The 115,343-nt window shown below is 65.7% G+C and carries 102 protein-coding genes and 1 tRNA gene (2 of these 103 running past the window's edge); 50 read left to right on the forward strand and 53 right to left on the reverse strand.

The window, feature by feature from the left end; genetic code table 11:
- A protein-coding gene (locus AB8841_RS24110) for a tripartite tricarboxylate transporter TctB family protein (RefSeq protein ID WP_370438294.1) crosses the window boundary here: on the forward strand, positions 1-110 show its end. 361 nt of this gene lie to the left of the window's left edge; the window shows 110 of its 471 coding nt (coding positions 362-471); its start codon lies off the left edge, out of view; the stop codon is at positions 108-110.
- A 10-nt stretch (positions 111-120) separates the two neighbouring features.
- Entirely contained in the window at positions 121-1,620 is a 1,500-nt protein-coding gene (locus tag AB8841_RS24115; protein WP_370438295.1) for a tripartite tricarboxylate transporter permease, read from the forward strand.
- A gap of 189 nt (positions 1,621-1,809) precedes the next feature.
- Here the strand turns inward: AB8841_RS24115 and AB8841_RS24120 are convergent, their stop codons facing one another.
- The 3 genes from AB8841_RS24120 to AB8841_RS24130 form a co-directional block, all read right to left on the reverse strand.
- A complete protein-coding gene (locus AB8841_RS24120) occupies positions 1,810-2,313 on the reverse strand; it encodes a DUF2059 domain-containing protein (protein ID WP_370438296.1) in 504 nt (167 codons plus the stop codon).
- 26 nt (positions 2,314-2,339) lie between these two features.
- Complete coding sequence (rpiA, locus tag AB8841_RS24125; protein WP_370438297.1) at positions 2,340-3,035, reverse strand: ribose-5-phosphate isomerase RpiA; 696 nt, start codon at positions 3,033-3,035, stop codon at positions 2,340-2,342.
- A gap of 125 nt (positions 3,036-3,160) precedes the next feature.
- Positions 3,161-3,616 (reverse strand): hypothetical protein, encoded by a 456-nt coding sequence (locus AB8841_RS24130; protein WP_370438298.1) that lies wholly within the window; start codon positions 3,614-3,616, stop codon positions 3,161-3,163.
- A gap of 92 nt (positions 3,617-3,708) precedes the next feature.
- Here AB8841_RS24130 and AB8841_RS24135 point away from each other — a divergent pair, with 92 nt between their 5' ends.
- Entirely contained in the window at positions 3,709-4,410 is a 702-nt protein-coding gene (locus AB8841_RS24135; protein WP_370438299.1) for an HAD family hydrolase, read from the forward strand.
- A gap of 260 nt (positions 4,411-4,670) precedes the next feature.
- On the opposite strand, the gene AB8841_RS24140 is transcribed toward AB8841_RS24135, so the two are convergent.
- Together AB8841_RS24140 and AB8841_RS24145 are read right to left on the reverse strand one after the other, a co-directional pair.
- Positions 4,671-4,745, reverse strand: a tRNA-Val gene (locus AB8841_RS24140).
- Between the two features lie 377 nt (positions 4,746-5,122).
- On the reverse strand, positions 5,123-5,491 hold the full coding sequence (locus AB8841_RS24145) for a gamma-butyrobetaine hydroxylase-like domain-containing protein (protein ID WP_370438300.1): 369 nt from the start codon (positions 5,489-5,491) through the stop codon (positions 5,123-5,125).
- 100 nt (positions 5,492-5,591) lie between these two features.
- On the opposite strand from AB8841_RS24145, the gene moaA reads away from it, so the two are divergent.
- From moaA to AB8841_RS24160, 3 genes are all read left to right on the forward strand, one after another.
- Entirely contained in the window at positions 5,592-6,629 is a 1,038-nt protein-coding gene (moaA, locus tag AB8841_RS24150; RefSeq protein ID WP_370438301.1) for a GTP 3',8-cyclase MoaA, read from the forward strand.
- A gap of 329 nt (positions 6,630-6,958) precedes the next feature.
- Positions 6,959-7,696: a transporter substrate-binding domain-containing protein gene (locus tag AB8841_RS24155; RefSeq protein ID WP_370438302.1), complete on the forward strand. Its 738-nt coding sequence runs from the start codon at positions 6,959-6,961 to the stop codon at positions 7,694-7,696.
- Positions 7,697-7,925: 229 nt separating this feature from the next.
- The gene (locus tag AB8841_RS24160; protein ID WP_370438303.1) at positions 7,926-8,795 is read left to right on the forward strand and encodes an NAD(P)-dependent oxidoreductase; all 870 of its coding nucleotides are present in this window, start codon (positions 7,926-7,928) and stop codon (positions 8,793-8,795) included.
- 175 nt (positions 8,796-8,970) lie between these two features.
- On the opposite strand, the gene AB8841_RS24165 is transcribed toward AB8841_RS24160, so the two are convergent.
- The 6 genes from AB8841_RS24165 to cobT all read right to left on the reverse strand — a co-directional run bounded on the left by AB8841_RS24165 (position 8,971) and on the right by cobT (position 14,682).
- The gene (locus AB8841_RS24165; RefSeq protein ID WP_370438304.1) at positions 8,971-11,340 is read right to left on the reverse strand and encodes a caspase family protein; all 2,370 of its coding nucleotides are present in this window, start codon (positions 11,338-11,340) and stop codon (positions 8,971-8,973) included.
- 101 nt (positions 11,341-11,441) lie between these two features.
- The gene (locus tag AB8841_RS24170; protein WP_370438305.1) at positions 11,442-11,648 is read right to left on the reverse strand and encodes a hypothetical protein; all 207 of its coding nucleotides are present in this window, start codon (positions 11,646-11,648) and stop codon (positions 11,442-11,444) included.
- 13 nt (positions 11,649-11,661) lie between these two features.
- Positions 11,662-12,453 carry an enoyl-CoA hydratase-related protein gene (locus AB8841_RS24175; RefSeq protein WP_370438306.1) on the reverse strand — a complete coding sequence of 264 codons (792 nt, stop codon included), beginning with the start codon at positions 12,451-12,453 and terminating at the stop codon, positions 11,662-11,664.
- Positions 12,454-12,459: 6 nt separating this feature from the next.
- Positions 12,460-13,104 (reverse strand): uracil-DNA glycosylase family protein, encoded by a 645-nt coding sequence (locus AB8841_RS24180; RefSeq protein WP_370438307.1) that lies wholly within the window; start codon positions 13,102-13,104, stop codon positions 12,460-12,462.
- A gap of 46 nt (positions 13,105-13,150) precedes the next feature.
- Positions 13,151-13,660, reverse strand: a complete 510-nt coding sequence (locus AB8841_RS24185) for a thermonuclease family protein (RefSeq protein WP_370438308.1) — start codon at positions 13,658-13,660, stop codon at positions 13,151-13,153.
- Positions 13,657-14,682, reverse strand: a complete 1,026-nt coding sequence (gene cobT, locus AB8841_RS24190; RefSeq protein ID WP_370438309.1) for a nicotinate-nucleotide--dimethylbenzimidazole phosphoribosyltransferase — start codon at positions 14,680-14,682, stop codon at positions 13,657-13,659. Before cobT ends, AB8841_RS24185 begins: the two co-directional genes overlap by 4 nt.
- Before the next feature lie 132 nt (positions 14,683-14,814).
- Here cobT and cobS point away from each other — a divergent pair, with 132 nt between their 5' ends.
- Genes cobS through AB8841_RS24205 form a run of 3 tightly spaced genes read left to right on the forward strand, consistent with a single transcriptional unit; the run spans position 14,815 to position 16,617 of the window.
- Positions 14,815-15,651, forward strand: coding sequence for an adenosylcobinamide-GDP ribazoletransferase (gene cobS, locus AB8841_RS24195; RefSeq protein WP_370438310.1), 837 nt, complete (start codon positions 14,815-14,817; stop codon positions 15,649-15,651).
- Between the two features lie 16 nt (positions 15,652-15,667).
- Positions 15,668-15,865, forward strand: coding sequence for a DUF1289 domain-containing protein (locus AB8841_RS24200; protein ID WP_370438311.1), 198 nt, complete (start codon positions 15,668-15,670; stop codon positions 15,863-15,865).
- A complete protein-coding gene (locus AB8841_RS24205) occupies positions 15,865-16,617 on the forward strand; it encodes a TIGR02281 family clan AA aspartic protease (protein ID WP_370438312.1) in 753 nt (250 codons plus the stop codon). Before AB8841_RS24200 ends, AB8841_RS24205 begins: the two co-directional genes overlap by 1 nt.
- Here AB8841_RS24205 and AB8841_RS24210 read toward each other — a convergent pair.
- From AB8841_RS24210 to AB8841_RS24255, 10 genes are all read right to left on the reverse strand, one after another.
- The gene (locus AB8841_RS24210; protein ID WP_370438313.1) at positions 16,584-17,381 is read right to left on the reverse strand and encodes an ADYC domain-containing protein; all 798 of its coding nucleotides are present in this window, start codon (positions 17,379-17,381) and stop codon (positions 16,584-16,586) included. The two genes, AB8841_RS24205 and AB8841_RS24210, sit on opposite strands and share 34 nt — an antisense overlap.
- A 48-nt stretch (positions 17,382-17,429) precedes the next feature.
- Complete coding sequence (locus tag AB8841_RS24215) at positions 17,430-17,660, reverse strand: hypothetical protein (protein ID WP_370438314.1); 231 nt, start codon at positions 17,658-17,660, stop codon at positions 17,430-17,432.
- Positions 17,661-17,800: 140 nt separating this feature from the next.
- Entirely contained in the window at positions 17,801-18,811 is a 1,011-nt protein-coding gene (gene dusA / locus AB8841_RS24220; RefSeq protein WP_370439356.1) for a tRNA dihydrouridine(20/20a) synthase DusA, read from the reverse strand.
- 94 nt (positions 18,812-18,905) lie between these two features.
- A complete protein-coding gene (ybaK, locus tag AB8841_RS24225; RefSeq protein ID WP_370438315.1) occupies positions 18,906-19,376 on the reverse strand; it encodes a Cys-tRNA(Pro) deacylase in 471 nt (156 codons plus the stop codon).
- A 56-nt stretch (positions 19,377-19,432) separates the two neighbouring features.
- On the reverse strand, positions 19,433-20,068 hold the full coding sequence (locus tag AB8841_RS24230; RefSeq protein ID WP_370438316.1) for an urease accessory protein UreE: 636 nt from the start codon (positions 20,066-20,068) through the stop codon (positions 19,433-19,435).
- A gap of 500 nt (positions 20,069-20,568) precedes the next feature.
- Positions 20,569-21,045 (reverse strand): nucleoside deaminase, encoded by a 477-nt coding sequence (locus AB8841_RS24235; protein WP_370438317.1) that lies wholly within the window; start codon positions 21,043-21,045, stop codon positions 20,569-20,571.
- A 14-nt stretch (positions 21,046-21,059) separates the two neighbouring features.
- Positions 21,060-22,025 (reverse strand): xanthine dehydrogenase accessory protein XdhC, encoded by a 966-nt coding sequence (xdhC, locus tag AB8841_RS24240; RefSeq protein ID WP_370438318.1) that lies wholly within the window; start codon positions 22,023-22,025, stop codon positions 21,060-21,062.
- Positions 22,022-24,349 (reverse strand): xanthine dehydrogenase molybdopterin binding subunit, encoded by a 2,328-nt coding sequence (gene xdhB / locus AB8841_RS24245; protein WP_370438319.1) that lies wholly within the window; start codon positions 24,347-24,349, stop codon positions 22,022-22,024. The genes xdhC and xdhB overlap by 4 nt, the downstream gene beginning before the upstream one ends.
- Before the next feature lie 4 nt (positions 24,350-24,353).
- The gene (xdhA, locus tag AB8841_RS24250; RefSeq protein WP_370438320.1) at positions 24,354-25,880 is read right to left on the reverse strand and encodes a xanthine dehydrogenase small subunit; all 1,527 of its coding nucleotides are present in this window, start codon (positions 25,878-25,880) and stop codon (positions 24,354-24,356) included.
- Between the two features lie 99 nt (positions 25,881-25,979).
- Complete coding sequence (locus AB8841_RS24255) at positions 25,980-26,420, reverse strand: VOC family protein (RefSeq protein WP_370438321.1); 441 nt, start codon at positions 26,418-26,420, stop codon at positions 25,980-25,982.
- A 199-nt stretch (positions 26,421-26,619) separates the two neighbouring features.
- On the opposite strand from AB8841_RS24255, the gene pepN reads away from it, so the two are divergent.
- Both pepN and AB8841_RS24265 read left to right on the forward strand, forming a co-directional pair.
- A complete protein-coding gene (gene pepN / locus AB8841_RS24260; RefSeq protein ID WP_370438322.1) occupies positions 26,620-29,271 on the forward strand; it encodes an aminopeptidase N in 2,652 nt (883 codons plus the stop codon).
- 198 nt (positions 29,272-29,469) lie between these two features.
- Entirely contained in the window at positions 29,470-31,797 is a 2,328-nt protein-coding gene (locus AB8841_RS24265) for a PAS domain-containing sensor histidine kinase (protein ID WP_370438323.1), read from the forward strand.
- Positions 31,798-32,127: 330 nt separating this feature from the next.
- On the opposite strand, the gene AB8841_RS24270 is transcribed toward AB8841_RS24265, so the two are convergent.
- The 11 genes from AB8841_RS24270 to AB8841_RS24320 form a co-directional block, all read right to left on the reverse strand.
- Positions 32,128-35,079 carry a bifunctional [glutamine synthetase] adenylyltransferase/[glutamine synthetase]-adenylyl-L-tyrosine phosphorylase gene (locus AB8841_RS24270; RefSeq protein ID WP_370438324.1) on the reverse strand — a complete coding sequence of 984 codons (2,952 nt, stop codon included), beginning with the start codon at positions 35,077-35,079 and terminating at the stop codon, positions 32,128-32,130.
- A 93-nt stretch (positions 35,080-35,172) separates the two neighbouring features.
- Positions 35,173-36,594 (reverse strand): ATP-binding protein, encoded by a 1,422-nt coding sequence (locus tag AB8841_RS24275; RefSeq protein WP_370438325.1) that lies wholly within the window; start codon positions 36,592-36,594, stop codon positions 35,173-35,175.
- 10 nt (positions 36,595-36,604) lie between these two features.
- The gene (locus AB8841_RS24280; RefSeq protein WP_370438326.1) at positions 36,605-37,303 is read right to left on the reverse strand and encodes a winged helix-turn-helix domain-containing protein; all 699 of its coding nucleotides are present in this window, start codon (positions 37,301-37,303) and stop codon (positions 36,605-36,607) included.
- 139 nt (positions 37,304-37,442) lie between these two features.
- Complete coding sequence (locus tag AB8841_RS24285; RefSeq protein WP_370438327.1) at positions 37,443-38,648, reverse strand: S1C family serine protease; 1,206 nt, start codon at positions 38,646-38,648, stop codon at positions 37,443-37,445.
- A 377-nt stretch (positions 38,649-39,025) separates the two neighbouring features.
- On the reverse strand, positions 39,026-39,490 hold the full coding sequence (locus tag AB8841_RS24290; protein ID WP_370438328.1) for a cytochrome c-type biogenesis protein CcmH: 465 nt from the start codon (positions 39,488-39,490) through the stop codon (positions 39,026-39,028).
- A 4-nt stretch (positions 39,491-39,494) separates the two neighbouring features.
- On the reverse strand, positions 39,495-41,477 hold the full coding sequence (locus tag AB8841_RS24295) for a heme lyase CcmF/NrfE family subunit (RefSeq protein ID WP_370438329.1): 1,983 nt from the start codon (positions 41,475-41,477) through the stop codon (positions 39,495-39,497).
- A 14-nt stretch (positions 41,478-41,491) separates the two neighbouring features.
- Positions 41,492-41,950 carry a cytochrome c maturation protein CcmE gene (ccmE, locus tag AB8841_RS24300; protein ID WP_370438330.1) on the reverse strand — a complete coding sequence of 153 codons (459 nt, stop codon included), beginning with the start codon at positions 41,948-41,950 and terminating at the stop codon, positions 41,492-41,494.
- Positions 41,947-43,065, reverse strand: coding sequence for a c-type cytochrome biogenesis protein CcmI (gene ccmI, locus AB8841_RS24305; RefSeq protein WP_370438331.1), 1,119 nt, complete (start codon positions 43,063-43,065; stop codon positions 41,947-41,949). The genes ccmE and ccmI overlap by 4 nt, the downstream gene beginning before the upstream one ends.
- A gap of 71 nt (positions 43,066-43,136) precedes the next feature.
- Positions 43,137-44,534, reverse strand: a complete 1,398-nt coding sequence (locus AB8841_RS24310) for a sensor histidine kinase (protein WP_370438332.1) — start codon at positions 44,532-44,534, stop codon at positions 43,137-43,139.
- A complete protein-coding gene (locus tag AB8841_RS24315) occupies positions 44,531-45,208 on the reverse strand; it encodes a response regulator transcription factor (RefSeq protein ID WP_370438333.1) in 678 nt (225 codons plus the stop codon). Before AB8841_RS24315 ends, AB8841_RS24310 begins: the two co-directional genes overlap by 4 nt.
- Before the next feature lie 16 nt (positions 45,209-45,224).
- Positions 45,225-45,539, reverse strand: a complete 315-nt coding sequence (locus AB8841_RS24320; protein WP_370438334.1) for a PepSY domain-containing protein — start codon at positions 45,537-45,539, stop codon at positions 45,225-45,227.
- 441 nt (positions 45,540-45,980) lie between these two features.
- Here AB8841_RS24320 and AB8841_RS24325 point away from each other — a divergent pair, with 441 nt between their 5' ends.
- The 4 genes from AB8841_RS24325 (at position 45,981) to AB8841_RS24340 (ending at position 48,487) form a co-directional block, all read left to right on the forward strand.
- On the forward strand, positions 45,981-46,226 hold the full coding sequence (locus tag AB8841_RS24325; protein WP_370438335.1) for a YdcH family protein: 246 nt from the start codon (positions 45,981-45,983) through the stop codon (positions 46,224-46,226).
- 350 nt (positions 46,227-46,576) lie between these two features.
- A complete protein-coding gene (locus tag AB8841_RS24330; RefSeq protein ID WP_370438336.1) occupies positions 46,577-47,320 on the forward strand; it encodes a trypsin-like serine protease in 744 nt (247 codons plus the stop codon).
- 250 nt (positions 47,321-47,570) lie between these two features.
- A complete protein-coding gene (locus tag AB8841_RS24335) occupies positions 47,571-48,368 on the forward strand; it encodes a trypsin-like serine protease (protein WP_370438337.1) in 798 nt (265 codons plus the stop codon).
- Positions 48,353-48,487, forward strand: coding sequence for a hypothetical protein (locus tag AB8841_RS24340; RefSeq protein WP_370439401.1), 135 nt, complete (start codon positions 48,353-48,355; stop codon positions 48,485-48,487). Before AB8841_RS24335 ends, AB8841_RS24340 begins: the two co-directional genes overlap by 16 nt.
- A gap of 257 nt (positions 48,488-48,744) precedes the next feature.
- Here the strand turns inward: AB8841_RS24340 and AB8841_RS24345 are convergent, their stop codons facing one another.
- From AB8841_RS24345 to AB8841_RS24355, 3 genes are all read right to left on the reverse strand, one after another.
- The gene (locus tag AB8841_RS24345; RefSeq protein ID WP_370438338.1) at positions 48,745-48,975 is read right to left on the reverse strand and encodes a hypothetical protein; all 231 of its coding nucleotides are present in this window, start codon (positions 48,973-48,975) and stop codon (positions 48,745-48,747) included.
- A 190-nt stretch (positions 48,976-49,165) separates the two neighbouring features.
- On the reverse strand, positions 49,166-49,366 hold the full coding sequence (locus tag AB8841_RS24350) for a hypothetical protein (protein ID WP_370438339.1): 201 nt from the start codon (positions 49,364-49,366) through the stop codon (positions 49,166-49,168).
- Between the two features lie 357 nt (positions 49,367-49,723).
- On the reverse strand, positions 49,724-50,035 hold the full coding sequence (locus AB8841_RS24355; RefSeq protein WP_370438340.1) for a hypothetical protein: 312 nt from the start codon (positions 50,033-50,035) through the stop codon (positions 49,724-49,726).
- Positions 50,036-50,618: 583 nt separating this feature from the next.
- On the opposite strand from AB8841_RS24355, the gene AB8841_RS24360 reads away from it, so the two are divergent.
- Positions 50,619-53,891: a hypothetical protein gene (locus AB8841_RS24360; protein ID WP_370438341.1), complete on the forward strand. Its 3,273-nt coding sequence runs from the start codon at positions 50,619-50,621 to the stop codon at positions 53,889-53,891.
- Positions 53,892-53,958: 67 nt separating this feature from the next.
- Here the strand turns inward: AB8841_RS24360 and AB8841_RS24365 are convergent, their stop codons facing one another.
- Positions 53,959-54,990 carry an endonuclease/exonuclease/phosphatase family protein gene (locus tag AB8841_RS24365; protein WP_370438342.1) on the reverse strand — a complete coding sequence of 344 codons (1,032 nt, stop codon included), beginning with the start codon at positions 54,988-54,990 and terminating at the stop codon, positions 53,959-53,961.
- 184 nt (positions 54,991-55,174) lie between these two features.
- Here AB8841_RS24365 and AB8841_RS24370 point away from each other — a divergent pair, with 184 nt between their 5' ends.
- The 5 genes from AB8841_RS24370 to AB8841_RS24390 all read left to right on the forward strand — a co-directional run bounded on the left by AB8841_RS24370 (position 55,175) and on the right by AB8841_RS24390 (position 60,933).
- Positions 55,175-55,330, forward strand: a complete 156-nt coding sequence (locus AB8841_RS24370; RefSeq protein ID WP_370438343.1) for a hypothetical protein — start codon at positions 55,175-55,177, stop codon at positions 55,328-55,330.
- 419 nt (positions 55,331-55,749) lie between these two features.
- On the forward strand, positions 55,750-57,252 hold the full coding sequence (locus tag AB8841_RS24375; protein WP_370438344.1) for a sensor histidine kinase: 1,503 nt from the start codon (positions 55,750-55,752) through the stop codon (positions 57,250-57,252).
- A 136-nt stretch (positions 57,253-57,388) separates the two neighbouring features.
- Positions 57,389-58,477 (forward strand): TRAP transporter substrate-binding protein, encoded by a 1,089-nt coding sequence (locus AB8841_RS24380; RefSeq protein ID WP_370438345.1) that lies wholly within the window; start codon positions 57,389-57,391, stop codon positions 58,475-58,477.
- 309 nt (positions 58,478-58,786) lie between these two features.
- A complete protein-coding gene (locus AB8841_RS24385) occupies positions 58,787-59,386 on the forward strand; it encodes a DUF2939 domain-containing protein (protein ID WP_370438346.1) in 600 nt (199 codons plus the stop codon).
- A gap of 467 nt (positions 59,387-59,853) precedes the next feature.
- Positions 59,854-60,933 carry an AI-2E family transporter gene (locus AB8841_RS24390; protein WP_370438347.1) on the forward strand — a complete coding sequence of 360 codons (1,080 nt, stop codon included), beginning with the start codon at positions 59,854-59,856 and terminating at the stop codon, positions 60,931-60,933.
- Here the strand turns inward: AB8841_RS24390 and AB8841_RS24395 are convergent.
- Positions 60,930-61,424: a YcgN family cysteine cluster protein gene (locus AB8841_RS24395; protein ID WP_370438348.1), complete on the reverse strand. Its 495-nt coding sequence runs from the start codon at positions 61,422-61,424 to the stop codon at positions 60,930-60,932. The two genes, AB8841_RS24390 and AB8841_RS24395, sit on opposite strands and share 4 nt — an antisense overlap.
- Positions 61,425-61,643: 219 nt before the next feature.
- On the opposite strand from AB8841_RS24395, the gene AB8841_RS24400 reads away from it, so the two are divergent.
- From AB8841_RS24400 to AB8841_RS24420, 5 genes are all read left to right on the forward strand, one after another.
- The gene (locus tag AB8841_RS24400; RefSeq protein WP_370438349.1) at positions 61,644-63,854 is read left to right on the forward strand and encodes a transglycosylase domain-containing protein; all 2,211 of its coding nucleotides are present in this window, start codon (positions 61,644-61,646) and stop codon (positions 63,852-63,854) included.
- Positions 63,855-63,874: 20 nt separating this feature from the next.
- Positions 63,875-64,525: a DUF1214 domain-containing protein gene (locus AB8841_RS24405; protein WP_370438350.1), complete on the forward strand. Its 651-nt coding sequence runs from the start codon at positions 63,875-63,877 to the stop codon at positions 64,523-64,525.
- Complete coding sequence (locus tag AB8841_RS24410; protein WP_370438351.1) at positions 64,522-65,085, forward strand: hypothetical protein; 564 nt, start codon at positions 64,522-64,524, stop codon at positions 65,083-65,085. The genes AB8841_RS24405 and AB8841_RS24410 overlap by 4 nt, the downstream gene beginning before the upstream one ends.
- Before the next feature lie 12 nt (positions 65,086-65,097).
- On the forward strand, positions 65,098-65,601 hold the full coding sequence (locus AB8841_RS24415) for a GNAT family N-acetyltransferase (protein ID WP_370438352.1): 504 nt from the start codon (positions 65,098-65,100) through the stop codon (positions 65,599-65,601).
- A gap of 546 nt (positions 65,602-66,147) precedes the next feature.
- On the forward strand, positions 66,148-67,155 hold the full coding sequence (locus AB8841_RS24420) for a hypothetical protein (protein WP_370438353.1): 1,008 nt from the start codon (positions 66,148-66,150) through the stop codon (positions 67,153-67,155).
- A gap of 221 nt (positions 67,156-67,376) precedes the next feature.
- On the opposite strand, the gene AB8841_RS24425 is transcribed toward AB8841_RS24420, so the two are convergent.
- Positions 67,377-67,718 (reverse strand): DUF1491 family protein, encoded by a 342-nt coding sequence (locus AB8841_RS24425; RefSeq protein ID WP_370438354.1) that lies wholly within the window; start codon positions 67,716-67,718, stop codon positions 67,377-67,379.
- A complete protein-coding gene (locus AB8841_RS24430; RefSeq protein ID WP_370438355.1) occupies positions 67,718-68,563 on the reverse strand; it encodes a peptidoglycan-binding protein in 846 nt (281 codons plus the stop codon). Before AB8841_RS24430 ends, AB8841_RS24425 begins: the two co-directional genes overlap by 1 nt.
- Positions 68,564-68,975: 412 nt before the next feature.
- On the opposite strand from AB8841_RS24430, the gene AB8841_RS24435 reads away from it, so the two are divergent.
- Entirely contained in the window at positions 68,976-69,302 is a 327-nt protein-coding gene (locus AB8841_RS24435; RefSeq protein WP_370438356.1) for a hypothetical protein, read from the forward strand.
- Positions 69,303-69,372: 70 nt separating this feature from the next.
- Positions 69,373-69,801, forward strand: a complete 429-nt coding sequence (locus AB8841_RS24440) for a SufE family protein (RefSeq protein WP_370438357.1) — start codon at positions 69,373-69,375, stop codon at positions 69,799-69,801.
- A gap of 161 nt (positions 69,802-69,962) precedes the next feature.
- Here the strand turns inward: AB8841_RS24440 and AB8841_RS24445 are convergent, their stop codons facing one another.
- Positions 69,963-70,724, reverse strand: a complete 762-nt coding sequence (locus tag AB8841_RS24445; protein WP_370438358.1) for a DUF6456 domain-containing protein — start codon at positions 70,722-70,724, stop codon at positions 69,963-69,965.
- A gap of 445 nt (positions 70,725-71,169) precedes the next feature.
- Positions 71,170-71,604 (reverse strand): MucR family transcriptional regulator, encoded by a 435-nt coding sequence (locus AB8841_RS24450; protein ID WP_370438359.1) that lies wholly within the window; start codon positions 71,602-71,604, stop codon positions 71,170-71,172.
- Between the two features lie 432 nt (positions 71,605-72,036).
- Between AB8841_RS24450 and AB8841_RS24455 the strand changes: the two genes are divergently transcribed.
- From AB8841_RS24455 to AB8841_RS24465, 3 genes are all read left to right on the forward strand, one after another.
- Positions 72,037-74,163, forward strand: coding sequence for a S9 family peptidase (locus tag AB8841_RS24455; protein ID WP_370438360.1), 2,127 nt, complete (start codon positions 72,037-72,039; stop codon positions 74,161-74,163).
- 61 nt (positions 74,164-74,224) lie between these two features.
- Positions 74,225-76,588, forward strand: coding sequence for a PAS domain-containing protein (locus AB8841_RS24460; protein ID WP_370438361.1), 2,364 nt, complete (start codon positions 74,225-74,227; stop codon positions 76,586-76,588).
- A 379-nt stretch (positions 76,589-76,967) separates the two neighbouring features.
- Positions 76,968-77,522, forward strand: coding sequence for a hydrolase (locus tag AB8841_RS24465; RefSeq protein ID WP_370438362.1), 555 nt, complete (start codon positions 76,968-76,970; stop codon positions 77,520-77,522).
- Here the strand turns inward: AB8841_RS24465 and AB8841_RS24470 are convergent.
- On the reverse strand, positions 77,515-78,510 hold the full coding sequence (locus tag AB8841_RS24470; protein WP_370438363.1) for a hypothetical protein: 996 nt from the start codon (positions 78,508-78,510) through the stop codon (positions 77,515-77,517). The genes AB8841_RS24465 and AB8841_RS24470 overlap by 8 nt on opposite strands.
- A 174-nt stretch (positions 78,511-78,684) precedes the next feature.
- On the opposite strand from AB8841_RS24470, the gene AB8841_RS24475 reads away from it, so the two are divergent.
- Positions 78,685-79,284 carry a superoxide dismutase gene (locus AB8841_RS24475; protein WP_370438364.1) on the forward strand — a complete coding sequence of 200 codons (600 nt, stop codon included), beginning with the start codon at positions 78,685-78,687 and terminating at the stop codon, positions 79,282-79,284.
- 158 nt (positions 79,285-79,442) lie between these two features.
- Here the strand turns inward: AB8841_RS24475 and AB8841_RS24480 are convergent, their stop codons facing one another.
- Complete coding sequence (locus AB8841_RS24480; RefSeq protein ID WP_370438365.1) at positions 79,443-80,285, reverse strand: ChbG/HpnK family deacetylase; 843 nt, start codon at positions 80,283-80,285, stop codon at positions 79,443-79,445.
- Positions 80,286-80,561: 276 nt separating this feature from the next.
- Between AB8841_RS24480 and AB8841_RS24485 the strand changes: the two genes are divergently transcribed.
- Positions 80,562-81,548 (forward strand): glycosyltransferase family 2 protein, encoded by a 987-nt coding sequence (locus AB8841_RS24485; RefSeq protein ID WP_370438366.1) that lies wholly within the window; start codon positions 80,562-80,564, stop codon positions 81,546-81,548.
- A gap of 3 nt (positions 81,549-81,551) precedes the next feature.
- A complete protein-coding gene (murJ, locus tag AB8841_RS24490; protein ID WP_370438367.1) occupies positions 81,552-83,078 on the forward strand; it encodes a murein biosynthesis integral membrane protein MurJ in 1,527 nt (508 codons plus the stop codon).
- On the opposite strand, the gene AB8841_RS24495 is transcribed toward murJ, so the two are convergent.
- Together AB8841_RS24495 and AB8841_RS24500 are read right to left on the reverse strand one after the other, a co-directional pair.
- Positions 83,044-83,853, reverse strand: a complete 810-nt coding sequence (locus tag AB8841_RS24495; RefSeq protein WP_370438368.1) for a DUF1194 domain-containing protein — start codon at positions 83,851-83,853, stop codon at positions 83,044-83,046. The two genes, murJ and AB8841_RS24495, sit on opposite strands and share 35 nt — an antisense overlap.
- Positions 83,854-84,012: 159 nt before the next feature.
- The gene (locus AB8841_RS24500) at positions 84,013-84,897 is read right to left on the reverse strand and encodes a branched-chain amino acid aminotransferase (RefSeq protein WP_370438369.1); all 885 of its coding nucleotides are present in this window, start codon (positions 84,895-84,897) and stop codon (positions 84,013-84,015) included.
- A gap of 168 nt (positions 84,898-85,065) precedes the next feature.
- Here AB8841_RS24500 and AB8841_RS24505 point away from each other — a divergent pair, with 168 nt between their 5' ends.
- The gene (locus AB8841_RS24505) at positions 85,066-85,740 is read left to right on the forward strand and encodes a haloacid dehalogenase type II (RefSeq protein ID WP_370438370.1); all 675 of its coding nucleotides are present in this window, start codon (positions 85,066-85,068) and stop codon (positions 85,738-85,740) included.
- Positions 85,741-85,933: 193 nt separating this feature from the next.
- Here AB8841_RS24505 and AB8841_RS24510 read toward each other — a convergent pair whose 3' ends face one another.
- Together AB8841_RS24510 and AB8841_RS24515 are read right to left on the reverse strand one after the other, a co-directional pair.
- Complete coding sequence (locus tag AB8841_RS24510; RefSeq protein WP_370438371.1) at positions 85,934-87,316, reverse strand: dipeptidase; 1,383 nt, start codon at positions 87,314-87,316, stop codon at positions 85,934-85,936.
- 213 nt (positions 87,317-87,529) lie between these two features.
- Entirely contained in the window at positions 87,530-89,068 is a 1,539-nt protein-coding gene (locus AB8841_RS24515) for a helicase HerA-like domain-containing protein (protein WP_370438372.1), read from the reverse strand.
- A gap of 135 nt (positions 89,069-89,203) precedes the next feature.
- Here AB8841_RS24515 and AB8841_RS24520 point away from each other — a divergent pair, with 135 nt between their 5' ends.
- The 6 genes from AB8841_RS24520 (at position 89,204) to AB8841_RS24545 (ending at position 96,877) form a co-directional block, all read left to right on the forward strand.
- Entirely contained in the window at positions 89,204-89,584 is a 381-nt protein-coding gene (locus AB8841_RS24520) for a DUF2267 domain-containing protein (RefSeq protein ID WP_370438373.1), read from the forward strand.
- A 379-nt stretch (positions 89,585-89,963) separates the two neighbouring features.
- Positions 89,964-91,823: a methylmalonyl-CoA mutase family protein gene (locus AB8841_RS24525; protein ID WP_370438374.1), complete on the forward strand. Its 1,860-nt coding sequence runs from the start codon at positions 89,964-89,966 to the stop codon at positions 91,821-91,823.
- 45 nt (positions 91,824-91,868) lie between these two features.
- Positions 91,869-92,255, forward strand: a complete 387-nt coding sequence (locus AB8841_RS24530; RefSeq protein ID WP_370438375.1) for a hypothetical protein — start codon at positions 91,869-91,871, stop codon at positions 92,253-92,255.
- 126 nt (positions 92,256-92,381) lie between these two features.
- Positions 92,382-92,750, forward strand: coding sequence for a hypothetical protein (locus tag AB8841_RS24535; RefSeq protein ID WP_370438376.1), 369 nt, complete (start codon positions 92,382-92,384; stop codon positions 92,748-92,750).
- A 348-nt stretch (positions 92,751-93,098) separates the two neighbouring features.
- Positions 93,099-95,273, forward strand: coding sequence for a methylmalonyl-CoA mutase (gene scpA / locus AB8841_RS24540; protein WP_370438377.1), 2,175 nt, complete (start codon positions 93,099-93,101; stop codon positions 95,271-95,273).
- 236 nt (positions 95,274-95,509) lie between these two features.
- Positions 95,510-96,877, forward strand: coding sequence for a M10 family metallopeptidase C-terminal domain-containing protein (locus AB8841_RS24545; RefSeq protein ID WP_370438378.1), 1,368 nt, complete (start codon positions 95,510-95,512; stop codon positions 96,875-96,877).
- Positions 96,878-96,906: 29 nt separating this feature from the next.
- Here the strand turns inward: AB8841_RS24545 and AB8841_RS24550 are convergent, their stop codons facing one another.
- Positions 96,907-98,496 carry an adenylate/guanylate cyclase domain-containing protein gene (locus AB8841_RS24550; RefSeq protein ID WP_370438379.1) on the reverse strand — a complete coding sequence of 530 codons (1,590 nt, stop codon included), beginning with the start codon at positions 98,494-98,496 and terminating at the stop codon, positions 96,907-96,909.
- 117 nt (positions 98,497-98,613) lie between these two features.
- A complete protein-coding gene (locus tag AB8841_RS24555; protein WP_370438380.1) occupies positions 98,614-99,579 on the reverse strand; it encodes an alpha/beta hydrolase in 966 nt (321 codons plus the stop codon).
- Between the two features lie 189 nt (positions 99,580-99,768).
- Here AB8841_RS24555 and AB8841_RS24560 point away from each other — a divergent pair, with 189 nt between their 5' ends.
- Positions 99,769-100,524, forward strand: a complete 756-nt coding sequence (locus tag AB8841_RS24560) for a DUF3750 domain-containing protein (RefSeq protein WP_370438381.1) — start codon at positions 99,769-99,771, stop codon at positions 100,522-100,524.
- 222 nt (positions 100,525-100,746) lie between these two features.
- Complete coding sequence (gene meaB, locus AB8841_RS24565) at positions 100,747-101,733, forward strand: methylmalonyl Co-A mutase-associated GTPase MeaB (protein ID WP_370438382.1); 987 nt, start codon at positions 100,747-100,749, stop codon at positions 101,731-101,733.
- Positions 101,734-101,800: 67 nt separating this feature from the next.
- Here meaB and AB8841_RS24570 read toward each other — a convergent pair whose 3' ends face one another.
- On the reverse strand, positions 101,801-102,808 hold the full coding sequence (locus AB8841_RS24570; RefSeq protein WP_370438383.1) for an asparaginase: 1,008 nt from the start codon (positions 102,806-102,808) through the stop codon (positions 101,801-101,803).
- A gap of 159 nt (positions 102,809-102,967) precedes the next feature.
- Between AB8841_RS24570 and AB8841_RS24575 the strand changes: the two genes are divergently transcribed.
- Together AB8841_RS24575 and AB8841_RS24580 are read left to right on the forward strand one after the other, a co-directional pair.
- The gene (locus tag AB8841_RS24575) at positions 102,968-104,272 is read left to right on the forward strand and encodes a UDP-glucose/GDP-mannose dehydrogenase family protein (RefSeq protein WP_370438384.1); all 1,305 of its coding nucleotides are present in this window, start codon (positions 102,968-102,970) and stop codon (positions 104,270-104,272) included.
- Between the two features lie 96 nt (positions 104,273-104,368).
- Positions 104,369-104,605 (forward strand): Lrp/AsnC ligand binding domain-containing protein, encoded by a 237-nt coding sequence (locus AB8841_RS24580; RefSeq protein ID WP_009494007.1) that lies wholly within the window; start codon positions 104,369-104,371, stop codon positions 104,603-104,605.
- Here the strand turns inward: AB8841_RS24580 and AB8841_RS24585 are convergent, their stop codons facing one another.
- The 3 genes from AB8841_RS24585 to AB8841_RS24595 all read right to left on the reverse strand — a co-directional run bounded on the left by AB8841_RS24585 (position 104,606) and on the right by AB8841_RS24595 (position 109,021).
- Positions 104,606-105,691, reverse strand: a complete 1,086-nt coding sequence (locus AB8841_RS24585; RefSeq protein WP_370438385.1) for a transglycosylase SLT domain-containing protein — start codon at positions 105,689-105,691, stop codon at positions 104,606-104,608. It lies immediately after the preceding gene.
- Between the two features lie 172 nt (positions 105,692-105,863).
- A complete protein-coding gene (locus AB8841_RS24590) occupies positions 105,864-106,310 on the reverse strand; it encodes a Crp/Fnr family transcriptional regulator (RefSeq protein ID WP_370438386.1) in 447 nt (148 codons plus the stop codon).
- Positions 106,307-109,021 (reverse strand): ABC transporter transmembrane domain-containing protein, encoded by a 2,715-nt coding sequence (locus AB8841_RS24595; protein ID WP_370438387.1) that lies wholly within the window; start codon positions 109,019-109,021, stop codon positions 106,307-106,309. Before AB8841_RS24595 ends, AB8841_RS24590 begins: the two co-directional genes overlap by 4 nt.
- A gap of 157 nt (positions 109,022-109,178) precedes the next feature.
- On the opposite strand from AB8841_RS24595, the gene AB8841_RS24600 reads away from it, so the two are divergent.
- The 5 genes in view from AB8841_RS24600 to AB8841_RS24620 are tightly spaced (at most 32 nt apart) and all read left to right on the forward strand, a layout consistent with a single transcriptional unit that may run on beyond the window.
- On the forward strand, positions 109,179-110,444 hold the full coding sequence (locus tag AB8841_RS24600; RefSeq protein WP_370438388.1) for a glycosyltransferase family protein: 1,266 nt from the start codon (positions 109,179-109,181) through the stop codon (positions 110,442-110,444).
- A gap of 9 nt (positions 110,445-110,453) precedes the next feature.
- Positions 110,454-111,725 carry a glycosyltransferase family 4 protein gene (locus AB8841_RS24605; protein ID WP_370438389.1) on the forward strand — a complete coding sequence of 424 codons (1,272 nt, stop codon included), beginning with the start codon at positions 110,454-110,456 and terminating at the stop codon, positions 111,723-111,725.
- Entirely contained in the window at positions 111,722-112,864 is a 1,143-nt protein-coding gene (locus tag AB8841_RS24610) for a glycosyltransferase family 4 protein (protein ID WP_370438390.1), read from the forward strand. Before AB8841_RS24605 ends, AB8841_RS24610 begins: the two co-directional genes overlap by 4 nt.
- The gene (locus AB8841_RS24615) at positions 112,852-114,777 is read left to right on the forward strand and encodes a glycosyltransferase (RefSeq protein ID WP_370438391.1); all 1,926 of its coding nucleotides are present in this window, start codon (positions 112,852-112,854) and stop codon (positions 114,775-114,777) included. The genes AB8841_RS24610 and AB8841_RS24615 overlap by 13 nt, the downstream gene beginning before the upstream one ends.
- Positions 114,778-114,809: 32 nt before the next feature.
- On the forward strand, positions 114,810-115,343 hold the beginning of the coding sequence (locus AB8841_RS24620; RefSeq protein ID WP_370438392.1) for a dipeptide ABC transporter ATP-binding protein. It continues 1,332 nt past the right edge of the window; only the first 534 of its 1,866 coding nucleotides appear in the window; the start codon lies at positions 114,810-114,812; the stop codon falls past the right edge of the window.

Here is a 115,343-nt window from a genome sequence, read left to right on the forward strand (position 1 = left end):
TCTTCGTGGACCTCCTGATCGGAGCCGTGATCGCGCTCGTCGTCTATCTGCTCTTCGCAAAGCTCCTGACCCTGTCCCTGCCGGCAGGGCCGCTCGAGCACCTTCTCTGAGGCACCCCCAATGGAAGCCTTCGTCTCTCTGGCCCACGGTCTGACCGTGGCGATCGAGCCGATGAACCTGCTTTTCGCACTCATCGGCGTTCTTCTCGGCACGGCCGTCGGCGTTCTGCCCGGCATCGGCCCGGCGCTCACCGTGGCGCTCCTGCTTCCGGTCACCTTCAGGCTCGACCCGGCAGGCTCCATCATCATGTTCGCGGGCATCTATTACGGCGGCATGTATGGCGGTTCGACCACCGCGATCCTCATCAACACCCCCGGCGAAAGCGCCTCGATGGCCACCGCCCTCGAAGGCAATCTGATGGCGAAGGCCGGACGCGGCGGACCCGCGCTGGCGACCTCGGCCATCGGCTCCTTCGTGGCCGGCACCTTCGCGACCCTGGGGCTCGCGCTGCTCGCGCCCTACCTCGTCGACATCGCCGTCCGCTTCGGCCCCGAAGACTACTTCGCCCTGATGTGCGTGGCCTTCGTGACCGTCTCGGCCACCTTCGGGGATTCCCCGGTCCGCGGCCTCACGAGCCTCTTCCTCGGCCTGGTCCTCGGCCTCGTAGGCATCGACATCCTATCCGGTCAGGCCCGCCTGAGCTTCGGCGTGCCGGAACTCTACGACAACATCGAAGTGACGACCCTCGCGGTCGGCCTCTTCGCGGTCGGCGAGGCCCTCTACGTCGCCTCGCGCCGCCACGTGCACGAGGAGAAGCTGGAAGCTGTGCGCGGCTCCCTCTGGATGACGAAGGAAGACTGGAAGCGCTCCTGGAAGCCCTGGCTGCGCGGAACGCTCTTCGGCTTCCCCATCGGTGCCCTGCCGGCGGGCGGCGCGGAGATCCCGACCTTCCTCTCCTATGCGACGGAAAAGAAGCTCACCAAGTATCCGGAGGATTTCGGCAAGGGCGCCATCGAGGGCGTGGCCGGTCCCGAGGCCGCCAACAACGCCTCGGCAGCCGGCACCCTGGTGCCGCTCCTGACCCTGGGCCTTCCGACCTCCGCTACGGCCGCCATGATGCTGGCGGGCTTCCAGCAATACGGCCTGAACCCCGGCCCGCTGCTCTTCGCCGAAAAGCCCGACCTCGTGTGGGGCCTGATCGCGAGCCTGTTCATCGCCAACGGCATGCTGCTGGTGCTGAACCTGCCGCTGGTCGGCGTGTGGGTGCGCCTGCTGGCGATTCCGCAGCCCTGGCTCTATGCCGGCATCCTGGTCTTCGCGACCATGGGCACGATCGCCGCCAACCCGTCGCCCGTGGAACTCATCATGCTGACCGTGTTCGGCGTGGTCGGCTTCCTGATGCGGCGCTTCGACTTCCCGATCGCGCCGGTCGTCGTGGGCCTCATCCTGGGCCCGGTGGCGGAAAGCCAGCTGCGGCGCGCCCTGTCGATCAGCCTCGGCGATCCGATGGTCCTGCTGCAGAGCCCGATCTCGGCCACGCTCCTGACCATCGCGCTGATCGCCTTGATCCTCCCCTTCGTGATGAAGGGCATGGGCCGCTTCAAGGCCGTCGAGGATTAAGAGCACTTCGTCGGCGAGGCGGCTCCGCTTCGCCGACGAAAAAACGGACCCGGTTTTCGCAAGAACGATGCGTTCTTTCCAGGAAGGGAGCATCGGCACTCACGACGAGGCAAGCAACGAAAAAGGCCCGGGAAACCGGGCCTTTTTCAGTTCTACAGGGTTTTGCGCGTCCGCCGGGCGGACCCGAGTTCAGTTCAGGCCGTGGCCGCGCTTGCCCATTTCCTCGCGAGCGCGGGTCATGATGTATTCCGCGGTCCGCTGCGACCACAGATCCATCTGGCGCACCACGTCGTCGAGAACGGCCGGCTGGAGCTGCACGTATTTCTGACCGACGGCCGACTTGTAGAAGGCCGCGACCTCCTTCAGCTCCGCCTCGGTCATGCGCGAGGCCAGGATGCGGGCGCTCGCATCGATCAGTTCCTGCTTCTTCTGCTCGACCTCAGGCCGCAGCCCGGCGACGACCGCGTCCAGATCCTTCTGGATGTCGGGGTTCGTGACGCTCATGCGCTGCAGGCGGGTGAGCAGCGGGCCCGTCAGCGCGTCGAAGGCGCCGGTGATGCCGGAGCTGACGGCGACCTCGCGCCCGGCCGCCAGATGGCTCGCGGGCAGATCGGCCTGCTGCGCGAAAACGGGGCTCGCCAGCAGGAACAACGCGACAGAGGTCGCAGCCAGTCGGGAAGCGGAACGGATCATAGAAGGGACTCCAATAAGGCTTAAGGTCAGAGCTGACCGAGTTCGACAAGCCCCTCCCCGGTCGCGAGGATCGCACCGGTGGCGAGACCGAGAAAGAGACCGTGCTCGACGACTCCGGGAATGTTGTTGAGCGTAGAGGCCAGGACATTGGGCTTGTCGATGCGGCCGAGATGGGCATCGAGAATGAAATGGCCCCCGTCGGTGACGTAAGGAGCCCCATCGGCGGCGCGCCGAAGGCGCAGCTCGCCCGTCATGTTGAGGCTTTCCAGCAATTTGCCGATCGCCCGCTCCGTGGCCGTGAGCCCGAAGGGAACGACCTCGATGGGCAGAGGAAACTTGCCGAGCTTGGCGACGCGCTTCGAGCCGTCCGCGATCACGATCATGCGGGCGCTCGCGGCGGCCACGATCTTCTCGCGCAGGAGCGCCCCGCCGCCGCCCTTGACGAGGCGCAGGTCGTCGTCGAGTTCGTCGGCTCCGTCGACCGTCAGGTCGAGGCCCGGCACCTCGTCGAGGGTCGCGAGCGGAATGCCCTCGCGCTGCGCCTGCTCGCGGGTCGCCTCGGAGGTCGGCACGCCGACGACTTTCAGGCCGCCACGGACGCGCTCGCCGATGGCCGCGACGAAATGCGCCGCCGTCGAACCGGTGCCGAGGCCCAGCCGCATGCCGTCGGTGACGAGCTGGGCTGCCTTTTCGGCTGCTGCACGCTTGAGATTGTCGCTCACTGAGAACCTCTAGATCTGTCGCCCCGCCCGAAAGGCGGACCGTGATCCGCCTCTACCACGCGAGGGTGTTGAAAAGAAAGATGGTTTCATATCCGCCCTCGGTCGAACGCCCTGGAGGACCAGGTTCAAGGACGCTGGGGCGAGGCTCCCGTACCCGAGCCGCCCGATGGTGTCGATGCGGAAGGTGCGATCGTCGATGCGGCGGAGGACGGCCGCGCCTGCGGCGTGCACACGACCCGCTCGTCGAAGACGTAGCAGATGCTCATGTCGCCCGTGCGGTAATTCACACGGAACACACCCCCTTCCCGCTCGTGGCGGGACGCGACCAGCCCGTATTCTCCAGGCTGCTGGGCTCCGGCGCCTTCGCCCGGGCTGAAGCAGAGCGTCACGCCGATCGTGCCCTCCTGCAATCCGTACTGGCACGAGCTGACCTCGCCGGTCACCCGGTCGATCCGGTAGATCCGGTTCAGGTCCGTCTGCGGCGCGGGCACGAAATCGTAGGACGCCGCCAGCGCCGAGCCCGGAAGGCCCGCCAGCGTCAGGGCCGTCGACAGAAACGCCGCACAACCAAAGAGCCGCATTCATCACTCCATCACGGTAAGAACGAATCAACCGGGGCACCATATCATTCCCGCCGATTGATTCCCCCGCTTTGAGCAGGTAACCGAGGCTGATGACCATTCATACCGCGCAAATCGCCCCGCCCATCGCCGTCTTCGACCTCGATGGAACCCTGGCCGACACGGCCGGCGATCTGGTGGGAACGCTCAACGTCATTCTCGAGCGTGAAGGCCTCGCCTCCCTGCCGGTCGAACAGGCGCGCGACATGATCGGCGCAGGCGCCCGAGCCCTGATCGAGCGCGGGTTCGAAGCTGCCGGAAAAGAGCTGGCGCCGGACTATCTCGACGAGCTCTACCGCCAGTTCATGGTGCATTACGGCGAGAATATCTGCGTCAGGACCGAGCTTTTTCCGGGGGTCGCGGCAGCTCTCGACCGGCTTGAGGCCGCCGGTTTCGTCCTTGCGGTCTGCACCAACAAGGTGGAGGAACACTCGGTCAAGCTCTTGCGCGAACTCGGGATCGGCCATCGCTTCGCGGCCAATTGCGGGCGCGACACCTTCAAGTATTTCAAGCCCGACCCGCGCCACCTGACCCTGACCATCGAACGGGCGGGCGGCGATCCGTCGCGGGCGATCATGGTGGGGGATTCGCGCACCGACATCGTCGCGGCGCGGAACGCCGGCATTCCGGTGGTGGCCGTTCCGTTCGGCTATACGGAAGTTCCGGTAAAGGATTTGAACCCCGACATCGTGATCGATCATTTCGACCAGCTCTTCGCCGCCGTGGAGACGCTGATGAAGCCGATGGCGGCCTAGCGCATCGTGCCGACCCGAAGGGCCGCGTCAGCGAAAAGCGGATCCGGTTTTTCGCTCAAACGATGCGCTCATCTAAGGAGGGAGCGGCACATCGAACATGATCCGGGGTGACGCTATCGGATCAGGTGAATGGTGGCCGTTGCGCCCGGTCCTGAAACGTCAGCGGCTCCCGCCCCTTGCCTGCGCGGGGGTGAAAGGGTGAGGACGGCGATGGCCCATAGGGCCCGCCTTCCGAGAAAGCTGAACTGTCAGGAAGGAAATGGTGGGCGCGACAGGGATTGAACCTGTGACCCTTCGCGTGTGAAGCGAATGCTCTCCCGCTGAGCTACGCGCCCTGACCAGCGCCTTCTACTGGCGTCGGAGGCCCCGCGTCAAGCCACTGAATGGAGGCCTGCGACAAGAATTTTCAGCTCCGGTCATGGGGCAGCGCCGATTTCAGCGGCCCGCTCACCCGCCGACCCCTCGCGGGCATGTCCTTCTCCCGTCATGGCCGCACTCGGTTCACGGCCATCCGCTTCTTCGCGGCCGTTGAGCCGTCAAGACGTGGATGCCCGGCACAAGCCGGGCATGACGACGAAGGAGATCGATGACGGCCGCTTGTCGTCATGGCCGTACCCGGACTTGATCCGGGGATCAGTCACGCCCGCCCACGTCTCGGGAAACACCTCGCCGCAAAGTCGGGCGCCACGGCGCGGGAACCGCTCCCGGGCCGTCAGCGCGCCTTCTCCCGCGAGAGGCCCTTGGCGGAAAGCTCGTCGAGATAGGCCTGCCATTTCTGCCCGTAACCGGCCCCGAGCTCATAGAGATAGCCCCAGCCGTAGATGCCGGTGTCGTGCAGGTCGTCGAAAACGAGCTTCACGGCATAGTTACCGACCGGCTCGACGCCGATGATCTCCACGTCCCTCTTGCCCGGAACAGTCTTGCGCTCGGAGGGAGAGTGGCCCTGCACCTCCGCCGACGGGCTCGTCACGCGAAGATACTCGGCAGGGAGGTCGAAGGCGGCGCCATCGTCGAAAGCGACGCGCAGGCTGCGCCTGTCCTTGGCGAGGCGAAGCTCCGTGGGCCAGCGCTCGGTTGTCATGGAGACGGTTCCCTTTTCGGCATTTTTCCTTTGACGAGAGCTGCTTGAATTCTACATTGAACGCAAGCCTTCGTGCGTCATCATCGAGGATAAGTCCCTGATGTGGGGATCAACAATCGAGCCTCCTGGCACCTCCTCCGCTCCTGCCCTGCTGGACCCGTTCGGGCGCGCCGTGACTTACCTGCGCGTTTCGGTGACGGACCGCTGTGATTTTCGCTGCGTCTATTGCATGTCCGAGGACATGTCCTTCCTGCCCAAGCGCGACCTCCTGAGCCTCGAGGAGCTCGACCGCATCTGCACGGCCTTCGTCGGACAGGGCGTCCGCAAGCTGCGCATCACCGGCGGCGAACCTCTGGTGCGGCGGGACATCATGACCCTGTTCCGCTCCCTCTCGCGCCATCTGGAATCCGGCGCCCTCGATGAACTGACCGTGACCACCAATGGCTCCCAGCTCGCGCGGTTTGCCCAGGAACTCGTCTCCTGCGGCGTCCGGCGCGTGAACGTCTCCATCGACACCCTCGACCCGGACAAGTTCCATCGCATCACCCGCTGGGGCAATCTCGCCAAGGTGCTGCAGGGGCTCGACGCGGCGCAGGCCGCCGGCCTCAAGGTGAAGATCAACGCGGTCGCTCTCAAGGGCGTCAATGAGGACGAGATCGAGAGCCTGATCGAGTGGACCCACGGGCGCGGCATGGATCTGACCCTCATCGAGGTCATGCCGCTCGGCGAAATCGACGGGCAGCGCATCGATCAGTACCTCCCTCTCTCGGAGATGAGGCAGCGCATCGAGGCGCGCTACACGCTGCAGGATCTCGCCGAGCGCACCGGGGGACCTGCCCGCTACGTGAAGGTGGCGGAGACGGGCGGCAAACTCGGTTTCATCACGCCGCTGACGCACAATTTCTGCGAGAGCTGCAACCGCGTTCGGCTGACCTGCACGGGCCAGCTCTTCATGTGCCTTGGCCAGGAAGACGCCGCCGATCTGCGCACGCCCGTCCGTGCTTCGGAGGACGATGGGCCGCTGAACCGGGCGATCCTCGACGCCATCGCTCGCAAGCCGAAGGGCCACGATTTCATCATCGACCGGAACCACGCCCGCCCGGCCGTGGGCCGCCATATGAGCATGACGGGCGGTTAGCGCATCGTGCGGACCCGGCAGGCCGCGCTCGTGCATCGTGCGCAAAAGCGGGCCTGGTTTTTCGCAAGAACGATGCGCCCTTTCCAAGACGGAAGCATCGGATTGGATCCCGAAAGTGGATGCCACTTTTCACACCCGGTGCTCTAGCCTCGCCCGACGGCGGAGACCGGGAAGATAAGGCTTTCTGTCAATTGACGGCTCGGCGCTTTTCCCATGACATCGGCGCTGAACAAACAGGCTGAGACATTGTGAACGCAGTCGAATTGGGTCGGAAAATTGCACTCTCCGCAGGACTTCTGGCAGCCTTTCTGGCAGGGCTCGTCGCGCCCATGGCGTCATCAGCCGAAGAGGCCGCGCCTGCGCGGGCGCCGGCCATCCGCATCGCGATCGAGGGCGCCTACCCGCCCTTCAACTTCATCGATCCTAACAGCAACGAGTTGCAGGGCTTCGAGGTCGATCTGCTGAAGAGCCTCTGCGAGGCGATGCACGCTCAATGCGACATCGTCCAGCACGAATGGGACGGCATCATCAAGGGCCTGCTCAACAAAGAATACGACGCGATCATGTCGTCGATGGAGATCACCGATCGGCGCCGGAAGCGGATTGCCTTCACCGACCCCTATTACCGCATCCCCGCCGTCTTCATTGGCTCCAAGGAGGTGGCGCCGGGAGAGGTCACGCCGCAGGCACTCGCAGGAAAACGGATCGGGACCATCGAGCGCAGCGATCACGAGGTGTATCTCAAGACCTACTACACGAAGTCCGAGATCGTCCTCTATGCCAAGGCGGAGGAAGCCAATCTCGACCTGCTCGTGGGGCGGATCGATGCGGTGTTTGCGGACGAGCTTCTCCTCTCGAAGTTTCTGCAGAGTCGGGAGGGCGAATGCTGCCACGTGCTGGGCGATGCTCCCGCCGACCCGACCTATCACCGGGAATCCTACGGGATCGGCCTGCGCAAGGAGGACGAGGACTTGCGCGCCCGGTTCAATCGCGCCATCGCGCAGGTCAAGGCGGACGGCACCTACGACCTGATCCGCTCCCGGTATTTTTCCTTCGACATCAAGTAGAGCTGGTTTTCGTCTGCGCGTTCGCGTCCCGCAGCATCGGATCCATCCGGCGCTCCACTTTCCGGAAGAGCACATCGTTGCAAGCCGACCCGAAGGGCCGCGCTCGTGAAAACCGGGTCCACTTTTCCGCACGATGCTCCCTTCCAGAACAGCGCATCGTTGCGAGCGGAAAACCGGGTCCACTTTTCCGCACGATGCGCTATGAACCAAAGAGACGAAACGGGAGCTGATGATGGCGAAGGTCGCATTTCTGGGTCTGGGCGTGATGGGCTATCCCATGGCGCGGCATCTCAAGAACAAGGGCCACGAGGTGACGGTCTACAACCGCACCGCCGCGAAGGCCGACAAATGGGTGTCGGAGAACGGCGGCCGCGCCGCCAGAACTCCGCGCGAGGCCGCAGACGGCCAGGAGGTCGTGTTCGCCTGCGTGGGCAACGACGACGATCTGCGCCAGGTCACCACGGGCGAGGACGGCGCCTTCCAGGGCATGGGCAAGGGGTCGGTCTTCGTCGACCACACGACCGCCTCGGCGGAAGTCGCGCGTGAGCTCTACGCCGCCGCGAAGGACAACGGCTTTGCCTTCATCGATGCGCCGGTGTCGGGCGGTCAGGCCGGCGCGGAGAACGGCGTCCTCACGGTCATGTGCGGCGGCGACGCCGACGTATATGCCAAAGTCGAGCCGGCGATCATGAGCTTCGCCCGCGCCTCGCGCCTGATGGGCCCCGCCGGCGCTGGCCAGCTCACCAAGATGATCAACCAGATCTGCATCGCGGGCCTGGTGCAGGGCCTCGCCGAGGGCATTCACTTCGGCCAGAAGGCCGGTCTCGACATCGAGGCGGTGCTGGACGTGATCTCCAAGGGCGCCGCCGGATCGTGGCAGATGGAGAACCGCGGCAAGACCATGAATCAGGGCAAGTTCGATTTCGGGTTCGCCGTGGATTGGATGCGCAAGGATCTGTCGATTGTGCTGAATGAAGCCCGCAGGAGCGGCGCGAGCCTGCCCGTCACCGCTCTCGTCGATCAATTCTATGCCGATGTGCAGAAGATGGGCGGCAACCGCTGGGATACGTCGAGCCTCATCGCCCGGCTCCAGAAGTAAGCCATCAGCCTTCGGCCCACACCATGAAAAAGCGCCGGGACCTCACAGTCCCGGCGCTTTTCGTTTGCGGACCAATAGCGTCGGACGTGAAATCGAACTCACGTCTGGCGCTGTCAGTCTATGGTCTTGAGCATCTTTTCACGCAAAACCGGTTCCCACTTTTGCGCTCGATGCTCTAATTGTTTTCCTGGCAGGGCCGCCCCGGCTTGCAGGCCTGCCGATTATTGGTCGGAGCGGCAGGTCTGCGCATCTCCTCGCGGGCGGACGGCGCCTGCGGCGGGGCCGATGGCCGGAAGGCGGGGGCCTGCGGCTGCGGCCGGGCGACAGGGGCCAGCCGGGGCTGAGGCCTCTCCTGGGGAATAAAGCGCGGCTGCTCCTGAGGAACGGGACGCGGCTGCACCATCGGCCGCGGCGCCTCCCTGCGAAACTCGGGCATCGGCTGGACGACAGGCCGGGACGGACGCAGGCGCTCCTCCTCCCGAACAGTCTCCCGAACAGTCTCCCGAACAGTCGGACGCCGGAGACGAGGATCGTCGCGACGGTCGTCGTCCATTCCGGGCCGTGGGAGGCGTTGCGCGGCGGGACGCTCCTGCTCGTCGCGCGGACGCGGCGCGCGCTGCGCGGAGGGACGCTCCCGCTCGAATTCCGGACGGAGCGGGCGGCCCGCGGAGGGCCGGTCCTGCTCGAAATCGAGCCGGCGCGCGCGCGGAGCGGTCTCGGGAAGGTCCCGGGCAGAAGGGGCCGCGGGCGGGCGGGCCGGGCGCGGGGCGGCCGGAAGCGGTGGTCTCGCCGCACGGTCCTGCCGGTCCTCCACAGAGGGGTCGGGCCGTCCGGGAATTCTCGGAACCGGAGCCACCGGGCGCGTAGCGCCGGGCGAGGGACGATCCGGCTCAGGCCGCAGGGCCGTGGGCACGGGAATGGGACGGCTCGGCAGGCGGCCTCGGGCCGAGCTCGGAAAGCCGGAGAGCTCCCGCGAGGTCCGCCCCTGCGGTGCGGTCGGGCGCACAGCGACCGGGATCGGCTGAGGCTGCGCCGTCAGGCCGGGCTGACGCGGCACGACTGGTTCCGGACGCAGGCCGCGAGGCGGGCGCGGCTCGCCGGGGCGGCCCATCCGAGGAGCCGCGATGGGAGGCGGCATTACCGGAATGGCGACGGGACCACGAGGGGTCACGGGCGCGATCGGCTGATAGAACGAGCGTGGCGGACGGGCATAGCGCGGCACCGGGATCGGCGCCGGGATCGGCAGCACGCCGACCAGAACCGGCGGCGGCGGCGGCTCGCGGATGATCGTGACGAAATCCGTATCCTCGTCATCGTAATAGGAGCGGAAATAGACCGGCGGAGGCGGCGGCGGCGGAGCCTCGCGGATGATCGTCACGACCTCCACGACCTCGACCCGCTCCACCACGGGAAGCGGCGGCGGCAGATCGTCGTAGACCACCTCGTCGAAGACCGGCGGCGGCGCGACCGGCGCGGACAGGCGGACGAGCCTGCGGCGGCAATCCGCGGCATGCGGGCCGTTCGGATAGCGGCGCAAATAGGTCCAATAGGCTTCGTTGGTGTTGCGGCTCACCGTGCGGCGCCAGACGACCGCTTCGCGGCGGGCCGCCAGCAGCGCCGAGACCCGGCGGGCGAGCGGATGATCGGGATAGCGGCGCAGGAACGCCTGGTAATCCTGGATCGTGTCGCGCTCGACGGCGATGTTGTAGGCCTCTTCGGCGGGCACCTCCTCGATCCGACGCACCTCGCGGACGGGAGGCGGCAACGAGGAGGATTCCCCAGGCTCGAAGAACACGAAGGACGTATCCCCCAGATTGGCCATGTGCCAGGGGGTCTGCAGGCCCTGCGTGGTCTCGTGGGTGCGCAGGCGGACGCGGTTGAACATCTCGTCCACGGGCACGCCGGGCTGGCGGATCGTTTCCGCGAGAGCCGTGGCGTAATGCCCGTAGGGCCCCGGCGCATCGCCGGTGGTGATGCCCGGAGCCGACGAGAAGGCGATCAGGAAGCCGGCGGGAGGCTCCATGAGGGCAAGACCGCGGGCCACCGGATCGCCGCCGGCCGGCAGCGAGAAATCGCGCGCCATGTCGGCGACGACGATGCGGGTACGGGCCGGAACGCGCTCCAGAGACCGGACCAGGTCCGACAGGCGGAAACCCTCGATCGGGATATCCGCGTCCCGCTGGATCCGGGCGTCCACCGGCAGGAGATAGTTCTCCCCTTCGAGCTGAAGTCCGTAGCCCGAGAGATAGACCATCACCGCATCGTCGGTCCCGAGCTCCTGGGCCTTGTCAAGGAAGTCGCGCACCACGCCGCGCAGGTCGTTGGCGTTCAGATCGCGGCCCTGGACCACCTCGAAACCGGCACTGGTGAGGGTCTGGGCAACGAGGCCCGCGTCGTTGGCGGCGGTGGCGAGCGAGCGGCCGTCATAGGCGCTCTGGCCGATGACAAGGGCAAGGCGCTGCTGCGCGGAAGCCGGGAGGACCGGTCCCGCAAAGGCCGCCAGAACGAAGACGGCAAAAACGATTGCACGTTTCAGGTGAGGCACGGCGCGCGAACCTTTCTCGCTCGAAGAAGCGGGTATTGCACGGCAAAGTTAGGAAGATCCGCTTGAACGCCTCGTGAACGAATCGAGGCGGACCCAAGTCTCTACCTTCGGGTGAAGGTGAGATAGACGATGAAGGCGCCGATCCCGAGGGCCAGCAGCGTGATCACGAGCTCCCGGGTCTCGCCCGTGAACGCCACGCCCCGGTACATATCGGACAGGCGCTGGGCATGCTCAGGGTCGCGGCCCATGAAGAGCCCGATCACGACCGCCAGGGTTGCGAGAATGAGGATCCAGGGCAGACGACGCATGATGGCTTCCTCCTCACCGGCCTTCGAAGCGGGGAGCGCGCTTCCCGCGGAAGGCGGCGACGCCCTCGGCGAAATCGTGGCTGAAGCCAGCCTCTCGCTGGAGCCTGGCCTCGAGATCGAGCTGAGCCTGGAGATCGTTGGAAAGGCTTTGCGCCACGGCCTGCTTGGTCAGGCGCTGCGCGAGGCCGGGACCTTCGGCGAGCCCGGCTGCGAACGCCGCCACGTCGACCGCGAAGGAGGCGTCGTCGAAGACCTTGAAGACGAGACCCATCGTGTGCGCCTCCTCGGCCGGAACCGGCTCGGCGGTGAGCATGAGAGCAAGCGCCCGCTTGGGACCGACGAGCCTCGGCAGGATCCAGGTGCCGCCCGCATCCGGCACGAGGGCGATCCTGGAGAAGGCCTCCTGAAGATAGGCGGAGCGCGCGGCCAGAACGATGTCGCAGGCGAGAGCGATGTTCGCGGACGCGCCGACCGCCGGGCCGTTGAGAGCCGCAATGGTGATCTTGGAATACTGCGCGAGCCTGAGGATCAGGGGATTGTAGTCGCGGGCGAGCGGCGGCCCGAGATCGATGCGGCCCTGCTCGTCCTTCGGCAGGGTCTCGGTCAAGTCCTGGCCCGAGGAGAACGCCCTGCCCTCGCCCGTGAGCACCACGATGCGCACGGCCTCGTCCTGCTCGCACCGGTCCAGCGTTTCCCGTAATTCGACATGCATGATGCCGTTCAGGGCATTCAGCTTGTCGGGCCGGGCCAGAGTGATGGTGGCGACAGGCCCTTCCACGGTGCAGCGCAGGGTCGTCAGGGTCATGTGCTCCTAAGCCTCCGAATGGTCGCGCTTGAACATAGAGCGGATTTCGGAGCGAAGAACAGGCAAAAGCTCCTCCTCGAACCAGGAATTGGTCTTAAGCCAGCCGTTGTTGCGCCAGGAGGGATGCGGAAGCGGCAGGATGCGCGGCTTCTGCGGACGTGCGAGAAGCGCCCGCCACCGCCGCACGGTCTGGGTCAGACCGTCCCGGAAATCGTCGCCCAGATGCCAGGCCTGGGCATATTGGCCGATGAGCAGGACGAGTTCGAGACGGGGCAGCGCCTGAAAGAGCGGCTGCCGCCAGGTTTCCGCGCATTCCCGCCGGGGGCTCAGGTCTCCCCCCTTGGCGTCCTGCCCCGGAAAGCAGGCCCCCATGGGCACGATGGCGACCTTGGTCTCGTCGTAGAACTCCGCCTTGTCGAGCCCCAGCCATTCCCGCAGTCTCGCACCCGAACGGTCGTCGAACGGGATGCCGCTGGCATGGGCCCGGGTGCCAGGGGCCTGGCTGGCGATGCAAAGACGGGCCGAGGCGCTGCCCTGAACGATCGGGTGCGGCTCGTGGGGCAAGGCCCGGCCGTAGCGCGGCGCGTTGCGGCAGATGCGGCAGGCCCGGAGCCGGCGCGCGAGTTCATCGAAATCGGGACAGGGATCCATCCGTTTGAGATGGGGATTGCGGCAGGCTTTCGCGAGCGGCGGCCCTTTATCGGCCCGCGTGGGAGCGCCGCCACTCCTGGGGCCGCTCGAATTCGCCCGCCCAGAGACCTGCGGAGCGGCTTCGCGCGCGCATCTCCTGCACGTCGTAGTCGCGCCCGTAGGAAACGGCCCAGCCCTCCTCCACCATGCGCGCGCCGATATCGCCGCCCTTCACGGTGCAGCGGGCGAGAACGCGCCGGTAGCGGTCGCGGCCGGACGAGCGGCATTGAACGTTCTCACCCGACACGATGTCGATGAGGGCCCGGCGGGCAGCATCGCCGCAGCGATAGGTGCGCCCGGAGCGCGAGCATGTCTGCGCCATCTCCGGCGCGTCGATGCCCTTCAGGCGGATTCTGTTCCCGCCGATGCGGATCGTGTCGCCGTCGGTGATGGAGGCGCGGCCCTCCAGGGCGCGGCCGCTCGGCTTGAGGGCGATCACCGACCCGGCGGCCAGCGCGAGGGCGATGACCAGGGATGGAAGGCCGCTCCCGCCGGACCGGCGGCGTCGCAGCCTCACGACAGGCGCTCGGAGACTCCCGCCTGGCCGAACGTCGCCATGTCGCGGTGGACGGCGGCTGCCGCCTTCACGATGCCCATCGCCAGCGCCGCCCCCGATCCCTCGCCGAGGCGCATGCCCAGCGCCAGGAGCGGGATCTTGCCGAGGCGCGCGAGCACGTCCTGGTGCGCGCCTTCCGCGCTCAGGTGACCGGCCACGCAATGGTCGATGGTCGAGGGATGGACAGCATGGAGAACGGCGGCTGCTGCGGTCGCCACGTAACCGTCGAGCACCACGGGAATGCGCTGGAGGCGCGCGGCCAGGATCGCGCCCGCGATGGCCGCGACCTCGCGGCCGCCGAGCCGGCGCAGCACCTCGAGCGGGTCCTTGAGATGCTCGCCGTGGAAGGCGATGGCGGCCTCCACGGCGGCGACCTTGCGTGCGAGGCCCTCGTCGTCGAGACCGGTGCCGCGCCCGACCCAATGCGCCGCGGGGCCCCCGAAGAGCGCCGTGTAGATGGCGGCCGCCACGGTGGTGTTGCCGATGCCCATCTCGCCGACGGCCAGAAGATCGGCTCCGCCCGCGATCGCCTCCATGCCGAACGCCATGGTGGCGACGCAGGCCTTCTCGTCCATGGCGTCCGCCTCGGTGATGTCGCCGGTGGGCATGTCGAGGGCGAGGTCGAACACCTTGAAGCCGAGGCCATAGGCCGCGCAGATCTGGTTGATGGCCGCGCCGCCCGCGGCGAAATTCTCCAGCATCTGCCGGTTCACCTCCGACGGATAGGCCGAGATGCCCTTGGCGGTCACGCCGTGGCTTCCGGCGAACACGCAGACCAGCGGACGGTCCACGGTCGGATTGGGCTTGCCCTGCCAGGCGGCGAGCCACTCGGCCAGCCATTCCAGACGCCCGAGGCTGCCGGCGGGCTTCGTCAGCTGCCGGTCCCGCAGCCGCACGGCCTCGATAGCCGCCTCGTCCGGACCGGGCATGGTCGTGATCAGGCGGCGGATATCGTCGAAGGGCGAGGATGCGGGATCGGTCATAGAGGGCTCCGGCCCGTCGGGGCATTGCGGAATCTGATGAGGCGTGACCTATAAGCATTTTCCGGCGACGTGGACACCGGTTCGCGGCAAGAAAATGCGGTCCGGAAACGGCGCGACCGCATGGGGTGAAGCATGTCAGAGCAAATCGAAGTGCCGCAGGATGCCTCGACCGGGTTCTGGCGGTCCGTCACCATCGATCTGGCCCATTGCCTGCGCTTCTATTCGCGCCTCCCGGTGCCGGCCCTTCCTTATGAGCGGAACGCCCATGCGCTGCCGGATTTCCCCCGCCTCGTCCGGGTCCTGCCCCTGGTGGGTCTCGTTCTCGGCATCCTGCCGGCGCTCGCCCTGGCCTGCGCCCATGTCCTCGCTCTCGGCCCCTGGCTCGCCGCGATCCTGGCGGTCGCGGCCGCGACCCTGACGACCGGGGCGTTCCATGAGGACGGCCTCGCCGACACCGCCGACAGCTTCGGCGGCTCGACCCGGGAGCGCCGGCTGGAGATCATGCGCGACAGCCGGATCGGCTCCTTCGGCGCCTCCGCCCTCTTCCTGACCCTCCTGCTGCGCATCGGGGCGCTGGCGCATGTGACGATGGCCGCCGGCCTGAGCGCCGGCGTCGTGGCCGTGCTGATCACGGCCGCCCTCTCGCGCGTGGCGGGCCTCATGCCCCTCGTCTTCCTCTCCCCGGCCCGCGTCGACGGCGCGGCCCATGCGGTGGGGCAGCCCTCGCGGGAAAGCTTCTGGCTCGCCGCCGGACTGGCAGGTCTGATCTCCATTGCGCTTGGCCTGATCGGCGCTCTGCCGCCACCCGGCATCGCCCTGATGATCGTGCTGTCCGGGCTGGTGGGCTGGGGGTTCATTCGGCTCGCGGACAGGCATCTGGGCGGTCAGACCGGCGACATCGCGGGCGCGACCCAGCAGATGGCGGAGATCGCCGCGCTGATCGGCCTCTTGACCGCGCTCCGGCCATAACGACATGTGAGAGATCATGGTTCGCGTCTCCAGCCCCTGCATCCGCGTCTGTACCCTCGACCCCGAAACGGGGCTCTGCGAGGGCTGTGGCCGCACGCGCGAGGAGATCACGCGCTGGTACCGACTGACGGAGGAGGAGCGCCAGCAGATCATGGCGCGGCTGCCGGAGCGCATGCGCGAGGCCTTCGCGCCCGAACGCGACAAGGCCGAGTGATGCCGGGCATCCGTGGCGCAGGCGGGTTGCTCCTGATCGCGGCGCTGCTGGTCGCGCTCTTCGCCGACAACAACATCGCCGACCTCACGCCCATCGAGGCCGCCGGCCTCATGGGCCTCGGCGGCATCAGCCTGATCCTTTCCGCCTCCATCATCGAAGGCTTCGGCGAGCACTGGACCTACGGGGTGCAGGCGAGCGCCGTGAGCGGCGGCGTGCTGATCGCGCTCCTTGTGATGTATGCCTCACGCAGCGAATTGCAGACCGTTCTCGACCGCGCCATCGGCGATATCTCGGTCGGGCGCACGGTGGTGACGCCGGACGGCGAGGTCGTCGCGGCGCGCAAGACCGACGGCAGCTTCCTGCTTCAGGGCAAGGTCAACGGCCACGACACGCGCTTCGTCTTCGACACCGGCGCGAGCACCGTGGTGCTGCGCGCCGAGAATGCGATCACCCTCGGGTTCAAGCCGGAACGGCTCGATTATTCCATTCCGGTCGCGACGGCGAATGGCGGGGCGCTTGCCGCTCCCGTCATCATCGACAGCCTGTCGGTCGGACCGATCACCGAGCGCAACGTGCGCGCGCTCATCGCCCGGGAAGGCGTGCTGCACGCCAATCTTCTCGGCATGTCGTTCCTGGAGCGCCTCGGCTCCTACGAAGTGCGCGGCAACCGGCTGATCCTGAGGGCGGAGAGCGATTCCGGCTCCGGGCGACCAGGCCGTCACCTGGGTGCGGGCTCCGTCGCCGCCGACTGATTGAAGATGAGGGCACGCGGATCCGCCCGCATGGCGTCCTCGCTGCACTGTTCCGGCCCCAGCCGCCTCCTGAGGCGCGGATAGCGCTCCGCGAGATCATCGAGCGTGATGTTGTCGGGAATGCGCGGATGGGCGACGCAGACGGCCCCGTCCGGCCCCCAGGCCGCCTCGAAGGCCATGCCGGGAGCGGTGCCGGGATGCTGGATCGCGAAGCGGTCGTAGACATTGATCGGCGTGCCGTTTCTCGTGCTCGGACGGTCGTCGCCCCCGTAATCGGCGCGCAACAGATGGATGCAGGCCCGGAGAAGGTCGGACATCGGCACACCCTCCCTCGTCTCCCACGGGCGATATCCGAACAGGACGCATTTGCCCTCGGCACCGCTGGTGCAGGTGAGATTGAAGCCACCCTTGCCGTCGGGGAATGCGAAGGCCGCGCGGCGCCCGCCCGGATCGGGATGGCAGAGATCCGCCGTGCTCCCATCGGCCTGCCGCACCGACATGCGATACAACGGCAAAGGCGCGCGAAGAATGGTCCTGTCCTCTTCGAAGCCGTCGACCCGGATCTCCACGGGCTGCCCGCCCTGGCCGAGAACGAGCGTCAGACCGACAAGACCGGCGCCGCGCAGGACCCGGCCGTCCTCCAGCCTCAGGACCAGCTCCGTGTCCTCGAGGCGGATCTTCCCTTCAAGAGCCTGCAGCGGTTGGCTCATTCCGCCGATGACGGAGAGGATCAGGCCGAGAAGAAGAGCAGCAGGTCCGCGCATTGCATCGCCGGCTCCCCGCGCACCGGGGAGCCGCTTATGGTTCGCCAACTACTTGAGAACGACCCGCGAGCCGTCCGCCAGGACGACAGCCTCGATCCTGTCGGAGGCAAGCCCCTGCGAGGTGAGCCCGTTGAGGGTGACGCCGTTTGCGCTCACCCCGTTCGCGCCGTTCGGCGGCGGCCTGTCATCCTCGATCCCGGCGAACCAGGCCTGAGCCTCTGCCGCGGCGAAGAGCCCGACCCCGAGGGCAAGGGCAGCGGATACGGAACGGATTTTCATGATGGTCTCCCCTGATGTGCGGGCGGCGGCCTTGAAGCTTGGCCGGGCCCGACACTCGCGAGGATAGACCGAATATTGTTTCAGTAAAGTCTTTTGATACGCTATTACATAATCAGATGTGCGAAGCCGCACCTGGACGTTCAGGCCGCATCCGCGGCTGCGCCTTCCTGACCTAAGCGCTCAAGGGCGCGCGAGACATGCGCCACCGCATCGCGCAGGGTCTGCAGATCGGCTCCGGGCTTCACCGCCTCGGTCGCCAGATGGCGGCGGTACGCCCTGGCTCCCGGGCGGCCCGTGAAGAGGCCGAGCATGTGCCGGGTGATGCTGCTCAGGCGCTCGCCCTTCTCCAGCTGCGCGGCAATGTAGGGCTCATAGGCCTCGACCGCCTCGAAGCCGTCTGCCACCGGCGGCTCCTCGCCATAGAGCTCCCGGTCCACACCGAGCAGGATCTCCGGCTCGTGATAGGCGACTCGGCCCAGCATGACCCCGTCGACATGCGCGAGATGCTCGTGGATATCAGCCCAGCTCTTGATGCCGCCGTTGATCGCGACCGGCAGATCCGGCCGCGCCGCTTTGAGGCGGTAGACTCGGCCGTAATCGAGGGGCGGAATGTCCCGGTTCTCCTTGGGCGACAGGCCCTTGAGCCAGGCCTTCCGGGCATGGACCGTCAGCTCGTCGCAGCCGGCCGCGACCACGCATTCGGTCAGGCGGTCGAGAGCCTCCTGGGTATCCTGATCGTCCACGCCGATGCGGCACTTCACCGTCACGGGCAGGGAGACGGCGGCCTTCATGGCCGCCACGCATTCGCCCACGAGCACCGGCTCCTGCATGAGGCATGCGCCGAAACGCCCATTCTGCACCCGGTCGGAGGGACAGCCCACGTTGAGGTTGATCTCGTCATAGCCGAAATCGGCGCAGATCGCCGCCGCCTGGGCGAGCTCCGCCGGATTCGACCCGCCGAGCTGCACCGCGACCGGATGCTCCGCTTGGCTGAAGCCGAGGAGCCGCTCCCGCGGCCCGAAGATGACCGCGCCCGTCGTGACCATCTCCGTATAGAGCCGCGCCCGGCGCGACATGACGCGGTGGAACGCGCGGCAATGCCGGTCGGTCCAGTCCATCATCGGGGCAACGGTGAAGAATTTCTGTGTCATCATTCCAGCGGGGTCGGGACGGGTCGAACGGCCTTTTCCGACATGGGGACGGCGATCACAAGGAAAATAAGCGATCGGCAATGTCGCGGAGCCTTCAGATCAGCTCCGCCACCTGGGCGCCCAGTGCAGAGACCGCATCCGCAGGCCTCAGCTTGACCTGAAGCCCGCGCTGACCGCCGTTCATGAAGACCTCCTCGTGCGCGAAGGCCGATTGCTCGACGAGGGTCGGAACGCGCTTCTTCTGGCCGAATGGGCTGATGCCGCCCACGTGATAGCCGGTGATCCGCTCCGCATCGGCGGGCTTCATCATCTGGGCCGTCTTGCCGCCGAGAGCCGCCGCGAGCTTCTTCAGGTTCACCTCCCTGTCCGAGGGGAGGACGACGCAGGCGGGCTTGCCATCCACCAGCACCATCAGGGTCTTGAGAACGCCGCCGGGATCCACCCCCATGGCCTCGGCCGCCTGCAAGCCGATGCGCTCCGCGTTCGGATCATACGCATAGGCATGGACCGTGAAGGGAACACCCGCCTGCTGAAGGGCCTGCGTGGCCCGGGTCGTCTTGGACATAGGGTGGCAACTCGGGACGACAACTTGGGACGGCTTCAGGACAGGACAGGACGGGATCAGTGATCGTGCTTGTGGCCGTGCCCATGGTGGCCGCCGCAGCCGCACCCGTGCCCATGCTCATGGTCGTGATGATGCTCATGGTCATGATGGCCATGCTCGTGACCGTGCGAGTGCCCGTGAGACTCGTGCGCATGGTCGTGATGATGGTGCTCATGAGCGTGATGGTGATGCCCATGGCCGTGATGGTGGTGATCGTGATCGCAGACATGGGTGCTGCGCTCCGGCCTGAACGGGCGCTCCACCGGAGTCACCGTGCAGCCCTGCCCCCGCGCCAGCTCCGCGAGGGCAGGATCGTTCTCGATATAGAGCGCGTCGTTCGACATTTCGGCGAGGCCGTGGTTCGAGCCCAGATGCCAGGCGAGGCGCATGAGGCGAAGCGGGTTCTCGGCCTTCACCTCCAGGAGCGCCTCGGGCTTGGCCTTCACCTGAACCAGGCGGCCGTCCTCCAGGCGCAGCGCGTCGCCGTCGTTGATGGTGGTCTCCATGTCGAGATCGAGCAGGATCTCGATCCCGCCCGCAGCCGTGAGCGTCGCCTGCCGGCGGTTCCTCGCCTCATGGTCGAGGGTCACGGTGTCGACGACACGGTCGGCCTTCACGGCAGGCTTGCGGACAATGGTGGTGACGCGGGGCATGACTTTGTCTCGGATAAGGTCTGGATGGGCGTTGGATCGATGATGGACGGCTTCTAGGGCATAGCTGAGGCCCGATGCTAGTCTTTGCAAGAGCACAGCCCTTGCGCCTCCGACATGGAAGACACGGACCATGTCAGATAAAGATCATTGAGCCACAGGCATACATGCTGTGTCTGATAGGAGGAGAATTTCAAGGGAAATGCAGTGTAGGGACGACCATTGAGCCGAATGGCGATCATCTGTGGTTTGCTGGTCGGCACATCTTTGATCAGAACAGCCTCCGCCGAGGAGGCCGCGACGGCGGGCTTGCCCCCGACCGAGACAGTAAACGCATAAGAAGCGTCCGGTCTTTGTCCCTCACTGGAAAGCGCCAGTGCCTTCTCGCTTACTCTCACGCGATTGACGCAGATTGTGCCTGCACTCGCCGCTGACGCTCCGCAACACACGGCAAGACCACCAATAAGGATTATGGAGGTTCTCATGCGGGTCGGCATCGAGCGCTAATACTCAATCTTGTCCGCCTTGTCCGCCCAGGTGTCGAAGACGGCCTTGGCCTCCAGGCTCGGCAGGTGGTCCATGGGGATGAGGCGCTCCGAGACCGGCTTGGGAATCTCGTCGTAGATCAGGCTGTCGTCGAAGCCGATCGCGGCGGCGTCCTCGCGGGTATTGGCGAAGACGATGCGCGAGACCCGCGCCCAATAGGCCGAAGCGAGGCACATGGGGCACGGCTCGCAGCTCGTATAGAGCGTCGCGCCCTCCAGGGAAAAATCGCCGATCTCCTGGCAGGCGCGGCGGATCGCCGTCACCTCGGCATGGGCCGTGGGATCCTTGGTGGAGGTCACCTGGTTCCAGCCCTCCGCCAGAACCTTCCCGTCGCGCACGATCAGGGCCCCGAAGGGGCCTCCGGCGCCCGCATCCATGTGCTGGCGTGACAGGTCGATGGCGCGCGCGAGATAGCGCTGGTCTTGCGTGTTCATGTCGCTCATGAAGCTTATGTATCGCCTGGAAGGGCGAGAGGCGAGCGATTTCGGTCAAGCTGACGGCGCTCCCGCTCCTGGAGCAGCTGGGCCGCCGTGGACGCGGCGATGACCGCCGGGTCCTTGTCGGCGATGCCGGGAATCCCGATGGGGCAGATCAGCGACGCGATTCTTTCCCGGGACAGCCCGATCTCCCGGAAGCGCTTCTCGAACCGGGCCCGTTTCGTGCTGCTGCCGATCAGGCCCACATAGGAAAATCCGCGCCGCAGGGCCGCGGCCGTGATCGCCAGGTCGAGCGGGTGATCGTGGGTCATCACGAGGATGAACGAATCCGGCCGCGCCTCGTCGATCTCGGCCTCGGGGCTGCGCATGCGCACGGCCGCCGCATTCGCCGGGACATGGGACGGAAAGGCGCCGTCCCGGTCGTCGAGCCAGCGCACGGCAAACGGGAGGGGAGCGAGCGCCAGCACGAGCGCGCGGCCCACATGCCCCGCGCCGAAGAGCAGGACGGGCGTGCGATCCTCGCCATGGGTCTCGCGCCATTGCGCCCCCGGGCCCGCATCCGCCTCCGAAGCCAGCTCGCGCCGGACGCGCCCGTCCTCCATCCGGCATTCCACGTCGAAGGAGGCTCCCTTGCCCTCCGCTTCGACGAGAGGCGCGATGTCGTCGAGGTCGCGTCCGTCGAAGGTCTCGATGAGGATCTTCACGCGCCCGCCGCAGCATTGGCCGAGATCGGGGCCGAGCGCCTGATCGACGATCCGCGCGGGCCCCCGCCCCCGACCGAGCATCTCGCGGGCCAGGTCGAGCATGAGGAACTCGAGCTGCCCGCCGCCGATGGTGCCGTGGAACGCGCCGTCGGGCCGCACGACCATGTGCGCCCCCACCTCGCGCGGCGCGGAGCCCTTCACCTCGTGCACGCCGATCAGCGCCGCGGCTCCATGCCGCGTGACGATCTCGGCGAGCTGGCGCCAGACCCTCACCCCATGGGCCTCCCCCGCAGAGCCTCGCAGGCGCGCAGGATCGCCTCCGGGGTCGCGGGCGCGTTCAGCGGCACGGGCTTCGAGGGATCGAGAGCATGGACCGCATCGGCGAGGGCGCAGAACACGCTGTTGGCGAGCATGATCGGCGGCTCGCCGACGGCCTTCGAGCGGTAGATCGTCTCCTCCCGGTTGGCATTGGGATAGAGCGCCACGCGGAAATCTTCGGGCACGTCGGAGGCCACCGGGATCTTGTAGGTGGAGGGAGCGTGCGTGAGCAGATGCCCTTCCTTGCTGAACACCAGTTCCTCCGTGGTGAGCCACCCCATTCCCTGCACGAATCCGCCCTCGATCTGGCCGATATCGATGGCCGGGTTGAGGGAGCGCCCGACATCGTGGAGGATGTCCGCGCGCAGAAGCCGGTTCTCGCCGGTCAGCGTGTCGACGACGACCTCCGAGCAGGCGGCCCCGTAGGCGAAATAGAAGAATGGCCGGCCGCGCCCCTTCTCGCGATCCCAGGTGATCTTCGGCGTCTTGTAATGCCCCGCTTCCGACATCGGCACGCGGGCGAGAATGCACTTCTTCGCCAACTCGTCGAAGGCGATGCTCTCGTTGCCGATGAACACGCGGTCGTCCCGGAACGCGATCTGATCCTCGGGCACGCCATAGGCTTCCGCCGCATGGGCGATCATGCGCGTCTTGATCGCGCCCGCCGCGACCTTCGCGGCCATGCCGTTGAGATCAGAGCCCGACGAGGCCGCCGTGGGCGAGGTGTTGGGCACCTTGGCGGTCGTCGTGGCGGTGATGCGCACACGCTCCATGGCGATGCCGAACTCCTCGGCCACCACCTGCGCCACCTTGATGTAGAGCCCCTGCCCCATCTCGGTGCCGCCGTGGTTCAGGTGCACGGAACCGTCCTGGTACACGTGCACCAGCGCGCCCGCCTGGTTCATGTGCGTGAGCGTGAAGCTGATGCCGAACTTCACCGGCGTCAGCGCGATTCCGCGCTTCATGATCGGCGAGGCCGCATTGAAGGCTGCGATCTCTTTGCGGCGCTCGCGGTATTCCGACGTCTCCTCGAGCATGCGCACGAGATTGCGGAGCGTGTCGGTTTCCTCCACCTCCATGCCGTAAGGCGTGAGGTTTTCGCCCGGCCGGTAGAAATTCGCGTAGCGGACATCGAGCGGATCGCGGCCCGTCGCCCAGGCGATCTGATCCATCACATGCTCGATGGCGAGCATGCCCTGCGGGCCGCCGAAGCCGCGAAAAGCGGTGTTCGAGACCGTGTTGGTCTTCAGCCGCCTCGAGGCGACGTGCACGGCGGGCATCCAATAGGCGTTGTCCGCGTGGAACATGGCGCGGTCCACCACGCCGGCGGAGAGATCCGCCGAATAGCCGCAGCGCGCGAGCAGATCGACGCCATAGCCCTGAATGCGTCCCTCGCCGTCGAAGCCGACGCGCCAGTCGCAGCGGAAATCGTGCCGCTTGCCCGTGAGAATGAAATCGTCGTCGCGGTCCAGGCGAAGCTTGCAGGGGCGGCCGGTGACGCGGGCGGCCAGTGCCGCCGTCACGGCCCATTGGGTCGCCTGGCTCTCCTTGCCGCCGAAGCCCCCGCCCATGCGGCGGGTCTCGCAGGTCACGTAAGAATCGGGGATATCGAGCACGCGGGCGACCACATGCTGCACCTCCGTCGGGTGCTGGGTCGAGGAATAGACATGGATGTCTCCGTCCTCGCCCGGGATCGCAAGCGCCACCTGCCCTTCAAGATAGAAGTGCTCCTGACCGCCCACCTGGAACTGGCCCGCGAGCCTGGAGGGCGCGGCCGTGATCGCCGCATCCGCATCGCCGCGGCCGAAGGCATAATCGGGCAGCACCGTCTCGCCGCGCTCGAGCGCATCTTCCACCGTGACGCTCGGCGCCTCGGACACGATCTCCATCACGGCCTTCTTCACCGCGCGCCGCGCGATGTCGCGGGCCGTCGCAACGACCGCGAACACCGCCTGTCCGAGGAAGCTGATCTCGCTGTCCACGAACAACGGATCGTCGCCGAAGGCAGGCGAGACGTCGTTCCTGCCGGGGATGTCGGCGATGGTGAGAACGGCCTTCACTCCCGGCATGGCGCGCACGGCGGACACATCGAGGGAGACGAGCCGTCCGCGCGCTTTCGGGGCCTGGCCGATGGCCACATGCAGCGTGCCCTCCGGCTCGCGGATGTCGTCGATATACTGCGCGACGCCCTGCACGTGCTTGGAGCCGGAATCGTGCGGCAGGGGCTGGCGGACGTGGCGGAGCGTTTCCTGATCGATCGGCTTGGTGGGTGCGTTCATGGCCTTACTCCGCCGCCTCCATCGCCTCGCGCCGGACGATGATCCGCGTCGCGCGCGTCTCGCCCGAGGCGGTCTCGCTCAGCGCCTTGAAGACGAGGTTGCGCGCCACCGTCATGCGGTAGGCCGCGGAAGCGCGATGATCGTCGAGAGGTTGATAGTCGCGCGCGACGGCGCCCATCGCCTCGCCCCATCCCGACGGATCGTCGAGGGACACGCCGGCGAGCGCGGCTTCCGTTTCCAGGGCGCGCTTGGGAATGCCCGCCATGCCGCCGAACGCAATGCGGGCCTGTGCGATCCTGCGTCCCTCGAGCGTGAACCTGAAGGCGCCCATGACGGCGGAGATATCCTCGTCGAAGCGCTTGGACACCTTGTAGGCCCGGAACACCTCGCCGTCCTTGAGTGTCGGAACCGTGATGCGGCGCACGAACTCGCCGGGAAGACGATCCTGCTTGCGATAGGCGATGAAGAAAGCGTCGAGGGGAAGAACGCGCGTGCTCTCGCCCCGGCGCAGCTCCAGCGTGGAGCCCAGCGCGATGAGCGCGGGGGCGAGATCGCCGATCGGCGAACCGTTGGCGATGTTGCCGCCCACGGTTCCCGAGGCGCGGACCTGGGCCGAGCCGAAGCGGCGCATGAGCTCGCCCAGATCGGGGTCGATCCGCGCCAGCGACGCGAAGGCCCGCGCGTGAGTGGCGCTCGCCCCGAGGCTCAGCGCATCGGCCGTCTCCTCGATGGAATCGAGGCCCGCCACGCGGCCGAGCCAGATGATCTTTTCAAGCTCCGCCATGCCTTTGGTGACCCAGAGGCCCACATCGGTGGAGCCTGCGACCAATGTGGCCTCCGGATGCCGTGCGTAGAGATCGGCGAGCGAGGCCTCGGTCGCCGGAGCGGCGAAGAACCCATTTCCGTGGGGAATGACGATGTCATCACCGTCCCGCATCGCCGCGAGGCCCTGCGCCGTCGCTTCGCGGGCTCGCGAGAAGGAATCGTTCGCAGGAGCGGCGCAGACCTGCAAGGCCGCGTCCACGATCGGCCGGTAGCCGGTGCAGCGGCAGAGGTTTCCGGCGAGCGCATCGTTGACCGCTTCGCGGGTCAGGGGCCTTTCGCCGTCATGATAAAGCGTGAATAGGCTCATCACGATGCCGGGCGTGCAGAAGCCGCATTGCGAGCCGTGGTGTTCCACCATGGCGGCCTGGACCGGATGGAGCCCCTCCTGTGACGCCAAGTCCCGCGGGGCCAAGTCCCGCGAGGCCGAGTCCCGTGACGCCAGGTCCTCGACCGTCACCACCTCGGCCCCGTCGACCTGTCCGAGCAGCAGGATGCAGGCATTGACCGGCTCGTAGGACACATGCCCGTCACGGACGCGGCCGAGCGCCACGGTGCAGGCTCCGCAATCGCCTTCGGCGCAGCCCTCCTTCGTTCCGACGCGGCGCTCCTGAAGCCTCAGGTAATCCAGAAGCGTGGTGCGCGGGTGAAAGCCGGAAACCTCGATGGGCTGTCCATTCCGCCAGAAGCGGATCGCGTCTCGTGCCAAGATTGTCCTCCGCCGGTTTCTTCCCGGCCTCTTATGGTGGGTCGGGAAGAATGGCGGAGCAAGGGCTTTTCGCCAAGGAGACTTTCTGGGGATGCCCGCTTACCAGGAGCCGGTATTCGGCATGGACGCCCAGGGCTCCTGCACCGGCTTGGGTTCGCCGCGCTGCAGCAACTCGATGGAGATGTTGTCGGGCGTCTTGACGAAGGCCATGTACCCGTCGCGGGGCGGGCGGTTGATGGTGACGCCCGCATCCATCAGCGTCCGGCAGGTCTCGTAGATGTCATCGACCCGATAGGCGAGATGGCCGAAATTCCGGCCTCCGGAATACTCGTTCTCGTCCCAGTTATAGGTCAGCTCCAGAAGCGGGGCCTTGGTGTCCTTGGCCTTCTCCACGTCCCCGGGGGCCGCCAGGAAGACGAGGGTGTAGCGCCCCTTCTCGTTCTCCGTCCGGCGAACCTCGACGAGACCGAACTTGTTGCAGAAAAAATCAAGAGACTGCTCCAGGTTGGAGACCCGGACCATTGTGTGGAGGTATTCCATGAATCATCTCTCCTATGAGGCTCGCTCAGGGTGATGGCGCTTTTGATGGAGAGATCAAGACCTATGCTTTTTACCCGCGGAAAAAGCCTTGGGATAGTCCAAGTGGACGTGACTTTTATCGCCTGTCGATTCAGACAATCGTCCCCCTGCCGTCGAACCGCCACGATTCAAGGTAATCCTATTTCACAGAGAGTTGCTGATGCGCACTGATGTCGCCCAGATCGTTCGCCTTGAGGATTACCGGCCCAGCGATTTCCTGATCGACCGGGTCGAGCTGGACGTCAGGCTTCATCCGACGGCGACGAAGGTTACCGCGACGCTGTCCATGCGGCCGAACCCGGCCGGGCGCTCGGATGTACCTCTCGTGCTCGACGGCGACGAGGTGAACCTGAAATCCGTCATCCTCGACGAACGGCCGCTGGAGGCCGGGGAGTTCGCGGCCCATCCCCAATCCCTCACGATTTCCCAGCCCCCGCAGCACCCCTTCCGGCTTACCATCGAGACCGAGATCGACCCGACGGCGAACACCAAGCTCATGGGCCTTTACCGCTCGGGGGGGAATTACTGCACGCAATGCGAGGCCGAGGGCTTCAGACGCATCACCTATTTTCTCGACCGGCCCGACGTGCTCGCTGTCTATACCACGCGCATCGAGGCGGATTTAGAGGAGGCTCCGGTTCTGCTCGGCAACGGCAATCCGGTCGAGAGCGGTCCCGTCGCGGGAACCAGCCGGCACTTTGCGGTGTGGCACGACCCCTTTCCTAAACCGTCCTATCTGTTCGCGCTCGTCGGCGGACGCCTCGGCCGCGTCGCGAAGTCCTTCTCGACGATGAGCGGGCGCGACGTGGAGATCGCGGTCTACGTGGAGCCCGGCAAGGAGAGCCGCGCCGGATACGCGCTTGACGCGCTCGAGCGCTCCATGATCTGGGACGAGAAGGTATTTGGGCGCGAATACGACCTCGACGTCTTCAACATCGTGGCCGTTTCGGACTTCAACATGGGCGCGATGGAGAACAAGGGCCTCAACATCTTCAACGACAAATACGTCCTGGCGAGCCCCGAGACCGCGACCGATACGGATTACGCGAATATCGAAGCGATCATCGCGCACGAGTACTTCCATAACTGGTCCGGGAACCGCGTGACCTGTCGCGACTGGTTCCAGCTGTGCCTGAAGGAAGGACTGACGGTCTTCCGGGATCAGGAGTTCTCATCCGACGAGCGCTCGCGGCCCGTGCACCGCATCGCAGAGGTGAAGGCCCTCAGGGCGCGGCAGTTCCTGGAGGATTCGAGCCCCCTCTCCCACCCCGTGCGGCCGAGCCAGTATCGTGAGATCAACAATTTCTACACCGCGACCGTGTACGAGAAGGGCGCCGAGATCGTCCGCATGCTCAAGACGCTCCTCGGCGGCGAGGATTTCCGCAGCGGGATGGATCTCTACTACGAACGCTGCGACGGCACCGCCGCCACGGTCGAGGATTTTCTGAAGGCCTTCGCCGATGTCACGGGGCGCGACCTCACCCATTTCGCCCGCTGGTATGCGCAATCGGGCACGCCGCGCGTGAACGTGCGCGGCCATTTCGACGAAGCGGCCGCGACCTACCGCCTCGACTTCGAGCAGCGCACGCCTCCTACGCCCGGCCAGCCCACGAAGGAGCCGATGGTGATCCCCGTATCGCTCGGCCTCGTGACCGAGGACGGGCAGCCGATGCAGGCTTCGTGCGAGCGCGTGAATTCGCGTGGCGTCTTCGTCCTGGACAAGGCCCGGGACAGCATCACCTTCACGGGCGTGCGCTCGCGTCCGGTCCCGTCGCTCTTCCGCGGCTTCTCGGCGCCGGTGAAGCTCTCCCTCGACCTCTCGAGCGATGATCTTCTCGTTCTGCTCCGGCACGATACGGATGCCTTCAACCGCTGGCAGGCGGCCCAGACGGTGGCAATGCGCATTCTCGTCGCCCTCTCGACGGGAGTGTCGGCCGGCGACGAGGACATGGATGCGCTCTCCTCGGCTTTCCGCTCCTTCACGGAGACGGGTGCTTTGAACGATCCGGCCTTCGCAGCGCTCGTCCTGACCCCGCCCAGCGAAGCCGACATCGCCCAGGAAATCGGAAACGACGTGAACCCCGACGCCGTCCACCGCGCTCGCAAGGCACTGCGCCGGCGGATCGGCCAGGGAAGCTTCGAACCTCTGGCGAGGCTGCATCGCGGCCTTGCGCAGACGGAACCCTACAGCCCCGATGCCGCGAGCGCCGGAAGACGCGCTTTGCGCAACGCCACACTCGACCTTCTAGCCTCGGCCGATCCCTCCCTGGGAGAGAAACTCGCGAGCGAACAATTCGAGACAGCGGGCAACATGACGGATCGGCTCGCATCCTTGAACGTCCTCATGACGATTCCCGGAATGGTGCGGGAGAACGCGATCAAGAGCTTCAAAGAGCGCTATCGCACCGAACCGCTCGTGATCGACAAATGGTTCATCCTGCAGGCCGTGATCCCGGAAGACACGACGCTCGATCGCGTCAAGCGCCTGATGGAACACCCGGCCTTCTCGTTCAACAATCCGAACCGCGTACGCTCCCTCGTCGGAAGCTTCGCGATGCTCAACCAGGTGCAGTTCAACCGGGAGGACGGCGCGGGCTACGCATTCCTTGCATCCATCGTGCTGCGGGTCGACGAGCTGAATCCCCAGCTCGCGTCGCGTCTGCTCACCGCGTTCAGCACGTGGAAGATGATGGAGCCCATCCGCCGCTCCCACGCGCGCCGGGCCCTTCAATCGATCGCGCAAAAGTCGAATCTTTCCCGCGATGTAGGGGATATCGTGAATCGATCGCTTGAAGAGGCTCAGGCTTCCTGACGAGGATTCGGCGCATCAAGAGCCCGGGCGACTTATCCCGAGCTTTCCCCAGGCATAAATGCGGATAAGAATTTTTTATTAACCAAACCGATCCTACAGCTGGACAAATCACCCGCCCGTGATTCTATTGTTGATGATTCGGAGAGATGCGGCACGTCCTCCGAGTGAGGACAGTTTCGGTTCCGAAGGGAGCATCGCATGGCGGGGGCGGTGACCGCATGCGTACCCGCACGCGCGGGTACGATTCTTGGGGTAGCGCGGTCGGACGCGAACCCCGCTTATCGGCGGCTCGAGCAATATGAATCCTTGCTCAGGCTCGCAGTTCCGGCAGTACTCATTCTCTTTCTCGTCACCCTGGCCGGTAGCGCGTGGATTCAGATCCGCGACGGCCGTCGTGACACCCTGCTCGATGCCATCCAGGACATCGACATCATCGCCTCGCTTTCTGCTGCGAAGCTCGCCAACCACCGTGCTCCGGCCGACCCCGCGCAGGCGGCAGCCGAGCTCGGCACGCTCGCCAAGGAGATGCCGGCAAGCGCGCTGAGCCAGAACCGGAGCCTTCTTCTCATCAACCACTCGGGCGCGGTCATCGCGACCTATCCGCAGATGGACGATGCCCCGCGGACGCTGGCCGAGATCCTCGGCGATGCGCAGCCGCTGGCGCTCTTCGCCGACCGTGCGGGCGTAATGACGATCAGGATGGCAGACGGCAAGGAAGGCATCGCGACAGTGCGCGCTCTTCCGGCCTCGTCGGGCCAGATCGCCCTGGTTCAGCCGCTGCCCCATGTTCTCGCCGGCTGGTGGGCGCGCACCATCGGGCATGTCTCCCTGCTCGGCGCGACCATCATGGTGCTTCTCGGCATCGGCGTCGCATACATGATGCAGGCTAACCGCGCCCGCGCCGCCGACGAAGTGTGCGAGAAGGTGCGCGACCGGATCGATTCCGCCCTCAACCGCGGACGCTGCGGCCTGTGGGACTGGGACATCGGGCGGGGCCGGATCTACTGGTCCGACTCCATGTACGAGCTGCTCGGCTACGAGCGGCAGGACGAGTTCCTCTCGTTCGGCGAAGTCAACGCCATGATCCATCCGGACGATCAGGATCTCTACACGCTCGCGGAGCAGCTCGCTTCCGCTACGACATCCCTGGTCGATTACGAATTCCGCATTCGCAGCCTCACGGGCGACTGGGTGTGGCTGCGCGCCCGCGCGGAGCTGATGAACGATCCCGACGACGCGGCGAGCCATCTCGTCGGCATCGCGGTCGATGTCACGGAGCAGCGCGGCCTCGAAGAGAAGACCGCCCGCGCGGATGCGCGCCTGCACGATGCCATCGAGGCCATTTCCGAGGCCTTCGTGCTGTGGGACGCCAACAACCATCTCGTGCTGTGCAATTCGAAGTTCCAGAAGCTCCACGAGCTTCCTGCGGACGCCAACCTGCAGGGCAAGTCCTATGCCGAAGTGATGGCGCTGGGCCGCCCGCCCGAAGTGCAGCATCAGTTCCTGCGCCGCGAGCAGCAGGATGTGGGCGCGCGCACGTTCGAGGCGCGCCTGCAGGACGGCCGCTGGCTCCAGATCAACGAGCGCCGCACGAAGGACGGCGGCTACGTGTCGGTCGGCACGGACATCACCGCGCTCAAGCGCCATGAGCATCGCCTCGTCGAATCCGAGAAGGAGCTCATCGCCACCGTTCTCGATCTCAAGCAGTCCCGCCAGAAGCTCGAAGCGCAGACGCAGCAGCTCGCGGATCTCGCCGAGCGTTACCTAGACCAGAAGGCGCAGGCCGAGAGCGCCAACCGTGCGAAGTCGGAATTCCTCGCCAATATGAGCCACGAGCTGCGCACGCCGCTCAACGCCATCATCGGTTTCGCGGAGGTCATGCAGAGCGGCATCTTCGGTTCGCTCGGGTCCGAGAAGTACGAGGAATACTGCTCCGATATCCGCTCGAGCGGCGAATATCTCCTGTCGGTCATCAACGACATTCTCGACATGTCGCGCATCGAGGCGGGCCGCACGACTCTCAAGAAGCAGCCTCTCGAGATTCACGCCTCGATTCAACGGGCGCTGAAACTCGTCAGCGAGCAGACCAAGGCCAAGAACCTCGTCGTCACGGTCGACGTGACGCCCGAGGATATCGTGGCTCCGGCGGACGAGCGCGCACTCCACCAGATCCTCGTGAATCTGCTTCAGAACGCGACCAAGTTCACCAGTGAAGGCGGCTGCATCACCGTGCGCACCCGCCTCGCCGGCGGCGCCGTCAACATCTATGTCGAGGACAACGGCATCGGCATTCCGGACCATGCCCTTCATAAGCTCGGCCAGCCCTTCGAGCAGGTCGAGACCGAGTTCTCGAAGAGCTACAAGGGTTCGGGCCTGGGACTTGCCATCGCCCGCTCGCTCGCGGAGCTTCATGGTGGCAGCCTGCGCATCAAGAGCCAGGAAGGAACCGGCACCATCGTGCTCGTCCACCTGCCTATGGCCGAGACCACGAACGCCGACATCGCCCTCGCGGACGCGGCTGCCTAGAGCATCGGACGCAAAGCGGGAACCGGTTTTGCGTGAAAAGATGCTCGAAACCTAGAGCATCGAGCGCAAAAGTGGGAACCGGTTTTGCGTGAAAAGATGCTCAAAAACAGAGGCTGACGGCATCGGACGTGAGTTCGATTTCACGTACGATGCTGGAGTGCAGCGGACGTGAAAAGTGGCCTCCACGCAGGGCCTCTGCTCCCGTCATGCCCGGCCATGACGGAAAGAGCTGAGAGACGCAGATGACGGTGACCAGTCCCCGGATCACGTCCGGCGACCGTCATGGCGCGAGAATGCCGAGGAGTTGCGGGCAGCCACCCTCAAAACCGGTCAGCTCAGAACGCGGTCGTAGATCTCCCGGACATGCGCGCGCATCGCATTCAGATGCGTCAGCAGGACCTTGGCGTCGGGCAGGCCCGCGATCGTCGCGAGGCGCTTGAAGATGGCAGGCGACACGCGGTCGGGAACGAAGGCTCCTTCGATCGCCAACCGCTGCCACTGGAAGATCGCGTTGAACTGCCGATGGGCCTCGACGAGGTCCTTCGCGTCCGCATCCGACAGCAGTCCCAGCCTGCAGGCCTCTTGGAAGGTCTCCTCGGACGGCAAGCCCCTCAACGCGGCGTGCCGGTTCGCATGCGCGAGAACGAGCGCCTGCGCGATGAAATCGAGATCGGTCAGGCCGCCCCTCGCGAGCTTGAGATCCCACGGGTCGTCGTCACCCTTTTCCTGCGCGATCAGGTCGCGCATCGCGCGCACCTCCGCCGTCACGTGGCGAGGGTCGCGCGCGGCGCCCACGATATCCTTGATGGACCGGGCGACGGGCGGCGCAAAATCGGCATCGGCGAACAGGATGCGGGCGCGCGTGAGAGCCATATGCTCCCACAGTTCGGCCTCGCTGTGCTGATAGGCGACAAAGCCCTTGTACTGCGCGGCGAGCGGCCCTTTGCCGCCCTGTGGCCTCAGGCGCAGGTCGACCTCGTAGAGAAGCCCGCGCCGGGTCGGCACGGTCAGCGCAGCGACAAGCCGCTGCGTGAGGCGCGTATGATACACGACAGCGTCGAGGGAACGGGGACCGGTGCTCTCGCGCCGCTCCTCGTCGAAATCGTAGACGACGACGAGGTCGAGATCGGAACCCGCCGTGAGCTCCTTGGTGCCCAGGCGACCGAGCCCGAGAATGGCGACCTTGGCGCCGGGAACCACGCCGTGCTCCGCTTCGAATTCCTGCCGGACGCGCGCGAAGGAGGCCCGGACGATTGCGGCCGCGATCGCCGCATAGGCTTCGCCCGCCTGCGCGGGAGAGATGATTCCGGAGAGAAGCCGCGCGCCCGTGATGAACCGCATCTGCCGCGCCGCATCGCGGGCGCGGTCGAGAAACTCCTCGTAATTGGCGGGACTTGCGATGATCTGGCGCACATGCTCCTCGATCGCCGCCTCGTCGACCCGCGGAATGCCGAAGGCGGGATCGATCAGGACATCGAGCACGTGCGGCGATTGCGCGACCGTGTTGGCGAGCCGCGGCGCGGTCCCGAGAAGGTCCGCGAAGCGCAGGCGCAGCTTGTCGTGGGATTGCAGGATCGTGAGGAGCTCGACGGCGGCCGGCATGCGGCCGAACGCGCTGTCGAGAGCAGCGAGCGCACCATCGGGATCGGCGGTGCCGCCGAGCGCCGAAAGCAGGGCCGGAGTGAGCTCGGTCAGCACCTCGCGGGCCCGCGCGCTGGTGATGGCGGACCGACGCCCGAAATGCCAGCCGCGCACGGTCTCGGCCGCTTTCTCCGGCTCGCGGAAACCCATGCGCTGAAGCGTGGCCAGAGTCTCCGGATCGTCGCTCGTGCCGGTGAAGACCAGGCTGCCCACATCGGATGCGAGTTCCGGTCCCTCCTCGAAGAGCAGCGCGTAATGGCCCTGCACGATCTTCGCCTGATCCGTCAGCGCTTTCGAGAACGCCTCGAGGCCGGGATAGCCGCAGAAATGCGCGAAGCGCTCGAGCTCTTCCTCGCCCGAGGGAAGACGCTGCGTCTGCTCGTCGGCGACCATCTGGAGCCGGTGTTCGATGGTCCTCAAGAAGCGGTAGGCGTGGGAGAGCTCATCGCGCGCCTGGGCCGTGATCCAGCCTTCGTTGTGCAGCTCGACCAGCATGTCGAGGGTGCGCCGCCCCCGGAGCGCCGGGCGCCTGCCGCCGAAGACGAGCTGCTGCGTCTGCACGAAGAACTCGATCTCGCGGATGCCCCCGCGTCCGAGCTTGATGTCGTGGCCCGCCACCGCGATCTCGTCATGCCCGCGCACCGCATGGATCTGCCGCTTCATGGCGTGCACGTCGGCGATGGAGGCGAAATCGAAATACTTGCGCCAGATGAAGGGCCGCAGCTCCTTGAGGAAGGTTTCGCCCAGCGTCAGATCGCCCGCGACGGGTCTCGCCTTGATGAAGGCGGCGCGCTCCCAGTTCTGCCCGAGGGTCTCGTAATAGACATAGGCCGAGGAGAGCGACATCGCCGTGGGCGTCGAGCCCGGGTCCGGCCGCAGGCGGTAATCGACGCGATGCACATAGCCGTCCGGCGTGCGCTCCTGCAGCAGCCGGGCCAACTGCTGCGCGATGCGGGTATAGATGGTCGTCGCCTCGGCCCCCTCTTTGATCGCCCGCGTTTCGGGATCGAAGAAGATCACGAGGTCGATGTCGCTCGAATAGTTGAGCTCCCCTGCCCCGTGCTTGCCGAGCGCGAGCACCGTGACGCCCGAACCCTCGCCCGGCATCTCCGGGTTCTGAAGCGTGATGCGGCCGAGATCCGCGGTGTCCGTCAGGATCAGGTTCAGGCCGCCCGAGACCGAGGCATCCGCGAAATCGGAAAGGGCCTGCGTCACAGCTTCCGTTCCCCAAAGGCCGCCGATATCGGCAAGGGCGACCAGGAGCGCATGGGCGTTGCGGTTGCGCCGGAAGGCCCTCGTTGCATCGTCGCGGGTGATCTCGCCCGCTCGCACACGGCGGAACAGGTTCGCCTGACCGGCCAGGATAGCGGCATGGACGGCTTCCGGCTCTCCGAGGGCAAGCTGCGCCGCGCGAACCGGATCGGCCAGAACGAGCTGCCAGAGGAAGGGCGAATAGTCGGCAAGGGCCATAAGGAGATCGCGGAGGAATCCCTTCTCGAGATGCTCCACAAGGGCTGCCGCCTCCGGTTCCCGGCGGGCCCGCTCCATGAACTCCGCGAGTTCAGCCTTGGCCTTCTTGCGGTCGGAAACGGGCGGGGCCTGCGTTAGGCGGCTGATGAGGGAGCAGTTCTGGTCCGGCACGGCCAATCCATTTATGTCTCGAGATGGCCTGAGTGTTCATGCCGACGGACAAGAGGCAACCGAAAAGTGAGTCGCATTCCTCCGCCGCGAGGCTCAGGCGGCGGACGGCAGGGCGGCCGGTGCGGCGGGTGCGTCCTTCAAGGGCAGGATCAGGACGACGCGCAGCCCGGGCGCGTTATCCTCCATGAGAAGGCGCCCCTCATGGAGCCGCGCCACGGCGGCGGCAAGGCTCAGGCCGAGACCGAAGCCCGGGCGCGACCGCGCGGATTCCAGCCGCACGAACCGCTCCAGGACGTGGCTGCGCTCCCCCTCCGGAATGCCGGGCCCGTGATCCGCCACGACGATCCTCACCTCCTGGCCGATGCGCTGAGCCGACACGGCGATGGTCTGTGCGCTGCCGTCGGGGGCTGCACCGTACTTGAGCGCATTGTCGAGGAGATTGGCCATCGCCTGGCCCAGCAGTTCACGGCTGCCATGGATCGGCAATCCGCTTTCGACGGAGACCTCGAGCGATACGCCGACCTCCTCCGCCACGGCCTCGTAAAGCTCGGCGACGTCCTGCACGGCTTCCGCCGCATCGAAATCGGCCAGAGCCTCGCGCGCATTGCCGGCCTCCAGCCGGGCGATCATGAGAAGCGCGTTGAAAATCCGGATCAGATTGTCGCTTTCCTCGATCGTGGCCTCCAGCGCGGCCTTGAGCTCGTCTGGAGTCTTGGCCGTGCGCAGCGCCTCGTCGGCCTTGTTGCGCAGCCTCGTCAGCGGCGTCTTCAGGTCGTGCGCGATGTTGTCGGACACTTCGCGCATGCCGCGCATCAGCTCGCCGATGCGGTCGAGCATGTCGTTGAGGTTCTCGGCCAGGCGGTCGAGTTCGTCGCCCGTACCGGCGATCTTCAATCGCCCGTCGAGATCGCCGGCCATGATGTCGCGCGTGATGTCGGTCATGTCGTCGACGCGCTTGAGCACCCGCCGCGCGATGAACCAGCTTCCCAGGCAGCCGAGGACGCCGATGAACAGCAGGGAATAGCCGATCGCCTTGTGGATGACGTCGCGCAGGCGGATGCGCTCCTCGATGTCGCGGCCGACCAGCAGGCGGAAACCGCCGGGCAGGAGATAGACGCGCACGAGGGCGAGGTTGGGCTTCGTGTCCGTCTCGTCCGTGCGGTTGTAGAGCGTCTCGAACTGCCCCACGCGGTCGATCACGCCGGGCGGCAGGGCCCCGACATTGCCGGCAACCCGTTCGCCGAGTTCGGTGGTCACGAGATAGAGCGAAGCGCCTGGCGTGCGGGAGCGCCGGTCGACCACGTTCACCAGGCGGCGCAAGCCTCCGATCCTGTATTGCTCGGCCAGCCCGTTGATCTCGTTCTCGATGGTCGAGACGAACTGATCGGTCAGCACCTTCTCGGCGCTCCAGGCGACATAGCCCAGCGTCACGAAGGCGAAAAGCGTGAAGACGACGAGATAGGCGAAGGACAGCTTGAACGCGGTGGTCCGGAAGAGTTTGCCGAGGCCGGTCATCGGGGCGCGCTCATTCCTCACCCTCCACCGAACCGACCCGGACCATGTAGCCCGCGCCGCGGATGGTATGGATGAGCGGCTTCTCGAAACCCTTGTCGATCTTGGACCGCAGCCGCGAGACGTGAACGTCGATCACGTTGGTCTGGGGATCGAAGTGGTAGTCCCACACATGCTCCAGCAGCATGGTGCGCGTGACGACCTGATTGGCGTTCTTCATCAGGTATTCGAGCAGCCTGAACTCGCGCGGCTGCAGCACGATCTCCTGGCCCGAACGCGTCACGCGATGCGAGAGGCGGTCGAGTTCGAGATCCGCGATGCGGTAGATCGTCGGCTCGGCGTTCGGCGCGGAGGCGCGGCGCCGCGCGAGAACCTCGACGCGCGCCAGAAGCTCGGAGAAGGCGTAAGGCTTCGGAAGATAGTCGTCGCCGCCGGCCCGCAGACCCTTCACCCGGTCGTCGACCTGCCCCAGGGCGGACAGGATGAGGACCGGCGTCTCGACCTTCTGCTCGCGCAGGGAGCGGATGAGGGAGAGGCCGTCGAGTTTCGGCAGCATGCGGTCGACCACGAGCACGTCGTAATCTCCGGCCTCGGCCATGGCGTATCCGTCGAGCCCGTCGGCAGCGTGGTCCGCCACGTGGCCCGTCTCCCGGAACGCCTTCGCAAGGTAGGAGGCTGCCTCTTTGTCGTCCTCGATGATGAGAATCCGCATCGCCTGTCTTCAACGCACGTTAAGCCCGCGGCGGCCGGCCCTGGAGGGGGGAGGAGGCCGGCCGCCGCGGGCAGAAGACACCAGGTGTCGGGGGCAATCAACATTTAAGATCCTGGTGCCCTGGTTCTGTGCCGAAGGATCAGGCTCCCTTCGGCTGACTGCCGACCTCGAGGGTCACGGTCCGCTCCTTGCCCTGGCGCCAGAGCGTCAGGGACAGGCTCTTGCCGGGCGCGACCTGGGCGACCTTGCGGGACAGGTCCTTGGCCTCGTTGATCGGCTGGCCGTCCACGGCGATGATGGTGTCGCCCGTCTGGACGCCCGCCTTCGCGGCGGGGCCGTCCTTGATCGCCTCGGCCACCAGCGCACCCTTGGCGTCCTTCAGGCCGATCGCCTCCGCGATCTCCTTCGTGACCGGCTGCATCTGCACGCCGATGAAGCCGCGGGTGACGGCGCCCTTGTCCTTGAGCGAGGCGACGACCTGCTCCACCGTGCTCGCCGGAATGGCGAAGGCGATGCCGACGCTGCCGCCCGAAGGCGAGTAGATCGCCGTGTTCACGCCCACGACCTCGCCCGAGAGGTTGAAGGTCGGGCCGCCGGAATTGCCCTTGTTCACAGGTGCGTCGATCTGGATGAAGTCGTCGTAGGGGCCTGCGCCGATGTCGCGGTGCTGGGCCGACACGATGCCGGCCGTCACCGTGCCGCCAAGTCCGAACGGATTGCCGACCGCGAGCACCCAATCGCCGATGCGGGCCTTCTGGTCGGCGAGGCGCACGTAAGGAAAGTCGCTGCCGCCGTCCACCTTCAGCAGGGCGAGGTCGGTCTTGGCATCGGTGCCGATCACCTTGGCCGGAAGCTCCTTGCCGTCATCCATGGTCACGGTCACGTCGGCGGCGTTCTCGACCACGTGGTTGTTGGTCACGACATAGCCGTCGGCCGAAATGAAGAAGCCGGAGCCGAGAGCCTGGCCGAACTGGCGCGGCTGCGGACGGCGCCCGCGCTGGCCATCGGGCAGCTGATCGCGGAACTGGCGGAAGAAGCGCTCCATGGGGCTGCCGGGCGGGAAATCGGGAAGCGCGAACTGCTCGCCGTCGCCGTCGTCCCGGGACGCCACGTTCTGCACCTTGACCTTCACGGCCACGACTGCGGGCTTCACCTTGTCGATCATATCCGCAAAGGACGGCAGGCCCTGCATCGGCTGCGACATGGAGCGCAGTTCGGCATGGGCCGGATTGGGAACGACGAGCCCGCCACCGACGGCGCCGCCCGCGATCAGGGCCGCAACGGCCGCCGCGCCGAGCCATTTGGCCGTCTTTTGACGGATGGGAGCAAGAACCTTGTCCGACATCTCTTCTCTCCTGAAAGAACCTTCTCGGTTCGTGTTGAGAAGAAGATGGGGGTTCGCGCCTTACGGTACTCTCACCTCAAGATGAATTGTTGGTAAGGTTTTTTGCTCTCCCATCCACGAACCGCGCTTTACGGGCGGTCATGGCGAGGAACCTCTTTACCTTACGTCTTTTGCGGTCGGAGTACCTCATAGCGACACTCCAAGGTAGGGGATCATGATTGGTTTCACCGAACTTGACAATATAACCTGCGGCCCGGTTGTTTCCATGCCGGCGCCAGTCAAGTCTCCGCGAATGATCACAAGGTTCCGTGACCCTTCTCGGAGGATCTGCGGCAAAGCCAGGTTATCCAGGTTCAGGCAAGGCTTATCCAGATTCGTCAGGACGCCGGCCGGTCGCGGCTGAGCAGCGCCTCCAGGGCCTTCCGCTCCTCTTCGTTCAGGGTCTGCGCGCCCTGCTGGCGCCGGCGGAGGGCGGCGACGGAGGCTCCCGCGGCCCCGAGGACCAGGACCAGCACCGGGGTCAGCCACAGAAGCATGTTGTGGGCGCTGAAGGTGGGTTTCAGCAGGACGAACTCGCCGTAGCGCTGCACCAGGAAGTCCTGAACCTGCCGGTCGTTGTCGCCGGCCACGAGCCGCTCGCGCACGAGAAGCCGCAGGTCGCGGGCGAGCTGCGCGTCGGAATCGTCGATGGACTGGTTCTGGCAGACGAGGCAGCGCAGGCCCGAGGAGATGTCCCGGGCGCGCTTTTCCAGAGCCGGATCCTTCAGCACCTCGTCGGGCTGCACGGCGAGGGTCGGCCCGACGGCGGTCAGGAGTGCGAGAAGGGCGAGAACGAACCGCATGGCTTTACTCCGCGGGAACGGGCGCGGCGGCGGAGGCCCTGGCCCGCACCGGAGCGCCGATCCGGAGCCGCCGGTCGGTCAGGGAGACGCCTCCCCCCAAGGCCATCACGAGCGCCCCGATCCAGATCAGCAGCACGAGCGGCTTGTAATAGAGCCGCACGCCCACCGAGCCGTCGGCCTGCATCTCGCCGAGGCTGACATAGACCTGGCCCAGGCCCACCGTCATGATGCCCGCCTCGGTGGTCGGCATGCCGCGGGTCACGTAGAGGCGCTTCATGCTCTCCAGCGGCCCCAGCTCTCGGCCCTGGCGAAGGATGGTGAAGACCGCCGCATCCTCCCGGTAATTGGCCTCGGTGCGGGGAACGATCCGCTCGAGGCGAGCCTCGTAGTCGCCTCCCCGGATGCTCTCGCCGACCTTGACCGAGGCCAGCGACTCCACGCCCCAGGCGGTGGCGGCGATGCCGATGACCGTGAGGCCGACGCCCGCGTGGGCCAGCACCGTGCCCCAGGCGGAGCGCGGCAGATTCGCGGCCTTGCGCCAGGCGACCGACAGGGGCGTGCCCCGGGACCACGCGCGCGTCACGATTTCGTTGAACGAGCCGAGCACCAGATAGACCCCGAGGCCGATCCCGAGCGGCGCGGCGACGGGCCCGCCATAGGTCAGGGCGAACAGGCCCATGGTGACGAGGAGCGCGAGGCCGAACACGGCATAGAGGCGCTGCGCGGTGCCGAGGAAGTTTCCGCGCTTCCAGGCGAGCGTCTGGCCGAGCGGCAGAAGCAGGAGCAGCGGAATGATAAGCGGCAGGAAGGTGAAGTTGAAGAACGGCGCGCCGACGGAAATCTTGTCCTCGGTCAGCACCTCCAGGGCGAGCGGATAGAGCGTGCCGATCAGAACCGTCGCGCAGGCCGTCGCCAGGAACAGGTTGTTCACCACGAGCGCGCCCTCGCGCGAGACGGGGGCGAACAGGCCGCCCTGCTTGAGCAGGGGCGCGCGCCAGGCGAAGAGCGCGAGCGAGCCGCCGATGAACAGGATGAGAATGCCGAGGATGAAGGTGCCGCGCTCCGGATCGACCGCGAAGGAATGCACCGAGGTCAGAACGCCCGAGCGTACCAGGAAGGTGCCGAGCAGGGAGAGCGAGAAGGTCAGGATGGCGAGAAGGATCGTCCAGACCTTCAGGGCGTCGCGCTTCTCCATGACGACCGTGGAATGCAGGAGAGCCGTGCCCGCGAGCCACGGCATGAGCGAGGCATTCTCCACCGGGTCCCAGAACCACCAGCCGCCCCAGCCGAGTTCGTAATAGGCCCAGTACGACCCCATGGCGATGCCGAGCGTCAGGAACGCCCAGGCGCCGAGGGTCCAGGGACGGACGATGCGCGCCCACACGGCGTCGATCCGCCCGTCGATCAGGGCCGCGATGGCGAAGGCGAAGGAGATCGAGAAGCCGACATAGCCGATATAGAGAAGCGGCGGATGGATAGCGAGGCCGGGATCCTGCAGCAGCGGATTGAGATCCTGTCCCTCCGCGGGAGCTGGAATGATCCGGGTGAACGGATTCGACGTGAGCAGGATGAAGAGCAGGAACGCGATGGTGATCGCGGCCTGAACCGCCAGCGTGTTGGCTTGGAGCCGCAGGGGAATGGTGTTCCGGGCGAGAGCCACGACGGACCCGAACAGCGCGAGGATCAGCACCCACAGGAGCATCGAGCCCTCGTGGTTCCCCCATACGCCGGAGATCTTGTAGATCAGCGGCTTGGCCGAATGCGAATTCTCGACCACGTTCACGACGGAGAAGTCGGAGGTGACATAGGCGAAGGTCAGCGCCAGGAACGAGAAGGCGATGCAGGCGAAGACGGCGAGACCCGTCACGGGCGCCACCGACATCAGCACGGGATCGTTGGCGCGCGCGCCCCAGAGCGGCACGACGAGCTGGATCACGGATAGCCCGAGCGCCAGCGCAAGCGCGAAATGTCCAGCCTCAACGAACACCAGGCTCTCCTTCTCTACTGCGTCTTCGGCGCGGCGTTGGCCTCACCCTGCCAATGCCCTTGCTTCTTGAGCGTATCCGCCACCTCGCGGGGCATATAGTTCTCGTCGTGCTTGGCGAGAACGGAATCGGCGCGGAACAGGGTGGCGCTCTCCAGAACGCCTTCGGCCACGATGCCCTGCCCTTCCCGGAACAGATCGGGCAGCAGCCCCTTGTAACGGACCTTGATCGCGCCCTGCGCATCCATCACCTCGAAGGTGATCTGCTGGTCGGACCCGCGCTGGACGGAGCCCTCCTTCACGAGCCCTCCCAGGCGCAGGCGCGTGCCGGGCTGAACGTTCTTGGCCTGGATGTCGGCCGGGGAGTTGAAGAACACGATCGTGTCGTTCATGGCGTAAAGCACAAGACCGAGAGCGATCGCGAGAACGCCTCCCGCGAGGCCGATCAGGGTCAGACGTCTTTGCTTTCTTGTCATGGTCCTGCGTCAGTCAGTTTCATTTCGCGCGCTGTCGCGTCGATGATCTTCAGCCCGGCCTCGTCCTGCGCCAGGGCCTGGCGGGCCCGCTCGGCGGCGGCCCGTGCCTTGTCGCGCTGCCCGAGAACCGCATAGGAGCGGACCAGGCGCGCCCATTCGTCGGCCGATCCACCCTGAGTTTCGAGACGCTCGGCGAGCCCCGTCACCATGCGGGCGATGTCCTCGGCGCCCATCCGGGGCTGATCTCCCGGCTGCTCCGCGGCGGGTTGCTCACCGCCGAGGCCGGCCAGGCGCTGCCGGACGACACCGACCCACGGCGCACCTTCCGGCGAGGAGGCGAGAATTTCGCCATAGGCTCGCTTGGCCTTCTCGACCTGCCCGTCCTGCTCGGCCGCGATGGCGAGATAGAAGCGCGCCTTCGGCGAGGTCTTATCCAGTGCCACCGCCTGCTCGAAAACCTTCTGGGCGTCGGCCGAGACGAGGCCGTCATTGGCGAGCACCATGGTCTCGCCGACATTGGACAGCCGCTCCGGGCTCGGGCCGAGATAACGCACCGCGGACTCGTAGGCCCGGACGGCCTCGTCGATGCGACCCATCCGGATATAGACCGGAGCCACCACTTCCCAGCCGCGTCCGTCCTCCGGGTTCTTGGCCAGATGGGCCTCGATCTGGGCGACGGCGCCCATGAGGTCGAGTCTTTCGCCCGTATCCTGAGCCTCGGCCTCATTCTGCTGCGGCGGGTGGGTCATGAGATGCGGCGACCCATAGGCCCCGTAAAGGACAAGCGCGATGATCGGGATCAAGGATAGGGCCAGCGTCGAGGCCGCCCTGCGCCGCCGAAGCGCCGGTTCGCCGAGAGCGGCGAAGGATTCCGGATCCGCCACGCCGGTCGCGCGCAGAAGCCGGCGACCGGCCTCGACCTTGGCCGCCTCGGCCTCGCTTGGAAGAAGCGCGCCGCGCTCACGGTCGCGGTCGATTTCGGCGATCTGTTCGCGGTAGAACTGGGTGTTCGGGTCAGCCTGTCGCGCGGCGAGCGCACGATGACGCGACAGCGGCCAGAGCACCGCCATCACGGCAGCCGCCGTCATCAGCAAGAGTATGATCCAGATCACCATGAATTCCCAAATACTCCGAGTCCTCGTCAAGCACGACGGTGGCACGGTGTCACGCGTAAAAGTACATAGGGCTAGCCTCTATCCCCCGGCAGCTCGAGCATGCTTCGAAGTCCACCGAGGGGAGCGGCATCGAGCTTGAGCGATCCGCGATAGAGAGCCGCGAGGTCGCTGACGATCGACAGCCCCAGACCGGATCCGGGTTTCGTTTCGTCGAGGCGGCGGCCGCGCTTGAGGACCTCGGCCCGCGCCGCTTCCGGAAGCCCCGGACCGTCGTCGTCGATCAAGAGGCGGAAGCGCGGACGGTCGTCATCCTCGCGGATGATCTCGATGGAGATCTCGACCTTCCGGGAGGCCCATTTGGCGGCATTGTCGATCAGGTTGCCGGCCATCTCCTCCAGATCCTGCTTCTCGCCCCTGAACCGCAGGTCGGGCGGGATCGCGAGTTCGAACGCCAGGTCCTTGTCGCGGTAGATCTTGGCGAAGGTCCGGGCGAGGCTTGCCATCACGGGCTCCACTTCCGTGAGCGTCCCGAGCGTTCCGGCCAGTGCCGCGGCGCGGGCGCGGTCGAGATAGTAATTGACCTGATCGCGCATCAGGGCGGCCTGCTCGCGCACGCGGGCTGCCACCTCGTCGGGAGCGTTCTCCGCCTCGTTCATGATGATGCTGAGCGGAGTCTTGAGGGCGTGGGCCAGATTGCCGACCTGGGTGCGGGCGCGCTCCAGGATCTCCCGGTTCGTATCCAGAAGAAGGTTCAGCTCGCTCGCGAGCGGCGCGATATCCCGAGGATACTCGCCGGCGATCCTCTCCGCCTCCCCGCGCCGGATGGCCCCCAAGGCGCTGCGGAGATTTGAGAGCGGACGCAGGCCGAAACGGATCTGCAGGAGCGTGGAGAAGCCGAGCGCCAGCCCGAGCAGCGCGAAGGTGACCGTGAGCGCGAACAGAAAATCGCGGACGCCGATGTCGATTTCATCCGCCGGACCCGCCACGCGAATGACGTAGCGGCCGTCCTCGCCCAGGTCGATGTCACGCTCGACGATGCGCAGATTGCGCTCATCCGGCGCCTTGCCGTAGCCGCGCCGGATCTGCCCGAAGCGGTCGTCGGGGCTGATGGTGAGGCTCGGGATCTGTCCGCCGAACAGGGATTTGGACGAGCGGATCTCGCCCGGCTTCGCGTTGGGCCGCGCCACCTGCCAGTACCAGCCGGACAGCGGCAGCTCGAAGCGCGGATCGCCGATCGGGCCGAGGTCCCGGTCGGGATCGCCCGGAGCCACGAGGTTGGACGCCAGGGTGTTGGCATAGACGAGAAGGCGCTGGTCGAAGGCCCGCTCCGTATTGTCGCGGTAGAGCGCCTGCAGGATGAGCCCGGCGATGAGGAGGATCGCGAAGCTCCAGAAGACGGAGGAGACCGCGAGCCGGACGGCGATGGGCCGGCTCGCGAAACGGCTCAGGATCGGGCGAAGACCGCTCACGGCTTCGGATGGGTCTGGCTCGCGTCGAGGAGATAGCCCAGGCCGCGGACGGTCTGGATGATATCGACGCCGAGCTTCTTGCGCAGGCGGCCGATGAAGACCTCGATGGTGTTCGAATCCCGGTCGAAGTCCTGATCGTAGAGGTGCTCCGTCAACTCGCCGCGCGAGACGATGCGCCCCGTATGGTGCATCAGGTAGGACAGGAGCCGGTATTCATGCGAGGTCAGCTTCACCGGATTGCCGTCGACAGCCACCCGGCCCGAGCGGGTGTCGAGCTTGACCGGGCCGCAGGCGATCTCGCTCGTTGCGTGGCCGGTGGCCCGGCGCAGCAGGGCGCGGACGCGCGCCAGGAGTTCCTCCATGTGGAACGGCTTGGTCACGTAGTCGTCGGCCCCGGCGTCGAAGCCCTGGACCTTGTCGCTCCAGCGGTCGCGGGCTGTCAGGATGATGACGGGGGTCTTGCGGCCCTCCCGGCGCCAGGCCGTGAGGACAGACACGCCGTCGACCTTGGGCAGGCCGAGATCGAGGATGATGGCGTCGTAGGGCTCGGTGTCCCCGAGGAACTGCCCTTCCTCGCCGTCGAAAGCCGTATCGACCGCGTAGCCCGCCTGTTCGAGGGCGGTCACAATCTGTTTATTGAGGATCTTGTCGTCCTCGACAACGAGAAGGCGCACGTTTCGAGCTTTCTTTTCACTGGACCGATTTGACTCGCCCGGACGAGCCGTCGATCGTCACTTGAACGATACGGCCGTCCTTTTGCAAGGCCATGATCACATAAACCAGGGCGTCACTGCTGCGGCAGAGGCTCGCCCGCACCACATCCGCGTTCGGAACCTGGCGGCGAGCCGTCATGACGGCTGAGGCGGGCGCGACGACGCCCTTGGAGGCCACGGCCTCCTGCATTTCCCGGGGCGGCAAGCAATTGTTGAGGGCCGAGGTCGCGCTTTGCGCGGACGCAGCCCCCACCATTCCCCACACCGCGATGACCAGCCAAACCAGACGCATGCCGCCTTGTGCCTTTGGAGCACTGAATGAATTCTGAATGCCAGGGCATCGGCCTCTGAAGCGAATCTGCGCTTTCGGGACCGACGCTCACGTCTCGGAAGAGCGCATCGGATCGCCGGGCGGGACCCCTGAGACCCCGCCCGGCGCGACAGTCTAGCTCGCAATCGTCCGTGTGGCCAGGATCCGGACAATCGCGGAGGCGACGAAGCCGCAAACCGGGTCCCCTCCCGCTCAACGGCAAGAGCCCGCCTGCGCCTCCGGCGCCCGAAGACGGGCCGGACGGGAGACGGGAGAGCAAGCCGCGCCACACGCTCTCGGATCGAGGGGGAAAGCGGGCCTCATGAACGTCGGACGCCATGATCATCCTCGTGACGATGAAACGAAAAAAGAGGGGGTGGCGTTGTCGTCCGACAGGACGATCAGACAAGGAGGCAGCAGGCGATGAGCAATGCTCCCAACGACCTCACCGAGGATTTCCCGGGCAGGGCCGACCGGATTCACCAGCTGAAGACGAGCAACAACCGCTTCTCGCGGCTTTATGACGAATATAACGACCTGAACCGCACCATCCACCGCATCGAGACCCGGGTGGAGCCACAATCGGAGGAGGCGGAGGAAGAGCTCAAGCGTCGCCGCCTGCAGATCAAGGACGAGATCATGGCGATGCTCGACAACGAGAACGCCTGAGAGCTGAGCCCTCTACATTCCGCGCTGTCTCCGGGCGACGGCCGGCAAGCGCACGAGATCGCGGCTCGACAGACGCCCCGTACCGAAGCGCCCGGCGAGGGTCGTGAGATCCCTCCACGCCGAAGGCATCCTCAAGTTCGGCCATCCATACCTTCACGAACCGCTGCACGACAAAGACGTGGATGCCCGGCCCAAGGCCGGGCATGACGATGGAGGCGATGATGGTCGATGACCATCAGGGGCGCGCCCGCTGCATCGAAGCGGAGATAGGCCTTCATGTCGGACAATGATATGGGCTCGACGGCGGGGCCTCCCACGAATACCGGGATCATCGCAACGGGAATCCTTCCATGATGAAACGTCTGATCACGCTCATTCTCGCCCTCCCGCTCGCGGCGACCGGGGCGAAGGCCATCGTCGGCGGCGCGGAGGACCAGGGTCCTCTCGCCAGCCGGAGCGTGATGGTGCTGAGTTCGAACGGGGGCGTCTGCAGCGCTGTCGTGGTGGCGCGCGACGTGGTGCTCACGGCCGCCCATTGCGTCACGGGCGCGGACGAGCACCGGGTTCATTTTCGCGACGACGCGGGCGAGCCGGTGCTGATCCCGCTCGCCGCCAGGGCCGTGCATCCGGGCTACAACGAGAAGGCCATCCAGACCCGCCAGCGGTCTATCGATCTGGCGCTCGTGCGCATTCCAGAGGCTCTCCCCGCGCGTTTTGAGCGGGCGACGCTCACGGCCGCCTCGCCCGCCAAGGACGCGACCATCGTGGTCGGCGGCTACGGCCTTGCCCGGGAGGGCGATGCGAAAACGACCGGAACCTTCCGCACGGCCTCCTTAAAGGTCACGGAGCCCTATGGCCCGAGCAGGATCCTGCTCTGGACGCAAGGCTCCGGCGCCATGGGGGCCTGTCAGGGCGATTCCGGCGGCCCCATGGCATCGGGGGCGCTGATCGCCGCCGTCACGTCCTGGTCGTCGCCCACCCGCGGCAAAAGCTGCGGCGGCATCACGCAAGGCATCCTTCTCGGCCCGCAGAAGGACTGGATCGACCGCACACTGAGAGCCTGGAACCGCGCGGCCTCCTGGTCGGGCGACTAGCGCATCGTGCGAAAAAGTGGGCCCGGTTTTTCGCCAGAACGATGCGCTCATCTAGGAGGGAGCATCGGACCCAAAAGTGGAATCCACTTTTCACGTCCGATGCTCCAGCGCAACGCGCGGCCCCGGAATGACGAAGTGCAAGGCCGTTTTTCACGTCCGGCGCTCACGGTGCTGGAAATTTCGGTCCCGATGGAACTATCCTCTCGCAACGGGCCTTCCCAACCATTGCGATTCCTTTTCCCATATTCAGATGCGCGCGCTTTCAATCCTCGTTTTCACGGCCTTGACATTCTTCACGAGCAACGCGCAGGCCGTCTTGCTGGGAGCGACATCGCGGGATCCGAACGGCCTGCGGCGCTCGGTCGTATCGATCGAGAATTCCTCGGGCGAGCTCTGCTCCGGCGCCCTCATCGGCCCGGGTCTCGTCCTCACGGCGGCCCATTGCGTGACCGACACCGCCACCTACCGGGTCGTCGGCGTGAACAAGGCCTTCAGGCCGCAGCGGGTCGGAGTCATTGCACTGGCCGTCCATCCGAGCTTCGTCACCGGCACGACCCCGCGGACGCAGCCTGGCGTCGATCTGGCGATCCTGCTCCTCGAACGTCCGCTCGGCGGTGATTTCCTGCCGCTCGACCCGAGCCTGTCCGGCAGGATCGATGTCGGCGACGATGTGACCATCGCGGGATTCGGCGTCTCGAACGAAAGCCTGAAGGGCACGGCGCGCGTTCTGCGTCAGGCCAATCTCGTCTCGCTCGGCCCCATCAAGGTCGCCAACCGCGTCCTGATCGTCGCCGACCGGGAGCGGCTGGCCGAGACGAGCGGCGCAGGAGCGTGCCGGGGCGATTCCGGCGGGCCGATCCTCGCCGCGACTCAGAACAGTTATCTGCTCTACGGCATCGTGAGCTGGTCGAGCGGCGCCTTGCGCAGCCGCGGCACCAGCGCCTGCGGAGGGCTGACCGCGGTCACGCCTCTCATCGAGCATCTCGGATGGATCCGGCAGGCGGTCGCCAGCCTCACGGCCCGCAACGGAGCATGGGCGAGGCACTGAGCCCGCTCACGCCCGCCGGGTCGCTGCCCCCGCACGTGTCGCGGCGTCTCGCGTCCGTGAACTTGCGGATGGCGCTCTGCGTCGTGCGGTTCATGACGAATGGCGCGTTCTGGCGGTAGCCTGCCGCCGATGCGGCGTCGCTAGCGCATCGTGCGAAAAAGTGGATCCGATTATTCGCGAGAACGATGCGGCATTTAAGGAGTGGAGCATCGGACGTGAAAAGTGCACCTACTTTTGGGTTCGATGCTCCAGACGACAATCTGGTTTCGACACCAGGTATCATGTCGATCCGAAAGGCTTGGAAAAGGATTGGGTTCAAACGAGAAAGGCCCGCCGATCGGCGAGCCCTCGGATTCCCGTGAACGGGAATGGGTGATCAGTGATGCCGGTAATGGCGATGACGGGTGGTGCGGCGGGTGCTGGCCTGCACCTGATGCGTCACCGACGGTCCGGCAGCGGCCCCGATAGCTCCGCCGACGAGCGCGCCGGGCGGACCGGCCACGGCCCCGACGCCTGCGCCGACCGCCGCGCCGCCGACACGCTCTTCCGTGGTGGTGCAGGCTGCGGCCGCGAGGCCGACGAGGACGACGAAAGCAAGCTTCTTCATGAAACAACTCCCGAGACAGCGGACGGCATCACGGGCAGCGCCCGCATCGTCCGCTTGCCTGCGGGCTTGCGTGTAACGCGCATCTCCTGCCAAGGTTCAGGAAAATAATCGAGCGACGGAGACTCGAATGGATAAGGGCCGGCCCGCGCGGCTGTCGTCCACTTCCGGACGAGTCGGGGCGAGGTTCGGATCATGGAGGATCTCCCTTGTGCCGGCGGTTGAACAGGGACAGCTCGCGCACGAACTCGTCGAAGCGACGGTTGGCCGCGAACAGATCGCGCAGAGTCATGGCGAGCAGCGTGGAGGCCCCGCTCGCCCAGACGAACAGGGCGAGATGGGCGAGATCGCCTCGGCTGATGATCGCCTCGGCGACTTGATCGATAATGTTCATTGTTTGTTCTCGCGCAATGGAGCCCCCGATCTCTGAGGCCGGCTGAAAATTGTGTGGTTTTTCCAAAGTATTGAGGCCGATAGCCGGTGAGCCGATTGAGACCGTCGCGACCTTATGGGCCGCGCAGTGCGCAGACCCGGACCCCTTATCGGAATGAAGACCGTCACGGGACGAAGCTCTGTCATCCCGCCTTCCTTCGTCCGTCCCTTTCTTGTCATCCCGGCGAAGGGTGGGATCCGTAACGACGGCGGTCCAGGACAGACCGCGGCGGCGGCTGCTGCACTCTCTTCATCACCGTCAGCGGATAGGGATCCCCACCTGCGCGGGAATGACGTCGAGGCGTGGCGATGTCCTGCTTTATGCAGCGACGACGCCGCGCATGGCGATGCCGTCGCCGCCCATGACCTGGACGAACCGGGCCGTCGGCTCGCCCTCGATCATGGAAGCGATCTCGCCCCAGAGAGTGCGGACATACGGCATGGAATCACGGGCGGCCTGCTCATCGTCGAAAAAAGCTACGACGGTGAACTCGCCGTGCTCGTCCATCAGCCCGACCCATTCGCGAAGGGCGGGTTGGCCGTAGATCCTGGTCTGGTTCTCTTCGCGCCACCGGCGCAGGTCGTCCAACTTGTCGGATTTCACACGGAACGTCGTCAGTCGTGCATACATGGCGGCCTCCTTCGGGAGGTGAGCTGGCGTCAGGCCAGCGCTGCACCGGATACGACCAGGAGAGTCTAGATCGTCCCCGGCTGCTTGGGAATCCAAAAGCACTGCGCGGACGCGGTCATCCATCTCGTCAGGCCGCGCGGCCCGAAGGTGTGGATGCCCGGCACAAGGCCGGGCATGACCGGGCGGCACGGATGACCGCGCCGCAATGGTCATAGAGGGGATGCCGGGTGGCGCGGCCATCCCAATAAAAAACCGCTCAAGCGGCGCTTGAGCGGTGAAGGTCTCGGGTCGCGTATGAAGCGGGGCGGGCTTCATCCGCACTTCGTCAGTGTTCATGTTTTGTACTCTTTCAGCGTTGCGCTGTCAAGCCCCAATGTCCGCCCGCGGCTCAGCGCGAACCGTTCGCTCACGGCCGGAAGGCGCCTCTGCAAGGTTTGGCCAATGGTCATCGCACCCTATCCCAAGTGCCCTGGGACCAGGCCGGGAAACAGCCGGACGTGAAGCCCTCGGCCCCGACGATCATGGCTTGCGCTAGGTCGTCAAATGATACATTACAACATTTATATAGCGAGAGGCCGAGACGATGGATTTGAAGCTCACAGTTGAAGAATATCTGGCTGGAACGGGAGCCTTCGACCCCGATGACCTCGTCATCATCCAGGACGATCCGCTGAACATCTATGCGCTCGACCCGGCCTGGTTTGCTCAAATGTCCGCCGACAACGTCGATCTCATCGACAGCTGGACCGACATTCTTTTTCTCACGGCGGCCCAGATCGGTGCTCTCGGGGCGATTCGCCTGGATCCCAGCGATGCCGCGATTCTTTACGATTTCGCCGACAGTCTCGAGCGTCTGGCGCCCGAGGACATCACATCGTTCGCCGGCAAAGGAGTCGACTTCATCGACTGCTTCGACGACGCTTGGGCCATGAATGCGGCTCAAGCCGTCGCTCTGGCGCGTTCGGCCATCGTTTTCATGCCGGACGACGTGACGATCGTGGGAGACACATCCGACAATATCGCCGGCCTTTCCGCAGGCGAGCTCGCGATGCTGGCTGAAAAGGGCCTCGACGGTCTTGGTTCCACAGACGGCAATCTGGTCCTCAACGCGGCACAGGCGGGCGTGCTGTCCGGCGCATCCGTGGCGCTCCTCTCGACGGAGTCGGTGGTTCTGGCGGATGCGGGCGCGAGCATCGCCGCCCTGACATCCGCCCAGATCACGGCGCTCGACGAGAGTGGCGTCAGCCTCATCGACGCCCGGGACAGCTTCTTCGACCTGCTGGTCCTGGATGCCGCACAGGCCGCCGCTCTCGCGGAGACGTCCATTGCGTTGGCGGCGGACGACACGGTGGTCGTGTCGGACAGGGGAGCCAACATCGCGACCCTGAGTGCGACGCAGCTCGCGACGCTTCTCGAACGGGGCGTCAGCGTGATCAATGCGACCGACGGGCAGCTGGTTCTCGATGCGGCTCAGGCCGCGACCTTGGCAGGCGCATCCGTATCTCTGGCGGTCTCGACCATTGTGGTGTCGGACAGAGGCGCCCATATCGCGACCCTGTCGGCGGATCAGCTCACCGACCTGGCCGAGAAAGGCCTGGGAGCCCTGGACGCCATGGACGATCTGCTGATCCTGGACGCGGCGCAGATCATGGCCGTCGCGGACACCCCGATCACTTTGACCTCGCACGACGAAACGATCCTCTCGGATACGGGCGCGAACATCGCGGCCGTGTCCCTGAGACAGCTCGCCGGCCTGGTGGAAAAGCGGCTCGATAGGATCGACGCGACGGACGACGACCTGGTCCTGGATGCCGCGCGAGCGGCCGTCCTGGCCGATTCCCCGATCCGTCTGACGGCCGGCGACAGCGTGACGTTGTCCGATACGGGCGAGAACATTTCGGCCCTGACGCCGGCGCAGATCTTCTCGCTCGGCATCAAAGGGCTGGATCGGATCGACGTCACCGACAATCAGCTGGTGCTGAATGCGGACCAAGCGGCCTTCCTGGCGGAGACCTCCATCGATTTCGCGAGAGGCGACGGAGTGACGGTGGCCGATACCGGCCTGAACATCGCTGCGCTCACCCCCGGGCAGATCGCCGTGCTCGGTGCCATGGGCGTCGATACGCTGGTTGCCACCGACAACCGGATCGATCTTTCGGCGGTCCAGTTCGCGGCTCTCGGGCAGATCGATTTGCGAGCGGAAGACCAGGTCTCCGTGTCGGATACGGGCGCGGCCTTCGCGGCGCTCACCGTGGCGCAGATCGCAGACCTCACTACGAAGGGTGTCGACACGCTGGACGCCATCGACGATCAGGTCGTGCTCTCCGCCGCTCAACTTCTGGCGCTTGGAACCCTGAACTTCAGCGCCGGCGACCGAGTCCGGGTGGTGGATATCGGTGAGAACATCGAGGCCCTGACCCCACAGCAGATCCAGGCGCTCGTCGACAGAGGCATCGACAGCCTCGACGTGAACGACGATTCTCTCAGCCTATCGGTGGCGCAGTTCAACGCTCTCGGGCCGATTCGCCTCGTCACGACCGGTCTGATGACGCTGTCCGGTTCCGGTGCGAGCATCGCGGCTCTGACGCCGGCGCAGATCGGCGCCCTGATCGCCAAAGGGCTCGATGCCATCGATGCCACCAGCGATCTGACCCTTACGGCCGCTCAGTTCGCGGCTCTGAGCACCCTGACCCTGAGCGATGACGATGTCGTGGCCGTGTCCGATACTGGCGCCAACATCGCCGCCCTGACGGCGAGGCAGATCGCCGCCCTCATCGCCAGGGGCGTCGACACCCTCGACGCGACCGACGATCAGGTTGCGCTCTCGGTCGCGCAATTGTCCAATCTCGGCACCCTGAACCTGAGTGTCGGCGATCGCGTGACCGTCGCGGATACGGGCGAAAACATTTCCGCCCTGACTCTGGCCCAGGTCGCGGCCCTCATCGCCAAGGGGGTCGATACGCTGGACGCCATCGGCGATCAGGTCACGCTCTCCGTCGCGCAATTGTCGGCTCTCGGCGCGCTGGCCATCAGCGCAAGCGACACGGTCGCGGTCGTGGACACGGGCGCCAATATCGCCACCCTGTCGGCGGACAGAATTGCCGGGCTCATCGCCAAGGGCGTCGACGTTCTGGACGCGGTCGACGACCGGATCCTGCTCTCTGCCGCTCAGCTATCGGCCCTCGGCTCCCTGAATTTCAGCACGGGCGACATGGTCACCCTGCGTGACACCGGTGCGAGCCTCGCGGCCTTGACGCCAGCCCAGATCGGCGCGCTCATCGCCAAAGGCGTCGATACCTTCGATGCGATCGACAACCGCATCACTCTGTCGGCGGACCAGGTATCCGGCCTCGGCTCCCTGCACCTGGGTTCGAACGATGTCGTCAGCATCAACGGGACGGCCGGCCGCAACACGATCGCCGGAACCGGCATCCGCGACGTCCTGTTCGGCCTCGGCGGCAATGATACCCTCCGGGGCAACGCGGGCAACGACACGCTGAACGGCGGCGCCGGCAACGACGTCCTCACGGGCGGCGCGGATCGCGACACCTTCGTGTTCAACACCGCCCTGAAAGCCCGCATGAACGTGGACCGCATCACCGACTTCCGGCCGGTGGACGACACGATCAACCTGGAGAACGCGGTCTTCCGTGGCCTGACGCGCACCGGGACCTTGTCGAAGGCGGCCTTCCACATCGGCGCCGCGGCCCATGACCGGGACGACCGCATCGTCTACAACAAGATCACGGGGGCCCTGCTCTACGATGCGGACGGCAACGGCAAGGGAGCGGCGATCCAGTTCGCCACCCTCGCCAAGGGTCTGGGCGTTACCAACCTCGATTTCGTGGTGTTCTGAGAACGGTCGCGCGAAGCGTGCGGGGACAGGCCTGAGGGCTGCCCCGCAGCGTTTCTTCCGCTGCACGTCATATATCGAACGAGACATCGACCGCGACCATCTCGTGATCGGAGATGGGCCGCCCCTCCTCGTCCACGGCCTGAACGATCTGCGGATTCGCCGCCGCGACGCCGCGCACGAAAAGCCAATCGAGCGTTCCGAACGGGCGCGGATGCGTCTTCGACAGACTGTCGCGCTGAGTCGGCGCGGCGAGATTTGCGCCCGCCCAGGAGAACCCCGCTGCGCGAAGATCCGCAAAAAGCGGTTCGAACCGATCCGGTTCTTCGATCAGGAGAGGCCGCTCCCCTTCTCCTTTCGGCAGCCCCTTGGTGTTGAAATCACCTCCGATGATGCAGGCCTCCCCCGGCGCGAGCCGCTCCAGGGCGCAGAGCAGAGTCCGGATCTGCGCCTGCCGGTCGGCGGCATCCGTTTTGCTTTCGAGATGCAGGCTCACGACCCAGAGCGGCCGCGGCGCGCCCGCCACCCGCGCGGCGAGCGCGATCCGCCCGCCGATTCGCCGCTGTGCGCCCTCGAATCCCGCAAACCACCGGCCGCTTTCCTCGAGCGGAATCAGATGCGGCCGCTCCAGCGTGAGGCCGCTGACGATGGCGTTGCCGTGGAGCCCGCAGGCATTACGCCCGCCTGCATGGCGGCGCATCTCCTCCCGGTCGCCGATATCGAGCTCCACGAATTCGACGCCGAAGACATAGCCGTCCCCGGCCGCGCCCGCGACGTCGCGAACGGCATGAACGTTGCCAGATCGCGCCATGCCGATATCCGCCTCGCTCAGGAGCAGCACGTCCGCGCCGGTCCGCTCTTTCAGCCGCACGACCGCATCGGGCCGCGTCAGCCGCTCGGCGTTCAGGGCCGCGATCCGCAACCGGCCGGGACATGCCCCGGCCCCGTGCGCGGGCTGGAATTCGAGGGTGTGGAAAGCTTCGATCCGCTGCAGAAATGCGGCATGCGCCGACGGATCCGGCGCGGTCCGGCGCGCCTCCGCCAGGAGAGCTTCATCGGGACAGGGAAGATTGCCGACGCTCCGATCGATCAAGGGTCGCACGATGACACGCTCCTCACGCGTTTCGCCTTACAGGCGCAGATAACGCGCCCGGCCACCTCCGCGAGCCGCATCGCGCGAATATCGCAAGAAAAATCGTTGCAAGAAAAATTGCGGGACGAGATTAGGAACTTCTTTGTCTCTTTGGGATTATTAGGACGCACGACTATCTTCCGGGAGAAGGCCCATGCTCGCCTGGGCTACGATCATTGCGCTCACCACGAGCGCGCTTTCCTCCATCCTCGATCCAGCCATCGTGCTGAACGTCGCCGAACTGCTCGGCGTGACGGCTCTGTTCGCCCTGGTCTGCGCCGCGGAAGCCTTCAGCGAGCCCCGAAACTGATTCCTTCGTTGCTAGCGCATCGTGCGAAAAAGTGGACCCGGTTTTCCCGAAGCGATGCGCTGGCCTATCGTGGGAGCATCGCATTGATCCCAAAGGTACAAATCCACTTTTCACGTCCGATGCTCTCGCGAATCCGGTCTTCGTGGTCAGGTACGCGCGTCTCGGGTATCGTCGTCCCGAGGCGAGCGAACGCCGCCCCTTCTGAATCGTAGTTCTCATGGCCTCTCGCCTGCGCGGGGATGACGCGCGAGGCGCGGATGGCATGAGAGGTGGGGATGTCGGTCGAGGCTCCGGTGTACGCGTCGGGCCGGCCTCCTGATCCACCGGGGGTCGTAAGATTTTGTTCCCGCTGATGTTTCCACTCCGCAAGCGGCGAGCGAGGATTGCGGATCGAATGTAATGTGATTATATATCATCTCATGACTGCGCCTCGCTCCATCGTGACTTCCGTCTCCGACATGCAGCCGGTTTCCGGCGATCTCATTGTCGCGAAGGCCTACGAACGGCCTCGGGGCGTCAACGGCGGCGCGGTTGCGCACGTGACCGTCCGTGCCGCGGAGGCGAAGGCCGACGGACGGCTCGCAGCCCTTCTCGAAGGCATCGGCGACGCCTTCTATTCCCTGGATGGCGACTGGCGCTTCACCTCCATCAACCGCGCGGCGCAGGAGCATTTCGGCATTCCGGCCGGCGAGATGCTCGGCCGCGTGATCTGGGACGTCGTTCCCGGTTCCGAGGGAACGGAGCTGCGCAGGCGCTACGAAGACGTCCTCGCCACGGGCGTCGCGGCATCGTTCGAGGCGAGGTCCGTCATTGCGCCCGACCGTACTCTGGAGTTTCGGGTCTTTCCCTATGACGGGGGCATCGCCGTCAGCTTCCGCGACCGGACCGAGCGATGCAGGGCGGAGGATTATCTGAAGGAGAGCCAGGCGCAGCTGAGCGCGCTCGCGGATCATCTGCCGCTCGGCATGGTCTATCAGATGAGCGATGCGGACAATCTCTTCGACCGCCGCTTCATCTATGTCTCGGCAAGCTGCGAACGGCTCAACGGCGTCCCGGCCGAGCGCGCGCTCAAAGATCCGTCGGCGCTCTACGACCTGCTCCTGCCGGAATTCCGCGAGCCCGTGTTTCGGACGCAGGCCGAGGCCCACGTCACGGGCAGGCCCTTCGACATGGAGATCGTCATCCGGCATGGCGCGACGGGCGAGTCGCGATGGCAGCGGATCGTGGCGACGCGCCGGACGCTCCCCGATGGGGGCGCCGTCTGGGACGGGCTCCAGATCGACATCACCGATCACAAGCAATCGGAGGAGCATCTGCGCCTCCTCATCCACGAGCTCAATCATCGGGTCAAGAATACGCTTGCAACCGTCCAGTCCCTGGCGGCCCAGAGCTTCGGGCGCCTCGCAGCCCATGCGGACGACGAAGTCCGGGCGGCACGGCGCGCCTTCGAGGCGCGGCTGCTCGCCCTCGCGCGTGGCCATGACGTGCTCACCCGCGAGAACTGGGAGAGCGCCCTCCTGTCCGATATCGTGAGCGAATCCTGCGCGCCCTATGGGGCGGCGGGGACCACGGGAAGGGCGCGCATCGCGATCGAGGGGCCGGACCTGCGCATCGCGCCGCCGATGGCGCTCAGCCTGTCCATGACCCTGCACGAGTTGTTCACCAACGCGCTCAAGTTCGGTGCCCTGAGCCGCCCCGCGGGGCGGATCCGCATCGGCTGGTCGGTCCTGACGGACTCCGATGGATTGCGGCTGCGGATGCGCTGGGAGGAACGCGGCGGCCCTCCGGTCGCGCCTCCGTCGCGCATGGGCTTCGGCTCGCGGCTGATCCAGGCCGGACTCGCGCGGGAACTGAACGGCTCGGCGCATATCGCCTATGAGCCGGAGGGCGTGGTCTGCACCATCGACGTACCCGTCTCATGAGCCGCTGGAAGGAGTTTTCACGCGTCCTCTCCGCCATTGGTCGATAACGGCGTTATCCCTCCTTGCGGACAGAACGAAATTAGGTGTCAATTGGGCCCAAGTGACTGAAGTCACGGCCAGAGAGGAAAATAAAACCATGAAACGTCGTCAATTTTTGCAGGCCGCCGCAATCGGCACCGCCTCGACGGCGGTGGCGGCTCCCGCCATCGCGCAGACGATGCCGGAGATGAAGTGGCGCCTGCAATCCGGCTTTCCGAAGTCCCTCGACACGATCTACGGCGCATCCGAAGTGATCGCGAAATTCGTCTCGGAGGCAACGGACGGCAAGTTCCAGATCCAGCCTTTCGCGGCCGGAGAAATCGTCGGCACGCCGCAGGTGGCCGATGCGGTCGGCAACGGCACCATCGAGATGGGCCATACCTGCTCCTATTATTATTTCGGCAAGGACCCGACTTTCGCGATCGGCACCGCCCTGCCCTTCGGGCTCAATGCCCGCCAGCAGAACGCCTGGCTCTATCACGGCGGCGGCAACGACCTGCTCAACGAGTTTTATGCCAAGCACAACATGTACGGCATGCCGGCCGGCAATACCGGCGTGCAGATGGGCGGCTGGTTCCGCAAGGAGATCAAGACCGTCGAGGACCTCAAGGGCCTCAAGATGCGCATCGCAGGGCTCGCCGGTCAGGTCATGGCGAAGCTCGGCGTCGTGCCGCAGCAGATTCCGGGCGGCGACATCTACCCGTCGCTCGAGCGCGGCACCATCGATGCCGCCGAATGGGTCGGACCCTACGATGACGAGAAGCTCGGCTTCGCCAAGGTCGCGCCGTTCTACTACTACCCCGGCTTCTGGGAAGGCGGACCGTCCATTCACCTGTTCATCAACAGCGCGAAATGGAAGGAGCTGCCGAAATCCTATCAGGCGATCCTGACCGCCGCCGCCGGCTACGCCAATAACGACATGCTGGCGAAATACGACGCGCGCAATCCGGCCGCCCTGCGGCGCCTGCTCGGCGCCGGCACGCAACTGCGTCCGTTCTCGCAGGAGATCATGGAAGCCGCCTACAAGGCCTCCAACGAGGTGTACGACGAGGTGTCCGGAAAGAACCCGGACTTCAAGAAAATCTACGAAAGCATCCGCGGTTTCCGCAACGAGGAGTATCTCTGGTTCCAGGTGGCCGAGTACGCCTACGACACCTTCATGATCCGCGCCCGCGCCCGCGGGTAAGCGCCTCTCGGTTCCGCGCGCTTCCGCCATCCCGGGACAGCCGCAGGCTGAGCCCGGGATCACGGTCGCGGTTCAGATGAAGGCCTTCGCGGGAATCATACGAGAGCCGCGATAATGGCGGAGAGTGGATGATAGGAAGAGAGGGCGGCCCTTTCGACGCCCTCTCACGAACCGTGGATTGCGGAAGGGCGGCCATTCGGCTGCCCTTTTTCCGACTCGGGCGTTTCCCACATTGAGCCCTTGCCGGCTGTCGCGCCCCCCCGCGGACGAGGCGAGAGCCGGGAACAACGGGAAGGAACGGTCGACGACATGCGCTGGACTGTACGGATCTGCTTTCTCCTCTTCCTGGCCTGGGCGATCTTCATGATCTCGCCCTTCGTGGGCCTGTACGACCTCGGCAAGGCGGTCGAGGCCAAGGACCTAAACCGGATCGAGGAACGCGTGAATTTCACCGCCCTGAGGGCGTCCCTCTCCCGTCAGATCCTCGGGGAATACCTGAAGGACAAGGACCTGGACGGGGCCGAGCTCGACGTCGCCACCCAGGCGGGAAGCTCCGTTCTCAACCCAGTCGTTGAACAGCTCGTGACGCCCCAGGCCCTGGTCGATCTGTTCGAGGACGGCTGGCCCGAGCGGGCCACGGGCAGAAGCCCGAACGGCGCGAGGGGCGCGGCCGCCGCCCGCCTCCAGCTTGGCTTCGGCTCGCTGGAGCTCGCGTGGAAGACCTTCTTCTTCTCGGAGGCACAGGGTTTCCGGAGCATCACGATCCCGGTTCCTGTCGATCAGCCGAAGGACAGGCAATTCAGGATTACCATGCGTCTGAAGAACCTGACCTGGCGCCTGAGCGGCATCGAACTGCCGGCACCCCTGCGGGAGGAGTTGATCAAGCGCGCGTCCATCGCCTCACGCTGATCTCCAACTCCGGCGCTCCCTTCTTAGGTGAGCGCATCGTGCTTGCGAAGAACCGGGGTCACATTTCGCTCGCGCGACCCGTCGGGTCCGCACGATACGCTGGAGAAACCAGCGGGACGTCCCGGTAGCATTGTCCATGCCCCGGCAAGCGGCGCGCGGCTATTTTCCAGGCTCATCTTCGAGAACAATGAAATATCCGGCTAATGATGAGCAATCATCCAGCCGACGGCTGCCAGAGGAAAAACGGTTCCAAGCAAAAAGCAGATCACGTTCGAGGTCATTACATTCTTCCTCCTTCCGTACAATCAACCTTCTTTTCGTTTTTACGTTCCCGGACACGGCAGAAACGCACACTGCACAGCACTGGCAGCCAAGCTGCAGGAATACGACATGAAAGAGCGAAGGTTCGTCGAAGGAACCCAGCTTTGCGGTTGCCATTGTCCCCGTGACGAGGCCGGGGAGAGGCGATGGACGAAGACGGTTATTCCTTTCGCAAGATCATGGGCGATGCCGAGTTCGTACGGAAAACCCTCATCGTCCTGGGGCTCTCCCTGCTCGCCCTCCTGCTTTGGAAGCTCGCGGATGTCGCGCTTCTAGCGTTCGCGGCCGTTCTCGTCGCGATCATCCTGCGCGCCTTCGCGGACCTGCTCGCACGTTATCTTCGCGTGCCCGAACGCTGGAGCCTGGCCGCCGCGTCCCTGCTCATCTTCGGCCTCTTCGTGGTCCTGGCCATTCTGTTCGGCACTCAGATCCGTTCGCAATTCGCCAACGTGGCCGAGCAGCTTCCCGGCGCCATCGACAGCATCAGCAGGAATTTCGGCTTCGGCTCCGTGACGGACAACCTGAACGACATGCTGAGCGACTTGCCGGCCGGCGGCATCGCGTCGCGGCTTGCCGGCATCGGAGGCACGATCCTCGGCGGCCTGACGAATGCGGTGCTGGTGATCGTGGCGGGCGTTTACATCGCGGCCTCCCCGAACACCTATCTGCAAGGGGCGATCAAGCTCTTTCCGGTCCGCCACCACCTGCGTGTGGAAAGCTCGCTTCGCGCCTCCGGCGAGGCGCTGAGGCTGTGGCTGATCTCACAGCTCATCGCCATGACGTGCGTGGGCGTCCTGTCGACCCTGGCCTATTGGTGGATCGGTCTGCCCTCTCCCTACGCGCTGGGCCTGATCGCGGGGCTGGCGGATTTCATTCCGTTCCTGGGGCCGTTCCTGGGAGCGGCCACCGCCGTCCTGATCGCCTTCACGATGAGCGGCGAGACGGCGCTCTGGACGATCCTCGCCGCGCTGGTCATTCAGCAGATCGAGGGCAACGTCATCCAGCCGCTTGTGACGAAGAACCTCATCGCCACGCCTCCGGCGCTCGCCCTCTTCGCCATCCTGATCGGCAGCGTCCTCTTCGGTACGCTCGGGCTGATCGTCGGCTTCCCGTTGGCCGTGGTCGTCTTCGTGCTCGTGAAGAAGCTCTATGTCCGCGAGACCCTGGGCGAGCCCACAACCATTCCGGGGGAGGACAAGGCAAGACCGGGGGAGGCCGAGGGTTAACGGTCGGCTTCCTCCATCGGCCAGTCCGTGAGCCTTTCGAGGAGCTCCGCCAGGCTGAAATCCTCCTCGGGACCCGCGACCCGGTCCCGCACGGATACCCCGGCAGCATGGACCGTCTCGGGATCGCCTGACACGAGGGGATGCCACCAGGGCAGATCCCGGCCCTCGGAGACGAGGCGGTAGGCGCAGGTTCTCGGCAGCCAGGACAGGCCCCGCACCGTCTCGGGGGTCAGCCGCACGCAATCGGGCACCTTGGCCTGGCGGTTCGGGTAGTCACGGCACCGGCAGGTCCCGCCGTCGAGCAGCGTGCAGGCCACGTCCGTGTAGAGAACCTCGCCCGTGTCCTCATCCTCGAGCTTGACGAGGCAGCAGCGCCCGCAGCCATCGCACAGGCTCTCCCATTCGTCGAGGCTGAGCGCATCGAGCGTCTTGGCGCGCCAGAACGGCAGCTCCTCCGGCTCGGAGCGAAGGTCGTGTGCGGTTGGGGACATGGGCGCTCTGTGGTCTCTCTTTGCGGCGGTTTGAAGGAGGGGTGCGGCAACGCACGTCTACAGACCTTTTCCCCAGGCATGGTACATCTATTTTGAACCGGAGAACCTGTTCGCGAGTTGTTGAAAAGACATTCCATAACGTGCAACCGTTGCCGTTAGAGAAACAAACGATCATAAGCAAGGTCTCAGGTATTCCTGACCCTCCCCCGAAGGACCACCGTGCGCCAGCATCCCTCCACCCCTCTCTCGACACGGATCAAGCGTGCCGCGCTCTGGCTGGACGCGTGGCTGAACTCGTTTCTGTTCCAGAGCGGGCGCGGTCTGGCTTCGGCCTATGAATCCTATTCGGAAAAGATGAAGTGCCTGCGCTTCCGCGGGCCCCTGCGCGTGGTTCTCGACCTGACGAGCGAAGCGACGACCCTGGGCGCCGCCGGCGGCATCGTGATGCTGGCCCTGGCGCTTCCGGCCTTCCGGGAGACCGAGGACGACTGGTTGAAGACCCAGGATCTCGCCGTCACCTTCGTGGACCGCTACGGGCAGGAGGTCGGGCGGCGCGGCCTGCATCTCGACGATTCCTACAAGCTCGAGGATTTTCCGGACTACATGATCAAGGCGGCGCTCTCGACCGAGGACCGGCGCTTCTACGATCACTGGGGCATCGACCCCATCGGCACCTTCCGGGCGCTCCTGGTCAACACCCAGGGCGGCGGCGTGGTCCAGGGCGGCTCCTCCATTACCCAGCAGCTGGCGAAGAACCTGTTCCTGACGAACGAGCGCTCCCTCGAGCGCAAGATCAAGGAAGCCTTCCTGGCCGTCTGGCTCGAATTCCACCTGACCAAGGATGAGATCCTCAAGCTCTATCTCGACCGCGCCTATATGGGCGGCGGCGCCCATGGCGTGGTGGCGGCCGCCGATTATTATTTCGGCAAACCCGCCAAGGACCTGACCCTGGCCGAGTCCGCCATGCTGGCGGGCCTGTTCAAGGCCCCGACGAAATATGCGCCCCACGTGAACCTGCCGGCGGCCCGCGCCCGCGCGAACGAGGTCCTGCGCAACATGGTCGAGGCGGGCTTCCTCACCGAGGGCCAGATCCAGACCGCGCGCCGGAACCCGGCGACCCCAGTGAGCCGTGAGCGCGAAACGACACCCGACTTCTATCTCGACTGGGCCTTCGAACAGGTGAAGGCTTTGGCCGCCGAGAAGAAATTCGGCACCGAGCGCGTGCTCACCGTCAAGACGCCCCTCGACACGTCCCTGCAGCGACATGCGGAAGAGCTTCTCGAAAGCGAACTGCGCCAGAACGGGCGTCAGTATCGCGCGGGTCAGGGCGCGATCGTTGTCATGGATGTCGACGGAGCCGTCCGGGCCATCGTCGGCGGGCGCGATTACGGCCAGAGCCAATTCAACCGCGCCACCAACGGCCTGCGCCAGCCGGGCTCCTCCTTCAAGCCCTTCGTCTATGCGGCCGCTCTGACCACCAATCCCAAGCTCAAGCCCAGTTCGATCGTGGTCGATGCCCCCATCTGCCTCGGCAACTGGTGCCCGCAGAATTACGGCCGCTCCTATGCCGGTTCGATGCCCCTGGTCTCGGCCCTGGCGCGCTCGATCAACTCCATCCCGGTGCGGATGTCGGTGGAAATCGGCAAGGGCAACGCGAAGGCCGGCCGCACCGTCATTATCGACACCGCCAAGCGCATGGGCCTGACCCATCCGCTGGCGAACGAGGCTCCCCTTCCCATCGGGGCCGCCGAGGTGACGCCGATCGACATGGCGTCATCCTATGCGGTGTTCGCGAATGGCGGCTATCGGGCCGATCCCTACGCCGCATGGGAAGTGCGTAACTCCTCGGGAGAGGTGATCTACCGGCACGATCGCGACACGCCGCCCAAGCAGGTGCTGGAAACCCGCGTCGTCAACGACATGAATTTCATGCTCAACAAGGTGGTCACCGAAGGCACCGGCCGCCGCGCGGGCCTCGACGGGATTCCCACGGCGGGCAAGACCGGCACGACCAACGCCTACAAGGACGCCTGGTTCGTGGGCTTCACCGGCAATCTCGTTGCCGCCGTCTGGTACGGCAACGACGATTCCAAGCCCATGAACAACATGACCGGCGGCACCCTGCCGGCCCATACGTGGCACGAGGTGATGGACTTCGCCCACCAGAATCTGGAGATCCGGCCGATTCCCGGCGTCGATCCCGGTCCCTTCGCCCGCGTCGCCACGTCGAGCCGCCCGGCGGCGGACCAGGCGCAGGGCCCGATGCCCGCCTTCCTGGCCGGCACCCTGTCCCGGAAATCCTTTGAGGTTCTGGGAGGGATCGGCACCCTGTTCCAATCCGCCGAGCGCTCCATATCCACCGCGAAGGAAAGCGGCGTTCCGCGGATGACGGGCTCCGTCGAAGCGTCCCGCCAAGTGGCGATGCCGTAACGATGACGACCGAGGCTCTATTGACGAACGCCCCCGGGGCGGGTTCGATGCGCGTGTCCGATGCCGCATCCAAGCCCGTGACTTTTCGATCCATCCCTACCGCATTGCTGGTTGTGTATGCGGTTCTTCTCGCGCTCGGGCTGGGACTGGGCTCGACCTATTGGATCCTCAAGGGCGAGCCGCCTTTCGGCAGATTGCGCATCGGCCCATGGACGGCCTGGCCGGCCCTCGGCTCGACCTCGGCCGATCCCTATATGCGGGCGATCCTGGCCAAACGCGGCGATGTTCCCCTGGCGACCGGCGAAGGCCTGGGCTTCACGGCGAAGACCGACAGCGAAGGCAGGGATCTCGATTCCGCCTGCACCTATCGCGTCGGTTCGGTGGCCCCGACAGCCCGCCTCTGGACCTTTTCCGTCTACGATCAGAATGGCCGCCTTCTCCAGACCGAACTGGGACGGAGCAGCTTCACCTCCGCAGAGCTTCTGCGCGACGACGAGGATGGCTTCGAGATCGCCCTCTCCCGCAACCTCCAGGACGGCAACTGGCTCCAGCTTCCGCCTTCGGGCAGGTTCAGCATCGTGCTCAGGCTCTACGACACGCCCGGCGCCGCGGGGACGGGGCTGACCGAGAGCGTCTTTCCATCGATCCAGCGCGTGGAGTGCGGCGCATGAGGGGCTGGGGCCGCTTTCTGATCGCCACTCTCTGCGGCCTCGTGCTGGCCGCGGGCGTGCACATCGCATCCATTCTGGCAACGCCGTATCTTGCCGAGCATGACGCCTTCTCGAAGGTTCAATCGACGCTCGCGGCCGACGAGGCGCAGATCATCAGCGCTCCGGGCGGCACGGATACCTGGATGCCCCTGCCCGATCCGGCGGTCGCGGTCGCAGCCTGCGCGTTCGATCTGCGGAACGGCGCGATTCGGGTTTCGGCCCAGACCGGACCGAACCTTTTGTCGTTTTCCTTTCACCGGAAATCGGGCGGCGTGTTCTTCGCCGTTACGGACCGTGCCGCCGTGCGCGGAGAATTGGAAATCGTCGCCATGACAGCGCGTCAGCTCGATGAGGCGCGGGCGGCGGAAGACGAGAACGAGCCCTCCCGCGACGTGCGGATCGTCGCTCCCGAGCAGCAGGGTTTCGTCATCGTGCGGGTGGCGGCTCCCACCGCCAGCCAGCGGCCGCAGGCCGAAGAGACCGCGAAAGCCGTCTCCTGCATCACCGAACAGACAGATTGAACCGAGCACACCATGCCCTGGCGTCCAATGACCGCGCGGGATCTCGCGCAGGTGCAGATCCTGGCGGACACGATTCATGTCGATCACCCGGAGGACAGGCAAGTCTTCGAGGAACGCCTGCGCCTCTATCCGCAAGGCTGCCTCGCCCTCGAGGAGAGTGGGCACCTTCTCGGCTATGCGCTCACCCATCCCTGGCATTTCGGGACGCCGCCCGCGCTGAACTCACGCCTGGGACAGATCCCGGGCGATGCCACGACCTATTACGTCCATGACGTGGCGCTGCTGCCCTCGGCCCGCGGCAAGGGCCACGCCGGGCAGGTGGGCGAACGGCTCCTCCGCCACGCGCGGGACGCCGGCTTCGACAATCTCTCACTGGTTGCCGTCAACAACTCGCAGGCCTTCTGGGAGCGGTTGGGCTTTCACGTCAGGAAAGTTCCCGGTCTCGAGGCGAAACTCCTCACATACGGACCGGATGCGGTGCTGATGGCGCGCGAGGTGCCGCGGGCCCTCGCCTGACGCGAAAAGCGTCTCGCTTCGACAAAAACTCAAGAGAAACTACGAGCGCCGACGGCCCGGACGGTTGCTGGCGTAGGGATGGGACGGGCCAGGACTCGGCTCGGGCCGCTCGTAGCGCACGCCCGTAAAGAGGAGAATTTCGCCTCGCGGCTCGTCTGCATTCAAGTGCGGACGTTGCGGCCTGTCGGCGACATCGGGAAAAGCGATCACCACTCCTGGCGATCTCGTCCACGCATCCTGCATTGTCTTTTCCTCTCACGTTCTGAAATCTGTCACTGCAACTCGCTCACGAAAAAAGCCTTATGGTTAACAGACCGTTTCCTGGACGTGGGGGACGTCGGAAAAACGCCAGGTCTCGCAAGAAAACAACAGTGACGGCAGCGCTTGAGTTCCGGGATTCACGAATGTGTGTGTGCCCTCGCGCACATCGAAGGCGCCCATTTCGAAAGTGCGCCCCGAAGAGCGCATCCGCCGGGCGGCATAAAGATCCGCTTAACCGCCGCTCTCTAGGGTTTCAGCGGGGCTACGCTGGAGAAGGTGTTGGATATGGCGTCCTCTGCGAACCCGGGTCTCTGGCCCGCCTTGTCCGACTTGAGTGGCGCGGATGCCTGCGCGGCCCTTCTCAAGGTCAATGCGGAGATGTTCGCCGCCGCGCCCGCACGGGACCGCGAGAGCATCGAGACCTTCGAGGCGCTGGCGCTGGGCTTCCTGCCAAAGGCCGACCACGCCACCCTCCTCGAGATCGCGCAGATCCTCGCGCGCTGCCAGGACACACCGCCCTCCGTTCTCGACTATCTGCGCCGGCACCTGCCGGAATCGCGTGAGACCGTCCCACTGCAAGGCGCATCATCGCCTGCTTGCCGCCTCGACAGGCGTCTGTTCGCAACGGCAGCGGGACGTGCGCAGCTTGCCTCGCGCGACCGTCTCGACGAGGCCGATATCGAGCGCCTGCTGGTGCTTCGGGAGGAATCCTGCGAGGACACCCTCGCGGCCAATCCGGCATTCCCGCCCTCGATGCCGACCTTTCATGAACTGGTCCGGCGGGCGGTCGAACGCCCTGCCCTCGCCCGCATCCTCCTTCGGCGCGGCGATCTCTCCGCGACGCAGGAATCATGCCTCTATCTGGCCGCCGACCGGGAGCGGCAGCGGCACATCCGGGAGACGATCGCGACCTTGCTCGCGCCCGTCCGCGCGCCGTCCTGCCGCCTTGCGGAGCACGATGTGGCGGCGCTGCGCAAGGCCGCGAACGAGGGCGATGTTCCAGGCTTCGAGCGATGGCTGACGCGAGCCTTCGGCTTCCCGGACCCCGTTGACTGGCGCCTGCTTCAGACCGGCCGCCATCCGCTCCTCGCTGTGGCGCTGAAGGCGTTGGGAATGCCCGAGCGGGATGCGATCCGCATCCTCCTGACCCTGCATCCCGCACTCTCCTATCCGCTCTCGGAAATCCGCAGGCTCGTGCGCACCATGCGGGAGGTCCCCGGCCCGGTCGCTCTCGTCCTCGTGGAGGCGATTCTGGGCGCGAAAGCGCTCCGCGAGGCGAGCAGGGCGTTCTAGAGCCTTTTCCATGAACTTCGGTTCACGGAAAAGGCATTTGTTGTTTGAGAAAGACGCCTTTTCTTCGCAAAACCGGCATCCACTTTTGCGGAAAAGGCTCTAGCGCATCGTGCGGAAAAGTGGACCCGGTTTTCCGCCCTGAGCGATGCGCTCATTCCAAGAAGAGAGCCTCGGACGTGACCTCGAATCCAGATCCGATGCCCACTTTTGTGTTCGAGGGCCTAGGACTCTGGCGCGAGATCGAGGAAGTGGCGGCCCTGGCGGTCATCCACCTCCACCAGCCAGAGATCGGAATCGAAGCGCTGCTCCCGGGCCATCCGCTCCTCCACGTCGAGAGGGGTCACGCCCTGCAGGATCGGCGCGAAGAGGCGCTCGCCGCTGTCGTCGACGAAGAGCTGCGGCGCGGGCCCGTAGAGGCTCGCCGTCCCGTCCAGATGGTCGAGTTTGACGAAGATCGCTCCGGCCTCGGCGGCGCCGCGCTTGCGCAAGGCGGCCTCCACGCCCTCGACGCCGCAGCGGCGCAAGTAGGCGGATACGAAGAAATCGGAGCGGAGACGAGCCATTACTGAACGGCAATGCCCGAGGCGGCGGAGAGTTCGCGCATCGTGCGCGGGCCGAAGGTGCCGGTGACGGGAAGACGCCGGTCCTGCTCGAAGCGCTCGATCGCCTGGCGGGTTCCCGGTCCCGTCATCCCGTCGACCTTCACGCCATAGCCCAGCCGTGCGAGGGCGCGCTGGCCGGAGAGCACGGCATCGCCACCGTCGGTCCGGCCCACATTGGCGGGCGGCGTCGGAACCGGGCCGCCGAGGCGGATCATTTCCGCAATGGGATCGCGCACCGTCGCCGCGCGGCTCTGCGCCGGTGGGGGAACCGATGCCTGTACCGCCGCCTGCTGTGGTCGCTGCGGCGCGGGAGCCGGCACACCGTTGTTGCGGATCAGGTCCGAGATCCCGCTGCGTGGCGCAGGGCGCGACGGGGAAGCGGCGGGGGCCGCTTCGACCGCAGCCGGCGGCTCGCCCTGCTCGTGCACGGCTAGTGCCTGCATCTCGTGAGCCTCGGCCCCGGGCCGCGCCGGCGGCAGGGGCTGCGTCGGCTCGGCATGCGCGGCAGCGGGGACCGATGCGGCCACGGGCGGCTCGTGATGCGAGAACAACGGCGCGGGATGACGGGTGCTCTGCGACAGCAGGGCATTCCAGGCGATGGCGCCCGCGCAGGCCGCCAGGAGCATGGAGGCCGCCACGCGTCCGGGATGCTTCAGAGCGTGAGCCGCCAGCCGTTCGCCCATGCCGATCTTGCGCGGAGGCCTTTTCGACGCTCGCTTCGACTGCGGACGCGGCGAAGCCTTCCGCCGCACGACGGCGGGCAGGTCGAAATCGTCATCGGTCTCGGCAGCGAAAGCATCACGCACAACAATCATCCCATACGTTGAAGGAGCAGCACGACGATCGGGCGCCGACGCCACGTGACGGACCCCGGTCGAGGCCGGGGATCACGGGCGGGAGCACCCAAGGCCGCTCCTCCCTCTTGTTGGCGAAAGCGTGGCAGACGCCCATTAAACGAACGCTTAAGCACACGCCTCCTCGGCTCCGAAGCCGCGACAACCCTTGGCAGAATGACGCCCGGCGCGTGTCCCGGCAAGGCGATGACCCGGGCTTTTTCCTTACAAATCAAAGATCTTAACGGCCGGGCCCGAAACGGTCGAGCCTTTAACCCTTCGTTCACCCTGTTCCGAAATTCCACTCCGCTCGCCTACGCGGGCTCGGTGCCGTACGTTATGATGCATCACCTTTGATCTTTCGATTGGCACCGGCAATCGCCTTATGTTTTCGATTTTGCGTTTCATCCTCATCGTTGGCGTGATTTTCTATTATTCGCCCGTCCGTCAGCGCGGCGAAGGGCCCAATTCGGTCCAGAATTTCTTCTCGCCGAAGAGCGTGGAGCAGGCGACGCCCGTGGCGTCGAAGCCTGCGGCGGACGGATCGGCGGGCCATCTCGAAACCGTGTGGCAGGCGCTGCCCGAGAACGCCAGGCAGGCCGTCGTCGACAAGATCCTCACCACGTCCGGCCTGACGCCCCCGGCCGCGAAGCCGTCGGACACCCTGCGGCCGGAAGACCGCGCCCCCTCGACGCACCGGCCGCGCGGCTGATCGTGGTCGGCCCCCGGTCGCCAAACGCCCACGCAATGATTATATGACCGGCAGACAAAGCGGGACTGCCATGCTGCCGACCATTGACGAGATCGTCTCCAACTTCGAGCTGCTCGACGACTGGGAAGAGCGCTATCGCTACGTGATCGAGCTGGGGCGGATGATGGATCCGCTTCCCGCGGAGGCCCATACCGACGCCAACAAGGTGAAGGGCTGCGCGAGCCAGGTCTGGATCGACATGCGTCTCGACCGCTCCCGGGGCAAACCCGCGCTCCATCTCCTCGGAGACAGCGACGCCCATATCGTGCGCGGCCTCGTCGCCCTCATGATCGCGCTCTACGACGGCAAGACGCCGGAGGAGGCCCTCTCCACCGACGCCCTCGCCCTGTTCAAGGAGCTCGGCCTCGCGGAGCATCTGACGCCACAGCGGTCGAACGGCGTCAGGTCCATGGTCGAGCGCATCCGCCGCGACGCCCAGATCGCCCAGGCGGCTCTCTAGAGCAAATAGCATTCTGGCGGGATCAGAATGCTTGGTCTCTCTTGGATGAAGCATCGTTCTTCGCGAAGAACCGGCCCCCACTTCCCGTGTTCGATGCTCGAACGTGTCGGTTTGAGCATCTTTGCGCGCAAATTCGGTTTCCACTTCCCGCGTCCCATGCTCTAGACGCGCCCGCCTTCGATCACGACGGCCTGCCAGGCCCCGATTCCGCGCGCGATAGCGGGGCCCCTCGCCGTGGACTCGATGCCGTAATGCTCCGCAAGACGGGCCAGGGCGAGGCGCACCACGACCTTTGCGGAGCGCTGTGGCCAGCCTCGCTCCCGCTCGATCAGCTCCAGGCCTTTGAGGAATCCGCAAAGATCCATCAGGAGATCGCTGAAATCCGACCCGACCGCCGCGAAGGCATGCCGGATGCGCTGGCGGGCGGCGATCATGCGGTCCGTGGCTTCGGAAGGCGATGCGGGGCCGCCGCCCGTCGGGACCGCGTCCCATCGGGCGGTAACGCCCGGCAACAGGCCCGCCAGCATGATGTCCGTGCGCAGCCTCTCGCCGGCCTGGTAGGCCGCCTCGTCGATCAGCGGCGCACCGGTCCGGTCCTTGCGGCGGCGCAGCCAATCGAGCGGGCTCTCCTCCGCATCCATCCGGACGCGCGCCGGACCCGTTTCGGCCTCGATCGTGGCATTCACGACATCGCGATGCTGGCTCAGGAAATCCGCCTCCTGCGCGTGTCCCGCCGCGCGCCGGAGATGGCAGCGCCCGGCCTCGCTCAAGGACAGCATCTCCCGCCCCGCCGCGCCGCGCCAGACCGCCAGATCCTGCCGGACGAGCGCCTCCGCATCCGCCCGCCCGAAGCGCCCGGCTCCGACCGAGATTCCTGCGCGTTTCCTGTGGACGATGACACTGCCCTCGTCGGTCGGATCCACCAGGACGCATGTTTCCGCAGCATTCAGTACAGCCAGTAGTCGTTGTGCCGCTCGCGAGAGGCAATCCGCCCCTCTGCTCTGGGTTGCGGATGCGTCCCGCCCTCTCGCCGGCCTTGTTCCCTTGATCTTTCCCGGTGACCGGCCCTTGCGACGTCCCGCCGGGGCAGTGCCTTGAGGAAGTCGTTCTTTATCACTTTTGTTCATGATTTGTTCTCGAAAACAAAGAAAGAAAGGTTCACCCCTCCGCTTCTGATAGTGGGCGCATATTCCTAGTTGTCAACGGGATTCAAAACTGTTGATAAGACCGGGGATAAGTCGGACAGCGCCCTTCCCGGGCCCATTGGCGCCAAGAAGTGAACATTCTCTCGCGCGAGTCGCCCATAGGTCGCCTATGCGAAAAGCCGCCCGAAGGGGCGGCTTTCCAAGGTCTTCTCCGTCAAGCGGCTTAGCTGCTGCTGCGCGACGAACGGCGCTTCCGGCGCTGCTGGCCGAGGCCCATTTCCTTGGCAAGCTCGGAGCGGGCCTTGGCGTAGTTCGGAGCCACCATCGGGTAATCGACCGGCAGAGCCCACTTTTCGCGGTACTGCTCGGGAGTCATGTTGTATTGCGTGCGCAGATGACGCTTCAGCGACTTGAACTTCTTGCCGTCCTCCAGGCAGACGATGTAGTCAGGAGTGACGGACTTCTTCACCGGAACGGCGGGCTTCGGAGCTTCGACCGGAGCTTCGACGGTGCCGCCGCCGACGCGCATGAGAGCGGAGTGGACTTCGTTGATCAGCGTGGGCAGGTCGCCCGACGGAACAGAGTTGTTGCTCACGTACGCCGATACGATGTCCGCAGCCAGCTCAATGTAGTTTGACGCAGCGATATTGTCGCTCATTTTGATTTTCTTCCTTTCCGGCCCTCAATGACAGCTCAAATGCCTTTCAGCCTGGAATTCTGAGCAGTCATCGCGCAAGCAATGCTTGCCTCTTTCTTAAACCGCACTGTAAACGCGCGGCAATCGTTCCTGTCCGATCAGGTATGTCAAATTCGTTTGAAACACAAGATCAATAAAAGGAAAACTTTGGAAAACTTGGGGTCAACTTTCAGTGTGCAATAAACCCAGGTTTAACGGACGGGAAACCCACCAACGCCTCGAAGCAGCACAATATTGAATTCGGCGCTCTGTGAATCAGAAGAAGTAGCTATAATGGCGCCGCCCTACGGACAAGCATACCGCGCGGCAACGCCCCGGCACGGACCCCACATGGGGAATCCGAGTTATGTATGCATAATCGCCCTGCCCTAAGCCTCCGATCCGGATGATTTCATGAAACTCGAGCGCCCCCCGTCCAATCGCCTCCTGCCCCCCGCGCCGGTCACGCCCGCAAGGCCGCACGGCTTCGACGTGCACGGGGTGGCAATCCAGGATCCGTATGCCTGGCTCAAGGCGGAGAACTGGAAGGACGTGCTGAAGGACCCGGCCGCCCTCGATCCGGCCATCCGCAAAGCCCTCGAGCAGGAAAACGCCTATACCTCCGCAGCCTTCGCCGGGACCGAGGACTTCCAGGCCCGGCTCGTCGCCGAGATGCGCGGGCGCATCAAGGAGGATGATTCCACCGTTCCGCAACCCGACGGCCCGTTCGCCTATTTCAGCCGCTACCGCGAAGGCGGGCAGCATCCTCTCGTCTGCCGCCAGCACCGGGACGGCGGCGGCGAGGCCATCATGATCGACGGGGACAAGGAGGCCGAGGGCTACGCCTTCTTCGATCTGGGCGGAGCGGATCATTCGCCGGACCACAAGCTCCTGGCCTGGGGTTCGGACGTGAAGGGCTCCGAGTATTTCACGATCCGCGTCCGCGACCTCGGGTCCGGCACGGATCGTCCCGACGAGGTGCCCCAGACATCCGGGGGCGTGGTGTGGCTCAACGACAGTTCCGGCTTCTATTATGTCGAGCTCGACGAGAATCACCGCCCGGTGCGCGTCCGGCGCCATCTCCTCGGTTCGGATACGGCCGAGGATCAGACCATTTACGAGGAGAAGGATCCGGGCTTCTTCGTGAAGCTCGGCGTGACCCAGTCGGACGCCTTCGTGCTGATCGAGGCCAGCGACCATGAAACCTCGGAGGTCTGGCTCCTCGACCGGTCCGACGCCGCCGCGCGCCCTCGTCTCGTCGAGGCGCGCACGCCTCAGCTGCAATACGACGTGGAGCATCACGGGGACCGCCTGATCATCCTCACCAATGCCGACAGGGCGGAGGACTTCAAGATCGTGACGGCCCCGGTGGACGCCCCTGCGCGTACGAACTGGACCGATCTCATCCCCTACCGCCCGGGAATCATGATTCTCTCGGTGGTGGCGCTCGCTCGCTATCTCGTCCGTCTGGAGCGCGAGAATGCCAGCCCCCGGATCGTGCTGCGCGAGATCGCCACCGGTCGGGAGGAGAGTATCGCCTTCGACGAGGAGGCCTATTCCCTCGGGTTCACGCCCGGCTACGAGTTCGACACGGACGTGATCCGCTACCATTACTCGTCCCTGACGACCCCGAACGAGGTGACCGACTACAATCTTCGGACAGGTGAACGGACGCTGCGGAAGCGCCAGGAGGTTCCGAGCGGCCACAACCCGGCAGATTATGTCACCCGCCGCCTCTTCGCCACGGCGCCGGACGGAGAGCAGGTGCCGATCTCGATCCTGCACCGCCGGGAGACGGTGCTCGACGGCTCGGCCCCCTGCCTGCTCTACGGATACGGTTCCTACGGCATGTCGATGCCTGCGAGCTTCCGCACGAGCATCTTGTCCCTGGTGGACCGGGGCTTCGTCTATGCTATCGCCCATATCCGAGGCGGCACGGAAAAGGGATGGCGCTGGTATCTCGACGGAAAGCGCGAAAAGAAGACCAATACTTTCAAAGACTTCATTGCCTGTGGCGAGGCACTGGCCAAGGCCGGCTATACCTCCCGGGGGCGGATCGTGGCCCATGGCGGTAGCGCGGGCGGAATGCTGATGGGAGCCGTCGCCAACATGGCACCGGACCTCTTTGCCGGAATCATCGCCGAGGTCCCCTTCGTGGACGTGCTCAACACCATGCTGGACGCCGAGCTGCCTCTCACCCCGCCGGAATGGCCCGAATGGGGAAATCCGGCCGCCGACGAGACGGCCTTCCGGACTATCCTGTCTTATTCGCCCTATGATAACATAAAGCCTCAGGCCTACCCGGCGATTCTGGCGCTGGCCGGCCTGACGGATCCGCGCGTGACCTATTGGGAGCCCGCCAAATGGGTCGCACGGCTGAGGGCAACGATGACGGGCGGCGGCCCCATCCTGCTCAAGCTCAACATGGACGCGGGTCACGGAGGCGCTGCAGGCCGGTTCGACCGGCTCGAGGAGGTCGCGCTGGCCTACACCTTCGCGCTCGCATGCACGGAGGGCTTCGCGGGCCGACCGCAAGTCTGACCTAAGCCGGAGTTGCCGCGCGGGGGGTGTGAGCGGCTCCAACCGTCGGGAACGTACATTCATGATGAATCGAGTCGATTCAGACTTAACGGACGACGTCACTCCGGAGCAGCGCCTCGCAGAGCTGGAACGGCGCGCGGTACAGGCCGAAACAGCGCTTCGCCTCAACGCGGCGAAGCTGCGCATGGCGCTCGACGTGAGTCGGCTCGGCGCGTGGCAATGCGACCAGGAAACGGGCGAGGTCACAGGCACCCCGGCTTTCAAGGCCTATTTCGGATTGCCGCCCGATGCGCCCCTCACCTATGACGGGCTGCGGGCGATGTTCCATCCCGACGACGTGGCGCGGATCGATCAGGCGGTTTCCTATGCGCTGAAGACGAGGACCGACTTCAACATCGAGCACCGCATCATTCGCGCGGACGGACGCCCCGGCCGCATTCACGTTCGTGGCGGGGTGATCGCCCAGAACGGCAAACCAGTCTACACGCTGGGCGTCGTGCAGGACATCACGGAGCGGGACAGAGCCAGAGAGGAGATCACCCTCGCCCAGCGCCGCCAGGAATTCCTGCTGGAGCTCAACGACCAGCTCGGCACCCTGGACGACCCGCATCAGATCATGGAGACGGCGGCGCGGCATCTGGCGCGCTTTCTCGATATCGATGCGGCCAGCTACGGCGAGGTCTTCGAGGAGCGCGGCGACATCGTCGTCGAGCGCGAATGGTCGAAGGGCATCATCTCCAACGAAGGCAAGGTGGAGAAGTTCGACCAGCTCGCCGAATTCGAATTGTTCGCCCTCAGGCATGGCGAGCCGGTTATCGTCGAGGATGTCAAGGCGGATCTCCGGCTGCGCGGCGACGCGCATCAGGCGCGTTACACCAATATGAACATCAGATCGCTCGTCTGCATGCCCGTGCTCAGGAGCGATCATCTCAAGGCGGTGCTCTCCACGAGCTCCGCCGCTCCGCGGGTCTGGACGGGCGAGGACGTGGCGCTCATCGAGGATGTCGCGGAACGGACCTGGCTCGCCATCGAGAAGTCGCGCGCGGAACGAGGCCTGCGGGAGACCGAAACACGGTTCGGCATCATCGCGGAATCGCTGCTCGTCTGGATTGTCGACCCGAACATCAGCCTGACCTATGCCAACGAACGCTGGGCGAAGTATTCCGGCCTCCCGCCGGAAGAGGCCCTTGGCCATAGCTGGATGCAGGCGATCCATCCCGACGACATGGCGCGCATGCATGACGAGCTGAAGAGCGTCATGGCGGACCGTACGCCCTATGCGACCGAGGTCCGCTACCAGTCTCACACGGGCGCCTATCGCTGGCACCTGATCCAGGCGGAGCCGTTCTACAAGGAGGGCGAGTTCAGCGGCTGGGTCGGCACCAGCGTCGACATTCACGACCTCAAGGAAACGGAAGCGGCCCTGCGCCTCAGCGAGGAGCGCCTCTCGCTCGCCCAGCAGGCCGCAGGCATCGGCGTCTTCGACTGGGACATGACGACCGGCCACATCACCTGGACCGCCGAGCAGGAGCGCCTGTTCGGAATCGCTGCCGGCACGTTCAAGGGAGACATCTCCGGCTGGGAAGACAAGGTTCACCCCGACGATCGGGCGACAACCAACCGGGTCATGTACGACGCCATTGCCCGCCGCGACACGGAGCTGAGCCTGATCTATCGAGCGCAGCCATCCGAAGGCAGCACCCGCACATTCCATACGATTGCGTCCGTCATCTACGACGCCGACGGAAAGCCGGTGCGCATGGTCGGCACGAACATCGACGTGACGCACGCCAGGCAGGCGGAAGAGCGCCAGCACCTTCTGATCCGGGAGCTCCACCACCGCGTCAAGAACACCTTGGCGACGGTGCAGGCCATCGTGGGCTCGACCGCGCGCACGTCGTCCAGCATCGACGAGTTCTATCAAGGCTTCGTCGGACGCATCGTGTCGCTCGCGCGCACGCATAACCTCCTGACGGAAGACCTCTGGCAGCGCGCCGATCTTCATGAGCTCGTAGAGACCGAGCTCGGCCCCTATGAAGACGAGGCCCGCAATCGCATCCTCATCGAGGGACCGCATGTGGACCTTCCGTCGGAGGCGGCCGTGCCCATCGGCATGGCGATCCACGAGCTCACGACCAACGCGGCCAAGCACGGCGCTCTATCGACGTTCGGCGGGCAGGTGGAGGTTCGCTGGTCCATTGAGACCGACGGGGACGGCCCCATGCTCCACTTTGCCTGGACGGAGAATGGCGGACCGCGCGTCGCCACCCCAGGCCGGCAGGGCTTCGGCTCGCGCCTGCTGCAGCGCGTGCTGTCGACGCAGCTGCAGGCTCAGGTGAACATGGACTTCCCGGAAGAAGGCCTCCATTTCACGATGAGCATGCCGATTCCGGGAGCGCCGCCCCTTTTCAACCCGGACGCCTAGGGCATCGGACGTGAAAACCGGGTCCACTGTGCCGCACGATGCGCCAGAGCATCGGACGCGGGAAGTGGAATTCACTTTTGGATCGAATCCGATGCTCCAACCTTGGAAAGAGCACATCGTTCTCGCGAAAAACCGGATCCACTTTTTCGCACGATGCGCTAGAGCCTTTTCCATGAACTTCGGTTCACGGAAAGGCATTTGTTGTTTGAGAAAGACGCCTTTTCTTCGCAAAACCGGCATCCACTTTTGCGGAAAAGGCTCTAGGAACGGCTCGCTGGCTACGACTGACGCCGCCGCGCGGCGATGCCGTCGATCCGGATAGCTTTCAGATGGCGGAGGAAGGGCTTCCGGTCATCCGCCGACGCGATGAGGAGACATCATGTTGTTGAGCGCAAACCGATCGCATCTTCTCGTGGTGGATGCGCAGGCCAGGCTCATGCCCGCCATTCACGAAGGAGACGCGATGCTCCGGAACATCGGCATCCTGCTGCAGGCGGCCTCCCGGCTCGGCGTGCCCGTGACGGTCACGGAGCAATATCCAAAGGGTCTCGGACCGACGGTCGAAGCCGTATCCGAAGCTCTTCCGGCTTCGACGCCGGTTCTGTCGAAGACGAGCTTCTCCTCGGCCGGCGACCCGTCGATCACTGAGCGTGTTTCGCTGCTTCGCGGGGAAGGACGCGGCCAACTCGTGATCTGCGGGGCCGAGGCGCATATCTGCGTGCTGCAGAGCGCACTCGCCTTCAAGGAGATGGGTCTCGACGTCTACGTGGTCGCCGATGGGGTTTCGAGCCGCTCGCTGCACAGCGTCCAGGCGGCCTGCGCGCGCCTGCTTCATGCGGGCTGCCACTGGGTCACGACGGAGATGGTCGCGTTCGAATGGATGGAGAGGGCCGCGACCGAGGATTTCCGGGCCCTCGCGCCACTGTTCAGGTAACGGAGCTTTCGCCTTCCCCACCGGAAGCGATAAAGGCCTTCAGCTCGTCGAGGGACTGGAAGTGGAAAACGCCCTTGGGGGTCTGCGCCTCGATGGAGCCGTCGGAGAACATGACATAGGTATTGTCGCCGGAATTGTACGTGCCGACGACGGTGGCGCCGGGGCGCGGGGCCTCGCCGGCCTTCTCCTCACCGGCCTTCTCCTCGGCGACCTCTTCCTCGAGCGCGGCGGCAGGTTTCTCGCCTCCGGAAAACGGCTCGAGGCCGCGCTCCGCTTCGATGTCTTTCCCGTGCGTGTCCGCGTCCTGCTCGACGGCCGGCAACGGACCGGCCGGAATCTCACGGGGCTCGTCGCGCTCCCGCTCATCCCGATGCTCTTCCTCTGGCTCCGCCAGCTTGGGCTCATCGGCGAACAAGGACGTCTCGGCCGCCCTGTCGCGGAGTTCGACGGTGGTTTCCTCCCGGCGTTCGGCGAGCAGGAAATCCGGAACCTTGACCTCGAATTCGTCCTCCTCCGGACGCGCCTTGTCGTCGACAGTCGGTCCGGACGGACGGGTTTCGCCGGCCTTTTCCCCATCGGCTTCCGCGCGGCTTCCGGCTGCGGGCTCAGATCCTTCGCCCTGCGGGAAAAGCGGCAGGTCCGGCTGGGCCGCCTCCGGCTCCGCGGTCCCGCCGCGGCCGAACATGCGCCCGCCCAGCAGGCCTCCGGCGAGAGCGGCCGCCGAGAGCCCGTTCGTGGAGGCGGAGGCCTCGTCACGAACCGCTTCGTCGTAACCGATCTGAAGGCGGGCGAGCTCGGACTGGATGCGCGCGAGCTTCGATACGGCCGCCGTGATCCCGAGCAGCAGCGCGCCGCAAGCGGCGCTGAAGCTGCCGGCGATCACCATCGTCCAGCCACGTTCTATCAGAACGATGTCCCATCCGAAGAAAGCAGCCAGCAACCCGCCAACGATCATCGCAAAAGCGAGGGCCAGAAGAGCGATGATCATGCCGTCTCCATTATACGCAAAACAAGGTTTTCAAGCGGAAAGCTATGCCTCTATAGGCGAAAGGCAACCTCATGAAAAGATTGGGCAGAAAAAAGTCCGGGCCTGGGCCGTTGCCCTTGGGCCCGGGGAGCTTTAACTAACCATCACAGGTCGCTCAATCCAAAGGAGACGCCGATGTCGTTCACTCTGCCCGAACTGCCCTATGCTTATGATGCCCTGCAGCCCTACATGTCGCGCGAAACTCTCGAGTTTCACCACGACAAGCACCATGCGGCTTACGTCAACACCGGCAACAACCTGCTGAAAGGCACGGAATTCGAAGGCAAGAGCGTCGAGGAGGTCGTGAAGGGCTCCTACGGCAAGAACCAGGCTCTCTTCAACAATGCCGGCCAGCACTACAACCACATTCACTTCTGGCTTTGGATGAAGCCCAACGGCGGCGGCGCGCTGCCCGGCAAGCTCGAGAAGAAGATCGTCGAGGATCTCGGCTCCGTCGACAAGATGAAGGAAGACTTCATCCAGGCGGGCGTCGGCCAGTTCGGCTCCGGCTGGGCCTGGCTCGCCGTGAAGGACGGCAAGATCACCGTCATGAAGACTCCCAACGGCGAGAACCCGCTGGTCCACGGCGCTCAGCCGATCCTCGGCTGCGACGTGTGGGAGCATTCCTACTACATCGATTACCGCAACCGCCGGCCCGACTATCTCAAGGCCTTCCTCGAAAACCTGGTGAACTGGGAGCATGTCGAGGAAATGTTCGAAGCGGCGACGAAGTAATCCCTCGTTTATCGTTGCGTCATGCGGGCCCCCTTGCGGGGCCCGTTCTGTTTGCGGCGCTTGCGCATCGTGCGGAAAAGTGGACCCTGCGTGTCGCTCCGAACGATGCTCCGTCAAAGAGAAAGAGCAAGCCTTCTGATCCCGTCAGAAGGCTTGCTCTATGGTCCGGGAACGAGCCTGATCGCCTGCTCCTCCAGAACTGCGCCGAAGGCGCCGGACTTCAGATAATCCAGTTCGGCAATCCGGCTTTCGACTGCCGGATCGAGTCCGCGCAGCTCCTCGTCCACATAGCCCGGGTGACACATGACGAGCGGTCTCGGCCCCATATGCGAGAAGGCGACATTGAAGATCCGCCCGGCCGGAACGGACAGGTCGAACGGCGCGAACCCGGAAAAGCCCCGGTTCGTCATGAAGCCCGCCGCATGCGCGTCGCGGGAAAAGCCCTGGGCGAAGCCTTTGACGACCAGTGCCTTGGCGCGTCCGACGGGGCGGCGCAGGATCGACGTCGCCGCATCAGCGGGATCGCGCAGCCAGACGCGCCCGGCATGGCCCCTCTCCCGAAGCGTCAGGAGCAGCGCCCCCCTCACCCCGGGCAGCACATGCACGTGCTGATGCCCGTCGACGAAGGAGGGCGGTTCCCCGTGCGCGTCTTCGAAGGCATCGAGCTGACGCGCGATCTCGTCCCGGATTTCGGTCCCTTTCAGCTGCCCCCGGACCGCATGGGTCAACAGCTCCTTGAGCGGGGGAAAGCACCCGGCGGGGGCAAGCCGTGCCATGGCGCCCAGAGGCGCGCCGGTCGTGAGATTGAGATGAAGGCCGATCCCGATACGGCCCTTCAGCGGCGCGAGATCCCGCGCGGTCCGCCGCCAGCCGGGCATGTTGGTCATGGCGCCCGTCGCCGACAGGCGGCCCATCGCCGCGAGTTCCGCGATCCCCCGGCTGACGCCGTCGCTCAGGCCATAATCGTCGGCGCAAAGAATGACGCTGCGAAATGAAGGCATGGCTTTCCTGAAATCGGCTTTGCCGCACCCTAGCGCATCGTGCGGAAAAGTGGACCCGGTTTTCGCTAGCCCGGCCCGCCGGGTCCGCTCAAACGACGCGCTGCTCTATAGTGAGAGCATCGGACCCGATAGTGGGAACTGGTTTTACGACACGATCATGCGGCAACAGGAAGCCGGCACGGCACGCGACATTCTGTTCCGAACCGGTCCATAGGCTCTTGAGCAAAGTCCCAAACTCGGCTCTTGATGCGCACAATCATAAAGGGTTTCCCAATCGTGGCCTCGCCCAAGCTCAGCGTCATCATTCCCGTTCACAACGAGAGCGCCAATATCGGGCCGCTCTGCGAGCGCCTGTTCCCGGTGCTCGACCGGATCGGCCTTTCCTGGGAGGTCGTGTTCGTCGACGACGGCAGCCGGGACGACACCCTGGACGCCATCCGCACCTTGAGTCAGCGGGAGTCCCGGGTCGGAGCGATCTCCTTCAGCCGAAATTTCGGCAAGGAAATCGCCATCGCGGCTGGCCTCGACCACGCGAGAGGCCAGGCAGTCGTGATCATGGACGCGGATCTGCAGCATCCGCCGGAGATGATCGAGGCCTTCGTGGAGCGCTGGCGGCAGGGCTACGACATGGTCTACGGCCAGCGCACCGACCGCTCGGACGAGACCCGGGTCAAGCGCGGCTTCGCGCACCTGTTCTACCGCCTCTTTGCGCGCTTCGGCGAAATCGGGCTGCCCGAGGGCGCGGGCGACTTCCGCCTCATCGACCGGAAGGGCGTCGAGGTGCTGCGCACCATGGGCGAGAAGGCCCGCTTCTCGAAAGGGCTTTACGCCTGGATCGGGTTCAAGAGCGCCGGCGTGCCTTTCGTGGTGGAGGAGCGCCGCTTCGGCACCTCCAAATGGAGCTTCAGGAAACTCTTCCGCTTCGCCTTCGACGGCATCGCGGCCTTCTCGACGGTGCCTTTAAGGGTCTGGACCTATCTCGGCTTCCTGATCTCCTTCCTGTCGATCGCCGCCGCCCTCTACTTCCTGATCCGGACACTCCTGTTCGGCACCGACCTTCCCGGCTTTCCGAGCCTGATCGTATCGATCATGTTCTTCTCCGGCATTCAGCTGATGTCGCTCGGGATCATCGGCGAATATGTGGGCCGCATCTTCGCGGAGGTGAAACGCCGGCCGCTCTATGTGGTCGCCGAGCGGATCGGCGGCACCGCCGAGGTCTCGGACAGCCTCGTTCCCGTCCACGACCAGACGCACCGGACCTGACCGATGTTCAAGAAGATCCTCTCCGTCGGCGGATGGACGCTCGTGTCGCGCCTTACAGGCTTCATCCGCGACGTGGTGATCGCCGCCGTGATGGGCGTAGGGCCCGTGGCCGACGCATTCTTCGTGGCCTTCCGCATTCCGAACCATTTCCGCGCCATCTTCGGCGAAGGCGCGTTCAACAACGCCTTCCTGCCCGCCTACGCCCAGGTGCTCGAAACCGGGGGAGAGAAGGCAGCGAAATCCTTCGCCGGCCGCATCGTGACCCTGATGCTCATCGTGCAGATCGGGCTGCTCGTCGCGGCCTTTCTGGCCATGCCGGGCGTCGTGCGGCTTCTCGCGCCGGGCTTCTCGGAGGACCCCGCGAAGTTCGATCTGGCCGTCTCGCTCACGCGGATCACGTTTCCCTATCTCCTGCTGATCACCATCGTGACGATCTACTCGGCGATCCTGAACGCCCACGACCGATTCTGGGCCGCCGCGGCTGCGCCCGTTCTCCTGAACGTCGCGATGATCGCGGCGCTCGCGGTCGTGTTCCTGTTCCCGAACGCGGGCTATGCCGCCGCCTGGGGCGTGACGGTCTCGGGGGCGCTGCAGCTCGTCCTCGTCTGGTGGGAGACGAAGCGCGCCCTCGCCTCGCCCGGGATCGAGCGCCCGCGCATGGACCGGCCGATGAAGACCTTCTTCAAGGCGCTCGGCCCCGCCGTGATCGGGTCGGCGGGCGTGCAGCTCGCAATCTTCGCGGACACGATCATCGCCTCGTTCCTGCCCACGGGCGCGGTGTCCTCGCTCTACTACGCGGATCGCCTCTACCAGCTCCCCCTCGGCGTCATCGGCATCGCGGCCGGGACCGTGCTGCTGCCGGAGATGAGCCGGCGCATCGCCTCGGGCGACGAAGCCGGCGCGTATGCGGCGCAGAACCGCACGATCGGCCTGACGCTCGCCCTGGCCGCGCCCTTCCTGGTGGCGTTCCTGCTGATGCCTGACCTCATCATGTCCGCCCTCTTTCAGCGCGGCGCCTTCGATGCCGAGGCGGCACGGCGCTCGGGCGCGGTGCTGGCGGCCTACGGCCTGGGGCTTCCGGCCGCGGTCCTCATCCGGTCGGCCGTTTCGAGCTTCTATGCCCGCTCCGACACCGCGACGCCCCTCATCGCCTCGCTCACGGCGGTGGGCGTCAACGTCGTCGTGAAAATCCTGCTCATGGACACCTACGGCGTGGTCGGCCTCGCCCTCGGCACGGCCATCGGCGTGTGGGTCAACCTCGCCCTGCTCTTCGCGCTCGCCTATCGGCGCGGATGGACAGCCCCCAACCGCTCCCTCGGCGGGACATGCCTCGCCATCGTCGCGGCGAGCGTGCTCCTGGCCATCTTCACCTGGTTCGCGCCTGCGCCCCTCGAGGGCTGGACCGCCCTGCTCCCGGTCTGGCGGAACGAAATCCTGCTCGGGGCGCTCGGCCTTGCGGGCGCGCTGATCTATGGCGGCGTACTGCTGGCGGGCCTCAAGGCGATGGGCGTGAGGCTCGCGCGGCGCTGATCCCCGCGTGGCGTGTTCGCGCATCGTGCGAAAGAGTGGTCCCGGTTTTTCGCGAGAACGATGCGCTCCTCGAGGAGGGAGCATCGGTCCCCGCGATCTCGGTCAGGAGCTTGCGCCGGGCCGCCGCTGCAAAAGGCTGCGTCTCGTCCGCGATCTCCACGAAGCTCCCCGGCCCCCCGATGACGTTTCGGGCGTAATAATCCTCCAGCGGCTGGCCGCCGGGCCCGCCGGGCCGCCCGCTACCGGGGCGGCGGATCGCGAGCGCGTTGATGGTGAAGCCTTTCGAGAGCGCCTCCGCACGGGCGTATTCCAGGGACCTGCCGTTCATGTTCGGACCGTCGCCCGACACGTCGATTACCCTGCGCGTGCCCTCGTGGGCGTTCTGCTCCACGAGGCGGACGGAGAAGTCGATGGCGTTCGAGATGGAGTTGTAGCCGGTGGCTCCGCGCGGCGCGCTCATGAGCTTGTCGGCGAAGACCCTGGCGCTCGCCTCGTCCCTGATCACGTGCCAGTCGGCGATCAGTACCTGCGAGCTCGGCCCGCCCCATTCCATGAAGGCGACTGCGATCGCCCCGAGAGGCCCATCCCTGATGCCCGCGAGCACGTCCGGGTTCGTGAGAGCGTCGGCCCAGCCCTTCCGCTGCAGGCGCAGCTCGTCGTCGTCAATGGAGCCTGAGCCATCGGCAGCGAAGACGAGTTCGAGATCGACGGGCTCGGCGAAGGCCGGCGCCGTCAGGAGGCCGAGGGCGAAAAGGCTGGTCAGAATGGGACGCATCGGAGGCTCCGGCAGGACGCGGATGCCGGAGCCATTTAGGGCGGATGTCGGGCGCGGGCTGCAGTCTGCAGTTCACAACTTCGTTGTGGCTGCGGGAACGGCACCGGAGCCCGCAATCATCCCCACGAAGGCGGAAGACGGCGGAGGACGGAGCGACGTTCAAGCAGCCTTGGTTGCGGGCTGTGAATGGGCATAGGCCCAGTAGAGTTCGCGCGCGCGGCGATAGAACGGGCCGGGCTGGAGATCGCGGCTGTCGATGCGCAGCACCGGCATCACCTTGGAATAATTGCCCGAGGTGAAGACCTCGTCGGCCGTGGCGAAATCCTCGTAGCGCAGCGCGCCCTCGACGACCGTTACGCCGTCGTCGCGCAGGAGCTGGATCACGCGCTGACGGGTAATGCCGTTGAGGAAGGTGCCATTCGGGAACGGCGTATGGACCACGCCATCCTTCGCCATGAAGATATTGGTCGTGCCGGTCTCGGCCACGTTGCCGAGCGCGTCGAGAACCAGAGCGTTGTCGAAACCCTTCTCCTTCGCTTCGCGGATCACGCGGGCATTGTTCGGATAGAGGGCGCCCGCCTTGGAATCGGTGGGCATGGATTCCAGGGTCGGGCGGCGGAAGCTCGACTTCATCACCGACATGCCGCCTGGCACCGGCATGGGGGCCTCGAAGAGCGAGAGGCAGAACTGGGTCGATTCCGGATCGGGCGCGATGGTGGCCAGGCCCTCGGCCTCGCCCCAGTACATGGGCTTTACGTAAAGCGCCGTGCCGGGGGCGAATTTCTTCACGCCCTCGCGCACCAGCTCGACGATCGCCTGCGGGTCCATGGTGGGTTTCAGACCGATGGTGGTCGCCGAACGGTTCACGCGGGCGCAATGCAGGTCGATATCGGGCATGACACCCTCGAACACGCGCGCGCCGTCGAACACCGAGGAACCGAGCCAGGATACGTGGGACCGGGGTCCGATCAGGGGCGGGTTGCCCTCATGCCATGCGCCGTTGAACCAGTTCCAGGTCTGCGAATACCAAGCCACTGTCCTCATCCTTTTGGGTCAGAATACTTTTGGGTCAGAATACCTGCCCTATCGAATCCCTTTGCGTCACCCCCGTCAATCGTCTGAGGAGCTTGGACAGGATAAAGTCTTGTGATGAAATGCATGAGTGGGGATGATCAGTCCTGATCGGCCTCCCCTGGTTCGAGGACCCGGAGTATGTCGCTGCCCCTCATTCCGCCTGGGAGCAAAGCCGTCGTCTTCGACGCCTATGGGACTTTGTTCGACGTGCATTCTGCGGTCGCGCGCCATGCGGGGCAGATCGGCCCGGAGGGGACGCGATTGTCCGAGATCTGGCGCGCCAAGCAGCTCGAATATTCCTGGGTGCTGTCCCTGGCCGGGCGTTACCGGACGTTCTGGGCGCTCACCGAACAGGCCCTCGATTACGCCTTCGCCCGCTGCCCGACGGCGGATTACTCGGTCCGCCCTCTCCTGCTCGACGCCTACCGCACCCTCGACGCCTATCCCGAGGTGCGCGCGGCCCTCGACGGCTTGCGGTCACGGGGCCTTCGCACGGCCATCCTGTCGAACGGCGACCCTGGGATGCTCGGCTCCGCGGTGGCCTCGGCCGATCTTGCTGCCTATCTCGACGCGGTGCTCTCGGTGGATGGCGCAAAAGTGTTCAAGACGAGCCCGGATGCCTATCAGATGGCGATCGAGGCCTTGTCTCTCAACGAAGACGAGATCGTCTTCGTCTCCTCGAACCGGTGGGACGTTGCGGGCGCGGCGGCCTTCGGCTTCACGGCGATCTGGGTGAACCGGCTCGGGCTGCCCGACGAGTACGAGGACCTCGCGCCGCACGCCGTCATCGACGCTCTGGACGGGCTCCTGTGAGGATTGTCGGCCGCCCGCCTCCTTCCCGTCATGGCCTGTTCGTCACGGCCATCCAAGTCTTCCTTGCCAAGTCTTCCTTGCCAAGTCTTCCCTGACTCAACGGTTCGAAGACGTGGATGCCCGGCACAAGGCCGGGCAGGACGACATGGGAAAGACCACCGGCGCGACGCGGGGATAAGCCTGCCGGGTGAACTTAACGTGCCAGGGCCGCGAGGATGCGGGCCCAGGAGCGCGTGCCCTTGTGGAAGCTCTGGAGGTCGTATTTCTCGTTCGGCGAATGGATGCGGTCGTCGTCGAGGCCGAAGCCCACGAAGAGCGTATCGAGGCCCAGGATGCGCTTGAAGTCGCCGCCGACCGGGATCGACCCTCCCATGCCGATGACGATCGGCTCCCGGCTCCACTCGTCATGCAGCGCGGCCTTCGCGACGGTGAGCGCCGGAAAATCGTGCGGCAGCGCGAGCGCGCGCGAGCCCTTGTGCCTGATGAACTCCACCGAGCAATCGGCGGGGATGCGCTCCCGCACGAAGGCCTGGAAATTCTCGGAGATCTTCGCGGGATCCTGATCGCCCACGAGGCGGAACGAGATTTTGGCCCGCGCCTCCGCCGCGATCACGGTCTTGGTGCCCTCGCCCGTATAGCCGCCGATGATGCCGTTCACGTCGCAGGTGGGGCGCGACTGAATCTGCTCGATGAGCATGCGGCCCTTCTCGCCGGCCGAATGCTTCAGACCGATCTGGCCGAGGAACTCCTCCTCCGTCAGGTTCAGGCCCTTCCATTGCTCCAGAACCTGCGTCGGCGTCTCGGGAACGCCGTCGTAGAAGCCCGGGATCGTGATGCGGCCGTTCTCGTCGTGAATGGCCGCGATGATCTTGGACAGCACGTGGATCGGGTTGCGCGCCGCGCCGCCGAACGTGCCCGAATGGAGGTCGCGGTCCGCGCAGCGCACGATCACTTCCTCGTACACCATGCCACGCAAGGACGACGTGATGGCGGGCGTATCCCGGTCCCACATGCCCGTGTCGCAGACGAGCGCCACGTCGGTCTTCAGCTCGTCCTTGTTGGCCTCGATGAACTCGGGAAGAAACTTGGAGCCGTCCTCCTCCGCGCCTTCCACCAGGAAGGTGATGTTGATGGGCAGCGAGCCGGTCACCGCCTTCCAGGCGCGGCAGGCCTCGACGAAGGTCATGACCTGGCCCTTGTCGTCGGAGGAGCCGCGGGCGCTGATCGCCTTGCGCCCGTCGGGCAGCGTGACGATGCGGGGTTCGAAGGGCGGCTCGTCCCATAGCTCCAGCGGATCGACCGGCTGCACGTCGTAATGGCCGTAGAAGAGCACATGCGGCTTCGCCTCGCCCTTGGCATGAGCCACGACGGCAGGATGCCCGCCCGTCTCGCGCAAGGAGGCCTCGATGCCGATGGTCTTCAATTCGTCGGCGAGCCACTGACCGGCGATGCGGCAATGGTCCTTGTAGGCCGGATCGGTGGAGATCGAGGGCACTTTGAGCCACTGGAACAGGCGCTCCAGGGAGGCGTCGAAATCGGAATCGATCTTGGAAAGCACTTGGTCGAGCTGGGACATGGCGGTCCTTTGGGTTGGAAGAATCTGTCCGGTTGCGCCGCAAGGTGCGCCGAAGATGGACAGCCTGCAAGGGGCAAGGGGCAAGGGGCAGAGGTGGGCATGCATTCCCCTCACGTATCGCCCTACAGGCGAGCGGGCGCCGCCGCGCTCTTTCCTGAAACCTCGGCGGATATTGATCCCCGCCAGCGGGGGATGAGAGGAAGGAACCGTGCGCTACCGCCTCAGCAGCCCGCCCAGCGTGCCCCGCACGATGGCGCGGCCGATGGAGCCACCCTGGCGGCCGCCGATCGATTTGCCGATCTCCGCCGCGATGGTGCCCATCGTCTGGTTGACGACGGTGCGCGTCACCTCGCGCGTGACCCGCTGGCCGACCGTGAGGCTTCCCTTGCGCTGCCCCGAGGTTCCGAAGAGGCCTCCGAGCATGTCGAAGATACCGCCTCCGCCCTCGGCCGCCTTGGCGTCGGCGGCCGCCTTCTCGGCGCGCTTGGCGAGCATCTCGTAGGCCGATTCCGGGTCGATGGGCTGGTCGTATTTCCCCTTCAGCGGGCTGGCCGCGATGATCTGCTGGCGCTCGGCCTGATCGATCGGCCCGACCTGGGCCATGGGAGGCGCGATCAAGGTGCGCTCCACCATGGAGGGCGCGCCCTTGCCTTCGAGCATGCTGACCAGGGCCTCGCCGACGCCGAGCTCCATGATCGCCTTTTCGGTGTCGAAGGCGGGATTCTGCCGGAAGGTCTGGGCCGCGACGCGTACCGCCTTTTGCTCCCTGGGCGTATAGGCCCGCAGGGCGTGCTGCACCCGGTTGCCGAGCTGCGCGAGCACTGTCTCCGGCACATCGACCGGATTCTGCGTGATGAAATAGACGCCCACGCCCTTGGACCGGATGAGGCGCACGACGCGCTCCACGGTCTCGAGCAGCGCCTTCGGCGCATCGCTGAACAGAAGATGCGCCTCGTCGAAGAAGAACACGAGCTTGGGCTGATCGAGATCGCCCATCTCCGGCAGCTCCTCGAAGAGTTCCGACATGAGCCACAGCAGGAACGTCGCATAGAGGCGCGGATTGCTCATGAGCTTGTCGGCCGCCAGAATGTTCACGATGCCACGCCCGTCGCGGTCCGTGCGCATGAGGTCCTTGATGTCGAGCGCCGGCTCGCCGAGGAACTCGTCCCCGCGCTGGTTCTCGAGCACCAGCAGCTGACGCAGGATCGTGCCGATGGTGGCCTTCGACACGTTGCCGTAGGTCGTGGTGAGCTCGCTCGCATTGTCGGAGATGAGCTGCAGCAGCGCGCGCAGGTCCTTCAGGTCGAGCAGCAGCAGGCCCTGCTCGTCCGCGACCCGGAAGGCGATGTTGAGCACCCCTTCCTGGGTATCGTTGAGATCGAGCAGGCGCGAGAGAAGCAGCGGGCCCATCTCGGAGATCGTAGCCCTGACGCGGTGACCCTGCTCGCCGAAGATGTCCCAGAACACGACCGGGAACTTGTCCGGCTTGTATTCGATCCCGATATCCTGCGCCCGCTTGACGAGAGGCGCCTTGCCGTTGCCGCGAGCCGCCATGCCGGAGAGATCGCCCTTGATGTCGGCCGCGAAGACGGGGACACCGGCGCTGGAGAATCCTTCCGCCAGTACCTGCAGCGAAACGGTCTTGCCGGTGCCCGTGGCGCCCGTGATCAGTCCGTGGCGGTTGGCGAGCGCCAAATCCAGGTATTCCGGCTTGGTGCTTTTGCCGATGAAGATCTTGCCGTCCGCGAGCATGCTGTCTCTCCCGATTCCATCCAAGGATCTTAGAAGTCCTGTCGCTAGTTTCCACTCCGGGACTTTTCGATTGGGGTTTCCCACATAGATAGTTTAGAACTAAACCATTACGTCGGAGCAGCACAGGAGAATCGCATGGACGAGCTCATCGAACGCATCACGCAGAAAACAGGCCTCGATCAAGCCACGACTCGCAAAGCCATCGGCCTCATCCTCGGCTATCTGCAGAAGGAAGGGCCCCAGAATGAGGTCAACCAGCTGATCGCCGCTCTCCCGGGCGCGCAGGACGCCATCGACGAGGCCAATTCCGGCGGCGGGGGCGGCATGATGGGCATGATCGGCTCCCTGGGCGGCGGCGTCATGGCGCTCGGCGGCCAACTCATGGGCATCGGCGTCTCCATGGGCCAGATGCAGCCGCTTGGAAAGGAACTCTTCGCCTATGGCCGGGAGAAGGCCGGTGAGGACACGATGGGCACGATCATGGGCTCCATCCCGGGCCTGTCGCAATTCGTTTGAGGTCAGCCGAAGCGCTTATGTCCTAGCGCATCGTGCGAAAAAGTGGATTCGGTTTTTCGCTTAAACGATGCGCTTTTTCCAAGAAGGGAGCATCGGATTCGATCCCAAAAGTGGAGTCCACTTTTCACGTCCGATGCTCTTGCCCTTTTTCGTTATGGCCGCGCTTGTCGCGGCCATCCACGTCCTGGAGCCGCAGTGCCAAAAGACGTGGATCCCCGGGACGAACCCAGGGATAACGAGGGTGCAATCCGGACGGAACGTTGCGGACATGCGCGTGACCGCTCTTTTCTTCCACGCCCTTTAGGGCATTCCCACATCCCGTCCGAGCCACTATCTTCCGGCGCAACCCACGCTGTGCCCTATCCGGACGGGGATCCCCATGGACGATGTGTCTTTTGCCGCTGATTTTCCTGCCGCCACCCGCGAGCAGTGGCTTGCGCGGGTCGAGGCCGTGCTGAAGGGGGCCGATTTCGCCCAGACGCTGGTCGCGCGCAGCCAGGATGGGCTTGCGATCGAGCCGCTCTATCCCAAGGCCGAGGGCGCGGCCGGGATCGCGCGCGCCGAGGCCGGGCGCTGGCGGGTGGCGCAGCGGATGGACCATCCCGAGCCCGCCACGGCCCGCGATCTCGCCCTCGCCGATCTCGACGGCGGCGCGGACGCGCTGACCCTGGTCACCCGCCACGCCCCGGCCGCGCGCGGCTTCGGCGTCGCGGCCGCCACGCCCGCAGCCCTCGACCAGGCGCTCGCCGAGATCCGGCTCGACCTGATCCATCTGCGCCTCGATGCCGGCGGCCACGGCCGGGTCATGGCCGAGCGCCTCGTCGCGCTGGCCGAACAGCGCGGGCACAGGCTCGCCGAGCTCTCGCTCGATCTCGGCCTCGATCCGCTCGGTGCGATGGCCGCGCTGGGACACCTCTCCGCGCCCTGGGACGCGGTGGCGGCCCGCATGGGCGCGGTGCTCGCGGATCTGAGCGCAAAAGGCTTTGCCGGCCGGGCCTTCCTGGCCGACGGGCGCGCCTACCACGAGGCGGGCGCGAGCGAGGCGCAGGAGCTGGCGGCGGTGCTGGCGACCGCGCTGACCTATCTGCGCGCGCTTGAGGCGCAGGGCCATTCCCTCGATGCCGCGCGCCAGAGCCTGGCCTTCCTGCTGGTGGCGGATGCCGACGAGTTCCTGACGGTCGCGAAGTTCCGGGCGCTGCGCCGGCTCTGGGCCCGGATCGAGCAGGCCTGCGGCCTGGCGCCGCGCCCGCTGCGCCTGCACGCGGAGACCGCCTGGCGCATGACCACGCGGCGCGATCCGTGGGTGAACCTGCTGCGCGCCACGCTCGCCACCTTCGCGGCCGGGATCGGCGGCGCGGATGCGATCACGGTGCTGCCGTTCACGGCGGCGCTGGGCCTGCCCGATGCGTTGGCGCGCCGGCTGGCGCGCAACACCCAGCTGATCCTGCTCGAGGAAGCCCAGCTCTGGCGCGTGGCCGATCCGGCCGCCGGCGCCGGCGGCTTCGAGGCGCTCACCGAGGGCTTGTGCGAGCGCGCCTGGGGCCTGTTGCAGGCGCTCGAGCGCGAGGGCGGCCTGGTCGCGAGCCTGCAGCAGGGCGCGCTGCAGGGCCGGATCGCGGCGGTGCGCGCCCGGCGCGAGCGGGCGGTTGCGACCGGCCAGGAGCCGATCACCGGCACGAGCGCGTTCCCGAACCTGCACGAGGCGCCGGTGGCGGTGCTGCGGCCGGCCGTTCCTGCGCCGCCGCCGCAGCCCGGCCCGGCCGCCGTGACGGTGACGCCGCTGCCGTCGCGGCGCACGGCTGAAGGCTTCGAGCGCCTGCGCGACTGGGCGGACGCGCATCTGGCCCGGACGGGCGCGCGCCCGAGGGTGTTTCTGGCCAATCTCGGGCCGGTCTCCGCGTTCACGGCCCGGGCGAGCTTTGCCAAGAACGTCTTCGAGGCCGGCGGCATCGAAGCCCTGATGAATGATGGATTTTCCGATCCAGCCGAGCTTCGCCAAGCCTATATCGACAGTAAAGCAAAGCTTTCATGTATCTGTTCGTCCGATGACATTTATGTGGCGCATGCAGAAGAGGCAGCGAAGACCTTGCGGGACGCAGGATCTTCGGTTATCTACATGGCCGGTCGCGCGGGCGAACGCGAAGAACAGCTGACTCGCGCCGGCATCACCACTTTTATCTATACCGGGTGCGACACCCTTAAGCTTCTGAGCGAGGCCCTCGAGAAGGCCTGCGCCTGAGCTTATGGCGTCTTCCCGGCTGCGACACCGGGAGGACCACGGTTCATGAACTTCATCAAGACGATGGCGCTGGGCTTAAGCCTCGGTCTCATCATCGGCGGCGCCGTCGCGGCTCCCAAGACCATGCATGACGGAACTTGGCAGGTGCAGCTGGTGACGGATTCAGGGATCTGCGGCACCAACACCTATGCCATTACCGTCGAGCGGGGGAATGTCCGCTACCAGGGCGCTCCAGGAGCCGCTCCGGCCGTGATCAACGGGCAGATCGGCTCCAACGGCGCGATCAATCTCGACATCCGCAGCAGCGCCGCCCAGGGCCAGGCCTCGGGAAGCCTGTCGAGCCAGTCCGGCTCCGGCGTCTGGAAGGTCGACAGCTATGGCTGCTCGGGCCGCTGGAGCGCGCAAAAGCGTTCCAGCTTCGCGCAGAGCTGAGCCGAATTTGCAGCCTGAGGCCGCCGTATCCGTCCGATGCGGCGGCTTTTTCATGCCGTCTCGCCCCAGGAACCCCTCCCTCAACCTCACGTTATCCAGGCCTGTCTTGGCAGCATGGAGTTCTCGATGCGGACGATGGTTTGGCTCGGCGTGACGGTCTTGGCGGTTTCCTCTCTCGCGCCCGAGGCCCACGCGCAGACGAAGAAATTCGACGGCACCTGGAGCGTGGAGGTCGTGACCGAACAGGGGGCTTGCGACCGCGCCTATCGCTATCCGGTGATCGTGCAGAACGGCCGCGCGCGCTACGGCGGACAGGAACGCTTCGACGTGAACGGCCAGGTCCGCCCGAACGGCTCCGTCTCCGCCAGCATCGCGCACGGCCAGGACCGCGCCCATGTCACAGGGCAGCTCTCGGACGGCTGGGGCCGGGGCACCTGGACGACGTCCGGCGGGCGGGTCTGCTCCGGCACCTGGAACGCAGAGAGGCGCGGCTGAACGTCGGAGCCATTTTCGGCGAAGTGGATTCGGTTCGCCGTCCAAAAATGCGGCTACGCCAAACAAGAGCGCTGCTTCCACGACAAGGGGGCGCGGCACTCGACCTTGCGCCGATGGCCTCCCGGGAGCGGATGTCCTAGAGCATCGGACGCGGGAAGTGGAATCCACTTTTGGGGTTCCATCCGATGCTCCCTTCTTTAGATGCTCCCTTCTTTAGATGAGCGCATCGTTCGGCGCGGACCCAGCGGGCCGCGTCAGCGAAAACCGGATCCACTTTTCCGCACGATGCGCTAGAATACCGGAAGACCACGACTTCTCCCTTTCGATGAGGGCATTCGCTTCAGGGCCATGACACGGATACCGGATTTTTCGCAGCTTGGCTGGGCGGGTGGTTTGCAGGTCTCGCCCGCTGGGCCGGCCGCGCCTGAGGGTGCGGCGTGGCTGACGCCGGAGGGCATCGCCGTGAAGGGCTCGTACGGCCCGGCCGACCGGGCCGGGATCGACTTTCTCGACACCTTTCCGGGGCTGGCCCCGTATCTGCGCGGGCCCTACCCGACCATGTACGTCACCCAGCCCTGGACCGTGCGCCAGTATGCCGGCTTCTCCACCGCCGAGGCCTCCAACGCCTTCTACCGCCGCAACCTCGCGGCCGGCCAGAAGGGCCTCTCGGTCGCCTTCGACCTTGCCACCCATCGCGGCTACGATTCCGACCATCCCCGCGTCGCCGGCGATGTCGGCATGGCCGGCGTCGCCATCGACGCGCTCGACGACATGCGCACCCTGTTCGCCGGCATCCCGCTCGACCGCATGAGCGTCTCGATGACCATGAACGGCGCCGTGCTGCCGATCCTGGCGCTCTTCATCGTGGCGGCCGAAGAGCAGGGCGTGCCGGCCGAACAGCTCGCCGGCACGATCCAGAACGACATCCTCAAAGAGTTCATGGTGCGCAACACCTACATCTACCCGCCGCAAGGCTCGATGCGCATCATCTCCGACATCTTCGCCTACACCGCGGCCCATATGCCGAAGTTCAACTCGATCTCGATCTCCGGCTACCACATGCAGGAGGCCGGCGCGACCCAGGACCTCGAGCTCGCCTACACGCTCGCCGACGGCGTCGAATACATCCGCGCCGGCCTCGCCGCCGGGCTTGCCATCGACCAGTTCGCGCCGCGGCTGTCGTTCTTCTGGGCGATCGGCATGAACTTCTTCATGGAGGTCGCCAAGTTGCGCGCCGCGCGCCTGCTCTGGGCCAAGCTCGTCAACGGCTTTAATCCGCAATCCGAGAAGTCGCTTCCTCTGCGCACCCACAGCCAGACCTCGGGCTGGTCGCTGACCGCCCAGGACGTGTTCAACAACGTGGTGCGCACCTGTGTCGAGGCGATGGCGGCGACGCAAGGCCATACGCAGTCGCTGCACACCAACGCGCTCGACGAGGCGCTCGCACTGCCGACCGACTTCTCGGCCCGGATCGCCCGCAACACGCAGCTGTTTCTGGCCCAGGAAAGCGGCACCACCCGGATCATCGACCCGTGGGGCGGCTCCTATTACGTCGAGCGCCTGACCAGGGAACTCGCCGCCACGGCCTGGCGCCATATCCAGGAGGTGGAGGCGCTCGGCGGCATGGCGAAGGCGATCGAGGCGGGCATCCCCAAGCTGAAGATCGAGGAGGCCGCCGCCCGCACGCAGGCGCGCATCGATTCCGGCCACCAGAAGATCATTGGCGTGAACGCCTTCCGTCCCACGGACGAGGCTTCCATCGACATCCTGAAGGTCGACAACGCGGCCGTGCGCGCGCAGCAGATCGAGAAGCTGAAAAAGCTGCGCGCCGAGCGCAACCAGACGGAGGTGGATGCAGCCCTCGACGCTCTCTCCAAGGGCGCATCGACGGGTCAGGGTAACCTGCTCGACTTAGCGGTCAAAGCCGCACGGGCGAAAGCAACGGTGGGCGAGATCTCGGCCGCGCTCGAGCGGGTCTGGGGCCGCCACCGGGCCGAGATCCGGGCGATTGCCGGCGTCTACAAGCGGGAGGTCGGGACCGCCTCGCCGGCGGTGGAGACGGTGCGCCGGCGGGTGGCGGCATTCGAGCACGCCGACGGCCGCCGGCCGCGCATTCTGGTCGCCAAGATGGGCCAGGACGGGCACGACCGCGGCCAGAAGGTGATCGCCTCGGCGTTTGCCGATCTCGGCTTCGACGTCGACATCGGGCCGCTGTTTGCAACCCCGGCGGAGGCCGCGCGCCAGGCGGTCGAGAACGACGTGCACATCGTCGGGGTGTCGTCGCTGGCGGCCGGGCACCTGACCCTGGTGCCGGAGCTGCGGCGGGAGCTGGCGCAGTTCGGGCGCGAGGACATCATGATCGTGGTCGGCGGCGTGATCCCGCCGCAGGATTTCGCGGCGCTCTACCAAGCCGGCGCCGCGGCGATCTTCCCGCCCGGCACGGTGATCGCGGACGCCGCCGTCACCCTCATCGACGACCTCAACCGCCGCCTCGGATACGGCCCCAATCACGCCGCGGAATAGCCCGGTTCGCCTGGGAGGCGAACGAGGGCGCCGCGCCAGAGCATCGAACGCAGAAGTGGGCACCGGTTTTGCGTGAAAAGATGCTCAACAGCATAGACCTGCAGCATCGGACGTGAAATCGAACCCACATCCGATGCTGTAACTGTACCCGCCGCCGTTCGCCATGTGCGCTCACGCACGACGAAACTTGCGCGATATGATTAACACGTTATCACGTGTCATCAAAAGAGCGCATCATGAGCAGAATCAAGCAGATCACGAAGACCGGCAATGCCTTCATCGACGGTGTCCTGGCCGCCGGCGGCGTCTGGGACATGTCCTCGGGGCCGGTCAAGATCAAGATCGGGACGGCCAACGGCGCCAACGGCGACGGCGGCTGGTTCAAGGCGGTCGAGGTCAAAGGCCGCGAGGTCATGGACTGGGATGCGCTCGCGAGGAACGGAACCGATACGCAACCCTGGACGGCGGGCGACGAGCGGTCCCTGATGCAGGCTGCCCACACGCTCGAGGCGTTCTGCGGGGTGAAGTTCCAGTTCACGAATGTTTTCGAAGAGGCCGACGCGGTCTGGTGGAGGGTCTTGGGCGGCCAGTTCGTGGACCACAACATCAGCGGCCAGTTCATCCATGAAACGCCGGTGGAGCCCATCGCAGGCGTTCAGCAGTCCTGGGGATACCTCGTGAACCTCCACGACGGTTTCCAGAATTACACGCCGGGCGGCGTGGGCTTCCAGACCATCCTTGGCCTCGCCGCGCAAGCCGTCGGCCTGAACTGGGCCCACCAGGAAGGGCTGCCGGGGGCGTTCGACAGATCGCCCTACACGTTGATGAGCGTCAACAACCTGCCCACCGATCACTCCTTCTTCGGCAACTACGGCTTCCTCAAGACCCCGAGCGCGATCGACACGGCGGCCCTCCAGGAAATCTACGGCCGCAACATGCAGACCGCGACCGGCAACAATGTCTACTCGCTGCCGACTGTCAACGTCCAGGGTACAGGCTGGACGACGATCTGGGATGCGGGCGGGATCGATACGATCTCGGGGGCGAAATCGACGGTCCCGGTCAGCATCAACCTGAACGAAGCGTCCCTGAAGGCCGGAGACCCCAATGCCGCCGGCTATTTCTCGCGGCAGATCAACGTCTATGGCGGTTTCACCATCGCCAAGGGGGCCGTCATCGAGAACGCCATCGGCGGAAGCAGCAACGATCTCATCGTCGGCAACGGCGCCGCCAACGTGATCAACGGCGCTCGCGGCAACGACACCTTGAAGGGCCTCGGCGGGAACGACGTCTTCCTCTTCAAATCGACGCCGAACAGCAGGACCAACTGCGACAAGATCCTCGATTACAACGTGGCGAACGACACCATCCAGTTGTCGCGGACATACTTCAGCAAGATCGCGACCAAGAGCGGAACCTTGAATGGCGGCGAGTTCTTCAAGGGAAAGGCGGCGCACGACAGGAATGACCATATCGTCTACGACCCTGGCACAGGCGCTCTCTATTACGATCCCGACGGCACCGGATCGGTCTCCGCCATCAAGTTCGCGACGATCGGTAAGAACCTGAAGATGAGCGCGGCGGAGTTCGTGATCGTCGCCTGATCGGGAGACGGGCAGCGGAGGACGGCGCCTCAACCCGCCTTCGCTGCCGGCACCGATCTTTCCAGCGCCGCCAGCGCTTCCGAGAGGCGCCGCCTGGCGCGCTCGACCTCATTGTGCTTGAGGGCATCGAGATCGAGAAACAGGTCGAGGCCGGTCACATGCTCGATGATGACCTGCTGCCTTTGCGCGAGTTCGCCCAGGAGGCCCTCCACGGCATAAGGCACGACCTCGCGCTTGATGCCTTTCATGACGATGGGCTCGAGGGGCCTCGCCCGCACCATATCGCGCACGAGGGCGTAGGTCTCGTAGCTCAGGCAGATGCCTCCCGGCTCGGCGATGGCCTGGAGGCGCGCAGCGAGATTCGCCTCCGCGCCGATGATCGTATAGGCCATGCGGTCGTCGCTTCCGAAATTGCCGACATTGCAGAAGCCCGTGTTGATGCCCATGCGCACATACATGGGCAGGTCGATCCCGCGCTTGCGCCAGACGGCGTTCAGGTGATCCATGTGCTGCTGCATGTCGACGGCCATGCGCAGGCACGCCCTCGCGTCCTCCTCGACGCCTTTCGTGTCCGGATCGCCGAAGAAGATCAGGATGGCGTCGCCGAAGAACTTGTCGATGGTCGCTCCATGCCGGAGAGCGATCTCGGACATTTCGGTGAAGTAGTCGTTCAGGAGCTCCGTCAGGTCCTCCGGCTGCAGCCGCTCCGAGATGGCGGTGAAATCCTTGATGTCGGAAAAGAAGATCGTGAGCTTCTTGCGTTCGGTCGCGATCGCCACGTCCTTCTGCCCGCTGAAGATGCTCTTGTAGACCTGGGGCGACAGGTATTTCGCGAGCTTCATCGAGATGCCGGCAAGGAAGTCATTCGCCTCGGCGAGCTCCTGGTTCATGCCGCGGATCAGCTTTTCCTGCCGGCGCTGCAGGAGGATGCAGGCGAGCCCCGCCATCGAGGCGAGCGAAAGATAGGCAAGGGAATATTTGAACGAGAAAATGTTCGAGAGAATCGGCTGGTTGACGGAGATCTCCTGAATGCCGCGCACGTCCCCGACCTTCCAATCCGTCTTGGGGCTGTCGGGGTGCGTGTTGTGGCAGCCGACGCAGACCGGTCCCATGACCACGGGAGCGGCGGTTCTCACGTTCTCGTCGAACAGCGAGCCCGACACCTCGACGATCGGCTGGTCGGGATCGGCCCTCAAACGGGCAAGGGCATTGCGCTCGAAATCGTCCAGCGGATGCGCCTCCCGGCCCTTGAATGGCATGTCGGACACGAAGTGGTACTTCACCGATCCGTCATGGGCGCTGATGCGCTTGCCGAGTTCGATGGAGAGCGTGGCCGGAATGGGGATCGCGCCGGGCACCTCGTTGTAATTGTGAGTGACCGTCACCGGACCGGGCGCCTGAAGCACCCGCGCCACCACATCGCTGCCGTAGAAGCTGCGCATGTCGTCGATGACGCGGCTCGTTTCCCGCGCCTGCATCCGCAGGAGATTTTCCGACAGGATCCGCAGGTCGAGCCAGACGGCGATGGGCAATCCCAGCACGCCTAGGATCACTGTCACAACCAGCAGCATCCCCATGGCGCGCTGCTGATAGGAAGCCCGTTCACCCAGTCCAGGCATCGGCGGCCTCACTGTCGAACTTCTGGTCAGGGAAGCCGATCATTCGCCTTTGCCGCCGGGCTTGCAACTCTTAATTTCAATACGCGGCTGCCCTGGTCGAGCTGAACAGAATCCGCTCTACCGCGCCCGCTCGATCGCCCGCTTGATCACCTGCTGGACCTCCTGATTCGACAGGAAGAGATCGTGATTGATGATGCCGCTGCCGAACTCCGAGGCGTCGGCGACACGCACGCCCAGGGCTTCGAGGCGATCGCGGTCGGCCGCTCCCGCGCGGACGATGCCGCCGGCGAGGCGGCTCGACACGGCGAGTGCGCGATCGTTGGTGGAGCTGATCACGGTGATCTTCTTCGCATCCGGCCCCAGTCGCTCGAGTCCGCGCGCGAACAGGTCGATATCGATATCGGGTGCGGCCAGCACGATGGCGCCGATGCGCTCCATGACGCTCTCGCCGCCATCTGCGCGCAGCATGCGCAGCGCCTCCAGGGTCAGCAGCGTGCCCATACTGTGCGCGACGATGTGAATGCGCCCGCCGCTCGGCGTCTTGGCGATGGCCGCCAGGACATCCTCCAGGGCGTCGCGCGACCACATGGCGCTCTCACGGTCGGCCACATAGCTGAAGGTCGAAGCGGCGGAAGGCCAGGTGAACAGCCCCGTGGCCCCTGAAAACTTGATGCCTTCCGACAGGTCGATCGTGGAGGCGGCCGCCGTCTCGAAGCTCTCACGGTAACCGTGGATATAGAGCAGCAGGTCGCGCCCGAATGCGGCCTGCGCGAAGGCTTGCGCCGCATGGGAGCGCTCGACGGAATCGACCTTCGTGATGGCCCATCCCGAACTGCCGATGAAGGATCCCGACGGCGGGCTCAGGCGCGCCTGCGCGTAAATGAGGTCGGGAGCGCGGTCACTGCTGAACCAGGGCTTCTTCGGCGGATCGCCTACGGGCAGGCGCGTGGTGGCGACCAAAAGCGTGGGGTCCTTTTCCAGGCCCGGGCGCGGCGCGGTCAGGGGGCTCGTCAGGACATTGTCGTCGCCGATGCACCCGGAGAGCGTCACGGCGGCAAGGCAGACGATGGCGAGGCGGGACATGGAGAGCTGCATGAGGCCGGAAAATCAAACCGAGAGGAGGGTCGCTGCTGTGTTGCCGCCGATCATGGCATGCGCAAGGCAGAGCCAGTCGATGCCCCCATTCCGCACCATCTATGGTAAACCATTGGTGAACGCCGCGGAACGCTCGGTACCTTGAAGATGCTCGTCTTCCATCGTTACTGTGGGGTCATGAGAGCCCTCGCCCGTCTTCTCCTCCTCATTGTCGGCCTTTTCCTCCTGCCGCTCGGCGCCCATGCCTTGTGGTGGGTCATGCGCGAAGATGTCGCGCCGAACGGGCGGGCCGCCGACTGGTCGAGCGCGAAGCTGCTGCCGCAGCCTTCCGCGGCCCCGCAGGCGATCGTGGCGGTCTATGCGGCGCGGGTGGGTCGCTGGCGCGGGATCTTCGCCCATCACACCTGGATCGTGGTGAAGGAGGCAGGCGCCAACCAATACACCCGCTACGACAAGGTCGGCTGGGGCAGTCCCGTTCGCACGAACGGCTGGGCGCCGGACGGGCGCTGGTTCGGCAATGCCCCGCATCCGGTCGGCGTGATCGAGGGAGAGGCCGCCGAACGCCTGATTCCGCTGATCCGCAAGGCCGTCGCAAGCTATCCTTATGCCTCCTACGGGGCCTACAGCGCCTGGCCGGGCCCTAACTCGAACACCTTCGTGGCCCACGTGCTGCGCAACGTGCCGGAGCTCGACGCCGCCCTGCCGCCGACGGCGCTCGGCAAGGACTGGAGACCGCTCCAGGACATCGTCGGTCTCACGCCGAGCCGCACCGGCATCCAGATCTCGCTGGCCGGCTATGCGGGCCTGGCGCTCGGCTGGGTCGAGGGCGTCGAGATCGATTTCATGGGGCTCGTCGCCGGAATCGACATCCGCCGCCCCGCCCTCAAGATCCCCGCCTGGGGACGGATCGGGATGGATCCGATCACGTGGTGAAAGCAGCCCGCGAATCTGCCGGAACTGTTTTCCCTAGAGCATCGGACGTGAAAAGTGGAATCCACTTTTGGGATCGAATCCGATGCTCACTCCTAGAAGAGCGCATCGTTCCTGCGAAAAACCGGGTCCACTTTTTCGCACGATGCTCCTCCTATAGAACAGCGCATCGTTCTTGCGAAAAACCGGGTCCACTTTTTCGCACGATGCGCTAAGCCTTATCCCATGACCGGGGGTTCTCACCGAAAGACGGATGTGACGGCCGACGCCGTGGCGCGGGGCGACCGCGCCGCGCTGGCGCGCGCCATCACGCTCATGGAATCGCGTCGTCCCGACCACCGGGAAGCCGCGCGTGCCCTGCTCCAGGAGCTGATGCCGCGCACCGGCAAGGCCGTCCGCATCGGCATCACGGGCGTTCCCGGAGTCGGCAAGTCCACCACCATCGACAGTCTCGGCAGCATGCTGACGGAGAAGGGCCACAAGGTCGCGGTGCTGGCCGTCGATCCCAGCTCGACCCGCACGGGCGGCGCGATCCTGGGCGACAAGACCCGAATGGCGCGGCTCGCGATCGATCCGAACGCCTTCATCCGTCCCTCCCCGTCCTCCGGGACGCTCGGCGGCGTCGCGGCCAAGACCCGGGAGACGATGCTGCTGTGCGAGGCCGCCGGATTCGACGTGATCCTGGTGGAGACGGTGGGCGTGGGCCAGTCGGAAACCGCCGTGGCGGACCTGACGGATTTCTTCCTTGTCCTCATGCTCCCCGGCGCAGGCGACGAGTTGCAGGGAATCAAGAAGGGCATTCTGGAGCTTGCGGACCTGATCGCCGTCAACAAGGCTGACGACGCGGGGGTCAAGGCCAAAGCGGCCGCCGCCGAATACAAGGCCGCCCTTCATATCCTGGCCCCGGCCTCCTCCGTCTGGACGCCCCCCGTCCTGACGATATCGGGGCTGACCGGCCAGGGCCTCGACGAGATCTGGGCCAAGGTGCTCGACCACCGCAGGCGCCTTGAGGCCACCGGCGAACTCGCCGCCAGGAGGCGCGGCCAGGACACGAAATGGATGTGGGCCTTGGTCCATGAACGTCTGCACGAACGCCTCACGCAGGATCCGGCGCTGAAACAGCGCGTGCCGGATATCGAGAGGGCCATCGGCGAGGGCGCGTTGTCCCCCAATGCGGGCGCAAGCGAGATCGTGAGGCTTTTGGGGCTTTAGAGCATCGGATTCGATCCCAAAAGTGGATTCCACTTTTCACGTCCGATGCTCTGGGCCCGGAAGAGGCTTATCCCTGCACCACGGGAGTCAGGCGGATCCCGCCGACCTCGATGCCGTTCCAGTTCCTGAGGATCGGCTGGGCCATTTTTCCGATGGCTGCGCGCATCTCGTCGTCGAGGGGCAGGAAGCGGAGAATCAGCCCCGCCATGATGGCCTCGGCGGCCCGCGCATTCCCGTCATCGGCCTTGAGCGCGATCCCGTAGCCGAGTTCGGGGAGCGCTGCGCAGTAGACGCCCTCCGCGCCCACCTTCACGAAGGCGCGTTCCTTGAGAAGCTCCATCAGCCTGGTGTCGAAGCGCCCCGTGCCGGCCACCATGAAGGGGTGTGCGGCCACGGCCTTGCGGATGCGCGCGGCGGCCGCCTTCCCGTCCGCCGACAGGCCCGCGCCGCTGCCGAACTTGGCGAATCCGAACGCCAGCGACGGCAGCGGGATCGCATAGCTCGGGATCGAGCAGCCGTCGATGCCACTGTTTTCCATGGTGTGGCAGGCGCCCGTGGCATCCTCCAGGGCCTCGCGCACCATGCGCTGCACCGGGTGGTTCGGGCTTACATAGCCCTTCGGGTCCTCTCCGAGCCCGCAGGCCAGGCAGATGAATCCCGCATGCTTGCCCGAGCAGTTGTTATGAAGGGCGTTCGGAGTGCCTCCCTCCGCCGCCAGGGCGCGGTTGGCGGCCTCGCCCAGGGGCCAATGGGTTCCACATTCGAGGCAGCCCACGTCGCGATCGGCCTTGGCCAGCATCGATTGCGCCACGCGCACATGCTCCGGCTCGCCCGAATGGGACGCGCAGGCGAGCGCGATCTCTTCGTCGGTCAGGCCGTACTTGTCCGCCGCCCCGCTCTCGAGGAGCGGCAGCGCCTGAAGGGCCTTGACCGCCGAGCGCGGAAAAACGCGCCGGTCGACATCGCCGATCGAGAGAACGATCGAGCCATCCGCATCGACCACGGAAACGCTGCCCCGATGGCGCGATTCGACGAGTGGTCCGCGGGTGACCTCGACAAGGAAAGGGTTGTCCATGAATGCCCCGTGTACGAAACGGCGGTCTTTTGGGCGCGGTTTGATCGGATGTCAAAGGGAGTTTTGTGACAGAAAGGCTCCCGTCTCTTTCCAGCTTCAGCTTGCGGCCAAGTCTTTCGCGCTCTAAACCCTCGGACTCATGACAAAGGAGAGATCCTGATGCGCATTGCGATGATCGGGTCGGGCTATGTCGGCCTGGTGTCCGGGGCGTGCTTCGCCGATTTCGGACACGAGGTATGTTGCGTCGACAAGGACCCGGGCAAGATCGAGGCCCTCAACCGCGGCGAGATTCCCATCTTCGAGCCGGGCCTCGCCGAGCTTGTCGCCAAGAACGTGCGCGAAGGCCGCCTGACCTTCACCACCACCCTGCCCGAAGCTGTCAGGAATGCCGAGGCCGTGTTCATCGCGGTGGGGACCCCGTCCCGCCGCGGCGACGGCCATGCGGATCTCTCTTACGTCTATCAGGCCGCCCGCGATATCGCGGGGGCCATGGACGGCTACACCGTGGTGGTCACCAAATCGACCGTGCCCGTGGGCACCGGCGACGAGGTGGAACGGATCATCCGGGAAACCCGCCCCGATGCGGAATTCGCCGTCGTCTCAAATCCGGAATTCCTGCGCGAGGGCGCGGCCATCGCCGACTTCAAACGCCCCGACCGCATTGTCATCGGCACGGACGACCCGCAGGCGCAAGCGCTGATGAACGAAGTCTACCGTCCGCTCTACCTCAACCAGTCGCCCATCCTGGCCATGTCCCGCCGCACGGCGGAATTGACCAAGTATGCGGCGAACGCGTTTCTGGCCACCAAGATCACCTTCATCAACGAGATCGCGGATCTGTGCGAGCACGTGGGCGCGAATGTCCAGGACGTCGCCCGCGGCATCGGCCTCGACAACCGCATCGGCTCCAAGTTCCTCCATGCCGGGCCGGGCTATGGCGGCTCGTGCTTCCCCAAGGATACGCTGGCCCTGATCAAGACGGCGCAGGATTTCGAGGCTCCCACGCGCCTCGTGGAGACCGTGGCGGCCGTCAACAGCCAGCGCAAGCGCGCGATGGGACGCAAGGTGATCGCGGCCTGCGGCGGCTCGGTGCGGGGCAAGACGATCGCCATGCTGGGCCTGACCTTCAAGCCCAATACCGACGATATGCGCGAGGCCCCCTCCATCGACGTCATCACGGCCCTGCAGGATGCCGGCGCCCAGGTGCGGGCCTATGATCCGGAGGGCATGCAGGCGGCGAGCGCGATGCTCGCCGACGTGGAATACGCCCGCGATGCCTATGACTGCGCCCGCGGCGCGGACGCTCTCGTGATCGTGACCGAATGGGACATGTTCCGGGCGCTCGATCTCAAGCGCCTGAAGGCGCTTCTCGCCGAACCCGTGGTGGTGGACCTGCGCAACGTCTACCGTCCCGACGAGATGCGCCGGAACGGGTTCACCTATGTGAGCATCGGACGGCCGTGAGATTTCGAACGCGCGGGATGTTCACGCGAACCGCATCCCGTGGCATACGTTCCATCATCTCGCCTTTGTTGAAACCGACGCCTTTCGGAGCGCCCCATGCAGACTTTCTTCGTCGAGATCAAATGCAAGCTCGGGAAGACCTACGCGGTCGCCAACGCCCTCGCCGACCGGGAGATCGCCTCGGAGATCTACTCGACGGCCGGGAATTACGACATCCTCGCCAAGTTTCACGTGGATGACGGCGTCGATATCGGCCACTTCATCGCCGAGAACGTGCAGGTCATTCCCGAGATCGCCGACACGCACACGATCATCACGTTCAAGGCGTTCTGATCAGCGCGTGAGGGCGCTGGTTGCGGTGATCTCGGCGGCCGGACGGGTGACTTCGGCCAGATACGGGCCAATGCCTTCATAGCGATCCAGGCGGCGCACGATCTTCGAATCGATCTTGTTGTAGAGCTCGGCCACCGAGACCGGGCGGCGCTTGCGGCCCTTGCCTTCCATGAAGAGGCCGGAATTGGCCTTCGCGGCCTTCGGGAAGAGCTTGGAAGCCTTCATGTTCGGGTCCTGGTCCAGCACTTCCAGGAAGCGCACGGCGCTCTGCGCGCCCAGGAAATGCGCCAGATAGAGCTCCGCCTCGGCGATCTCGCGCTCGCCTTGAGCGATGAGCGCGCGCTCCACGTCCTTGATCAGTTCGCCCGCCATCAGGGCCGAGAAATAGGGATCGGTCCGAAGGTCCATGATCCACTCCCGGTCCTTGCCGCTCACCTCCGGCTCTCCGTCGACGATTCGGACGGCCGCGGCCGCGGCGGTAAAGCCGTAATCGGCCGCATGCATGGCAACCACCTCGAGCCATGTGCGGTCGATGAACTGGAACAGCCCCTCGGCGGACGAGGTCGGCGCCTTGGCCTCGGGCGAGAGGCTCGATTCCACGTCCGCGAGCGTCATCATGTAGACCGGATCCACGCCCGTCACATGCGCCGCCTTGAGAATCGAGTGAACGAGCCAGCGCGGGATGTTGCGCCCGTTGAAGGGAATGATCTCGTCCGGATTGGCCGTTTCGGCGAGCGCCTCCTCGGGCGCGGGCTTCTGCGGGCGCTTCTTGGCGAGCGAGAACGCTCCGTTGAGGATTTCCCTGAACAGACCGGGCTGCTTGAGGAGTTCCGGCGTATAGGCGACCGATGCCAGGACGGGATCGGCCAGGCTCACGGTCTTGGCGTGAGACGAATGGTTGTCCCCCATCATGGCGGTCGGCAGGGTGGCGACGGCGGCGGGTCCCGCCGTCAGCCCCTGGAACCCGACCATCAGGCCCAAAGCAAGGGCCACGCGAACCGTCTGGCGGCAGCCTCGGCCGCCTTGGCGCGGATCCGCAACAGGTTGCGGCACGGCGCACAGCAGCGTTCTTGCATTACTCGGCATCACACTTGTTCCCGCAGGGTTCGGCTTGAATGCCGAACCACCCCTTGTGTCATTCTGGGACAAGAGTTGACGGGTAGTTGTGTCGAGAATCGGTCAGCTTGGCCGTAAGACCGCAATCTTAATCAATTTGAGGGGGTCTTTTCCCCGGGAAAGTAACCCTAAAAGCGAGCTTTCACGAGGAAGATTGGGCTACGAGCTGCGCATTGGTGCGTTCGAGACGCTGCGCCAGTTCGCGCATCACCGCCAGGGACATCTGCGGAAACTGGGCCAGCAGTTCCAGAAAGACGCGCTTGTCGATGCGCAGAGCCGTGGTCGGCTCGGCCGCCATGATCGTGGCCGAGCGGGGCGTATCGGAGAGAATGCCCATCTCGCCCACGAGAGCGTTGCCGGCGAGCTCCGCCACCTGGATTTCCCCTCTGGGCGTGTTGAGGAGCACGCCGGCCCGCCCGTCGAGGAGCACATAGGCGGCATCGGACGGATCGCCCTGCGAGAAAAATCTCTGCCCAGCGGCGAACTGCACCCGTTCGCTGGTGAAGGCGAGCAGCTTCAGACGGGCCGGATCGACATCCCGGAACATCGGGACCTGCCTCAGGGACTGAACCTCGGTCTCAAGGGTCATGCCACCTCTCCTGCAACATTGCGGGCGCTCTCCACCTCGGGCCTCTGCGCCCGTCCCGGCGAATCCGCCGTTTTTTCCGTGACAATCGTATCGCCGTGAAAGCGCATCTGAACATCGAAAGCCGCGGCCTGTCGATCATTGGACAGCACCATGAACAGGCTTTGTTGCTCGAGATAGTCGAGAAGCGCCCGGAGGATCCTCTCGGCGCGCTCCTCGTCGAAGGGCGCCAAGGCCCCGTCGATGACGAGAATGTCGGGGCGCTTCACCAGGCAGCGCACCAGGTTGATGCTGGCGCGCTCCTGCGGCGACAGAAGGCGGCCTGCGGCGCCGACCTCGTGATCGAGCCCGATCCGCTCCACATCCTCGAGGAGGTCGAGCTCCCGCACGACGGCCGCGATGGCCTCCGCGACCCGGTGGCGGGCGTCGGCCACCTGATAATTGACGCGGCCGAAGAGAAGATTGTCCCGGAGGGGAGCCGCCATGCAGATCCCGTCGGGATCGTAGAATTCCACCCCGGTGGCATCCTCTTTCTCGAGCGTGTCGCGTACGAAGCTGCGGGCCTCGACGATCCGCCGCCGCAGCTCGTCGTCGAGCAGGCCGAGACGGTGCCTGGCCTCGATATAGGCGAGCGGCAGGGCCAGAAGCCGCGTCCGCTCCTCCTGCCGCAGCCCGGAGCCGCCCCTCGCCAGGCGGCGCAGAATGGCCTGGAATTCCGGCAGCTCGTCAGCGCCGATGAAGGAGAATTGTGCGAAGAGGGAATGTCCCGGCGGCAATCCCTGGAAGATCTCGGTCATCGTCTCCGCGATCTGCAGGCCCATCTCGGTGAGCTTGTCCGTGAGACCCGCCCGGTCGATGGCGCTGCGGAACCTTGAATTGTCCGCGAGGTTGCGGCCCACGAACTCCTCGGAGACGGGAACGCCGAAGAGCAGGTTCTCGGCGATCGTGGCCTGATCGTTGTAGCGGTCGATGTCGAAGGGCTCCACGAGGTCCGCCATGCCGTTCGACCGGAAGTTCTCCCGCAGCCTGTTCCGGGCCTCGACCAGACGCTCCGCAAGGGCGGCATGCCGCTCCGGATCGATCTGCCCGACGAGTCCGAACAGGTAAATCGATTCACCCATCCCGATCTGGTTCAGCAGCCCGACCAGCACCCGGTCGAGATCGTGCTCGTCCTTCAGGCCGAGGCGCTCGTAATCGACCCACCGGTCGGCGATGCTCTCGAAGGGATTACCCGTCCGCGCGGCCTCGGCGATGCGGCGCGTCACATCGCGCCGCTCGGCATCGCGGTCCATGGGCTTGATGCGCAGTCCATAGACGAGGTTGTCGCGAATGCTGCCGGGAAAAATGATGGGATCGACGCCCGCATAGGCGATCCGGCGCCCGGTAACGGATACGGGAAGATGCGCGAGATCCCGGTCGGCGATACGGATGCGTCCGGAATAGCCGGGAATGCGCCGGGCCAGGATGCGGGCCAACATGCTCGCGGCGGGGCTGCCGTTGGAAATCAGCGCCACCGTGGCCGGCAGCTCCAGCGAGAAGGAGGCGTTGTCGATCACCAGGTCGCCGTGAGACCCGGTCAGGCTGAGCCCCTCGGCCACGAGCGGACCGGCGAGCGGCTCGTCATTGGCGGCCTCCTCGGCATCGATCATCGGTCCCAGCCGCTCTTCCGCGAAATGCTGGGTGACCTGGTCGTACTTCACCTGCACGTCGAGGCGCTGCTGATCCCAGTCGATCAGCTCCTTCAACGGAGGCGGCAACTCGCGATAGGCGCTGATCACGGCCACGAGCTGACCGATGTCGAGCGTGCCGCGCAGCGCGAAATAGCCGCCCACCGCGTAGAACAGGAAGGGTGTGACCTGCGACAGGAAGTTGTTGAGGAATTTGACCGCGAATTTCCTGTTGTAGATCTTCAGGCGGATGGCGAAGAGGCTGAAGAGGCGGCTGCCGATTTCCGCCCTTTCCCAGGCATAGGCATTGTGAACGTGCACGACCTCGATGCCGTCGAGCACCTCGCCGATTCGTCCCGCGAGCTCGCGCGATGCCAGCTGACGCTGCTTGCCGAGGTGCAGCAGTTCCCGCCGGAGGCGCGGAATGATGGTGAACTGCACGCCGATCACGGCCAGCGCCATGAGGCCGAGCCACACGTTCTGAACCATGATGAAGAACAAGGCCGTCAGGGCCTGCAGGCCGAGCAGAACCGGCGTGATGAAGGCATCCCCGATGAACCCGCCGATGGGCTCGACCTCGTCCTTGATGATCGTCGCCGTCTCGGAGGATTTGACGGTGCGCAACGCCTCCGGCGTGAAACGCAGGACCATCGCGAACAGGTCGAACCGCATGCGCCGGAGCATGCGCTCTCCGAGAACGCCCTTGGCGAGATTGATCCAGTACTTGAAGCCGTTGTTGATGACGACGAAGAACAGGAACAGGCACGAGAGACCGATCAGGAGCCCGACGCGGCCGACCTGGAATCCCTCGAACAGCTGAAGGGACCCGCCGCCGAGCCATCGCGGCCAGTCGATATGCAGCCGCAGGAAAGGCGCCGTAACGTTGCCGTCCTTGAACGCGTCGCCCTGAATGGCCTCGTTCACGATCTGGCGAGGCAGGTCGAGGGAGATGAAATAAAATGGTTGAGACAGCAGTACGACAAAGCATATGAACAGCTGGTCGCGCTTGGAATGAGTCCAGATATACCGAAAGAGGCTCTTTTCCATTGCCGTAGAGTTATAACCTTCAAAGCTGAAGAGAACCTCTTCCCGATCTCCAATCCTGCCTTATTTGATCGGTGGGGGCTTGAGAAGAGGTAGAGACGGAAGATGCGTCGTCAACCGATGCGCCTTCCTGCCAAGAGGCGTCCGGATGGCGGATTTGGTGACCAGTTTAAGCAAGGAACCCGATTCACGCCTCCCCCGGGGCCTCCCGGCCCGAGGTCCTCGGGTCCTGATCTACAGCCATGACACCTTCGGTCTCGGCCATCTGCGCCGGTCGCGGGCGATCGCCAACGCCATCGTGGCCGACCGGCCCGACGCATCGGTGGTGATCATCTCGGGCTCGCCGGTCATCGGCAATTTCGAGTTCGGCAGCGGAGTCGACTACATCCGTATCCCGGGCGTCACGAAGCTGCCGGACGGCGACTACCGCAGCCTCAACCTCAACGTGAACCTTGACGAGGCGGTCGGCCTGCGTCAGGCGCTCATTCTTCAGACGGCGAAGGCCTTCCGGCCCGACGTGTTCATCGTCGACAAGGAACCCACGGGCTTTCGCGGGGAGGTCCTGCCCGCCCTCGACTATCTCCAGGCGGCGGGCTGCCGCCTCGTGCTCGGCATCCGCGACGTGATGGACGAACCGAGCCTTCTCGTCCCAGAATGGGAGCGAAAGGGAGCGAAGGCGGCCCTCATCCGCTACTACGACGAGATCTGGGTCTATGGCCTGAAGGACGTATACCGGCCGCTCAAGGCCCTCAACCTGCCGGAGGAGGTGAGCGAGCGCGTCACCTATACCGGCTATCTGCGCCGCGAGGTGCCCCCCACCCCCTCGCTGACGCGGTATCCGAAGATCACCAAGCAACCCTTCATCCTCGTGACCACCGGCGGCGGCGGAGATGGAGACGACCTCATCGACTGGGTGATCTCGGCCTACGAAGCCGATCCAACCCTGGAGCAGCCCGCCCTGATCCTGTTCGGCCCGTTCATCGACCGCGACAAGCGCCGGGCCTTCGTGGAGCGCATCGCCCGGCAGCCGAAGCTCGATGTCATGTCCTTCGACAACAAGATCGAGCGGCTCATGAAGAAGGCCGACGCCATCGTGGCCATGGGCGGCTACAACACGTTCTGCGAGGCGCTGTCCTTCGACAAGCGCACCCTCATCGTGCCGCGCACCCGCCCGCGCCTCGAGCAATATATCCGCGCCGTCGAGGCCGAGCGCCTTGGTCTCGTGCGGATGCTGAGCGATTACAAGGAGCCGCGCACGCCCGAGCGCATGGCCGCAGCCCTGCGCAACCTCTCCTCGCAGCCGCGCCCGTCCGAAGTGACCATTCCCGGCCTCCTCGACGGGCTTGACCGGGTGCAGGAGCGGCTTAAGGCTCTCCTCGAACCGACACCCCAGTTTGAGACCGCCTATCGTCAGGCGGCCGGGTAAACCATTCCGATGCCTCCCTCACCTGAATCCCGGCGGATCGCCATCGTCGTGAAGGGCTATCCGCGCCTGTCCGAGACCTTCATCGCGCAGGAAATCCTGGCCCTCGAAAACCGCGGTCTCGATCTCGAGATCTGGTCCCTCCGCCATCCGACCGAGCGGGCCGTGCATCCCATGAACAAGAAGATCAGGGCGCGGGTGACCTATCTTCCGGAATATCTCTACGAGGAGCCGCTGCGCGTTCTCAAAGGCGCGTTCTGGAGCATCGGACAACGGGGTTTCGGCCCGCTGCTCAAGGCCTTCCGGCGCGATTTGAAGCGTGATTTCACGATGAACCGCGTGCGTCGCCTGGGGCAAGCCTTCGTCATGGCGCGGGAACTGCCCGCGGAGGTCGGGCATCTCCACGTGCACTATCTCCACACGCCGGCCTCCGTGGTGCGCTATGCGGCGCTGCTGACCGGCCGCACCTGGACCTTCTCGGCCCACGCGAAGGACATCTGGACGACGCCCGACTGGGAAAAGCGCGAGAAAATGCAGGAAGCCGTCTGGGGCGTCACCTGCACGGCGCATGGCGCCGGGAACCTGCAGGCCCTGTCGGCCCCGAGCCGCGTCTCTCTCGTCTATCACGGCCTCGACCTTTCCCGCTTTCCGGCTCCCCCCGAAAGCCGTCCGGCACGCGACGGCTCCGATCCCCAGGATCCCGTGAGGATCGTTTCCGTCGGGCGGGCGGTGGCCAAGAAGGGCTACGGCGACCTCATCCAGGCGCTGGCGGCCCTGCCGGGCGATCTGCACTGGCGCTTCGCCCATGTGGGCGGGGGCGACCTGCTGAACAGCCTCAAGGCGCAGGCGCAGCAGGCGGGCATCGCCGACAAGGTAGCGTTCCTGGGCGCGAAGGCCCAGCCCGACATCATCGCGCTGCTGCGCGAGGCGGATCTCTTCGTGCTGCCGTCCAAGAAAGCGGCCTCCGGCGACCGGGACGGGCTGCCGAACGTGATCATGGAGGCGGCGAGCCAGAAGCTCGCCATCGCGGCGACCGACTTTGCCGGCATCCCGGAATTCATCCGCGACGGCGCCGAGGGCGCGCTCGTGGCTCCCGGCGACTGGGAGGCCCTGTCGAACGCGCTCAACCTGCTCGCGCGGGAGCCCGCGAAGCGGGCCATGCTGGGCGAGGCGGCCTATCAGCGCCTTCGTCGGGACTTCTCGATGGATGGCGGCATCGACGTGCTGGAAGCGCGCTTGCGCACCCTCGTCGGCAACCCTTCGAAACAGCCGGAGCCCGTGTGAGCGACCGTCGGCCCGTCGCGTTCTATGCCCCCCTGAAAGGCCCGGATCACCCCCTGCCCTCAGGCGACCGCACCATGGCGCGGCTCCTGATGCGGGCTCTCGGTCAGGCAGGCCTCACGCCGCGGCTCGCGAGCGCATTGCGCACGCTCGACAAGGCGGGCAACGGACGGGTTCAAGAGGATCTGAAGCGGCAATCCCGGGCCGAGGCCTCCCGCCTCATCGCCCATTACCGGGCCCTTCCCGAGGAGCGGCGGCCCTGCCTGTGGTTCACCTATCACGTGTATTACAAGGCTCCCGACTGGATCGGCCCGCAGGTTAGCGACGCCCTGAACATCCCTTACGTGATCGCCGAAGGCTCTCGCGCCGCCAAACGCGCGCAGGGTCCCTGGGCCCTGGGGCATGCGGGGGCGGAGGAAGCGCTCGACCGGGCCGACGCGATCTTCGTGATGACGGCCAAGGACCGGGTCGCGCTGGAGAGCGCACGCCCGGCGCACCAGACGCTGGTCGACCTGCCGCCCTTCATGGATACCGGAGAATGGCCGAAGACCTCCGCCGTGAGAGGCTCCCCCGGGCCGCAGCTTCTCGCCGTCGCCATGATGCGTGACGGCGACAAGCTCGCATCCTATCGGATTCTCGCGGATGCACTTGCGCGCATGGCGCATCTCCCCTGGCGCCTCGCCATCGTGGGCGACGGAGAGGCGCGCCCGGAGATCGAGCGGCTATTCGCGCCACTTTCACCGCGTATTCGCTTCCATGGACAGATCGAGGACCGGAATCGTCTCGCCGCGCTCTACCGAAACGCCGATCTGTTCGTCTGGCCCGCGGTGAATGAGGCCTATGGCATGGTGTTTCTGGAAGCGCAGTTCTTCGGCTGCGCGGTCGCCGCGGGCGATTTCGGAGGGGTCGCCAGTGTCGTGAAGAATGGGGAGACGGGTGTCTTGACTGCGCCGGGGGATCCGGCTGCATTCTCAGAGGCCATGAAAGACTTGCTTGAACACCCGGAACGGCTTCGGACGCTCGGCGCCAACGCGCAGCGCTTCGTGAGCGAGGAGCGCAACCTCGACGGCGCCGCCCTGCGCCTGCAGACGGCGCTCTCGTGTCTTTCGAAATCGGGAGGAGCACGACCTTGCGCGTCCTGATCGTCGTCACCCACCTGCTGGGAGCGGGCCACCTCACGCGCGCTGCGGCGCTCGCGCGCGCCTTTGCCGAGGCGGGCCATGCGACCACCCTGGTGTCCGGCGGCGGCCCCGTTGAACCGGCGGGCCTCGACGGAGTCACCTTCGTGCAGCTGCCGCCCGTCCGCATCCTCGGCACGGATTTCAGGACCCTGCTCGACGAGGAGGGCGCGCCTGTCCATAACTTCCGGCTGGCGGAGCGGCGCATCCAGCTTCTCGAAACCTTGCGGACGCTTCGCCCGGACATCCTCGTCACCGAACTCTTTCCCTTCGGCCGCCGCGTGCTGGCGGACGAGTTCATGACGCTCCTCAAGGATGCGCGGAGCCACTCCCCGCGCCCGCTCGTCCTCTCCTCGATCCGCGACATCCTCGCCTCGCCCTCGAAACCCGGCCGCATCGAGGAGACCCATGCGCGCATCCTCGAAGGCTACGACGCCGTGCTGGTCCATGGCGATCCCCGCATCGTGCCCCTGGACGCTACATGGCCCGTCGATGAGGGGATCCGCCCGCTCATTCGCTATACCGGCTATGTGGATGAGAATCCGGAGCCGCTCGACCGGTACGAAAGCCGGGGCATCCTCGTGTCCGGCGGATCGAGCGCAGCAAGCCTCCCGCTCTATCGCGCGGCGCTCGCGGCCGCGCAGGAGATCACCGAGGAACCCTGGCGCATCCTGGTCGGGCGCGGTGTCGGCGAGGCCGATTTCCTGGCGCTTCGCGCCCAGGCTCCGGCCCATGCGACGGTGGAGCGCGCGAGGCCCGACTTCCGCGCTCTTCTGGCCCGGGCGGAATTGTCGGTCAGCCAGGCCGGCTACAACACGGTCATCGACCTTCTGCGCAGCAAGGTCAAAGCGGTCCTCGTCCCCTTCGAGGCCGGGAACGAGACCGAGCAGCGCCTGCGGGCGGAACGGCTGAAGGCCCTTGGGCTCGCCGAGATCGTGCCGGAGGCGGAGCTCTCCTCCCGCCGCCTCGCCGATGCCGTGCGGCAGGGCCTGTCGCGCCGCCTCCAGCCGGCCCCGCCCTTCGCCCTCGACGGCGCGCGCGAGAGCGTCGCCATTGCGGAAAGCCTGGTGCTCGCCCGCCCTGCCCTTCACCGCCGCATCGACTGGTCGCCCGTGGATGAGGCGCTCGACCGGGCGAGGGATCGCGGCTGCCCGATCCGGTTCTGGTGGCGCGACGACGACGCGGTGGCCGAGACACCCGGGCTCGACCGCCTCCTCGCCCTGAGCGGCCGCGCCCAGGCGGGCCTCGCGCTTGCCGCCATTCCGGCCGGTCTGATGCCCTCCCTGGGCGAACGCCTCCGGAACGAGAGGCGCGTCTTCGCCCTCGTGCATGGCTGGTCCCACACCAACCATGCTCCCGCCGCGGAGAAGAAGGCGGAATTCGGCCGTCATCGCCCCCTCGACGCCATGGCGAGGGAAGCGGAGCAGGCCCTGCGCGCTGCCCGGGAGAAGCTCGGCCGCAAGGTCCTTCCGGTTTTCGTCCCGCCGTGGAACCGGATCTCGCCCGAGCTGGCGCGACATCTGCCCCGTTCGGGCTTCACGGCCCTTTCGTCCTTCGGCGACCGCAAGGCGGCTTCGCTGGCCGAAGGACTGATCCGGGTCAACACGCATGTCGATCCGATCGACTGGCACGGGACCCGGAGCCTGGCCGACCAGGACCGGATCCTGGCGGGGATCGCCGCCGCCATCGAGCGGAGAGCCAGTGGCGAGGCTGACCGGAACGAGCCCATCGGATTCCTGACGCATCATCTGGTTCACGACGAGGCCATCTGGACGTTCTGCGAGGCCCTGATCATGCATCTCGTCGTCCGGCAGATCCCTCTTCTGCGGCCCGACGAAGCGTTTTCGGCAACAAACAGGATCGCAGCCTTGGCCTGATGCGTTATGATGATTGCCAACCGGAGGAGCTCATGGATGCGCCGCTCCTGTCGATCCGTCAGCTGACGGTCGACTTTCATACCGATACCGGAGATTTCCGGGCGGTGGACGGCCTGTCCTTCGACATTCCGAAGGGCCGGACGGTGGCGCTCGTGGGTGAATCCGGCTCCGGCAAATCGGTGACGGCCCAATCCATTCTCCAGATCCTGCCAAAGAAGGCGCATATTTCCGGCGGCTCGATCCTCTTCAACGACCCGACCTTGGAGGCGCCTGCGGATATCGCGTCCCTCGAACCCGAGAGCGACGCCATGCACCAGTTGCGCGGCGGGCGCATCGCCATGATCTTCCAGGAGCCGATGACGTCGCTCTCGCCGCTGCACACGATCGGCGATCAGATCTCGGAAGCGCTCCTGATCCACGCCCGCGTGAGCAAGGCGAAGGCGCTGCAGCGCACGACGGAGGTGCTGGCCCGGGTCGGCTTTCCCGATCCGAAGCGGGCGCTTCGCACCTACCCCTTCGAATTGTCGGGCGGCCTTCGCCAGCGCGCCATGATCGCCATGGCGCTG

Source organism: Microvirga sp. TS319, from assembly GCF_041276405.1.
Lineage (GTDB): Bacteria > Pseudomonadota > Alphaproteobacteria > Rhizobiales > Beijerinckiaceae > Microvirga.

Coding starts and splice junctions, on each gene's coding strand:
- AB8841_RS24255 (WP_370438321.1), bottom strand. CDS start 26,420: ATGGAATACCTCCACACAATGGTCCGGGTCTCCAACCTGGAGCAGTCT.
- AB8841_RS24285 (WP_370438327.1), bottom strand. CDS start 38,648: ATGTCGGACAAGGTTCTTGCTCCCATCCGTCAAAAGACGGCCAAATGG.
- AB8841_RS24210 (WP_370438313.1), bottom strand. CDS start 17,381: ATGCGCGGACCTGCTGCTCTTCTTCTCGGCCTGATCCTCTCCGTCATC.
- AB8841_RS24520 (WP_370438373.1), top strand. CDS start 89,204: ATGGACGAGCTCATCGAACGCATCACGCAGAAAACAGGCCTCGATCAA.
- AB8841_RS24290 (WP_370438328.1), bottom strand. CDS start 39,490: ATGCGGTTCGTTCTCGCCCTTCTCGCACTCCTGACCGCCGTCGGGCCG.
- AB8841_RS24330 (WP_370438336.1), top strand. CDS start 46,577: ATGATGAAACGTCTGATCACGCTCATTCTCGCCCTCCCGCTCGCGGCG.
- AB8841_RS24505 (WP_370438370.1), top strand. CDS start 85,066: ATGTCGCTGCCCCTCATTCCGCCTGGGAGCAAAGCCGTCGTCTTCGAC.
- meaB (WP_370438382.1), top strand. CDS start 100,747: ATGACCGGGGGTTCTCACCGAAAGACGGATGTGACGGCCGACGCCGTG.
- AB8841_RS24525 (WP_370438374.1), top strand. CDS start 89,964: ATGGACGATGTGTCTTTTGCCGCTGATTTTCCTGCCGCCACCCGCGAG.
- AB8841_RS24275 (WP_370438325.1), bottom strand. CDS start 36,594: ATGACCGGCCTCGGCAAACTCTTCCGGACCACCGCGTTCAAGCTGTCC.
- AB8841_RS24545 (WP_370438378.1), top strand. CDS start 95,510: ATGAGCAGAATCAAGCAGATCACGAAGACCGGCAATGCCTTCATCGAC.
- AB8841_RS24205 (WP_370438312.1), top strand. CDS start 15,865: ATGCCGGGCATCCGTGGCGCAGGCGGGTTGCTCCTGATCGCGGCGCTG.
- AB8841_RS24480 (WP_370438365.1), bottom strand. CDS start 80,285: ATGCCTTCATTTCGCAGCGTCATTCTTTGCGCCGACGATTATGGCCTG.
- AB8841_RS24530 (WP_370438375.1), top strand. CDS start 91,869: ATGAACTTCATCAAGACGATGGCGCTGGGCTTAAGCCTCGGTCTCATC.
- AB8841_RS24235 (WP_370438317.1), bottom strand. CDS start 21,045: ATGAACACGCAAGACCAGCGCTATCTCGCGCGCGCCATCGACCTGTCA.
- AB8841_RS24605 (WP_370438389.1), top strand. CDS start 110,454: ATGCCTCCCTCACCTGAATCCCGGCGGATCGCCATCGTCGTGAAGGGC.
- AB8841_RS24455 (WP_370438360.1), top strand. CDS start 72,037: ATGAAACTCGAGCGCCCCCCGTCCAATCGCCTCCTGCCCCCCGCGCCG.
- scpA (WP_370438377.1), top strand. CDS start 93,099: ATGACACGGATACCGGATTTTTCGCAGCTTGGCTGGGCGGGTGGTTTG.
- AB8841_RS24135 (WP_370438299.1), top strand. CDS start 3,709: ATGACCATTCATACCGCGCAAATCGCCCCGCCCATCGCCGTCTTCGAC.
- AB8841_RS24155 (WP_370438302.1), top strand. CDS start 6,959: ATGGCGTCATCAGCCGAAGAGGCCGCGCCTGCGCGGGCGCCGGCCATC.
- AB8841_RS24335 (WP_370438337.1), top strand. CDS start 47,571: ATGCGCGCGCTTTCAATCCTCGTTTTCACGGCCTTGACATTCTTCACG.
- AB8841_RS24145 (WP_370438300.1), bottom strand. CDS start 5,491: ATGACAACCGAGCGCTGGCCCACGGAGCTTCGCCTCGCCAAGGACAGG.
- AB8841_RS24175 (WP_370438306.1), bottom strand. CDS start 12,453: ATGACCCTGACGACCCTGCGCTGCACCGTGGAAGGGCCTGTCGCCACC.
- AB8841_RS24355 (WP_370438340.1), bottom strand. CDS start 50,035: ATGTATGCACGACTGACGACGTTCCGTGTGAAATCCGACAAGTTGGAC.
- AB8841_RS24535 (WP_370438376.1), top strand. CDS start 92,382: ATGCGGACGATGGTTTGGCTCGGCGTGACGGTCTTGGCGGTTTCCTCT.
- AB8841_RS24380 (WP_370438345.1), top strand. CDS start 57,389: ATGAAACGTCGTCAATTTTTGCAGGCCGCCGCAATCGGCACCGCCTCG.
- AB8841_RS24395 (WP_370438348.1), bottom strand. CDS start 61,424: ATGTCCCCAACCGCACACGACCTTCGCTCCGAGCCGGAGGAGCTGCCG.
- AB8841_RS24590 (WP_370438386.1), bottom strand. CDS start 106,310: ATGACCCTTGAGACCGAGGTTCAGTCCCTGAGGCAGGTCCCGATGTTC.
- AB8841_RS24370 (WP_370438343.1), top strand. CDS start 55,175: ATGCTCGCCTGGGCTACGATCATTGCGCTCACCACGAGCGCGCTTTCC.
- ccmI (WP_370438331.1), bottom strand. CDS start 43,065: ATGGTGATCTGGATCATACTCTTGCTGATGACGGCGGCTGCCGTGATG.
- ybaK (WP_370438315.1), bottom strand. CDS start 19,376: ATGTCCAAGACGACCCGGGCCACGCAGGCCCTTCAGCAGGCGGGTGTT.
- moaA (WP_370438301.1), top strand. CDS start 5,592: ATGTGGGGATCAACAATCGAGCCTCCTGGCACCTCCTCCGCTCCTGCC.
- AB8841_RS24350 (WP_370438339.1), bottom strand. CDS start 49,366: ATGAACATTATCGATCAAGTCGCCGAGGCGATCATCAGCCGAGGCGAT.
- AB8841_RS24460 (WP_370438361.1), top strand. CDS start 74,225: ATGATGAATCGAGTCGATTCAGACTTAACGGACGACGTCACTCCGGAG.
- AB8841_RS24345 (WP_370438338.1), bottom strand. CDS start 48,975: ATGAAGAAGCTTGCTTTCGTCGTCCTCGTCGGCCTCGCGGCCGCAGCC.
- AB8841_RS24265 (WP_370438323.1), top strand. CDS start 29,470: ATGGCGGGGGCGGTGACCGCATGCGTACCCGCACGCGCGGGTACGATT.
- cobT (WP_370438309.1), bottom strand. CDS start 14,682: ATGACCGATCCCGCATCCTCGCCCTTCGACGATATCCGCCGCCTGATC.
- AB8841_RS24215 (WP_370438314.1), bottom strand. CDS start 17,660: ATGAAAATCCGTTCCGTATCCGCTGCCCTTGCCCTCGGGGTCGGGCTC.
- AB8841_RS24320 (WP_370438334.1), bottom strand. CDS start 45,539: ATGCGTCTGGTTTGGCTGGTCATCGCGGTGTGGGGAATGGTGGGGGCT.
- pepN (WP_370438322.1), top strand. CDS start 26,620: ATGCGCACTGATGTCGCCCAGATCGTTCGCCTTGAGGATTACCGGCCC.
- AB8841_RS24180 (WP_370438307.1), bottom strand. CDS start 13,104: ATGGATCCCTGTCCCGATTTCGATGAACTCGCGCGCCGGCTCCGGGCC.
- AB8841_RS24465 (WP_370438362.1), top strand. CDS start 76,968: ATGTTGTTGAGCGCAAACCGATCGCATCTTCTCGTGGTGGATGCGCAG.
- AB8841_RS24470 (WP_370438363.1), bottom strand. CDS start 78,510: ATGATCATCGCTCTTCTGGCCCTCGCTTTTGCGATGATCGTTGGCGGG.
- AB8841_RS24170 (WP_370438305.1), bottom strand. CDS start 11,648: ATGCGTCGTCTGCCCTGGATCCTCATTCTCGCAACCCTGGCGGTCGTG.
- AB8841_RS24500 (WP_370438369.1), bottom strand. CDS start 84,897: ATGAGGACAGTGGCTTGGTATTCGCAGACCTGGAACTGGTTCAACGGC.
- AB8841_RS24375 (WP_370438344.1), top strand. CDS start 55,750: ATGACTGCGCCTCGCTCCATCGTGACTTCCGTCTCCGACATGCAGCCG.
- AB8841_RS24325 (WP_370438335.1), top strand. CDS start 45,981: ATGAGCAATGCTCCCAACGACCTCACCGAGGATTTCCCGGGCAGGGCC.
- AB8841_RS24420 (WP_370438353.1), top strand. CDS start 66,148: ATGGCGTCCTCTGCGAACCCGGGTCTCTGGCCCGCCTTGTCCGACTTG.
- AB8841_RS24410 (WP_370438351.1), top strand. CDS start 64,522: ATGAGGGGCTGGGGCCGCTTTCTGATCGCCACTCTCTGCGGCCTCGTG.
- AB8841_RS24390 (WP_370438347.1), top strand. CDS start 59,854: ATGGACGAAGACGGTTATTCCTTTCGCAAGATCATGGGCGATGCCGAG.
- AB8841_RS24160 (WP_370438303.1), top strand. CDS start 7,926: ATGATGGCGAAGGTCGCATTTCTGGGTCTGGGCGTGATGGGCTATCCC.
- AB8841_RS24115 (WP_370438295.1), top strand. CDS start 121: ATGGAAGCCTTCGTCTCTCTGGCCCACGGTCTGACCGTGGCGATCGAG.
- dusA (WP_370439356.1), bottom strand. CDS start 18,811: ATGACACAGAAATTCTTCACCGTTGCCCCGATGATGGACTGGACCGAC.
- AB8841_RS24130 (WP_370438298.1), bottom strand. CDS start 3,616: ATGCGGCTCTTTGGTTGTGCGGCGTTTCTGTCGACGGCCCTGACGCTG.
- AB8841_RS24450 (WP_370438359.1), bottom strand. CDS start 71,604: ATGAGCGACAATATCGCTGCGTCAAACTACATTGAGCTGGCTGCGGAC.
- AB8841_RS24435 (WP_370438356.1), top strand. CDS start 68,976: ATGTTTTCGATTTTGCGTTTCATCCTCATCGTTGGCGTGATTTTCTAT.
- AB8841_RS24495 (WP_370438368.1), bottom strand. CDS start 83,853: ATGCGTCCCATTCTGACCAGCCTTTTCGCCCTCGGCCTCCTGACGGCG.
- xdhB (WP_370438319.1), bottom strand. CDS start 24,349: ATGAACGCACCCACCAAGCCGATCGATCAGGAAACGCTCCGCCACGTC.
- AB8841_RS24580 (WP_009494007.1), top strand. CDS start 104,369: ATGCAGACTTTCTTCGTCGAGATCAAATGCAAGCTCGGGAAGACCTAC.
- AB8841_RS24585 (WP_370438385.1), bottom strand. CDS start 105,691: ATGCCGAGTAATGCAAGAACGCTGCTGTGCGCCGTGCCGCAACCTGTT.
- AB8841_RS24280 (WP_370438326.1), bottom strand. CDS start 37,303: ATGCGGATTCTCATCATCGAGGACGACAAAGAGGCAGCCTCCTACCTT.
- AB8841_RS24570 (WP_370438383.1), bottom strand. CDS start 102,808: ATGGACAACCCTTTCCTTGTCGAGGTCACCCGCGGACCACTCGTCGAA.
- AB8841_RS24440 (WP_370438357.1), top strand. CDS start 69,373: ATGCTGCCGACCATTGACGAGATCGTCTCCAACTTCGAGCTGCTCGAC.
- AB8841_RS24200 (WP_370438311.1), top strand. CDS start 15,668: ATGGTTCGCGTCTCCAGCCCCTGCATCCGCGTCTGTACCCTCGACCCC.
- AB8841_RS24550 (WP_370438379.1), bottom strand. CDS start 98,496: ATGCCTGGACTGGGTGAACGGGCTTCCTATCAGCAGCGCGCCATGGGG.
- AB8841_RS24230 (WP_370438316.1), bottom strand. CDS start 20,068: ATGCCCCGCGTCACCACCATTGTCCGCAAGCCTGCCGTGAAGGCCGAC.
- AB8841_RS24415 (WP_370438352.1), top strand. CDS start 65,098: ATGCCCTGGCGTCCAATGACCGCGCGGGATCTCGCGCAGGTGCAGATC.
- cobS (WP_370438310.1), top strand. CDS start 14,815: ATGTCAGAGCAAATCGAAGTGCCGCAGGATGCCTCGACCGGGTTCTGG.
- AB8841_RS24340 (WP_370439401.1), top strand. CDS start 48,353: ATGGGCGAGGCACTGAGCCCGCTCACGCCCGCCGGGTCGCTGCCCCCG.
- AB8841_RS24510 (WP_370438371.1), bottom strand. CDS start 87,316: ATGTCCCAGCTCGACCAAGTGCTTTCCAAGATCGATTCCGATTTCGAC.
- AB8841_RS24575 (WP_370438384.1), top strand. CDS start 102,968: ATGCGCATTGCGATGATCGGGTCGGGCTATGTCGGCCTGGTGTCCGGG.
- AB8841_RS24595 (WP_370438387.1), bottom strand. CDS start 109,021: ATGGAAAAGAGCCTCTTTCGGTATATCTGGACTCATTCCAAGCGCGAC.
- AB8841_RS24120 (WP_370438296.1), bottom strand. CDS start 2,313: ATGATCCGTTCCGCTTCCCGACTGGCTGCGACCTCTGTCGCGTTGTTC.
- AB8841_RS24555 (WP_370438380.1), bottom strand. CDS start 99,579: ATGTCCCGCCTCGCCATCGTCTGCCTTGCCGCCGTGACGCTCTCCGGG.
- AB8841_RS24385 (WP_370438346.1), top strand. CDS start 58,787: ATGCGCTGGACTGTACGGATCTGCTTTCTCCTCTTCCTGGCCTGGGCG.
- AB8841_RS24425 (WP_370438354.1), bottom strand. CDS start 67,718: ATGGCTCGTCTCCGCTCCGATTTCTTCGTATCCGCCTACTTGCGCCGC.
- AB8841_RS24515 (WP_370438372.1), bottom strand. CDS start 89,068: ATGCTCGCGGACGGCAAGATCTTCATCGGCAAAAGCACCAAGCCGGAA.
- murJ (WP_370438367.1), top strand. CDS start 81,552: ATGTTCAAGAAGATCCTCTCCGTCGGCGGATGGACGCTCGTGTCGCGC.
- AB8841_RS24360 (WP_370438341.1), top strand. CDS start 50,619: ATGGATTTGAAGCTCACAGTTGAAGAATATCTGGCTGGAACGGGAGCC.
- ccmE (WP_370438330.1), bottom strand. CDS start 41,950: ATGACAAGAAAGCAAAGACGTCTGACCCTGATCGGCCTCGCGGGAGGC.
- AB8841_RS24560 (WP_370438381.1), top strand. CDS start 99,769: ATGAGAGCCCTCGCCCGTCTTCTCCTCCTCATTGTCGGCCTTTTCCTC.
- AB8841_RS24475 (WP_370438364.1), top strand. CDS start 78,685: ATGTCGTTCACTCTGCCCGAACTGCCCTATGCTTATGATGCCCTGCAG.